Here is a 115,343-nt window from a genome sequence, read left to right on the forward strand (position 1 = left end):
AAACACTTAGGATTTTATTTTATAAATCTTCGAATGACAATTTGGCTTATGTACTACATTATAACATTTTCTCTACTCAAAAATTTTTTGTTTTATTTAAGAGAAAAAATGGTTACCTTTGTCGAGTCGAACCAATAATTTAAGATTGATGAAAATAAAATCTACACTAACCTATTTAGTAATGGCTCTGCTTATTATCTCTTGTGAGAGTAAAAAAGAAATCTCAAAAGCTGATTTTCAAATCATTCCAATGCCAAAACAAATCAGTAATGATAAAGAAGGGCATTTTATACTGAACAACTCCACCAAAATTATCTATCCGGAGAGCAATGAAATTCTGAAAAAAAATGCAACATTTCTATCAGAATACATTGAAAAACAAACAGGAATCGCTCTTACCATTACCTCTAAAATTGAAAACACAGAAAATACTATTCAACTAAGAGCAGATGAATCTTCTGAAAATAAAGAATCTTATAAACTCACTGTAAACGAGAAAGGCATCATTATTGAAGGAGCAAGTGAAGCTGGTGTTTTTTATGGAATTCAAACGTTACGAAAGGCAATACCTGTAAAAAAAGTTAAAGAGATTGAAATTGACTTTATATCTATTTCAGATGCTCCCCGTTTTGGGTATCGTGGGGCTCATTTGGATGTAGCTCGTCATTTTTTCCCGTTGGATTCTATCAAAATTTTCGTGGATATGATGGCTTTGCACAATATGAATACTTTTCATTGGCATCTAACAGATGACCAAGGTTGGCGAGTAGAAAGCAAAAAATATCCAGAACTCACTCAAATTGGTTCAAAACGTAAAGAAACTGTAATTGGCAGAAATTCTGGTAAGTACGATGGAAAACCTTACGAAGGATTTTACACTCAAGAAGAACTTAAAGAAATTGTAGCCTACGCAAAAGAACGACACATTACTGTAATTCCTGAAATCGACCTACCTGGGCATATGCAAGCTGTTTTGGCAACTTATCCCGAATTAGGCTGTACAGGAGGTCCGTATGAAGTTTGGACGCAATGGGGAGTTTCTGATGACGTACTTTGTGCTGGAAATCAAAAAGTTTACGAGTTCATTGAGGATATTTTAAACGAAGTTGCTGATATCTTCCCTTCAGAATACATTCATATTGGTGGCGATGAAAGCCCCAAAGTTCGTTGGGAAAAATGCCCTAAATGTCAGTTAAAAATCAAGGAATTAGGCATCAAAAAGGACGACAAACACACCGCTGAAGAGTATCTACAAAGTCACGTCATTTCATTTGCTGAGCGAGTTTTAGCTAAAAGAGGAAGAAAAATCATCGGTTGGGACGAAATTCTGGAAGGAGGCATTGCTCCGAATGCTACTGTGATGTCGTGGAGAGGCATTGAGGGAGGAACTTTCGCCGCACAAACAGGACACGATGCCATTATGACACCAATGTCTTTTCTTTATTTTGATTACTATCAATCAAAAGACACTGAAAATGAACCTCTTGCTATTGGAGGATATGTTCCTGTGGAAAGAGCATACAGCTTCGAGCCTATCCCTGATGCACTCACTCCTGAGCAAAGAAAACACATCTTAGGTGTACAAGCCAACATCTGGACAGAATACATAAAAACTTTCAAACAAGTACAATATATGGCACTGCCTCGATATGCAGCCTTAGCCGAAGTGCAATGGACACAACCCGAGAAGAAAAACTATCCTGATTTCTTACAGCGTGTGGTTTCTCTCATTAAAATCTACGAATTGTACGGATACAATTACGCTACGCATATCTTTGATTTAAAGGCGGATATTACTGCTTTAGAAAAGGAAGGAGCCATTGAAGTTGCCTTTGCTACCGTTGATAACGCCGCCGTTTATTACACTTTGGACGGAAGTGAGCCTTCCGAAAAATCGGAAAAATATACTGAGCCTATCAAAATTAAAAAAGATGCACAACTACGTGCCATCGGAATTCGAGAAAACGGAAAAACCCGTGTTTTCTCTGAAGATTTCAAATTTAATAAAGCCACAGCAAGAGCTATTGATATGAAAACTGAAATTTATCCTTCCTACAAGTTCGGTGGAGCTTCTACTTTGGTGGACGGCTGTGTGGGAGACCAAAATTTCAGAACTGGACGTTGGATTGCCTTCTCAGGAAACGATTTGGAAGCCGTAATTGATTTGGTAGATGCCACTGAAATTTCAAAAGTAGCTTTCAATGCGAATGTTATTACAGGCGATTGGATTTACGACGCTCGTAGTTTTTCCGTAGCTATATCTGATGATGGGAAAAATTTTCAGGAAGTAGCCTCTGAAACCTATCCACAGGAAGCAGAAGGACACAAAAGCGAAATTCGTACACATTCTTTGTCGTTCGCCCCAACAAAGACACGTTATGTAAAAATAAAAATCGCTTCGGAACAAAGCATTCCCAATTGGCACACACAAGCCAGAGGAAAATTAGGGTTTTTATTTATTGATGAAATAATCATTGAGTAATTCAAACTCAACTTTTTAACTTATTAAATTCAAGTCACACAGGTTTCAGAAAAATCTGTGTGATATTTTCAATTTAGAGATTTAGAATTCTATGAAAGCACTCATTATCATTGATGTACAAAACGACTTTATGCCAACAGGAGCGTTACCCGTAGCTGAAGGCGATAAAATTATACCTTTTATAAATAAAGAAATGCAATCTGGTTATGATTTTGTTATAGCAACTCAGGATTGGCATCCACAAAATCACCAAAGTTTTGCTTCTAACCATAAGGGTAAAAATCTATTTGATACTATTGATTTAAAAGGAGTTAATCAAATTCTTTGGCCTGAACATTGCGTTCAAGGTACATTCGGAGCCGATCTGCACGAGGATTTAGATAAATGCCCTATAACCGCTATTTTCCGAAAAGGAATGAATCCTGAAATAGATAGCTATAGTGCTTTTTTTGATAACAATAAACTCAATAATACTGGACTTCACGGATTCCTGAAAGACAAAAATGTTACAGAACTCACTTTCTGTGGATTAGCAGGAGATTTTTGTGTAGCATATAGTGTAAATGACGCTCTTTCTTTGGGGTATAAAGTTCGCTTATTAAAGGATGGCATTCGTTCCATAAGTCCAAAAGAATACGAAAGATACGTTTCTGAATGGGGAATTGAACAATTATAGATTTTTTTCAAAACACGCTATATGAGATTTTTTTTGTCGTTTCTATTCTTTGTATTTTTTCTCATTTCTTGTGAAACTATCTTCTTCTCTCCAAAGGAAGGCTTTGTTACACGTTTTGAAACTTCAAACGGAACAGAAAGTGCTACCTATGAAGAAGTCATAGATTTTTACAAAAATTTATCAAAAGAATATAGTTCTGTTAACCTAAAAACAATGGGGCAGACGGATAGCGGTTTACCTTTGCATATTGTAACGTATAGTGCTGATGCTGAGTTCAACTTTGCAAAACTTCAGAAAGAAAAAACTATCGTTTTAATCAATAATGGTATTCATCCTGGGGAGACTGATGGGATTGACGCTACAATGCTTTTATTCAGAAACTTAGCTGAAAAACAAATAAAAACACCTGAAAATGTGGTTATTGTAGCTATTCCTGTGTACAATATTGGTGGAGCCTTAAATCGAAACTCAGCTTCACGTGTGAATCAAAATGGTCCAAAAGAATATGGCTTTAGAGGAAATGCAAAAAATTTGGACTTAAATCGTGATTTTATTAAAAATGACTCCGAAAATGCACTTTCTTTTGCAAAAATATTTCACTTGGTTCAGCCTGACATATTTATTGATAATCACGTAACAAACGGTGCTGATTATCAACATATTCTGACGTATGGAATTTCTCAACCTAATAAGTCAGGCTCATTCGTAGGAACTTATATGCGTGATACATTAATTCCTCGTTTATCCGATTCACTCGTAAAACAGCAAAATGAATTCAAAAATGACTCCTTGCCAAAACCTTTTTGGCATTTAATTCCATACGTGAATGTTTGGAATAAACCTCCTGACAGTGAAGGATATAGCAGTGGCGTTGATTCTCCTCGTTATTCAACAGGATATGTAAATTTGTGGAATTGTATGGGGATTTTGATTGAAACCCATATGCTAAAACCTTACAAACAAAGAGTTGAAGCCAATTATGAAATGATGAAAAGTCTTCTTGATATCTTAAATTCTGATTCTAAGAATATTAAACAATTAAGAATTCAACAATTTGAAGAAGATTTAGCTAAAACCGATTTTCCTATTCGATGGAAATTAGATAGCACAAAAGTTTCAAAAATCTTATTTCACGGTTACAAAGCTGATACTCTGATTAGTGACGTAACAGGCTTACCTAGGCTAAAATACAATAGAGAAAAACCCTTCATTAAAGAAATTCCGTATTATGAACATTTCGTAGCTGAAAAAAGTGTAAAAACTCCCAAAGCCTATATAATTCCAAAAGTTTGGAACAATATAATTGAGCGACTGAAAATCAATAAAGTAAATTTAAAAGAAGTTCAGAAAGACTCTTTAATGTATGTTAATTACTACCGAATTGAAAGTTACAATACAACAGAAAAACCTTTTGAAGGACATTATTTGCATTTCAACACAGAAGTTTCAAAACACAAAGATAGTATCGAAATTAAAAAGGGTGATTGGATTGTGGAAGTAAATCAATCTGCAAAAAGATATTTGATAGAAGTCCTTGAACCTGAATCTGTTGATTCTTTTTTCAATTGGAATTTCTTTGATGCTATTTTACAACAGAAAGAACACTTTTCTCCATACGTTTTTGAAGAAATAGCTTTGGAATTTTTAAATAATAATCCCCATTTAAAAGATTCTTTGGAGATTATGAAAAAGAAAGATAAAGCTTTTGCTAATGATAGTTACGAACAACTCAATTGGATTTACAAGCAAACTCCTCATTATGAAAAGCAACATTTAAGATATCCAATTTATATTCTGGAATAAATGTTTTTTTGAGAATTTGAAGTCGTTCTAACTTTCTAAATTTTTTTATTACTTGATTTTAAGTCATTCTCATATATAAAAAATCGGATTCATTGTAATGAATCCGATTTTTTTATAATCTCATTTCTTTTCGGTAATTTTATAACGCTACACGCTTAAACCCTGTGATTTCGACACCCTTTGATTTTACGTACTCAGAAACTTTTTTAGACTCGTCAGAGATGTAAACTTGATCTAATAATGCTTTCTCTTGGTCTAAAGTTGTATTATCACTAATGAATCTTTGCAACTTACCAGGAAGAATTTTATCCCAAATTTGCTCTGGTTTCCCTTCCGCTTTTAGTTCTGCTTTTGCATCTTCCTCAGCTTGTTTTAACACTTCTTCTGTCAATTGAGCATAAGAAACATATTTAGGAACATTTTTGAGTGGTTTGCCCAAACGTGCCAATTCTTCGTTCTCTTTTTCAATGATTGCGATACGAGCTTCAGTTTCTTTAGCAAGGTAATCAGCAGAAAAATCTTTATTTGAGAGAACTTCAGCCCCCATTGCAGCAATTTGCATCGCTAGGTTTTTCGAAACATCACCAGCATCTGAAATACTTGCAGACAAGCCTACCAAAGAAGCAATTTTGTTCCCGTGGTGAATGTAAGACCCTACGAAAGGTGCATCTAATTTCTCAAATGAACCCACCTCTATTTTCTCTCCGATTACTCCTGTTTGTTCAGTTAGTTTCTCCGCAACTGTAATTCCTTTATAATCAGAAGCCAATAATTCCTCTTTTGAATTTACAGACAAAGCTAGTTCTGCTAAATCTTTTGCTAAAGCCACAAAAGCCTCATTTTTAGCAACAAAATCCGTTTCACAATTCAAAGAAACAATAGCTCCTTTTGTATTGTCAGCATTTACTTTTGCGATAACAGCTCCCTCACTTGAATCGCGGTCAGCTCTTTTTGCAGCTACTTTTTGTCCTTTTTTACGTAGAATTTCAATAGCTTTATCAAAATCTCCTTCTGCTTCAATCAAAGCAGCTTTGCAGTCCATCATACCAGCACCTGTTGCCTGTCTTAATTTGTTTACTTCTGCAGCTGTAATATTTGCCATAGTATTTAATCGTTTTTAAATGAATGAATTAACTTATTTTTAAAAAAACAAAGTAACTATGTTCCAAAGGCATTTCACTTTGCAAACATAATTACTTCATTATTCTGTTTGATGTTTTGTTGAAAGTTTAGTTTTTATTTAAAGCTAAACAATCTCAAACAATTCAAATAATTATTCAGCAGTTTCTGCCTCTTTATTTTCTTTATCAGACGTTTTTCCTGAAAGTCCTTCGTTGATAGCTTCTGTTACATACGTAAGAACTTTTTCTATTGATTTTGAAGCGTCATCATTTGCTGGGATAACGTAGTCCACCTCACGAGGGTCTGAATTTGTATCCACCATTGCAAAAATAGGAATGTTTAATTTTTGAGCTTCTTTTACAGCAATGTGCTCACGCATTGTGTCAACCACAAACAAAGCCCCTGGAAGGCGTGACATATCAGCAATAGAACCTAAGTTTTTCTCAAGTTTCTCTCTTAAACGCTCAATTTGTAGTTTTTCTCTTTTTGAAAGGGTTTCAAATGTTCCATCTTTCTTCATTTTGTCGATAGAAGACATTTTTTTCACCGCTTTACGGATAGTAACAAAGTTTGTTAACATACCTCCTGGCCATCTTTCAGTAATGTAAGGCATCTTAACAGAAGTTGCTTTTTCAGCAACTACGTCCTTTGCTTGTTTTTTAGTAGCAACAAAAAGAATTTTTTTTCCTGAAGCTGCGATTTTTCTCAAAGCCTCGCTTGCTTCTTCAATTTTTGCTGCTGTTTTATATAGGTTTATGACGTGAATTCCGTTACGTTCCATGTAAATATATGGAGCCATATTTGGATTCCACTTTCTAGTCAAGTGTCCAAAATGAACACCAGCATCTAGCAATTCTTTAATTTCTATGTTATTTGCCATTTTTTCTAGTAGTTTACGTTCCGTTGATTTAGCAATGTTGAAGAGGAAACAATCGTTTGCCAACAGCATTTGGATGCTAAACTAAATTCCTTCTGAAAAGGAACAACGACAACAATGTTTTTATTTCCTTTAATCGTACTGATAACGTATTAACGTTTAGAGAACTGGAATCTCTTACGAGCTTTTTTCTGACCGAATTTTTTACGTTCAACCATACGTGGGTCTCTCGTTAGTAATCCTTCAGGTTTTAATGTAGCTCTGTTTTCAGCGTCAATCTCACAAAGAGCTCTTGAAATCGCCAAACGGATTGCTTCAGCTTGTCCTGTGATTCCTCCACCATACACGTTTACTTTTACATCGTAAGCATCTTCTGTTCCCAACAACAAAAATGGTTGTTTCACTTTGTACTGAAGAGCTGAAGTGGTAAAGTAATCATTTAATTCTCTTTTGTTTACACTGATAGTTCCGTTACCTGGTTTTAAGTAAATACGTGCAACGGCAGTTTTTCTTCTACCAATTTTGTGAATTACTTCCATTATTTCAAATCGTTTAAGTTAATGGCAGTAGGTTGTTGAGCTTCGTGTTTGTGCTCTTTACCTACATACACTTTCAAATTACGCAAAATCGCCGCACCCAATTTGTTTTTAGGTAACATACCTTTAACCGCTTTTTCGATTAAACGCTCAGGGTGTTTTGCTAAGACGTCCTTAGCTATTTGTACTCTCTGCCCTCCTGGATAACCTGTGTAACGAAGGTATTCTTTGTCGTTCCACTTATTACCTGTCAAGTTGATTTTCTCTGCGTTGATAACAATAACGTTATCCCCGCAATCAACGTGTGGCGTAAATTCAGGTTTGTACTTGCCACGTAGCAACTTAGCCACTTTTGAAGCAAGACGACCTAATGTCTGTCCTTCAGCATCTACCAAAACCCACTTTTTATTAGCGGTGTTTTTGTTCACTGAAATTGTTTTGTAGCTTAATGTATCCACATTACTCGTTTTAAAAAATTAAACATTCCTTTTCTATATCTTTCAAGCACACAAGTACTTGAAATTGGGGTGCAAAATTACAACTATTTGTGTAATATGCAAATTTTTATCAACTATATTTCATCCAAACATTTGATACTTCGTTTTGGAAATCACAATGTACGACGTTTTCCCAACAGAAATTCTGCAATGAATTTTTCTTTTTATAAGCAATTATTCGGCTAAAATTTTTTATATACTTCTACTTGCTAAATATTTTATTTTCATCTAAAGCCTTTTGCAACAATACATCAAAAGCCTCTCCCATACTATCAGAAGCTCTTTTCACGGTGTTTTCAATTACTTTTCGGATTTGCTGTTCACTTACTTTTGCCTGTAACCAACTTTTTGCTGAAGTATGAGTGTTCAGTACAAATGGCATTATTCTATCCACTGCACAAGCAAAAATAGCATCTGGCGTTTGCTCTGCCTCAAATTCTTCCCACAAATTCAAAAACTCACTACGAAGAGGTTCGTCTAAAATCCCAAAAATACGTGTTGCAGAAGCCAGTTCCCTTTCATATTTACCTACCATTGCTTGTTCATCAAAAATAAACGTATCTCCTGCGTCAATTTCTACCACATCGTGAATAGACAACATTCTGATAACTCTAAGTAAATCAATCTGTTCTCTATTTTTAGCATAGGGATATAAAATCTGAGCAAAAACCATTATTTGCCAACTGTGTTCAGCTGAATTTTCTCTACGAGAATCATCTAGAATATAATTTCTTCGTTGTATGTTTTTTAAAGCATCAAGTGCTAAAATGAATTGTATTTCTTTTTCTAACTTCATTATTATATTTATTAATTATGAAAGTACAAAATGTATTTTTGGGTGGCAAATTTATGGATATTTTCTACTCATAAGCAAATTGATTATCTTCAAAATGAAGAATCTAATTAAAATACAGATTTTGCCAGTGAGGATTTTTTTACTACTTTTGCCAATGTTTTAGTTAAATGTTATTTAGTCAATTCGCTTTGTTTGAATTAATAAGCTAAAAAACTCACTAAATAACATAATTTTTTTAGTATGAAACACATTGCTGCCGTTGGAGGATATTTCATTATGCTCTACAACATATTTCGGAAAAGAACTCGTTGGTCAATTATGAAGGATTTAATTCTTCGAGAAATTGATGATTTGATTTTCAGCTCTATTGGTATTGTTGCCTTTATTTCTTTCTTTGTTGGGGGAGTTGTTTCTGTTCAAACAGCTTTAAATATTGATAATCCTTTTATCCCAAAATATTTAATTGGGTTTGCTACACGTCAATCCATTATTTTGGAATTTGCCCCTACGTTTGTCGCGATTATTCTGGCAGGGAAAGTGGGGTCTTTCATAACTTCAAGTATAGGGACAATGCGTGTTACTGAACAAATTGACGCACTTGATATGATGGGTATCAACTCCTTGAATTACTTGGTTTTTCCTAAAATAATTGCCCTTTTATTACTTCCTTTTCTGATAGCAATGGGAATGTATTTAGGAATATTGGGTGGTTGGACATCAGCAGTAGTCAGCGGATACACCACTTCAAGTGAATTTATACAAGGTGTTCAACTTGATTTTAAAGTATATAGCTTAGTTTATGCTTTTACCAAAACGATTGTTTTTGCATTCTTCTTGGCAACAATACCTGCATATCACGGATATTTTATGAGAGGAGGGGCTTTGGACGTTGGTAAAGCAAGTACCACGTCTTTCGTTTGGACAAGTATTGTGATAATTCTTTCTAATTCAGTAATAACACAACTATTTTACGCTTAATTTTCTTTTAAAAAAGAAGAAAACAACACGTAACATTAATAAAAATGATTCAAGTAGAAAATTTACATAAATCCTTTAATGAAAATCCTGTTTTGAAAGGAATTTCGACTACTTTTGAAAAAGGAAAAACGAATTTGATTATTGGGCAAAGTGGTTCTGGTAAAACGGTTTTTCTCAAATCCTTGTTAGGTCTTTTCATTCCTGACAAAGGTGATATTATTTACGATGGTGTTCGTTATGCTGAAATGAAACGTGACGAACGAACAAAATTACGACAAAAAATGGGAATGGTTTTTCAAGGAAGTGCCCTTTTTGATTCAATGACTGTACTTGAAAATGTGATGTTTCCACTAAAAATGTTCTCCACAAAAACGAAAGAAGAAATCCGCGAAAGGGCTGATATGGTTCTCAATAGGGTAAATTTGGTAAATGCCGAAAATAAGCTTCCTTCCGAAATTTCAGGAGGAATGCAGAAAAGGGTTGCAATTGCTCGTGCCATTGTGAATCGTCCTAATTATTTATTTTGTGACGAACCCAACTCTGGTCTCGACCCAAAAACAGCCATCGTAATAGATAACCTGATAAAAGAAATTACAGAAGAATTCAATATCACAACTGTCATTAACACCCACGATATGAATTCCGTAATGGAAATAGGAGAAAAAATCATCTTTCTCAAAAACGGATATAAAGAATGGGAGGGCTCCAAAGAAACTATTTTCAGAACCGATAATGAGGCCGTTACAGATTTTGTATATTCTTCTGAATTATTCAAAAAAGTTCGGAAAGCTTACCTTGATGAAGCCGATTCTGAAATGTAAATTTTTAATAATCAACATATACCAACGTTTTATGATGAAAAAAATTCTGATTTTATTTAGTTTCTTTCTCTCGCTTATGGCTTGGGGACAACAAAAACAACCTAACATCGTCATTATCATTTCTGACGACCATTCCTTTCAATCAATCGGAGCATACAATAAAGGTGAAACCTCATACACTCCAAACATTGATAAATTGTCAGACCAAGGATTGACGTTTAATAAGGCGTATGTAGCCAATTCAATCTGTGGTCCCAGCAGAGCGTGTATTCTGACAGGAAAATTTAGCCATAAGAACGGATACACCGATAATGAAACTTCACATTACAATTCAAATCAACAGCAATTTGTAAATCTTCTGCAACAGAATGGTTATCAAACTGCTTGGATTGGGAAATATCACTTAGGAAAAGACCCAAAAGGATTTGATTTTTTCAAAATTTTGATTGGGCAAGGTCACTATTTCAATCCTGATTTTTACATCGAAGGAGGAAAAACAGTTCGTGAAGAAGGTTATGTTACTGAAGTTGTTGAAAACGAAGCAGAAAAGTGGCTTGACAACAGAAATACAAACAAACCTTTTTGCTTAATAGTAGGACATAAGGCAACACATCGTACTTGGATGCCTGATATTCAAGATTTGGGTTCTTTCGAAAATATAAATTTCCCTCTTCCTGACAATTTTTATGACGATTACAAAACTCGTATTCCAGCTTCACAACAAGAAATGAGCATCGCCAATCATATGATTATGGGATATGACTTGAAAATGTTTGGTCCTGGAGAAGAAGATAAAGATGGTAACTTTACTCGAATGACTCCCGAGCAAAGAAAAGCTTACAACGACTTTTATCACGCCATTCAGGTGGATTTTGAAAGGAAAAAACTCTCAGGAAAGGCACTTACCGAATGGAAATTCCAGCGTTATATGCGTGATTACTATGCAACTGCACTATCTCTTGATAGAAATATTGGTCGTATGATGGATTATTTGGACAAAAATAACCTATCTGACAACACCATAGTTATTTATCTTTCTGACCAAGGATTTTATATGGGAGAACACGGCTGGTATGATAAACGTTGGATGTATGAGGAATCATTCCGTACTCCAATGGTTATCAAGTATCCAAAGTACATCAAAAAACCACAGAGCACAGAAAGCTATGTTATGAACGTAGATATCGCACCCACCTTATTGGAAATGGCGGGTGTACCAATTCCTTCAGATATACAAGGTAAATCTTTCTTACCTGTACTTAAAAAACCTTGCAAAAAAACACGTGAAACAGTTTATTATCATTATTATGAAAATGGTGAACACGCTGTCTCTCCGCATTTTGGCATAAAAGATAAACGCTATAAATTGATTCGTTTCTACAAAAGACACAATGGTTGGGAATTATACGATTTGAAAAAAGACCCTAAAGAAATGAACAACATTTATGGGCAAAAATCAAGTGAAAAAATCACCAAGCGAATGAAGAAAATTTTGCTAAATGAAATCAAAAAATTAGATGATAAAACAGCTTTAGAAACTTTCTACAAGAACTAAAGATTTTTTTAAAAGACCTCACAAAAAATAATTCCTTTTAAGTGAGGTCTTTTTTTATTTTTAGCTTTTCATTTCCCACTTTTTTACTTATATTTGCAGTCAAAATTCAGGAGTGAAAAAATGAAATATCAAGAAAAGAAAAAAGCAGTCATCTTACTTGCTGACGGAATGGCTTTCTATGGGAAAAGTGTTGGTAATGAAGGAACTGTTTTTGGTGAGGTTTGTTTCAATACGGGAATGACAGGGTATCAGGAAATTTTTACTGACCCTTCGTATTATGGGCAAATTATGGTAACTGCCAATGCTCATATAGGCAACTACGGAGTTAATGATGATGAAAATGAATCTGATAACATTAAAATAGCTGGATTGGTTTGTCGAAATTTCAGTTACGATTACTCTCGCCCAAGTGCATCAGGCTCACTGAAAGATTTTTTTGATAAAACAAATCTGGTAGCCATTTGTGATGTAGATACTAGGGCTTTGGTGGCTCACATTCGTGATAATGGTTCAATGAATGCTGTCATTTCAACGGAAACCACCGACTTAACGATTCTTAAAGAAAAACTTAAAGAAATTCCCGATATGAAAGGTTTAGAATTGGCTTCGAAAGTGTCAGTTACTGAACCTTATTTTTTTGGTAATGAGAACGCCACGTACAGGGTTGCCGCTCTTGACTTTGGAATCAAGAAAAACATTTTGAGAAATATGGCAAAACGCGATATGTATGTAAAGGTTTTTCCGTATGACACTCCTCTGGAAGAGTTAAAGAAATGGAATCCTGATGGATATTTTCTCTCAAACGGACCAGGAGACCCTGAACCACTAACAGAAGTTATTGCAAAAGTGAAACAAATGATAGCAGAGGATTTGCCTTTGTTCGGAATTTGTTTAGGACATCAAATCATTGCTTTGGCAAATGATGTTCCCACATTCAAAATGCACAACGGACACAGAGGAATTAATCACCCTGTAAAAAACTTACTTACAGGAAAAGGAGAAATCACCTCTCAAAATCACGGTTTTGCGGTAGATAGAAAACAAGCAGAAGCTAATAAAAATATTGAAATTACGCACGTTCACCTCAATGATGATACCATTATGGGAATTCGTGTTAAAGGCAAAAAATGTTTCAGTGTTCAGTATCACCCCGAAGCTGGACCAGGACCAAACGATGCTACTTATCTGTTTGATCAATTTGCGGAAATGATGAAAAATAATTAACGGATAAGTATTTTGCAATGAACGATTTTAGTTAAATCGTTCTTGATTTAAAATTGTCAATTGATAAAAAGAAATTTTAATTAAAATAATAGAAAATATGAGTATTATTGTAGGCGTACACGCACGACAAATTTTGGATTCAAGAGGAAATCCAACAGTAGAAGTTGATGTTATAACAGAAAACGGACATCTTGGAAGAGCAGCTGTTCCTTCAGGAGCTTCAACTGGTGAATATGAAGCAGTTGAGCTTCGTGACGGAGGGAAAGATTATATGGGTAAAGGTGTATTGAAAGCCGTTGCTAACGTTAACGAAATCATTGCTGAGGAAATTATTGGAATGAGTGTTTTCGAGCAAAATCTTATCGACAGAACAATGATTGAGCTTGATGGAACACCAAACAAATCAAAATTGGGAGCTAATGCAATCTTAGGTGTTTCTTTAGCTGTTGCAAAAGCTGCTGCTGCTGAATTGGATTTGCCTTTGTATCGTTATGTAGGTGGAGTTAGTGCACACACATTGCCTGTTCCAATGATGAACATCATCAATGGAGGTTCTCACTCTGATGCTCCGATTGCTTTCCAAGAGTTTATGATTATGCCTGTAAAAGCTAAAAACTTCTCTCAAGCTATCCAAATGGGTGCAGAAGTTTTCCATAACTTGAAAAAAGTATTGCACGACAGAGGATTAAGCACTGCTGTAGGTGACGAAGGAGGTTTTGCTCCAACTTTTGAAGGAACAGAAGACGCGTTAGATTCTATCAAAAAAGCAGTAGAAAATGCAGGTTACAAATGGGGCGAAGAAATTAAAATCGCTTTGGATTGTGCTTCATCAGAGTTCTACGCTGACGGAAAATACGATTACTCTAAATTTGAAGGAGCTTCAGGAAAAGTTCGTACAAGACAAGAGCAAGTTAATTACTTAGCTGAATTGGTTGAAAAATATCCAATTATCTCAATCGAGGATGGTATGGACCAAAACGACTGGGAAGGTTGGAAAATGCTTACCGAAAAAATCGGACACAAAGTACAATTAGTTGGAGATGATTTGTTTGTAACAAACGTTTCTATCCTTGAGAGAGGTATTGAAAAAGGTGTTGCTAACTCTATCCTTATCAAAGTAAACCAAATCGGTACACTTTCTGAAACGATTGCAGCAGTGGAAATGGCTCACAGAGCAGGTTACACTTCGGTAATGTCACACCGTTCAGGAGAAACTGAAGACAACACTATCGCTGATTTGGCTGTTGCATTGAATACAGGACAAATCAAAACAGGTTCAGCTTCACGTTCTGACCGTATGGCAAAATACAACCAATTGATTCGCATTGAAGAAGAATTAGGATTGGTAGCGTATTTCCCACAAGAAAAAGCTTTCAATGTAAAGTAATTTCTAAATAATTATAACAAAAAAGGCTATTTTAAAAAATAGCCTTTTTTTATTACTTAACTTGAGTAAGTTCAACCAAATTGTCATCAACAAAAAGAGTGCATTTCAATCCAAAAAAGAAAGAAAAAATATTTTTTACAGATTTTTATATTTATTTCAACTGGTTTACTTCTACACTAAAGGCTTCATCACTTTGTCACTTTTATTTCAAGATTTAACAAATAGTAGTATATTTGCGGAATATAACTCGTAAAAAATGCATAAAATAATCATTGCCATTGATGGATTTTCTTCAACTGGAAAAAGCTCCACAGCAAAAACCATTGCAAAAAAATTGGGATATGTGTACATTGATACAGGAGCAATGTATCGGGCAACCACGTATTTAGCTGTAAAAGAAGGCTATATAGCAGTCACTGGCTTAGAAAACGAAAAAACAAAGCAGTTTGAAAATATAGTTCATATAGACAAAGAAAAACTAATCAAAAAACTGAAAAACAGCGATTTATCATTCAAATACAATTCAGAATTAGGTTTTTCGGAAATGTACCTTAATGGTAAAAATATTGAGCAGGAAATCCGAAGTATTGAAATTGCAAATCTGGTAAGTGAAATCGCTAAAATTCCCGAGATAAGAAGCTATTTAGTTGATTTACAAAGAAAAATGGGTGAGGAAAAAGGAATAGTTATGGACGGACGCGATATAGGAACAATCGTTTTTCCGAATGCTGAACTCAAAATTTTTATGACAGCTTCAGAGCAGATTCGTGCCGAGCGTCGGTTTAGAGAACTTCAGGAAAAGGGAGAAAACGTATCTTTTGAAGAAGTACTCAAAAACGTACAACAACGTGATTTTCTTGATACTACAAGAAAAGAATCTCCTCTGATAAAGGCTGATGATGCTATCGAAATTGATAATTCACACTTAACTTTTGAGGAGCAAGTAAATAAAATTCTTCTTTTAGCAGAAGAAAAAATTAATAGCTTGTAATATTTACTTTTATTATGATTAAAGCTAAGAATATACATAAAACTTACGGAGATTTAGAAGTCCTAAAAGGAGTTGATATTCAAGTAAATAAAGGAGAAATTGTTTCAATAGTAGGAGCTTCAGGAGCAGGAAAAACTACTTTGCTTCATATTTTGGGTACATTAGATTCTGCTAATAACAATCAAGATACTTCTTTGTATATCAACAATATAGACATAAAAAACTTATCTTCAAAAGCCTTGTCAAAATTCCGAAACGAGCACATCGGATTTATTTTCCAATTCCATCAGTTATTACCTGAATTTACAGCATTAGAAAATGTTTGTATTCCAGCCTTTATAAAAGGAACTGCAAAAAAGGAAGCCGAAAAAAGAGCTAAAGAATTGCTATCATTTCTAAATTTATCTGATAGATTTAATCATAAGCCTAATGCCTTGTCGGGTGGGGAGCAACAACGAATTTCTGTGGCAAGAGCGTTAATGAACCATCCTTCAGTAGTTTTCGCCGATGAACCCAGCGGAAATTTAGATTCAGAAAGTGCTGATAATCTGCATCAATTGTTTTTTGATTTACGAAAAACCTTTAACCAAACCTTCGTGATTGTAACTCACAATGAAGAACTTGCCAATATGGCAGACCGAAAATTAGTAATGCTTGACGGGAAGTTTATATGAATTTCAGCGAATTAAAATCTTTTCTTGACGAAAAAGTAGTACAATACAACCGCCCAGAATTTATTGAAACTGACCCTATTCAAATACCTAAAAATTTTTCTATAAAAGAAGATATTGAAATTGCAGGTTTCTTAGTTTCTGTTATTGCTTGGGGGCAACGTAAAACAATCATTTCCAGCGGAATGAAGCTAATGGAATTGTTTGGTAATTCACCTTATGATTTTGTGATGTCGCATACAAGAAATGATTTGGAACGACTGCAAAAATTTGTTCATCGTACTTTTAATAGTCAAGATTTGGAGCAGTTCGTAATAAGCCTCAAAAATATATATACCCATCATAATGGACTGGAAAAAGCTTTCTTAAATAGCATTGAAAATAATGACTTACAACTAGGAATTTCAAATTTTAAAGAATTATTTTTCAGAGAGTTAAAACACACAAGAACTCTAAAACACTTACCCGATCCTCGTAAAGGCTCGGTCGCAAAACGTATTAATATGTTCCTGCGTTGGATGGTTCGGAAAGATAATTCAGGTGTTGATTTTGGAATTTGGCAAGAAATTTCCCCCTCAATGTTATCCTGCCCGTTAGATGTACATTCAGGAAATGTAGCTCGAAGTTTAGGACTTATAACTCACCCCAAAAATGATGTAAAAGCCCTAACAGAACTCGACAATCATTTACGACAATTTGATCCAAAAGACCCCGCAAAATATGACTTTGCCCTTTTCGGAATTGGAGTATTCAATGATTTAGATTTTAAATAAATAGCTAATCCTCAATCAATTTAACGCCATAAATGGAATCAAAAATTGATTTGGTTTGCTCTACCTCGCTATTGCGTACCTCAACAGAAATTGTGCAATTCATTTCCATTTTCTGACTGATAATATGCAAATTACGCTCTTTAATTACACGCATCACTTTGTTCATATCCTTGTAATCAAAAACAAGTGTGAGTGTCTGTGTGATTATTTTTTCAACAATTTCAGCTTCTTGTAATGTTAGTTGTGCTGATGTTTTATAGGCTTGAACCAGTCCGCCAACCCCTAATTTAATTCCGCCAAAATAACGAACCACTATTACCAGAACGTCAGTAAGTTCAAAAGATTGTATTTGTCCATAAATAGGAATACCTGCCGAATTATTAGGCTCTCCATCATCATTAGCTCGGTAATGTTGCTTACTTCCGTATCCCAATTGCCAAGCATAACACCAATGTCGTGCCGAATAATGTTCCTTTTTTACCGCTTCAAGATGTTGCTTTATCTCCTCTTCGGTTTTTACAGGAAATACATATCCCAAAAACTTACTACTTTTTTCCTTAAATATAATTTCTTTAACAGGATTTGCTATTGTTTTAAAAGTATCTTCCATAAAAATCATTATTGTTTAATTTATAAGTTGCTATAAATAAACAATATATCTTCATCAAATTCTCTAACTTCTTTCAATGTTTTTTTCTGAAAATCAGGAGATTTTAACCCTTTTTCAAAGCAAATATTTCCCACAAATACAAATGCTTCATCCCACAAATTAGCCTCTATGAATTGTTGTAAAACACTTCTTCCTCCTTCAACTATTAAGCTCTGTACGTTCTTCTCAAACAGTACATTACAAATCTGTTGAGGCAAATTTGCTGAAAAATCAATTTTATAGAAAGAGGTTTTCTTAAATGATTCATTATTAGTTTTTTCAGAAATAAACAATGTTGATTGTTCATCATTCCAAATCGAAAAATTTCGTGGTATTTTCAAATCTTTATCAATGACCACACGTAGTAAATTCCCTCCAAACCAATCACGTACATTTAGTTTGGGATTATCGTGCAAAATTGTATTTGTACCAGCCAAGATTGCTTGTTCTTCACTTCTCATTTTATGAACATACTGCCTTGAAAGCAAATTAGTTATCCATTTTGGAGCTAATTCATCTTTAGTTTCAGGAGCCATAAAACCATCAAGAGTTTCTGCCCACTTTAGGAAGATATAAGGTCGTTTTTTCTGATGAAAAGTAAAGAAACGCTTATTAAGTTTCTGACATTCCTTTTCCAAGACTCCTACAATTACCTCACAACCAGCTTCTTTCAGTTTTGCAATTCCTGTACCGGAAACTTTTGCAAATGGGTCGGTAGTTCCTATAACTATTTTGGGAATTTTATATTTGATTATCAAGTCACTACACGGAGGTGTTTTACCAAAATGACTACAAGGCTCCAAGCTGACATAAAGTGTACTTTTGGGCAACAGACTTTTATCTTTTACCGAACGAATGGCATTCACCTCAGCGTGTGGTTCTCCTGCTTTTCTGTGCCACCCCTCACCTATTATTTTATCTTGATGAACGATTACACAGCCTACCATCGGATTGGGATATGTGTTACCTAAACCATTGTAAGCTAACTGAATACACCTATTCATCATTTTAGTATCAAAATCAATCATTTCCAAAATCAAAATCCATTTTCTATCTATGCAAAATTAAACGATTTTGTACTATTCCACAAATTAATGGACTTTGTACAAAATAAAAAATTTCTATTTTCAGGATTTTAAAGAAGATTGACAGAATTCAATACGTTTATCACAAAAAAATCAGCTTTGTAATGAAAGCTGACTCTTGAGATTTTAAACCTTTATTTTTTTGGAATTTTTATATAATACGTTTTTCCACTTTTGTTATCCAATTTGCGGTCACGAAGCCACGTATTGTGTATTTTTAATTCCTTGTAGGTAATATTATGTTTTTTAGCGAAATCAACTAAGCTGGTTATACTCGTATCGACCTTTACATTGAAAGTTGGCACCTCATTGTAAAGATGTCGTTCCTCAAAATTAAATCCGTAACGCTTTGGATTTTTCATAATTTCCTTAACTGCTAAAATCCGAAAAACGTAACGTGAAGTTTCCGAGTTAAGCCATAAATCATAATAGTTTGAAGTCTGCTGAGCCGTAACTTGATTATTCATCCCTGTAATACCTGCGTTGTATGCCGCTGCTGCCATTGTCCAACTTCCTGTACTTTGTTTTGCTTTTTTCAAATAATCACACGCTGCTTGAGTTGCTTTTTCCAGATGGTAACGCTCGTCAACTGTGCTACTTACTTCCAACCCGTGTTCGATAGCTGCTGCCTTCATAAATTGCCAAAAACCACTGGCTCCTGAAGGAGACACCACATCTAAAAGTCCGCTTTCAATTAAAGCCAAATATTTAAAATCATCAGGAATTCCATTTCGTTTTAAAATTGGTTCGATAATTGGAAAATACTTATTAGAACGTTTGATTAATAGTAACCCATTGGACTGCCAGTACGTATTGACCAAAAATTCTCTGTCCAAACGCTCATAAACATCTGGAATTTCCAATGGAACTCTCTCCCCCGCAAAATCTATTTCTGAGGGCAAGTCAATTGCATAAACATTATATGCATTGGTTGTACCATTAAGAGTATCTGTTTGATTTTTAAAAATGTTATTCTTCTCAGTTGTTACGGCGACAGCATTAATAAGAAATCCTGCTACTAAAACAATCCCCGAAATGTAAAATATGTTTCGTAAAATCCTCTTCATCTTTCTCTAAAAAATATAATTTAGTGCTTTTTTATCTAAAACATCAACACAAGCATAAAAAATTATGATTATCTGTGCGGATGTGCAAATATCCCAATATTTTTTTGATTAACGAAAGGATTTCATATTTCTTTTTTGGATATTAGAATTTTTACTCTTACTTTTGATAAAAATTACGATTAAATTATGATATACCGCTCAAAAATCAAAGGATTAGGATTTTATGTCCCTGACAATATAGTTACCAACGATGATTTATCAAAGTTAATGGATACGAGTGATGCTTGGATTCAGGAACGTACAGGAATTCAACAACGAAGACACGTCATCAAAGGAGAGGATACTACAACCAGTATGGGAGTTAAAGCAAGTTTGAAAGCTATCGAAAATGCAGAAATTGACAAAAACGATATTGATTTCATCATTTTCGCAACCTTAAGCCCTGATTATTACTTTCCTGGTTGTGGAGTTTTGGTTCAGAGAGAATTAGGATTAAAAACCGTAGGAGCTTTAGACATCAGAAATCAATGCTCAGGATTTGTTTATGCTCTTTCCATTGCTGACCAGTACATAAAAACAGGAATGTACAAAAACATTTTGATTATTGGTTCTGAAACACATTCTCCTGGTTTGGACTTTTCCACACGAGGACGAAATGTTTCTGTTATTTTTGGAGATGGAGCTGGTGCAGCCATTGTATCACGGGAAGAAAATCCAAAAAAAGGCATTTTATCTACTCATTTACATAGCGAAGGTACTCACGCAGAAGAATTAGCTCTTATTGCCCCTGGAATTGGAAAACGATGGGTTACAGATATCGTAGCGGAAAACAATCCTGACGATGTGAGTTATTTTCCGTATATGAACGGACAACACGTTTTCAAAAATGCGGTAGTTCGTTTTTCTGAAGTCATCCAAGAAGGACTCAAAACCAATGGATTAACTCAAAAAGACATAAATACGTTAATTCCACATCAAGCTAATTTACGTATTTCGCAATTCATTCAGCAAAAATTTGAATTAACAGATGACCAAATTTACAACAACATTACAAAGTACGGAAACACCACAGCGGCTTCCATTCCTATAGCTCTAACGGAAGCTTATCAATTAGGAAAAATTAAAGATGGTGACCTGGTAGTATTAGCTGCCTTTGGTAGTGGATTCACTTGGGCGAGTGCCATAATACGATGGTGACGAATTTTGAAAAATTATATATTAAAAACCTAAAAAAGATAATGTTATGAAGCTTTTTAACAATTTACTATTCAGAGTTTTCATAGCCATATTAATCGGGATTGTTGTTGGGCTATATGCTCCTCTTTGGCTAAATCGTGCTTTTGTAACTTTCAACAAATTATTTGGAAGTTTTCTTGGTTTTTCAATTCCATTAATCATTATGGGACTTGTAATGCCTGCCATTGCCGAACTTGGTAAAAATGCAGGAAAACTACTGCTTGTAACTGTTATTATTGCATATTCATTCACTATTTTTTCAGGATTTTCTACTTATTTTGTAGGAAGTGCTTTGTTTCCTGCTGTGATTGGTGAACAAACTCTAAACTCACCAACGCAAGAAACAATTGAACGTTCTCTAAATCCATTTTTCACCATTAACATTCCTCCAATACTCGACGTTATGAGTGTCTTAGTACTTGCATTTATGATTGGTATTGGCTTGTCATTGAAAAGTAATTCAACCTTAGGAAATGTTCTGAAAGATTTTAAAGACATCATTACTCTTGTCATTGGAAAAGTTATTATTCCACTTTTACCTCTTTACATTATGAGTATTTTCTCTGAAATTGCTTATGGTGGAAAAGTTGTTTCAGTAATAAATGTATTCTTTAAAGTAATCGGAATTATCTTTCTGATGCACATTGCATTACTGATATTACAATTCGTTCTAGCAGGATTAATCTCAGGAAAAAATCCAATAAAATCACTCCTCACGATGATGCCTGCATATGCAATAGCCCTTGGAACACAATCCTCTGCGGCAACAATTCCAGTCACCTTGAGGCAAGTCATCAAAATGGGCGTTCCTGAACGTATCGCGAGTTTTGTAGTTCCTCTTTGTGCCACTATCCATCTTTCAGGAAGTACAATGAAAATAACCGCCTGTGCGATGGCTTTGTTACTTATGGAAGGACAAACTATTGAATTTGAATCTTTTTCAGGACTTATTATGATGCTCGGAATAATGATGATTGCTGCTCCAGGTGTTCCTGGTGGAGCAATAATGGCTGCACTCGGGCTTTTACAATCAATGTTAGGGTTTGATACTCAGCAACAAGCTCTTATGATTGCTCTTTATATAGCAATGGACAGCTTCGGAACAGCTTGTAATGTAACTGGAGATGGAGCTGTATCTCTTATCGTGAATAAAATCAACAAATTATATAAAAAAGAATAAAAAAGACACAAATAAAATAAGGCTTTTTTCAAATTAAAGAAGTATCTTTGCAAACTTTTAAAAGTGAATTATTAAGAACTAATATTAAGGAAATGGCAAATAAACATATTTCGGAAGAAGATGCATTGGGAGACAACCACGTATGTACTTCTGCAAAAACTCCCCTACGTACTGATGCATTCGAAAAAACTGATGCTGAGAAAATTAGCATAATTGAAGAAAACATAAGGCAAATAATGCATACTTTAGGCTTAGACCTAACTGATGATAGTCTAAGAGGAACTCCAAAACGAGTTGCCAAAATGTTCGTCAAAGAAATTTTTGGAGGATTACACCCCGATCGTCGCCCTTCAGCTTCTACTTTTGATAATAGTTATCAATATGGAGAAATGTTGGTTGAAAAAAATATTGTAGTGTATTCCACTTGCGAACATCACCTTCTACCTATTGTAGGAAGGGCTCACGTGGGATATATTTCTAACGGAAAAGTCATCGGTCTTTCGAAAATGAACCGCATTGTTGAGTATTACGCAAAACGTCCGCAAGTGCAAGAGCGTTTGACTTTGCAAATTGTTCAGGAAATGCAACAAGCTTTAGGGACAGAAGACGTCGCTTGTGTAATTGATGCCAAACATTTGTGTGTTAATTCGCGAGGAATCAAGGATATTGAAAGTAGTACAGTAACTGCTGAATTCGGAGGAAAGTTCAAAGACCCTGAAGTTCGCAAAGAATTTTTAGAATATATCAAACTCAACACAAAGTATTAATATCTAATTGTTTAAAAGTTAAAAAGCAACGATTTTATTTAAAAATCGTTACTTTTTTTATTTCTTATCGCACCCATTTTTCCATTTGTTGTTGTAATTTTTGAGCTTCTTCACGGGCTTTTTCGGCAAAATCAGTGCCGTTGGAGGCATAAATGATTCCTCTTGAAGAGTTTATCAGCAAACCATTATCTGCATTGAGTCCATACTCACAAACCTCATCCAAACTACCGCCTTGAGCTCCTACACCGGGAACCAACAGAAAGTGATTCGGTACAATCTTACGGATTTCTTTCAGATATTCGGCTTTGGTAGCTCCTACTACGTACATCAAATTCTGACTATTTTTCCACGTTAAAGAAGTCTGCAATACTTTTTTATAAAGCTCCTCATTATTTACCATTTGCGTTTGAAAATCAAAAGCTCCCGCATTGGAAGTCAATGCCAAAAGTATGGTAATTTTATCTTCAAAAGCTAAAAAGGGTTCTACCGAATCCTTTCCCATATACGGAGCTACTGTAATGCTATCGAACCGCAAATCATTGAAAAAAGCCTTAGCATACATTGCCGAAGTATTGCCAATATCGCCACGTTTCGCATCAGCGATAGTAAATATATCAGGGTAATTTTCATTGATATATGCAATAGTTTTTGCTAACGATTGCCAACCTTTCACCCCATAAGCCTCATAAAACGCCGTATTGGGTTTGTAAGCTACCGCGAAAGAGTGTGTCGCATCGATAATGGCTTTGTTGAACTCAAAAATAGGGTCTTCGGTTTGTAACAAATGTGACAGAATTTTTGTCAAATCCACATCAAGTCCTACACATAAGAATGATTTCTTTTTCCGTATTTGATTTATTAGTTTTTGTAGTGTCATATACTGATACTTTTTATTTTTATTGCGTTATAATGCTGTAATTAAGATGATTTCTCCTTTAAAACAGAAAAAATATTGCCTTTTGATCCTCCAAAGATACGTGTTTTTAGGTAGTCTTTTATGTTATATACTTTCAATTAAGTAATTTATATTCTTTTTATTTTTCAGATTTTGGATTTTATTTTTAAGACAATTATTTTTTCTCTATTTTCTCTTCTCAAAACAGATATCTATTTTTTATCAATTACAAAAACTCTCACACCAACCATTCTACATTAATTACATCATCTTCAATCTCATAACTTTTCTCTTGCAAAAATTGTAATACTTTTTGGGAGAACTCATAAAATGAATTTGCAATCACTACCTCATCACTTTCCATATCAATACCCGACCAAAGTTGTACAATTTGCCCAGAAATTCCTTTACTGGTAGGATTTAAATCAATGAAAATCCGTTGTGTACCATTGAAATTGGCAAAAGGTATCCACCCCTTGTTCCAAATGCTGGGTTGAATTTTATTTGGCGTTATCCAATCGATAACTTCCTCATCTTCAGACGCCATTTCATAATCTGAAATGATTTCATCAACAGAAAGTAATACGTTATATCCCACAAAAAGAATTTCATACCACTGATGATTTTGTCCGTTAAACGTACGAAGATAATTTTTGAAATCCTCAGGTAATTTTTGACCTGTAATTGCTTCTAAACGATGTATTTTCTCTTCTTCAGCTGGTGGATTGAAACTTTTTCCTATTTGTGGATTAATTTTTTCAAATTCCTCGCGTATTTTCTGCCAGATTATTTGTATTTCCATAAAGTGAATTTGTTATTTTTCGATTAAATACTGCTTATGTGTTTACTTTTCCATACAACATAATTCTTCCCTATGTTTTTCTGCATACTTACGATACAAATCTCCCATAAAACCATCGGGATAGTATGAAAATTCGCTGTCAAGTTCAGTCATCAACTTTTCCGAATACTCATCAGAAGTATCAAAAAACCAAGAACCATCGGCAGGAAGTAATTTAACTGCCTTAGTTATAATCTCCGCTGATTTTACAGCTCCTATCTCTCGCAATGCTTCAATGACTTCATCATTATATTCAGAATATTCCTCTTGTAAAAAGCCCAAAATACTATCTGCCTGTCCAAAATTTTCCAACAATATGCACAAAAATATTTTTTTCTGTACGGAATTTAATAAATTAGGATTATGATTGCATTTTTCTGCAAGAATTTCGTATAAGGCAATGGTAAAATCGTCATTGTCTTCAATTAAAAATAAATCCTTCATAGTTTTTTTATTTTTGTTTTACCAAAATTTTTGAGGTAAAACCAAATGATTGATTATATGTTTATTTTGTAATTCCTTCAATACTGAAATATCCTCCAAATTATTCAGATGACAAGAATCTAAAATGACCTTTTCAGTAGTTGCTTCAAACTGATCAAAAAAACCTGCAAAATTCGCAATGATATTTTTTTACCATTTTGATACCTTTGGACAAATATTCTGGCAATACTTCCACACAACTGATGCTGTCGTTATAATGATGTGTTAGTTTTTCTATTCTTTTTATTCTTAAAGCGTTCTCTGCTACCAATACAAACATTCAAACTTTTATTTTTTTTCTCCCTTACCTTTTGTACTCCACTTTTTCTAAAATAATAGGATTTGGATTTTGCGTTACCCATAACACAGCCAATTTTGCTAATTCAAATGAGTTTTCTCCGTCATCATCACCTTCATAAAGAAGTGTTTTTAGCTCTTTAGCTTTTTCCATTGCTGTTTCTTGTAGTGGATTTCCCTTTTGGAAATAATCAATCATTGCTGAAAGCATTTTTTTGAAATGTTTATCCCAATTACCAGCTCCATTTCGTAATATTTCATCACGAATTTTTCCAGAAATTCGGATAACTTCTCCTTGAATTGTTTTTGCACTGTTTGAACTTGGCACTAAAAAGCTCCAAAGATATTCAAATTGTTTCTCCAGTGGCTCATCTGGAACAATTATTGGTGAAATTCCGTCGTGTTGAATGCGTTTTGCCACAGGTTTAACCTTAAATAACGTATAAAGTTCCTGTAAGCCGTTTTCTGTATCTTCCAAAAACTCTGGATTGAAACGTTCGCGATGAAACTCAAAATTTTCACCAATGGAAATCACACGTTCTTGTGCAGATTTGGTAACTTTTTCTCCCAATTCAAGCAATAATGCCGCACTTTTTGCGACTTTTGGAATATCTGCATTCTGACATCTGTTTAACATTTCTTGTAAAGGTGTGAAACCTCTATCATTTTTAGCAAAAATATTTGCTCCTTGCTCAGCTAATAGCTTTGTTACTTCAAATCTGCCTGATGCAGCGTGTAAAACTCCATTTTTATACTTGTCAGAAGTGTGAATATTCGCTCCTAATGCCAATAAAGTACGTACTCTTTCAACATCATTCACAGAAGAATGATACCACAGAGCCGTTCTTCCATAAGAATCTGTCGCCTCAATATTAGCCCCATTTTCTATCAGCCATTGTATCCATTCTGCTGGAATACCATAAAAGCAAAGTGCTGGTTTTTTGATATAATCTCGCTCATATGCATTGATATCGCATTTTTCAAATACTTTTTTGAATGCTTCAAAATCTTTATCTTCCAGTATTTTATAAATATCACTTGGAAGAGTTGCTCTTTTTTTCGCCATACGTTAAATGGTATTTAGTATTATAATTTTTAGAGGTATTATAAAAAGTATGATATATGTTTTTCTGTGTCAGACATAGCCAAGCCAAAGTCTATTTGTATTTAAATTTCGACTTGGCTTAGTTTGACAGAAACTATTATCGTATTGCTCGTCCAAACATTTGTAAAAACTGAGGCTCATCAGCAAGGGCGTATTTTGCGTAGCTATAAAGCTCACGCGTCCATTTGTCAAGGGCTTCAAAGGCTTTGTTTTTGTCTGTTTTATATTCAAAAAGAATCTTTATTCTTTGCTACTTTAATCTCCTTCCTCAGTCAAAATTAGATTTTTAAAATGAATTTTCCTAATTCTTGGGGAGTTTTTTGTTTCCTTTGAAGAATTAGCAACGTCTTTTCACAGAAATTTACTTATTTCCATCAAAGGCAAAACCCTTTGGAAAAATTTCTAAAGGGTTTTGTGATTTCTTTTATTATTTTTTTACCTTCTTACTCTGTTACTGTTACAGTCACTTCACAATCAACAGTTTCGTTCGGATTTAAACTATTCTGATAGCTAACTCTTAGGGTAAAAGTTCCTGTTCTTTGGGAAGCTTTTAATAATCCCTCTTTGCTTATTTCTGCTATACGAGAAGGATTTTCTGCTGTTTTAAAAAAATGAATTGTAACATATTGGCTTTTAGATTTTCCTCCGCTTATTGTCTCTACTAATGTATCATCTTCAAAAGTAGTAACCACCAATGGAAGACTTGTACCTTTTTTCAAAGAAATTGCCCCTTTATTACCCTGATCGTTAATTTTTATTTTATTTACAGGAATGATTGATTTTATTATGATTTTAGCCTCTGCACCAAAACCATCGTTAGCAATGGCTTTAATTTCGGCACGTCCTTCTTTGTGGCAAGTAATTCTTCCATTAGCATTAACAGATACTATATCAGAAGCATCTGATTCCCAAGAAACTGATTCATCTGTAGGAGACTCTTTACGATCAATACCATAAGCTTCATAATTCAAATTAAAAGAACTCCCAACAGCAAAAGTGTGTTCCTTTCCTTCCAAAATATGTAGCTCACTGACAATATTAAAGGCTGTAATTGTTATTTCTGCAGAAACATTACTTCCGTCCGTAGCTGACGCTTTTATGGTTGCTTGTTGCCCAGATTTGTTAAGAACAAATATCTTTCCATCTTCAAAAACCTTTACTACATTAGGATTACTTGACTCCCATTTTAATTTTTTATTAGTAGCATTTTCTGGAAATATCGCAAAATGTAACGTTGCATTTCTTCCAACAGGAAATTTACTTTGGTCTTCAAATTCAATACGTTGTACGAGAATATTTTTCGAAGATACTTCCACTGTAAGACTTTGCGAAACATTTTTTGAAGTAACTGTGATAGTAGAAGTCCCCACCGATTTTGCCTCAATGACAACCATTTTCTCTTTGGCACTAACCGTTGCTACCTTTGCATTTGAGGAAGCTACAGAAAACTCATTCAAATTTTCACCACTAATTTTTATTTCTTTTATATCACCTTCCATTAATTTGACAGGAGATTTTTCAGAAAGTATAATCGTTGGTGTCGGTTCAACTGGTTTAGGTTCTTCCTTGTCTTTCGAACAAGATACTATTCCTAAAACAAGGCTCAGCAATAAAAATAGGCTTTTTTTCATTCTGTTAATTTTTTAAGTTGTTTCTACTTTATTAAGATTTTAATTAAAACAACAATAAATATAAATTTTATTTATTCTTGATAATTTAAAATCTGGGGCAAAGGTATGAAAAATAATTAATGTAGATTTTTTTTGTGAAAACTTTATGATAAAAGCTATCTTAAATGAGAGAATATCCTAATTTGATAATCGCTATTTAGTCGAATTGATTGATATTTCTACTTTTTCTCCTCAAAGAATTCAAACCAATTGCCGTCGGGGTCTTCAAAGGTAAGTAGTTTTCCGTAAGTTTCATATCGGATAGTGCCAATAAGACGAATATTTTGGCTTTTTAGAGTTTCGTAAAGGTTTTCCATATCGTCCACTTCAAACATAATCCTTGTTTTTTGCGGTTTGGCTTTTCCTTTCTCTGCAGGACGTTTAAGAATAGCAAAAGAAGTCGCCCCCAAATCAAATTCTATCCAATCTTCCTGCTGAAATTTGAGTACAAAGCCCAATTGCTGAAAGAAGGCTTTAGAAACGTCCAAATCGCTCACATATACCCAACAGGCGTAGATTTTTTTGATGGTCATCATGATAAAATACACTAAAAATATTCATTTAAACAGATAAAAGAGGCATGAAAAAAAATCATTCTAAATATTCTATGATTTCATGGGTTACAAAATCATCGAAATCTAAAATGATTTCTTCATTTTTATACATTTCTTCTACTTTTTGAACTGCTTCTTGTTCGTTTTCTGCCTCAACCGGAACTATTCTTGATAGAATTTCCTTTACTTCTATTTTATAAATATTCATTTTTTTATTCTAAATCTCCTATTTTGTACAATTCAAAACTCTTCGTATGCAAATCCGAAACAAAATCATAATCAATAAACTGTACTCTATTTTTTATTTGCTTAAATGCAGAATATGCTATTTTTTGTTCAAATTCTTTTTTTCTCTCACTTGCACTTAAAATATAAAATTTAGAATAAAAATCCTGTAAGTCATTAAATTTCAATAACGAATTTTGTATATCGGTAGAATGTTCAACTTCAAAAAAAGAATGTGGTAAATTTCTGTTATTGAACCATATCACATCTATTGTTTTAGCCCTATTAACGATATTTTGATAACTAAAATCAAATATTTTGTCTAAAGTAGAAATGCTCCTCAATGGTCTGTCTAAAAATAATTTATTTTTATCTTGTGCGGGAATAAAAGTATTGTATCCTTTTAAATTTCCTATTTCGAGCAATAATCCCTGAAAATAAGTATGTGAAAACTCTTGTTCTTTCTTTGTGGATAATTGTATTTCGAACTTATTTAAAATTTCGCTCTGAAACTCTTTTAAAGCCCAAAGTCCTGGTTTTATTCTAAAGAAAAATCGTTCATCTTGTACAATCCTTCGTATGGAAGCAAAAGGAGTTTTTGTAGCCCAATCAGATACATTAACTTTATGATTGAGAAAACCAAGCGTTGCAAACCCTCCGTTTTCTCTCATAACTTGTATAACCTGTTCATATTGTTTCATAATTTTATGTAATTAATTACCCTAGGGATGCAGCGGAATTCTTTTGCGGAGCAACGAAGGAAAAGATATAACGAATAGCCCAGCCTGACGCTTTTCAGCGTTGGATTTGGTTTTATCAACTAATACCCATTCTGTTGAATTTGTCCCTATATCCAATGCTATATTTTTCATTGTTAGATATAATGTGAATTAAATATTTTTGTGTTGCTTCATAGTTGTACATAAAAGAAAGACGATGAATTTCATCGTCTTTCCCAATATTATTAAAACATATCGTTTTCTTTGAGTTTTTCGGTGTTTTCGGCAAGTTGTAGCTCGTCGATAAGGCGTTGTACATCGCCGTTGATTACATTTTGCAAATCGTAGAGTGTCAGCCCGATGCGGTGGTCAGTTACACGTCCTTGCGGATAGTTATACGTGCGGATTTTAGCACTTCTGTCCCCACTGGAAACCATACTTTTGCGTCGTGCCGAATCTTCCTCCATTTTTTTAGCCAATTCCATCTCGTACAAACGCGAACGCAACACTTTCAAAGCCTTATCCAAGTTTTTATGCTGTGATTTTTCGTCTTGGCAACGTACTTCAATCCCTGTGGGAATGTGTTGCAACTGAATGGCTGAATAGGTAGTGTTCACCGACTGCCCTCCAGGTCCTGTTGAGGTCGTTCTGATGATCTTAACGTCTGCCATATCCAATTCCACGTCAAATTCTTCTGCTTCGGGCAATACCATCACAGTCGCCGCCGAAGTATGCACTCGTCCTTGTGTTTCCGTTTGCGGAACGCGTTGCACACGATGTACCCCAGCCTCAAATTTGAGCGTTCCGTACACATTATCGCCCGTAACTTCAAAGATGATTTCTTTATATCCACCTGAAGTTCCTTCGTTGTAATCCATTACAGATGTATTCCATCCTTTTGACTGACAATATTTTGTGTACATACGATACAAATCCCCTGCGAAGATAGAAGCCTCATCACCTCCCGTTCCCGCACGGATTTCCATTACGGCGTTTTTGGCATCTTCGGGGTCTTTCGGGATAAGCATAAAGCGGATTTCCTCCTCCAACTGCGGAAGTTTTTCCTTGGCTTCGTCCAATTGCATTTTTGCCATTTCCACCATTTCAGCATCGGTTTCATTGGCGATAATTTCTTCAGCCTCACTAATATTGGAAGTTACAATGATGTATTCCTCTCGCTTATCGATAAGCTCTTTGAGGTCTTTATATTCTTTATTTAACTGAATGTATCGCTTTTGGTCAGAAATAACATCAGGCTGAATAATCAAGTCTGAAATTTCGTCGAATCGTTGTTTTACAATGTTTAATCTGTCAAGCATTTTTTGAAATTGAATAGTTTCTTTTGAAAATTGGTTGCAAAAGTAGTCAAAATGAGGTTCAAAATCAATTTTTTGAAAAAAATATTTCAAGCTAAGATTCGTTTTTAGTTTGCTAATTGTCTTTCAGATATGTAAAATTTGTATTTTTGCCTAAAGAGTTATCTAACTTTAAGTTAAGAAAACTAAAAAATATTTACTATAATTTTAGTACCAAACAATGACTATAAAAAATCGTATTTTAGAAAAAATCAAAGAAGTAGAACATCAATATTCGGTAGAAGTATTGTACGTGGTAGAGTCGGGTAGCCGAGCTTGGGGATTTGCTTCCCCCAACAGCGATTTTGATATTCGATTCATATACAAGAGCAAAGTAGAACATTATCTATCATTGTGGGAACAGCATGATACTATTGAATTTATGACCGATGAAAACCTTGACGGCAGTGGGTGGGATTTAAAGAAAACACTACTACTTTTAGCTAAATCAAATACTCCTCTGCTTGAATGGTTGTACAGCCCTGTGATATATTTTGAAAAACCACAACTAATTAAATCATTGCGTTCACTTGCCCAAAAGTGCTTCTCCCCTATAGCTTGTATGTATCATTATCTCGGTATGAGTAAAAATTTTTCACAAGTTTGCCAACAGGACAACGTAAAACTCAAAAGCTACCTCTATGCATTACGTACTGCCCTTGCAGGAAAGTGGATTGCAGAGAAAAACTCCTTCTCTCCTGTAGCTTTTAGCCAACTACTAACTATTGCACCAGCCAATATACAGACTAAAATTCAGGAGATTATGAACATAAAAGCATCTCAAAATGAAAGTTACTTACATCCCAAGGAAGAACTCATTAGTAATTTTTTGACACAAATCTTAGCCGAAAACTCGCAAAAGGCAAACAACCTATCTGCTGGTGAAAAGATACATAACGAACTGAATACGTTCTTTCTCGAAACTTTAAAGCAATAACAATACATTATGGACATAAATTATCTGAAAGACAATAATCTCATACTCTTTGAAGCTATTGCAGGAAGCAAAGCCTTTGGGTTAGATACGCCAACTTCTGACACCGATATCAAAGGAGTTTTCTATCTTCCTAAAAAGGATTTTTACGGGCTGAATTATATTCCGCAAATTAGTAATTCAACCAATGACACTGTTTATTATGAACTTGGTAGATTTGTGGAACTATTACTGAAAAACAATCCTAATATCTTGGAACTTTTAGCCTCTCCCAATGATTGTATTCTTTACAAACACCCTATTATGAACGCCTTTATGATGCAAGATTTCTTATCTAAGCTTTGCAAAGATACCATTGTAGGATATGCACAAAACCAAATTAAGAAAGCTAGAGGACTAAACAAAAAAATAGTGAACCCTATGGACGCACAACGCAAAAGTCTACCTGATTTTTGCTACGTACTTAACGGATATTCCAGCGTTTCGCTTAACCAATGGCTCCAAGAACAAAACAAAATCCAAGAGCTATGTGGACTGGTAGCTATTTCACATTTAAAAAATATTTATGCTCTTTTTTACGATGATTCCTCTAAATTACATTATAAGGGCATCTTGAAGAAGGAAAACTCGAATGAATTATCACTTTCTTCCGTACCTAAAGAAAAAGCCCCTATCGCTTATATATATTGTAACTCAGAAGGTTATTCCTCCTACTGCAAAAAATATAAAGAATACTGGGAATGGGCGGAACAACGCAACCAAGAACGTTACCTAACTAACCAACAACACGGCAAAAACTATGACAGCAAAAATATGATGCATACCATTCGGTTATTACAATCAGCAAAGTATATTTTTGAAACAGGAACGCTTAATGTGCGTGTAACCAATCGTTCTGAATTACTTTCGATAAAAGCAGGAGAAAAGAGTTATGATGAAATTCTTTTGATGACAGAAACACTTTTGGAAGAAATCGAACAATTATATGTCTCCTCTACTCTGCCTGAAACTCCTAACCACCAAAAAGCTATTGATACACTCGTAAGAATCAGAGAGAAACTTTATTCTTTCTGATTATTTCCAGAAATTGTGTTCGAGGTATTTCTTCAGCACCGAGTTTTTCTAAATATTCACTATAAACCTGACAATCAACTAACTTAATTTCAGGGTGCTGTTGCAAAAAAGTGATAAATCCTACTTGTGAAGCATTACTTTTTCTACTAAACATACTTTCTCCACAGAAAATATTTCCCATTTTGATGCCATAAAGCCCTCCAACCAACTGATTTTCACACCAAACTTCGACTGAATGAGCATAACCTAATTGATGTAGTTGAGTGTAAGTGACTATCATTTCAGGGTGAATCCACGTACCATCTTGGTCTTTTCGAGGGATAGAAGCACAATTTCTGATAACTTCTTCAAAACTTTGATTGTAAGTTACTTGATAAATATTCTTTCGAAGTAATTTTTTGATATTTTTGGAGATATGTAACTTTTCAGGAAAAAGAACAAATCTTGGATTTGGTGACCACCATAAAACAGGTTCTTCTTCATTGTACCAAGGAAAAATTCCATTCTGATAGGCTTCAAGCAAACGTTCTGGAGTTAAATCATAGCCATAAGCAACAATTCCTTCTTCCGAAGCAATTTCGGGAGAAGGAAAAGGCATATTTTCTTCTAAAAAAATCAACTTTTAGAAAGGTAAATCGTCGAAGTCCTCGGAATTTGTAGTTTGTGTAGTTTCAAAACCACCCTGCGGAGACATTGGAGGAGGTGTTTGATTAGCAAATTGCTGTCCTCCATAATTAGATTGCTGATAAGGTTGTCCCTGATAGGGTTGTTGATACTGCGGATTAGGATACGATTGCTGCTGATAAGACTGTTGATATACTTGTTGTTGAGCCATTTCCATATTCTCAATACGCCAACCTTGCAATGAATTGAAGTACTTAGCTTCTCCTTGCGGATTTATCCATTCACGTCCACGAACGTTAAAACTGATTTTCACCAATTGTCCCACACGAAAGGAATCTAATAATGCACATTTTTCTTGTGTAAATTCGAAAATAACGTGCTGAGGATATTGTTCTTCTGTGGTAATAACTACTTCTCTCTTCTGAAAACCATTCGTTCCAAAACTCTGAATATCTGATATTAACTTTATACGTCCTTGTAAATCCATCTCAATGTATCTTTATATATTTTGCAAAAGTAAATATTTATCTTGAAATATTATGTTTTGATTACGTTAAAAGTTTTACACAGGTTCGGCATACAAATCATAATCTGCTGCATCGATAACTTTAACGTTAACAAATTCACCTGCTTTCACATAAAACCTCTTAGCATCAATAAGTACCTCATTATCAACATCAGGAGAATCATATTCAGTGCGTCCTATGAAATAATTTCCTTCTTTGCGGTCGATAAGACAACGGAATATTTTACCAATTTTCTCTTGATTGAGTTCCCACGAAATCTGAGACTGAATTTCCATTATTTCATTAGCTCTAGCTATTTTCACTTCCTCGGGAACATCATCGACCAAGTTATAAGCGTGTGTATTCTCCTCGTGACTGTACGTAAAACAACCCAATCGGTCGAATCGCATTTCTTTTACAAATTCTTTGAGAATATTGAAATCATCTTCAGTTTCACCAGGATAGCCGACAATCAAAGTAGTTCGAATCGCCATTTCTGGTAATTTTTCTCGAAATTTTTTGAGTAATTTTATCGTTTTCTCCCGAGTTGTTCCACGTCTCATACTTTTCAGAATAGAATCTGAAATGTGTTGCAAAGGAATGTCCAAGTAATTACAAACTTTTGATTCCTCTTTCATCACTTCGATAACGTCCATCGGGAAACCTGTCGGGAAAGCATAATGTAATCGAATCCACTCAATTCCCTCTACCTTGACAAGCTCACGTAACAAATCGGCTAATTTTCTTTCTTTATAAAGGTCTAACCCATAATATGTTAAATCTTGAGCTATCAAAATCAATTCTTTGACTCCTTTTGTAGCCAATTTTTCAGCTTCGATAACCAAATCTTCAATAGGGGTACTTCGGTGGCTTCCACGCATCAGCGGAATAGCACAAAAACTACAAGGACGATCGCAACCTTCAGCTATTTTTAGGTAAGCATAATTTTTAGGAGTTGTTGTAAGTCGCTCACCGATAAGTTCGTGCTTGTAATCAGCTCCTAAAACTTTCAGCAAAGCAGGAAGTTCAGTAGTTCCGAAATATTGGTCGACGTCAGGGATTTCTTTTTCCAAATCAGGCTTGTAACGCTCACTCAAACAACCCATTACATAAACCTTATCAACCAAACCTTCTTCTTTTTTGTTTACATAATCTAAAATGGTATTAATGCTTTCCTCTTTGGCATTATTGATAAAACCACAGGTATTGATAACCACGATATTACCTTCCTTTTCGTGAACAACATCTTTACCTCCTGCTTTTAGTTGCCCCATTAAAACCTCACTATCATACACATTTTTGGAACACCCCAGAGTAACTACATTGATGACATTTTTCTTTATTGACTTGGTTCTCATCTTCTCAAAATCGAATTTTCAGGCGACAAAGATATTATTTTTTAGTGAGTTAGAATCTCTCTGAAATTTAGAACAATTATAAATTATTTTTTATCCATTCCAAAACGAACTACTGTGTTGAGTTTTCCTACCAAATTTTTAGCAATCACATTGGTATATTCCTTTTTGCGATATTTTGTAATTGGCTGAATACCAACGATACTATTTGTTATGAATAATTCGTCTGCTTTTTGAAGTTCAAAGGGAGATATTGAAGTTTCAACCAATTCAAAATCAGAAGTTTTTTTGAGCATATTTAGTAGAACTTTACGCGTAATTCCATTCAAACAGCCATCGGTAAGCAAAGGTGTTTTTAAAGTTTTTCCTTCCACTAAAAACAAATTTCCATTTAAAGCTCCTACAACATTCTTATTAGAATTCAGCAAGATGCAATTTTGGTAATCATTTTCTTTGGCAAAAACACTTCCTATAATATTCACCAAACGATTCGTGTGCTTCACATTTGCCAACAAATCAGGTTGAACATAAAAATCTTTAAAAAGTTCCACCTCATACGGATTTTCATTAATCTCAAAAAAGTAAGAATCAATCCTTTGAACTTCAATAAGATAATCTATTTCATTAGTTTTAGGTGTATACAAACCTCCATCTTTGCGAAAAACTGTGATACGAACACGAACAGGCGAACTTACTAAATCATTAACATTGATAGTTTTAAGGATTTCTTCTTCTAAAAACTCTAATGTAAAAGACATTGGGATTTCCATACGAAGAATACGCATTCCCGCCATTAAACGTAAATAATGTTCTTCCCAAAAAAGTATTTGTTGATTTGTATATTTTAAAGTATCAAAAACAGCATCGCCATATTTGAAAGATCTGTTTTCAGTGGACAAAAAGGCATCATCGGTAGCCAGAAGCTTTCCGTTATAATTTATTTTCATTAACTTCTATCTTAATTTTAAACCGAACCTAATACGTGTTTTAGTTCCGCTACTTGGTTTTTCCACAGCATTTTGGATTCTTCCAAATCTTCAGGACTTGCAAAATCCACAATCACTAACGACACATCTTCAGTAATTTCATCAACAACGATTTTCATTTCAAAGTAAGTATCATTTCCACTGCCAAGCCATCTGAATTTTATTGATTCATCTAATTTTTTTCGGAGCAACTTTGCCTTTTCCTCAGTATCACTCCAAATAAAAGTATATATCTCCTCTTTCAAATTCACATTATCCGCATACCACTCCGATAATCCAGAGGGAGACGAAATGTATTGATACAACATTTGAGGAGATGCGTGAATCGCAAATTCTAACTCGTACTTTACTTTGTTTTGCATAATTGCGTAGATAAAATTTCAAAGGTGGCAAGGTATAATTTAAAAATCAAATAAACAAATTTTTTTACATTTTTGGTTCACCAAAAAGCTAAATACAACACTTAGGTAATTTTTTACTTTTGAAAGAAAAAGAAAGAAAAAGCAAGAAAATGAAATTTAATAATACACTTTAAAAAGAATTCAAGATTATGATTATCAGAAAATTAATTCACGACCATCTTTTAGCTTTCACAAAATGATGTAAATATATTTCCAAAAAAAATTCAAAAGAATAGAAAATCCAAAACTAAATTATATCTTTGTCGTTACTTATTTGAACAACATTTTTTCATTATGGATAAATATTCTTTTTTGAATGCCGCAAGTACAGCTTATTTTGGAGATTTGTACGAAAAATATTTAGAAAATCCTGACTCAGTTGAAGCAAGTTGGAGAGCTTTCTTCCAAGGATTTGATTTTGCACAAGAAAACTATGGCGAATCGTACGACGAAACGGTTCAGGTAATGGCTCAAAAGGTGGATTCGGGCAACAATGTAGCTTCGGAAAAACTTCAAAAGGAGTTCAAAGTACTAAACCTGATTAATGGTTACAGAACGTATGGTCACTTGTTTACCAAAATTAATCCTATCCGCAAACGTGAAGCATACATTCCGAACTTAAATATCGAAAACTACGGACTTTCAAATTCAGATTTGGAAACTATTTTCGATTCTGCGAAAGAAATCGGATTACAGCCAACATCTTTGCGAAACATTATCAATACATTGAAAGATATTTACTGCAATTCGGTAGGTGTTGAGTATTCGTACGTACGTGAACCCGAAATTCGGCAATGGATTGAGAATAAAATATTTAAAAATGCCAATAAACCGCAATTCTCAAAAGAAGAAAAAATCCAAATTCTGAAAAAACTTAACGAAGCCACTTCATTCGAGAACTTTTTGCATACGAAATACGTAGGTCAGAAGCGTTTTTCGTTGGAAGGAAACGATGCTTTCGTAGCTGGTTTGGACTTTATCGTGGAACGTGCCGCTGAAAAAGGAGTAGAACACTTAGTTTTGGGAATGGCTCACCGAGGAAGATTAAATGTTTTGGCAAATGTTTTCAACAAAAACCCACAAGATATTTTTTCTGAGTTTGATGGAAAAGATTACGAAATGGAAGATAATTTCGATGGCGATGTAAAGTATCACTTAGGGATTACTTCCGAAAGAATTACCCAATCAGGGAAAAAAATCAACCTGAATTTGGCTCCTAACCCTTCACATCTGGAGACTGTTGGGGCTGTTATCGAAGGAATTACCCGAGCCAAGCAAGATAATTTCTTTCCAAGCGACATCAAAAAAGCACTTCCTATCGCCATTCACGGTGATGCCGCAGTGTCAGGACAAGGTGTCGTATATGAAATCACACAAATGTCTCAGCTTAAAGGATTTAAGGCAGGAGGTACTATTCATATCGTGATAAATAACCAAGTTGGTTTCACTACAAACTATACCGATTCACGCTCATCAACATATTGTACGGATATTGCGAAAGTTAATTCTTCTCCTGTCCTACACGTAAACTCTGATGACGCCGAAGCGGTAGTTCACGCTTTTCTTTTGGCATTAGATTTCCGTCAAGAGTTTGGAAGAGACATATTTATCGACCTACTGGGCTATCGTAAGTACGGACATAACGAAGGTGACGAACCTCGTTTTACTCAACCCGTACTTTACAAAACCATAGGAAAACACGAAAACCCAAGAAACATCTATGCGAAACGATTAATCGAAGAAAATATTGTTACTTCGGATTATGTTGCGCAAATAGAGAATGAATATAAATCAGTGCTGGACAACCATTTGGAAGCCTCGCGAAAAGAAGAATTAACCATCATCAAACCTTTTATGCAAGATGTATGGAAAGGCTTTGAAATCGCATCACGTAAGAAAATGTTGGAAAAAGTAGACACTTCTTTCGACAAAGATACCTTAGTTGAGATAGCAAAAATCATCACTGAGTTACCTTCCGACAAGAAATTCATCAGCAAAATCAAAAAAATTATTGCTGACCGCAAAGAAGGTTTCTTTGAAAAGGATACTATCGATTGGGGTACCGCTGAGCATTTAGCTTTTGCTACACTTCTTTCTGAAGGTTTCAATGTTCGGCTAACAGGTCAGGACGTTCAGCGAGGAACATTCTCACATCGCCACGCAGTGGTAAAAACCGAAGATACAGAAGAAGAAATAACGCCACTCAAAGCCCTAAAGCAGCACGAGAAACACGCAAAAGGAAACTTTTATGTCTATAATTCCTTACTTTCAGAGTATGGTGTGTTAGGTTATGAGTATGGTTACGCAATGGCAAGCCCAAATACGCTAACAATTTGGGAAGCTCAGTTTGGAGATTTCTCTAATGGGGCACAAATTATGCTCGACCAGTACATTTCTTGCGGAGAAGATAAATGGAAAACCCAAGATGGTGTCGTAATTTTACTACCTCACGGATATGAGGGACAAGGTTCGGAACACTCTTCGGCACGTATCGAACGTTATTTGCAATTATGCTCAGACAAAAATATGTATGTAGCAAATTGTACCACACCTGCGAATTTCTTTCACTTGTTAAGAAGACAAATGAAAACTAATTTCCGCAAACCACTCGTAGTTTTCACACCAAAGAGCTTACTTCGCCACCCACAAGTCGTTTCTACGATTGATGATTTGGCAAATGGGCAATTCCAAGAAGTTATTGACGACCCAATCGCCGATGCTTCCAAAGTGAAATCGGTGGTTTTCTGTTCAGGACGCTTTTATTACGACCTTTATGCCGAACGTGAAAAATTAGGTCGCGATGATGTAGCTTTTGTTCGCATTGAGCAGTTATTCCCGCTTCCTACCGAGCAAATCAAAGCCGTTTTAGGAAAATATAAAAACGCAGATGATTTTGTTTGGGCACAAGAAGAGCCTAAAAATATGGGAGCTTACGGATATATGTTGATGTTTTTCGACTTTGTTAACTGGCGTTTGGCATCAAACACGGTATATTCGGCACCAGCTTCCGGAAGTTACACGCGCGATAGAAAACGTCACGCAGAGGCTATCGCAATGGTTTTCGACCGCAACGCCAATGCCAAAAAGAATATATAATAATAGGTATACTTTGCCGAAGTTTTCGTAGCTTTGGCAAAGTATACGTTATATAAACACCTTATAATGAAATAATATACGTAATTTTGTTTCGATATTGCTTTAAGAAAGATATTTTCCAGCTGAAGTGAAGCATCTGTCACCCTAATTAGAGTTATTATCACCCTGAGCGAAGTCGAAGGGAAAAAATAAAAAAAGACTTCAGCTACGCTTAACTTGATAAGTAACCGATTAAAAGGATAAACATTCAATAAAAAATATTCTTTACAGAAAAGAAAAACTATTTATAACACAAAAAAAGCAACAAAAATGTATGCAATCCTTTTTGATATCGATATTTCCGTATTAGAGCAGAATTATGGAAAGCCATACACCCAAGCTTTCTGTGAAATAGAAAAATTATTGAAAGATTATAATTTTTATAAGGAACAAGAGGGCGTATATTTTTCAAAAATAGCATCAAAAAAGGAAGCTATTAACGCAATAGAAGCACTTTCTAAAAAAGATTGGTTTTTATTATCCGTCAAAAAGGTGCAAACATTCAAAATTGAAGATTGGAATGATTTTACTCCGCTAATAAAAGAAAAAATACGAGAATTGGTCTTCCAAACATCAAGATAACAAAAAATACGTTCTTTTTATTATTTTTTATCTCGGGAATTGATTGCTTCATATCAGGAATTAATTGCTTCACTTCTGGAATAGTCTGCTTCACATCAGAAACTAATTGCTTCTGACAGAAAACAGACTACTTTTACTCAGAAATTAGTTGCTTCAAGTAAGAATCTACCTGCTTCATATCCGAAAACAGATAACAAAGATAGTTTTTATGAAGCCAAACAACAGAAATTTCTTTCCAAAAGCAAGAAAAAAGAATTCTAACATCAGAAAAATCATTCCGAAGATAGAAAACCTATAAACCAAGTTATGAACTTTATATAGAAATATAATAACTAAAAAACAATTAATATGGCTAAATCAAGCAGACCCAAAGTAAGCTATGCCGAGCTTATCGCAAAAGCTCAGCTAATGGTAGCAGGATTAAAAAACAATGCCCAAGAGGTACAAAAAAGAGGAATTGGTTCCGACTTCACTTCGCTACTTGAAAAACAATGTGAAGAAGCAATTGCCCTTAATAACGAGCAAGAACGCCTAAAAGCAGAACTCAAAGCCAAAACAGAAGAATTTGTCAGCAAACTTAACGCAATTCAAGAGCAAATGAGGGAAGCAAATGCGGTTGCTAAGTTAGCAATGCCCCAAGCAAGATGGAGAGAATTCGGAATTGAAACATCAAGATAGTAATTTGTAGAACACAATAAATAAAAACTCATACTTAAAACTAATAATACTATGTTAGAAATGAAAGTTCCCTCACCGGGAGAATCTATCACGGAAGTAGAAATCGCACGTTGGCTTGTAAAGACGGGTGATTATGTAGAAAAAGACCAAGCTATCGCCGAAGTTGATTCAGATAAAGCAACCCTCGAACTTCCTGCCGAAGCCAGTGGCGTAATTACGCTACAAGCTGAGGAAGGTGATGCAGTAAAAGTAGGTCAAGTAGTATGCTTAATCGATACTTCAGCTACAAAACCTTCAGGAAACGCCACATCTGAACCTACTAAGAAAGAGGAACCTAAAAAAGAAGAAAAGAAAGTAGCAGAAGTACCAACCGAAAAGGCAACTTATGCAACAAATGCCCCAAGTCCGGCAGCTCGTAAAATATTAGAAGAAAAAGAAATCCCTGTATCGGCTGTAAAAGGCACAGGAAGAGATGGGCGTATCACTAAAGACGATGCTTTAAAGGCTTCAAAGCCATCTATGGGCACACCTACGGGAGGAAGTCGCAGTGAAACGCGAACTAAAATGTCAATGCTCCGCCGTAAAGTCTCAGAAAGATTAGTATCTGCCAAAAATGAAACAGCAATGCTAACAACCTTCAACGAGGTAGATATGAGTGCGATTTACCAGCTTCGAAATCAGTACAAAGACGCCTTCAAAGAGAAACATAATGTGAATTTAGGATTTATGTCTTTCTTTACGTTGGCGGTCGTTAGGGCTTTAAAGATGTATCCTGACGTAAATTCGATGATTGATGGGCAAGAAAAGGTAACGTATAACTTCTATGATATTTCAATTGCCGTTTCTGGTCCTAAAGGATTGATGGTTCCGGTAATTCGCAACGCTGAAAATTTATCATTCCGCGGTGTTGAAGCAGAAGTTAAGCGTTTAGCGGTACGAGCTCGTGATGGTCAGATTACTGTCGACGAAATGACGGGAGGAACATTCACTATTACCAATGGAGGTGTCTTCGGTTCGATGCTCTCTACTCCTATTATCAATCCACCACAATCAGGAATTTTAGGAATGCACAATGTTGTAGAACGAGCTGTGGTTAAAAACGGACAAATTACGATAGCTCCGGTAATGTATGTCGCTCTTTCGTATGACCATCGCATCATTGACGGACGTGAATCGGTTGGTTTCTTAGTAGCTGTGAAAGAAGCGTTGGAAAACCCCGTAGAAATCCTAATGAATGGCAATGCTAAAGCAGCTTTAGAATTATAAAAGCACTTCAATAAGAAAATAAAGGCTCAGAAGAACGTATCTTTTGGGCTTTTGTTCTCTATTTTCTATTAGCTTTCGCAAGTTATTTAATTTTATAAACTTTTAATCGTTTTCTTAAACTTTTTTAGGGCAATTAATTCCCTTACTTACTTGAAAATGAAACTAAAAACTATATTAAATCTCGCATTAATTTTATTTATTCTCGCTTTTTTCGTAACTCCTTTGGGATATGAAAGTAAGATAATCTTACAACGGATATTTTCCAGCTCTGTTGAAGTTCTTCCTTCCAATGAACAATATAAAATTGACTTTGATTGGAAATTAAAAGACCGAGATAATAAAGAGTTCAACTTTTCTCAGTCAGAAGGAAAGAAACCTTCCTTTGTTTATTTCTGGTCATCGTGGAGAGTTACGAGTGTTGCCGATTTATCTGGCATACAAAAGCTCTATAATGACTACAAAGAGAAAGTTGATTTCTATATAATTACCAATGAATTGCCTTCTCCAGTAGAAGAATTAATGTCCAAGAGAGGCTATAACTTTAAAGTAACTTATTTAATCATAGGTGAGAAAATGCCTTTTGATGCAGAAAAAATACCTTCGGGATATATCATTGACAAACACGGAGTTGTCCGAGCAAAAAACGAACGAATTGCAAATTGGAATAGTGATAAAGTTCGCAGTTTGTTAGATGCCATTTCAAAATAGCTTTCAATGAAATTCTAACTATTTTTCAACCACTTAGGGACTAACAATAAGAAAATCTTATACCAGCATACATATAATTTAATTATATATACGTTGGTATTTGAATTATATGTGCTATTTTTGCCAACAAAACCTGATATATATCATATATTTAGCTTTTTTTTAGAAAGTAATCAAAACGTAAAACACAATGATTCAAGTATCTGAACAAGCAAAAAAGAAACTAATTTCCTTAATGGAAGATGATAATTTCGACCCTACAACCGATTTTGTACGTGTGGGCGTAAAAAGCGGTGGTTGTAGCGGACTTTCCTACGAACTCAAATTCGATAAAACCACTGACGTCGACGATAAAATATTTGAAAACAATGGAATACGCATTGCTGTAAACAAAAAAAGTTTTCTCTATTTGGTAGGTACAATCCTTGAATATTCAGGTGGACTTAACGGAAAAGGCTTTGTATTCAACAATCCCAACGCTAACAGAACTTGTGGCTGCGGAGAGAGTTTTTCGTTGTAAATATTTCAAGGTTCAAAGTTTAATGCTCAAGGTTTTGTCGGAAACTTTATGCATTTAATCCTAAAAACACAATATGGCTACGATAAAAAGATTTGAAGACTTAGAAATTTGGCAATTGGCAAGAACACTTAGCAATGATATTTATCAAATCATCGAAAATTCAGCACTTAAAAGCAATTTTCGTTTAAGTAATCAAATTGATGGTGCATCGGGCTCAATAATGGATAATATCGCAGAAGGCTTTGAACGTAACGGGAATAAGGAATTTATACAATTTTTATCAATAGCGAAGGCTTCTTGTGGAGAGACAAGGTCGCAATTGTACCGAATTTTGGATAGAGGATTCATTTCTGAAGAACAATTTATCAAACTAAAAAATCAAACTGAAATTTTAAGCAAGAAAATAAATACATTTATCAATTATTTAATTAACAGCAATTTAAAAGGCATAAAATATAAGTGATTTTAAGGTTGCATATTCAGAGTTCACTCTTTAAACCTTGAACTTTGAACCTCAGACCTTAAACTTAAAAACTAAAACTATGGCAAAATACACAGAAGACGATTTACGTGACGAACTACAAACCAAGGAGTATGCCTATGGTTTTTATACCGATATCGAAGCCGAAACATTCCCAAAGGGGCTCAATGAGGAAATTGTAATTGCGATTTCCAAAAAGAAAAACGAGCCTGAGTGGATGACCAATTGGCGTCTTGAGGCTTTCCGCATTTGGAAAGAAATGGAAGAACCCGAATGGGCAAATGTAAAATACGAAAAACCGAATTTCCAAGCCATTTCGTATTATTCCGCACCCAAGCAGAAACCTCAATACGAAAGTTTAGATGAAGTAGACCCAAAACTTCTTGAAACTTTTAACAAATTGGGTATTTCCATCGAAGAGCAGAAACGTTTAACAGGCGTTGCCCCTGTTGCGATGGACATCGTGATGGATTCCGTTTCGGTGGCGACAACTTTCAAAAAGACGTTGGCAGAAAAAGGAATCATCTTCTGTTCTATCTCCGAAGCCATTCAAGAACACCCCGAATTGGTGAAAAAATACATCGGCTCTGTCGTACCTAAAACCGACAATTTCTATGCTGCCCTGAACTCGGCAGTATTTTCCGATGGGTCTTTCTGTTATGTACCCAAAGGCGTTCGTTGTCCGATGGAACTTTCTACCTATTTCCGAATCAATCAGGCAGGTACCGGACAGTTCGAGCGTACTTTAGTGATTGCCGATGAAGGTAGCTACGTTTCTTATCTTGAAGGATGTACCGCTCCGCAACGTGATGAAAACCAATTACACGCTGCCGTAGTAGAGCTGATAGCTTTGGACAATGCCGAGATAAAATACTCAACCGTTCAGAATTGGTTCCCAGGGGATAAAGATGGTAAAGGAGGGGTTTTCAATTTTGTAACCAAACGAGGACTATGTGAAAAGAACGCTAAAATATCTTGGACACAGGTTGAGACAGGTTCCGCAGTGACGTGGAAATATCCATCGTGTGTGCTCAAAGGTGATAATTCGATTGGGGAATTTTACTCCATCGCCGTAACCAATCACTTCCAACAGGCGGATACAGGAACCAAAATGATTCACTTAGGGAAAAACACCCGTTCAACAATCATTTCAAAAGGGATTTCTGCCGGACAATCGCAGAATTCTTACCGAGGATTGGTGAAAGTTAGTCCGAACGCCGAGAATGCACGAAACTTCTCGCAATGTGATTCTCTCTTGATGGGCAATGAGTGCGGAGCTCATACCTTTCCGTACATCGAAGCGAAAAACAAAACTGCTCAAATAGAACACGAAGCCACAACTTCAAAAATCGGGGAAGACCAAATTTTCTACTGCAACCAACGCGGTATCGACACGGAAAAAGCCATCGCCCTAATTGTAAACGGCTTCAGCAAGGAGGTTTTAAACAAACTCCCAATGGAATTTGCTGTAGAAGCTCAGAAATTATTAGAAATCTCTTTGGAAGGAAGCGTGGGATAGTCCGTAGCACGGACAGGCAGGTAATTTTTCCCTAAAAGAAAGATGAAAAAGCCAAGTTTCAAGCTATTTTTCATAGAAAACAACTATAACAAGGCGTTAATACAGTAGGGGTGTATTGCAATACACCCTTACATCGTTTAAAATAATGTAATATAAAGCATTTCCCTATAGAGATAAAGTGTATTTCATCAAAATATTTTGTTTTTCTAAAAGGGATGAGACAAATCCCTAAAGGGATGGAACATTTTTTATCAGGGATAATGTATTTCCCTAAAGGGATGAACAATATCCCTATTTAAAATAATGTAATATAAAGCATTTCCCTATAGAGATAAAGTGTATTTCATCAAAATATTTTGTTTTTCTAAAAGGGATGAGACAAATCCCTAAAGGGATGGAACATTTTTTATCAGGGATAATGTATTTCCCTAAAGGGATGAACAATATCCCTAATGGTACAAGGCATTTCCCTAAAGGGATAACGTATTTCCCTAAAGAGATGGACAATATCCCTAATGGTACAAGGCATTTCCTTGTAGAGGCGAAAGATATTTCGCCCGTACATTGTATAGAGCAATGTGATGTAAGGTGTTTTTTAAGCAATATAGATATAAATTAACATCAGCAGAAATACAATCCACGTTACAAAAACAAAGAGTGTTGATAAATACGTTCATAAAAAGCTAATAATAAGTAATATTTGGCTCGATATTTGCTTGTTTTTTAATAAAATAGCCCAAAAACTAATGGATAACAAAGGTGGGAGGCTTAAACGGAATATTAACCATTAAAATCGAATTATTATGGCAAGGAAATCGTATGCAGAAAACATCAAATCTGTAAAGTTAATGATTGACGGACTTAGAAATCACAAAGATAATCTACCCGCAGGGATTGATGAGGCTTTTATCGATGAGTTGGAAGCCTTAAAAAACAAAGTCGAAACCCTAAACAGCGAACAAGAGAAGCTCAAAGCCGATTTAAAATCGAAAACTGAGGAGTTCGATAAGCAACTCAAGCTGCTTACCGACAAACAATCAGTTGCTCGGAAAAGAGCCAAGATGGATTATCAGCAAAGTCAGTGGCGAGAATTCGGTATTGAGGATAAAAGGTAAGTCCGCAAGGTGGTACAAAACAAAAAAATGTAGGGGCGGAAAACGTTTCGCCCGTACATTGTGTTTTTATTGTAGGGACGCGATGCTGACTTAAAATAATTTGTCGTTGTAATTCCCCCTTTCAAGGGGGATAGGGGGATGTAATTTTCAGTACAACATCCTCCGTCCTTCGGACACCTCCTTCAAAGGAGGATTTTAAAATATAACCATTTATGAAACAAGCATTTTTATTCATCACACTTTGGGCTTTGGTAAGTACATCTTGCAGCAAAGCAGAACATACTGAACCCCAAAAAGAACAAGAAATCCCTAAGCCGGAGCAAGAAGCTCCAAAAGGGAATATATCCAAAGAAAAGGTCAAACAATTTTTCGTAGAACACCTATTAGGTAAAACAACGTCTTTTCAAGAAGGGAAAACCTTGTCGCTTACTGAAATAGCCCATACACAACAAGAAATTTGGCAAAGTTGGAAAGAAGCAAGCCAAAGTTTTTCTGAAGAGAAGTTAGGAGATTTAGCTCCTCTTACCAATGCTACTCAAGGCAATCGTTGGCAACTTCCTGCTAACTTGGAGGCAAATGCTACAATGCCTTTCTATTGGGCTTCCAAAGGCAATCAACCTGAAAAAGGGTATCCGCTTTTTGTGTATATGCACGGTTCGGGTGATAAACATCAGGAGTGGGCTAACGGAAAGATTCTTGCACAACACTTTGAAGATGCTCCATCTGCCTATTTCATTCCGCAAATTCCCAATACAGGGGAACTATATCGTTGGTGGCAAAAGTCAAAACAATTTGCTTGGGAGAAACTACTCCGATTGGCTTTTCTTTCAGGGAAAGTAGATGCTAATAGAGTGTATTTCTTCGGAATATCTGAAGGAGGTTACGGAAGTCAGCGATTAGCTTCTTTTTATGCTGATTATTTGGCGGGAGCAGGTCCGATGGCAGGAGGCGAACCACTCATCAACGCTCCGGTAGAAAACTGCCGAAATATTGCTTTTTCACTACGAACAGGAGCAAAAGATAATATGTTTCATCGAGATTTATTTACTCAATATGCTAAAGAAGAATTTGAAAAGTTTAAAGCCGAAGACCCTCAGGGATTTGTACATCATATTGAGTTAATTCCTAACGCAGGACACAAAATTGACTATCGCCCTACGACACCTTGGCTGAAGCAATATACACGTAATCCGCATCCGAAAAAAGTAGTTTGGGAGGATTTCCCGATGGACGGCATCTACCGAAAAGGATTTTACAACATTGCCATCAAAGAACGTGGAGCAGAACGTGTGCGTTACACGATGAATATCGTTGATAACAAAGTAAATATCAATGTTGATGAAGTTACTTATAAGGGAATTGAAAGAAGTCCTTATTGGGACTTATTCACGAAATATCAAAAAACGCATATTCCTTTGCAGAAAGGAAAATTTGTTGTTTATTTGAACCAAAATTTGGTGGATTTCAGCAAAGAAGTCACTGTTGTAGTGAATAATAAACAAGTTTTCAAAGGAATACTACAATCTGATGTTCAACACCTTGTCAATAGCTGTGCTACTTTCTTTGACCCTGAAAGGGTATTCCCTGCTGCAGTGGAAGTACATCTAAATTAAAATAGAAAATAAATTAAAAAATCAATATATAAAATGTTAGAGATAAAGAACTTACACGCCTCTGTAGAGGATAAAGAAATTTTAAAAGGCATCAACCTGAATGTAAAAGCAGGTGAGGTTCACGCCATTATGGGACCTAACGGAGCAGGAAAATCCACGCTTTCGGCAGTGATTTCGGGCAATGAAAACTTTGAAGTTACTGAGGGAGACATCATTTTGGAAGGAGAAAGCATTTTGGAAGACGCTCCCGAAGAAAGAGCCCATAAGGGAATATTTATGTCCTTTCAATATCCTGTGGAAATCCCCGGAATTTCTGTTACAAACTTCATAAAAACTGCGGTAAACGAAGCGAGAAAAGCTCGTGGTGAAGAGGAAATCCCTGCGGCTGAACTTCTAAAGAAAATCCGCGAGAAAGCTGAACTTTTGGAAATCAACAAAGATTTCTTATCTCGTTCGCTTAACGAAGGCTTTTCAGGGGGAGAAAAGAAACGTAACGAAATCTTCCAAATGGCAATGCTTGAGCCAAAAGTCGCGATATTAGACGAAACAGACTCCGGATTGGATATCGACGCTCTTCGTATCGTGGCAAACGGAGTAAACAAACTAAAAAGCCAAAACAATGCGGTAATTGTTATCACACACTATCAACGTTTGTTGGAGTACATCGTTCCGGATTATGTTCACGTACTTGCCGATGGAAAAATCGTGAAGTCTGGCGGAAAAGAACTCGCTCTCGAACTTGAAGAAAAAGGCTATGATTGGCTGAAATAAAAACAAATCAAATAACAAAAGGTTTAAAGCAAACGCTTTAAACCTTTTGCTTCATTTGAGCCTTTCCTCAGTAGAAAATCATTAAAAACAACGTATCAATATGAATATAAAACATTCACAAATCTTAGACAAATTAGCAGCAAAATATCTGGTGGAAACGATAGATGATGATTTAGCTCGGCTTGTTTGGTTGGCAATGACTGGTTCTGCCAACGAAACGCCACAGAAGCAATTAGCAACTATCCTTCCGAAATTGTTATTACGTTGGGATTGTGCTTTGAAACCTTCCGCAGAAAAGAACAAAAAACATTACAGAAACAAAGCCCTTGTTGCTATGGCTACACTGCTTCACAAATATGGTTTTAGTCAGCCAAGCATTACCTCTCAAGCCATTGACGCAATTGATGTACTTAACAAAGACGTTGTTTTGAGTGATGACTTTGAGAGGAAATCAGTATACATTAAGGAGCTTTTACAAAGTCCGCCCGTACCTTTGAAACGACGCCCCGCATTGCCTGAATCAATTACTTTTTATCGTCCGAAGGATATCATCGCAATAGAATTGGAAAACATCTTCTACATTGCTTACATTCATACGGATACAGGCATCAATCAAAGCCCAGTTGTGGAGTTTTATGAGCAGACCTTTGATAAAGTTCCGACGCTCGACCAACTAAAAAACACCCGAGCTATTGGCGAAAAATATAGTGATGGAACAACAAAAATCAGTAAGTTTAGCATCAGCGGACTAAAATATTTACCAGACCCCGCAGGGCAAGTCACACTAATTGCAAGTGCCATTGACACACCTCCCAATAATAACCATCTGAAAAGTCCCATAGGACTTTATTCGATGAGCGATATTTTCGAGATACAAACTATAATCAAAAGAATGTTTTCACAAGGAGATGATAAATAAAATATATCATCAATTTCTTTTGTTTATACTTATAAATTCCACAAAAAACTACTTGCTTTTTTATAAAAACAATAAACCAAAAAATCCTCTTCACAATAGCTTATAAATAAATGGTTTATATCTATCACAAAAAAGCTCTTGATGTTTTACTAAAAAGCTCAGTATCTTTTTAAGAAAAGTTCTTGATGTTTTACTGAAAAGCTCCTGATGTTTTTAAATTATCTCCTTTTTTAATTTTAAGAAGCCTATTTTTCTTTCTCAAATTTTATGAAGGAGGGATATTTTATTTCAACGTAATATTCATCAGAATGAAAGGGAATAAAAACATTAAATATTTGTTAAAGTATTAGCTAATTTAGGTTTGTTTTTCTAAATTTGTCTTGTATATCACTTAGATTATAAGTGAGTTATACAACAAAATATTTATTTGTTTAATTTTAAAAGAAAGATTCTTATGGCAATCAAGATTAAAGCAGTACAGAAAAGAAACCCACAGAAACCTACCGAACCTGCTAAGTGGTACCCTCAAGCTGTGGGAGATGGTGAAACAAACCTCAATGATTTAGCGATGTATGCTTCGTCGGTTTCAACTGTATCAAAAGCAGATATTTTAGCAGTACTCGAAACAGTTTTGACCAAAGTAACGCACGATTTATCTGAAGGAAAAATAGTACGTGTGGGAGAGCATTTTACGCTTCAGATGGGAATTACGGGGACTCCATCAGAAAAAGAAGAAGATGTTACAGGAACCAAAGTGAAGTCTGCTCATATTCTTTTCCGCCCAGGAAAGATGTTATCCGATATGATTAAGGTAGCCACCTTTAAGAAAAAGTAATTTTCTAACAATAATTTATTCAAACGCTATCAGGCTTTCTATAAAAATATATTTAGAAAGCCTTTTAATGTTACTTATTGTTAATAGAAAACTATACAACAAAAATTCTATTTTCTACTTACAATTAAATACAATTGATTATGAAATAAAAACAAAACATTATGAGCATCAGCATTCAAGATTTAAAGAAAGTAGTAGAAACCACAGAATATCAGGAGTTAATAAAACAGCTAAGTCAAGAATATCATATTGATATTTACAATAAAATGGAATTACAATTGTACAATATCATTAATGAGCGATGTAAGTTATCCAACCTTTCAATTGATGAAATTTACCGATTCTTTTTAGAAAATCAGACGTTAGTTTGCCTTTATATCAACGAGAAATTTGGTAAACCCGAAGAAGAAAAAGATGTAACATATTTAGGTTTTCCGCAAACAATCTTCCTAACTTCGGCAATGGAAATACTACTTATTGAGCAAAATAATCTGCTTGATTATTTGAAAAAGCAACGTGTAGAAGCTCCTACCAAATGTGTGAAAGAAGATATAGCTTCGTATCAAAGAGCTTTAGCCACAAGTAAAAATCAACCAATTCCTGAAGTATTCCAGAAAAAACCTACTAAGAAAAAAGTCATTTCTTCCGTAGGAAATAAAATAACTTTAAGTAAGTTTATACCTACTGATTGTGATGATGAATACCAAACTACAGCAACTATCTGGGAAAAGGAAACAGAAATTGACATTATTGGTGATTATGATTCCAAAAAAGCTATTAGCAATCGTTTGCAATGGATAGAAGATAATCGCAAAATGATACTTACTTTCGCTTTAGAAGCTGAGGAATTTTTAAGTCATTTCAACCATTGGGTAACTACTGAAATACAGAAGAAAGGGAAAGCTGTCCTGTATGATAATACTATTTTAACTGCTCCTATTACGGAAGAAGAACTAATCAAAAGCATTTATATTGAAGGGATTTCTGTACTTTTAGAGGAAGGAATTATTGAAAGTATCGATATAAATCTTGTAACTTCACCTGATTATTTTGGAGGACACACCTTAGTTATTGAAATCAATAACAAGAAAAAATTATCCTTTGGAGGTATGCAAGGATAATAAATTGCCTTAGCAATTTTGAAAATCAACATATTAAAAAGAATACAATAAACATACAAATAATGAAAAAGTTAGAAGCCTTAGAACAAGAATTTGGGTTTGAATATCCTGAATTATACAAAGAATTATATCAAAATAATATGCTTAATTTAGGAGAATATTCTTCCGATTGGTTACAACTAACCTATCCAAAGCTGAAAGCTAACCCGCCTTTATTACTATATGGTCAGGATTTTGAAGTAACACCCATAGAAGAAATTCAATCCATCATCGAAGAGATACGCGACCCTGATGACTATCGTGAGATAAATCCTGACTATCTGTTTGTTCCATTTGGGCAGACTGGTGGAGGTGATTATTATTGCTTTTGGTATCATTTCCCAGAAGAAATTGAAGCAGCTGAACCGCTGATTGTGTTACTTCCTCACGATGATGTAGAGCTTGAAATATTAGCAAAGAACTTAGAAGATTTTATCTTTGCTGAGCTTTGTAAGTCGGTTTGTGATGTTTATGAAGAAGGATTGATAATGGACGGTAGTTTCAAAGAAAATATTGATAATATGCTTCGTACACATTTGCCTTATCTGTCAGAAGAAAAGCAACGTATTGTTTCTGAGCTTTATCAGCGAGAATGGTTTACTCACACGTATAAAGTTAATTATGGCAAAGGTGAAGATAGCTATCAGGGACTTATCACTCGCGAAGATTTAGAAGAGCTTTTGGAGAAAGAAATCGGATTTCTTTATCGAAATGAAAGGTTTAATTATGAAAGAGATACGGACTCTCCTCCTCTTCAGTTACAAAAAATAGAAGGAATGCTTTGGTTATATTTCTCTCCCATACCTGAGGATTCTTCTCCTGTATATGAACTTTTGAAGCAACTCAACTGGCGAAAAGATAAAAACATAATGGATAAATTGGCTTATCAACGCAAACTGAGTCAGTACACACCACATTCTGATTGGGCAACTCGTCAGAAAGAAATCTTAGAAGCCTTCCTACCTCGACTTCAAAAGCTCAAGGAGTTTCAAGGATTTCAATTGGTATTTAAAGATGATTCCACAGGAGAAATTGTGGATTTGACATCTTTATATAAATAAAATAACAGTATTTTTTTGATAAACGTAAGGGAAAATAATAAATAAAGATGACGCCTATTTTTAAATCTTTTATTGACGTTTCAAACGAATTTCGCAAATCAAATGCCTCTAAGCAAAGTGTAGAAAAACTCTATGATTTATGCTATGAACTTGAAAAAACAGAACGAAATAGAGAAGAAGACTTTATTCTTTGCAATATATATACGTTACTTGGTTTTCATCGTTCAGCTTATGAAATCTTTAAAACCATTGCAGATAAAAGCAATCCAAAGGATGTCTCCAAACTTTATGTATGGGAACAGAAAGCAAACTCACACGAGAATAATTTCATTATTAAGGATTTGCGTAAATTTCAAACAAGGAAAAAACAAAATAACCTCAGGTTGAAAGATTTCATTCCTTCTGGAGAAGAAAACACTTTTCTTTTGAAAAAAGATGAAATCATCATTTTTAATAAAGTAGTTGATACTAGTGATTTTTCTGTTTTCATACATAAAAATCATAATTTTCAAGAAAACTTTGACCGAATTTCTGAGTATCTATTGTGGCTTTCCGACTGCAAAACAGAATTGATTACATTTTTCAATCAAAAGATGAAACCCGATATTTTAGTAGGTAACTCTTGGTATGATTCGTTAGATGTTTATTGTGCTTTGGTGGGTATTGATGACAAAAGAAATCTATTCACCGAAATTTCAATGGGAGACACCCTTTCCCCTGACCATATTTTAGAAGTTGAAATTGAAAACTATTCATTTATATCAATAGAACTAAATGGATAAAATTTTGATTAATTGATTTATCAATACTTTTATTTTCTTGTTTTTTATTATAAATTTGAACCTAAATTTTTTCAAAATGAAACAGATATTTTTTAGCATTATAGGGCTTCTTTTAGTAAGTTGTAACCAGTCAAGAAAACTAACAGAAAGTGAGATTAACCATTATTTAACGTTGGGGGATAGCATTGCCTCCCAAGCACAGAAAGTTTTGCTTATGAACGTTTCAGCAAAAATGAAGGAAGGTGGAGCCGTTCGTGCTGTGGATTTTTGTAGCGAGAAAGCTGTTTTCCTGACAGACTCTCTTTCAAATAAACATCACATTCAGCGAGTTTCTGACAAAAATCGCAACCCAAATAATTTTATCTCTTCGGAGTTAGACCAAAAAGCTTGGAATGATATGGCAACTTTAATGCAAACTTCTGGAGAAAAGCACCTGATTTTACAGGACAAAAATGATGTATATTATTATAAAGCAATTCCACTGGCGATGCCTACTTGCCTTGCCTGTCACGGAAATTCGCAAACCGATATTGCTCCAGAAACCTTTCAAATACTGGCAGAAAAATATCCGAACGACAAAGCAACTAATTACAAAATGGGCGAATTGCGAGGGCTTTGGAAAATCAAAATCGGTGACTAATTTCTTCATAACCACAAAGAATTCTTACTCTGAAGTAAATATTTTGCTTGTTGGATTATTTTTTTTCATACCTTTGCACACTTTCTTTCAGAGAAAAAAATTTATTTTAAAAAATTACTAAACTAAAAAATGAACTTAAAAGAAAATTGGCTTTCTTCCTTTGAAACATTTGAAAATAAGGAAGATATATTAAAAGATACTCGCAGGGAAGCTATTTCAGTTTTTGAAAAGAAAGGATTTCCCACAAAAAAAGATGAGGCTTGGAAGTACACCTCGCTCTCAGATTTGTTAAAAAATAACTTTGCTTTATTACCAAAGGTAAAAAATCAGGTTACGGAGGAACAAGTGCGTCCGTTTTTAGTAGCTTGTGATAGTTATAAAATTATCTTCGTTGATGGATATTACTCTCCAGAATTATCTGATAATCAAACTAATGATTTTCTAATTTCTCCTTTGAGTGATATTTTAAAATCTTCTGACAATCAAGAGTTTGTTACAAAGCATTTCAATCAAGAAACTCGGAAAGATGATGTTTTTACAGCGTTAAATACCGCCTTTACCAGTGAAGGAATTTGCATCTATATTCCTAAAAATAAAGCAATTGAAAAGCCAATACAACTATTGTACATCACAACGAATTCAGATGAGGCAATCTGTCATCAGCCTCGAAATGTTATTGAAGTTGGCGAAAATGCACAAGTAAAAGTCATTGAAATCCACCAGAGTTTATCAAAAAATGCTGTGCTTACCAATACTGTAACTGAGGTTTTTGTTCGGAAAAATGCAATTTTGGATTACTACAAAGTTCAAAACGATAACTCAAAAGCCTCGTTGATTGACAATACTTATATTTCACAAAAAGAAAACAGCAACGCTTCAGTACATACTTTCTCTTTCGGAGGAGATTTAACGCGTAATAACTTGAATTTCTACCATCACGGGGAACATTTGGAATCAACTTTGAAAGGTGTTACAATCCTATCAGGAAATCAGCACGTTGATCATTACACATTGGTTAATCACGCCGAGCCAAATTGCGAGAGCCATCAGGATTATAAAACCATTTTATCTGACAAAAGTACAGGAGTTTTCAATGGGAAAATTATGGTGGAAAAAATTGCCCAAAAAACGAATGCTTACCAGCAAAATGATACCATTTTACTTTCGGACAAAGCCAATATTAATACAAAACCACAATTAGAAATCTTTGCAGATGATGTAAAATGTTCACACGGATGTACAGTGGGGGAACTTAACAAAGAAGCTCTTTTCTACTTACAAACACGCGGAATTCCTAAAAAGGAAGGCGAAGCTTTGTTAACTTATGCTTTTGCTAACACAGTGCTGGAAAGTGTAAAAATCCCTGAATTAGAATCGCACATTAGTACAATGATTTCTAACAAACTAGGAGTATAAGTCTCCTATCATCTGAAATTCAAAAGTAAAAAAGGTTATAAATAGTTCATATTTATAACCTTTTTTATCTATAAAACTAGCTTACTCATTTGTAGCAAACTGAACTTCGTACAGATTACGATAATAACCATTTTCAATTTGAAGAAGTTGCTCGTGAGTTCCGATTTCAACAATATTTCCCTTATCTAATACAATAATTTTATCAGCTTTTTTCACAGTTGCCAAACGATGAGCAATAATAATTGAAGTACGTCCTTTAGTTATTTTGTCGGTAGCTTCTTGAATCATTTTTTCGGAATGCGAATCTATTGATGAAGTAGCTTCATCAAGGATAAGTATCTCAGGTTTACTCATATACGCTCGTAAAAATGCTATCAACTGACGTTGTCCTGCCGAGAGCATCGTTCCTCTCTCTTTAACATTATAATGGTAACCATTAGGAAGTTTCATCAAAAAGTCGTGTACTCCAATGCTTTTTGCCGCTTCAATAACATCTTCTTCCTTAATATTTGGATTTTTTAACGTGATGTTATTCAAAACACTATCAGCAAACAAGAAAACATCTTGCAATACTACCGCGATGTGCTCACGCAATGAGGATAAAGTGAGCGTCTTTATATCTATATCATCAATATAAATCGTTCCTGATTTGATATCATAAAATCGATTTAATAAATTGATAATCGTTGTTTTACCAGCTCCTGTTGCACCAACAATAGCAATAGTTTCACCTTGTTTTGCCTCAAAACTAACTCCTCGTAATACTTCCTCTCCCTCAACATATTCAAAACGAACATTTTCAAATCGGATATTGCCTTTTACGTTTGTGAGTTCTTTATTTCCTTCTTTTTCAAGGTCAGTTGTTGTATTCAATATGGCAAATACACGTTGAGAAGCTATCACACCCATTTGTAACGTATTGAATTTGTCTGCAATATGTCTGAGAGGGCGAAATAACATTTGCGTAAGTTGAATGAACAAAAATATAACTCCTAAATCAAATGTATTTTTGGAAATAGCATTAAAACCTCCATACCAAACGATTACAGCTATTGTGATGGAAACACACAAATCTCCTACGGGGAAAAAAATAGAGTTATACCAAATGGTTCTGAGCCAACCTTTTTTATGTTTTTCATTGATTTTTTTAAACTTTTCATATCCTCCTTCTTCTTGAGTGAAAAGCTGTACGATTTTTATTCCTGAGATTCGTTCTTGTACAAAGGCATTCAAATTTGCAACTTCTTTACGAACTTCAACAAAAGCTGACTTCATTGATTTTTGAAACCATCGTGTCATATACAGAATAAAAGGCATCGTCATAAAACTTATTAAAGCCAATCGCCAATCAATAACGAACATAACAACTGCTATCACAATCATTTTCAGCAAATCGCTTATAATTTCAAAAAGCCCAGAGCTAAAAACCTCTCCGATACGCTCCATATCATTTACCGCACGTGTAACTAACAATCCGACAGACGATTTATCGTAATATGACATTTTAAAACGCAGTAAATGAGCAAAAAGCTTCTTGCGGATATCTCTGATTACAGTTTGTCCTAACCAACTTGCAAAATAAACAAATAAAAACTGTACAAGCACTTCCGACACAAGCAATCCTACCAAAAAGTATGTGATAAGAAAAAGGCCATTATAATCTTTAGGAATGATGTAATCGTCTATCGCGGTCTTGATGAGATAAGGCTGAGCAGTCGCGAGTAATGAAGCCAAAACAGACAAAAAAGCAACTACAAAAAAAGCAAAGCGATAAGGCTTTACAAAATGATATAATTGTTTGAAAGTATGTTTGTTACTTTTTGAATTTTCTGACATTTTTTATTGTTTTTGAACGAAAATCATTACAAAAATATATTTTTATAACTGATGTGAATGCTATGAAAATTAATTTCTTAAAATATTTATGATTAATTCCTTCAAGAAATCAGATTGTGAGGTATTGGCTGCGCCTACCCCCTTGCTTTTCATATCTATTTCCCGAAGTCCAGCAATGATAGCACTAACTCTCTTCATTGGATAATTATGAGCTGCAATATGATATTCTTTGACGAAATACGGATTGATTTTCAGCACACTTGCTACATTTTTGTCGGTTTGGTCAGTGAGCCCGTGGTACATCAAAAGTTGCTGAAAAAAACTATAAAGTGTTCCAAGAGTCACAACAATAGGATTATCTTTCGGATTATCAGCAAAATATCGGATAATTCTGACCGCCTTAAATTCGTCCTTTTCTCCAATGGCTTTCCGTAATTCAAAATTATTGAACTCTTTACTGATTCCTATATTTCTTTCAATAATATCGGGAGTGATTTCAGTATTTTTTGAAACTACTAAAGTAAGTTTATCTATTTCATTTTGAATTCTACTCAAATCCGTTCCTAAAAACTCCACGAGCATTTGTGTAGCTTGTGGGTGTATTGTGTAATCTTTTTCTTTCAAAATAGCTGGAATCCAGTTCATCACATCTCTGTCATAAAGTTTCTTACTTTCGAAAAGAACACAATTTTTGCCAAGGGCTTTTACCAGTTTCTTACGTTTGTCGAGTGTTTTATATTTATAACAAATCACTAAAATTGTTGTTTGTGTATAGTTCTCAACATACGAAACTAAATCCTCTACAGAATTTCCTAAATTCTGAGCTTCTTTTACGATAATTACTTGATAAGGAGCCATCATCGGAAAGCGTTTTGCATTATTGATGATATCTGCAACTGACACATCTTGCCCATAAAGCACCATCTGATTGAATCCTTTTTCATCTTCCGAGAGGATATTTTCCTGAATATAATCTGAAATCAGGTCAATAAAATAAGGCTCCTCCCCCATCAAAAAATAGATAGGAGAAATATTACCTTTTTTTATGTTATCAATAATTTTTTGGGCTTCGTTCATAACTATCGTAAAAGTGCAAATATACGAAAAAGAATTACCGAATATAATCACAAGTGACATAAAAAAAGTCACCCTGCTTTTTCAACAAGGTGACTTTTCATAGCTTCTAAGTCATTAAACTATCTTTTTGCATCAGCTGTCCAAGTTTGCTCATCTTTCATATAAAGAATACTTAAACTTGATGCTGTGATTCGGATGTATTTAACTCCTTCTTCAAAATCAACATTTACCAGAGTGTTATCTCCATCTTTTTTAAACTCAACTCCTTTCAAATCTTTAATTCCATCAGAAAAACGGAAATAGTAATTGTTTCCAGCCTTAACCACAGTTACTGCTCCATCTTTTACAGATTTGTCCTCAGTTGCTGATTTGTAGCCTATTGAACCTTTGTAAGTCCCTACAAACAAGTTGTTGTCTGATGGGTCATCATTCTTACTACAAGCAAAAACAACCAATGCTAAACAAAAAACTCCTAAAATTTTCAATGCTTTTTTCATTTTTAAAAATATTTTACGTTAATACACCAATAAAAATACAATAATCGTTCCAAAATGAAAAATAAAATCACAAAGTTTAGTTAAAACTCAACATTTGTTGTATTTCAAGATAAAAATAAAACAATTTTCAGTAAAAACCATTAATACTTACGAAAATTTCATTGATTTTGTTGGAGATATTTTAGTTATAACATATGTTGGTAGAAGTAAAATCATCAGACAGAGAGCTAATACACCAATGTTTAGAAGCAAAACAATTGTTGGCTGAACATAAATTGGAACTTCTGTAACGTAATAAGTACTTGGGTCTAATTTGATAAAACTATACTTTTTCTGCAAATAAAGTAAAAACAATCCTAACAAGTTTCCCCAAAGAAGTCCTAAAAAAATAATATAAGCTGCATTGAACAGAAATATATTTCGGATACTTTTATCAGTTGCTCCCAAGCTCTTCAAAATACCTATCATTGGAGTTTTCTCAAGAATTAATACCAAAATAGCCGTTATCATATTAAATCCTCCAACGATTATCATTATACCAATGATGAGATAGATATTAAAGTCAAACATTCCTAACCATTCAAAAATAAACGGATATTTCTGAATAATAGTCCGTGAATCAAGACTTGAAAGCGTCTCGTTATAAACTTTATTTCCTATTGCTTCTATAGCGTCAAAGTCATTGATAAAAACTTCAAAGTTTCCTATCTCATCGTGCTTCCATTGATTAATTCGCTGTATTTGCCTAATATCTGTGAAAATATACGAGGCATCAAATTCCTGAAAACCACTGTTGTAAATCCCTACAATCTCAAAATTCCGCTGATTTGGGACTTGAGATTTTTCATCTTTCAGAAAAATAGCGTGGCATTTATCTCCCAGCTTCAAATGTAATCGATTCGCAAAATATTCCGAAATAAGAATTTCATTACTGATTTCTTCTCCGCTAAAATTAGGAACACGCCCTTCCTTTATGAACTCTTTCATCAATTGCCAATTGTAGTCCTTCCCTACCCCTTTGGCTAAGATTGCCTCGTAACTATTTTCTGTTCGGATTATTCCTCCCTTAGTTGCTACTGCTTGTACGTGAGTAACTTCAGGAATGTTAGGGAAATTGGGATAGAAATTTTGATGAATTGAAATTGGCTTTATCGAAACTTCCGAAGCATTATTATCATAGTTATAAACTTGAATATGCCCCTGAAATGCCACTATCTTTTCTCGGATTTTTCGTTGCAATCCCATTCCGGTAGCAATAGCGATAAGCATCATAACTACTCCCACCGCAATAGCTGCAATCGCCATTTTGATAATTGGAGAGGATACCGTACTTTTGTCCGATTTCGAAAAAATAATTCGTCGTGCTATGAAAAGTGGAAAATTCAATCGTAATTTTTTTATTAGGAGCGTCAAAAATACAATTTTTTTGCTACTTCTGATGGCTTCGTGCAAAAATAATGGGCAAAAGATTAAAAATAAACCCTTTATAACCCAACAGAATTCCTCCCAGGAAATTATTTTAGGAGCCAACCGAATGGATTTGTATTTACCTCTCTTACAAAATAAAAAAGTAGGAATCGTTACCAACCAAACGGGGATTGTTAAAACACAAACTGGCAAATACGTTCATTTGGTAGATACTCTTTTAAAAAGAGACATCAAGGTTACGAAAGTTTTTGCACCCGAACACGGATTTCGTGGCGAAGCCGACGCTGGAGAAGTAGTAAAAGACGGAAAAGACACCAAAACTGGGCTTCCTATTGTATCACTTTACGGAAAAAACAAAAAACCTACGAAAGAACAACTCACAAATCTTGATGTAATCCTTTTTGATTTGCAAGATGTTGGGGTGCGTTTCTATACGTACATATCAACGCTTCATTATGTTATGGAGGCTTGTGCTGAAATGCAATTACCCGTTGTAGTTCTCGACCGACCTAACCCTAACGCCCATTACATTGATGGTCCCGTGCTACAACCTGAGTTTAAAAGCTTTATAGGAATGCACCCTGTTCCAGTAGTTTACGGAATGACCATTGGAGAATACGGACAAATGATTAATGGCGAAAAATGGTTGGAAAATAACTTAACCGCCAACCTAACGATTATCCCTCTGGCTAACTATACACATCAAACGCCCTATAGTTTGCCTGTAAAACCCTCACCCAATTTACCTAACGACACATCGATAAACCTTTATCCCAGCTTGTGTTTCTTTGAAGGCACTAATGTAAGTATGGGGCGTGGTACTTCGTGGCAATTTCAGATATATGGTTCGCCTTATTTTGAAAAAACTACGTTCAATTTCACTCCCAAACCTAATGAAGGCGATAAAAACCCAAAATTTAACGGAAAGATTTGCTATGGGGAGGACTTGCGTCAGTATCCTACCCTTTCTAAGCTCAATTTTACTTGGCTGAAGAAAGCTCACGAGCAATCAAAAGGAGTAAAAACACCATTTTTCACCTCTTCTTTCAACAGAATTGCAGGAAATGCCATACTAAAACAACAAATCATTGCAGGAAAAAGCGATGAAGAGATACGCAAAACGTGGCAAACCGACTTGGAGAAGTTCAAAAAGACACGGGAAAAATATTTAATTTATTAAAAACTCAATAAATTCTTCTGTAAACGAATAAATCCCTTCAAAAAGACCATAATCAACCCCAATTATACACAATCGAAAGACAAGATTTTCTCTTGTCTTTCTCTTTTTTTATATATTACTATCCAGAAAAGAAGATTGACTGATTATTTTTTAATTCTTCTCGCAATTTTATTAATTTTGACCTTTTATAGATTGATATTGACTAAAAAGAAATCAATTTTGACCAATAACAAATCAATTCTGACTAACAAGAAATAAATTCTGACTAACAAGAAATAAATTCTGACTAACAAGAAATAAATTCTGACTAACAAGAAATAAATTCTGACCAACAGGAAATCAATCTTGACCAATAGGAAATTAATCTTGACCAATAGGAAATCTATTCTGACTAGCAAGAAGTCAATCCCAACCGACAAGAAACAAATTCTGACCAGCAGGAAATGAATTCTGACCGGTAAATATTGATTTCTGACGGGTAAAAATCAATGAAAAGTATACTTTTTGTTTTAAAAGTAGTGTAAAAAGTAACATATTAGCCTAAAATATCTTCAATATGTTCAATAACTTCGGAAACAAAGGCAGTTTCTTCCACAATGTTCTGGGAAAGTTCCTTTTTGGTCTGTTGTAATCTGATTATTTTCTCTTCAATAGTGTTTTTAGATACAAATCGAACGACATTCACCTTGTTTTTTTGCCCTAATCTGTGAGCTCGAGCGATAGCCTGTTTTTCCGAAAAGGGATTCCACCAAGGGTCAAGCAAAAGTACGTGAGAGGCCTGCGTAAGATTTAGTCCCACCTCTCCAGCCTTGAGGGAAATAAAGAAAAATTTTACACTTTTATCGTTTTGAAAAGCCTCTACCTCAGCTTTTCGTTGAGCGGTAGGGACATTTCCTGTGAGTGTAACGTATCGTATGCCTTCTTGTTGGCACCATTGCTGGAAAATCTCCAAATGTGTAACAAAACTACTAAAAACAAGTGCTTTTTGATTGGAATGCATCACAAGTTCCATATAATTGATAACTTCTTCATACTTTCCTGAGGGGATTTCACTCTGTTTGTCTATCAATTTAGGGTGATTGCTTATTTGTCGGAGCTTCATTAGTACATTCAAAGCACTAAATTGCGAAATTTGCCCATCAACTTGCAGTAATTCATTCCTCGCTTTTGATTTTTCACGCTCATACCACTTTTCCTGAGCTTCAGAAAGTTGGCAATAAATGATTTGTTCCATCATTTCAGGCAAATCATCAAGTACTTGTTCCTTTGTTCGTCGCAAAAGAAACGGACTGATGATGGTTTTAAGCTCTTCCAATACCACAGTATCGCCTTTCTTCTCAATATTATGCTTAAAATACTTGCTGAAATGCGAAAAACTGCCTAAAATATTCGGGTTGATGAATTGCATTTGCGACCATAAATCGCTCAAAGAGTTTTCTATCGGCGTTCCGCTCAAAGAAATTTTGTGTTGAGCCTTAATTTCGTGAATTGCCTTAAACGTTTGCGAATTTTTATTCTTTATACGCTGACTTTCATCTAAAATAATATATCTGAACTCTTGTTTTTGAAAGATTTTCGCATCTCGGGTCACAATCGGATAACTCGTGAAAATCATATCGTAATTCTGCAACCGATTTGCCTTTGCTTTGCGGTCACTACCCACATATTGCGTACATTTGAAGTGAGGAGCGAAGCGTTTTGTCTCATCATACCAGTTAAAAACCAAAGATGACGGGAGAATTACCAAAACTCGCAGGGGTTCTTTCTGTTTTTGTCCAGAACTGAACAAATCAGGAGCTGAAATAGCTTCAACTTCTGGTAATTTATCGTGAATATCTACTAATAATGCAATGGTTTGCAGGGTTTTACCAAGTCCCATATCGTCGGCAAGACAAGCCCCCAATCCATTATAATGATGTTCCAAAAGCCACTTTACACCTTCTTGTTGGTATGGGCGAAGTGTCGCTTTTAAGTTTGGAGAAGGGAAGTATTCTACGTTACTTACAAGCGTTTGGGCTTTTAACTCGGGTAATTCTTCAAGAAGTGCATAATTATTTTTAGGAAGTTGAAGTTTTCCTTCGGAAATTTTGGTAAACTTCACTAAAGTTCCGTACCTACTGAACCATTCTTGCGGAATAATGAATAAACTTCCGTCCAAAAGCGTATAAATGGGATTATTTTCCTTTATATTTTTAATCAAATCTTTAAAATGGAAGGTAAAATCTCCTTGTTTTACCTGCATATTGAGGTCGAACCAGTCATTTTCGGCTTTTGTTTCCGACAGAATTAATTGTGGAAGTATTTTGGGAGCTTTTTTTCCGTCGATTTCAATATTTTCAAGAGAAAAACCTGCTTCAAGGAGTTCTTTTTCCTTTTCTAACAGATGAAAATACGATGCAAACGGATTATCTTCTTTTAAGAAGAAAGTTCCTTCATTTTCTGAAAAACCCAACCCAGTTACTATTTGTTTTTTCTCTGCTTCTGCTTGAAAATTTCTTTTATAATTGGTGATTTGTAGCCCTTCATCGGCTTTCATTTCCAATACGGAATGTGATTTTTTGGACTGATTGCTACTGAATGTGTAACCATCGTAGTCAAACTCCAAAAATATCTTGTAATGATTAGCAAAAAAGTCGTGCATTAGGTGTAGTTTTGTTGCAATCATCTGATTTTTATGGATAATTTCAAAACCTTTTGCTTTTATCTCAACTTTTTTGAGAATTTCTTTAAGAAACTTATCAAAGTACTCACTAATGAGTTTCTCCGGAATGAAAACTTCTGCCTTGCTTAAAAAAGGCTTTACATTCAATGCTTTAATATAAGCGACTTTTACCAATTTCTTATCGATAACAAGCCACGACTTTTCGTTATTTAATAGCTTGATTTGGTGTTGATTCGGGATAAGTAGTTTGTTGTTCTCCAACAAAGAGAGCCTATATGTAATACCGATGGTTGTTTTTTCAAATTCCAAGAGAGGTTGAAGAATCTTTTGGGTAATTTGTATTTTCTGTTTGGTGATTTCATCTTTTGTATTGAGATTGATTGTCAGGAAAAAATCGTTTTCTGAAATCATTTGTAGCATTTGGGCTGTCTTTTCCTCAATGTAGGTCAGTATCGCTTGTTTTTGCTGTGCATTTTTATAAAGGACCTCTATTGAGGAGGACTTTTTAGCAAACTTTTTAATCAAAATAGGCTTCTGAAGTGTATTTACCTGTTCCAAAAGCTCTTTTTGCTCTGCGTTTAATTCAATTTGAGGCAAACTTTGGAGAATTTCTTTGTTTGCTTTCTTAAAGAAATACCAAACATTACCTTTTTGCTCTGCGATATAAGCACTGGGCAAAAAGACAGCAAAATCGGCATCAAAAGTGAAATCAAAAAAAAGCAAATAATTAGTATGCATTTGTGTTGAAGCAAAAATTTTGATTAAGGGTGGCAAAAATAGTTCTAAAATTCCAGATGGCATCGCCTTTTAAAGGCAAAGAGAAAAAATATTCAGCACAAAAAATTTTTTTCGTACCTTTGTCCCCAATTTATCCATACTATTATGTTTTCCAATTCAAGTAAATACGCAATAAATGCTGTTATATATCTTGCTGTGCATTCTTCTGAATCTAACAAAATCAGTGTAAAGGAAATCGCAGAAAAATTGAACATTCCCACCCCATTCTTGGCAAAAATACTTCAGACTTTAGCCAAAAAAAGAGCCATTAATTCAACAAAAGGACCAGGAGGAGGGTTTTGGATATCAGAAGAAAAAAAAGAAGCTCCGCTTATAAGCATTATTGAGCATATTGATGAATTACATAGATTTATGACTTGTTCTATGAGTTTGAAAGGATGCTCTGAGGAAGAGCCTTGCCCAATACATTACGCCATTAAGCCCTTTAAAGATGAGCTAAAAAAGCAATTAAGTGAAAACAGCATTTGCTTTTTTGCAAATAAAATAACTAATGGCGAAGCCTTCCTATTTATCTAATGTTTAGTTTGCTACTATGAACTTCAGATTCAAACAATTTTCAGTTTCTCAGGCACAAAATGCAATGAAAATAGGTACTGACAATGTACTTTTGGGAGCTTGGACGCCAGTTGATAATTTCCCTCAAAGTGTGTTGGATATTGGAGCGGGAACAGGCATTCTTGCTTTGATGTTAGCTCAGCGCACCAATGCACAAACTATTGATGCTGTGGAAATTGATGAAGAAGCATACATTGAATGTGCAGAAAACTTTGAAAATAGCCCTTGGGCGGACAGACTTTTCTGCTATTTTGCTTCTTTTCAAGAATTTGTAACGGAAATGGAAGGAGAAAAATACGACATTATCATTTCAAATCCTCCTTTTTATACCTCTGAGTATCAAACTGAATGTAATTCGCGTAACAAAGCTCGTTTTGAAAACTCTTTGCCTTTCAGCACTCTGATAGATGGTGTAGCCTCATTGCTTTCTGATGAGGGTATCTTTTCTGTTATTATTCCATTTTCGGAAGAGGAGCATTTCGTGCAGTTAGCCTCACAAAAAGGCTTGTTTGCAAGGAAAATCACTCGCGTGAAAGGCAACGCCAATGCAGATTTAAAACGTAGTTTGATTGCTTTTGACAAAAAAAGTGAAGTTTGTATTTCCGACCTGTTGATTATAGAAAAAGAACGTAACGTATACACAGAGGCTTACACAGAACTTACCAAAGATTTTTATCTAAAAATGTAATTCCTAATCCAAAGTTTAATATTCTCCTTAAAAGTGAAGAGCCAATTTTAGATTGTTTCTAAGAAATAGTCATCATTTTTTCATTATTTTTGTACACATCTTACAACCAAAATAATGACCAAAAAATATCTACTGATTTTCATTATTATAGCCTTAATCCTAACCATTTTGGCTTTCGTATTTCTACCTAAACAAGACACTTATTCCAAAGTTGAAAAAGTTGACATTGTAACCAATCAAGGCTATGCAGGTTCACATTCTTGTAAGCAATGCCACGAACAGGAGTATGCTGAATGGGAATTATCTGACCATTTCAAAGCAATGCAACACGCTGATGACAAAACTGTTTTGGGTGATTTTAACGACGTTACATACACTGCTGATGGAATTACTTCCCGATTCTTTAAGAAAGATGGTAAATTCTACATAAATACAGAAGACGAAAACGGGAAATATCGTGATTTTGAAATTGTTTTCACTTTCGGACATTATCCACTACAACAATATCTAACCAAGTTTGATGGAGGAAAAATGCAAGTATTCCGACAAAGTTGGGACAGCCGAGAAAACAAATGGTTTCATCAGTATGCAGGAGAAAAAATTCCACCTGGTGATTATTTACATTGGACAAATGCTGGTCAGAACTGGAACTTAATGTGCTCTACCTGCCATAGTACCAATCTACAGAAAAATTATAATCCGTTGGAAGACACCTACAAAACTACTTATGACGAACTAACTGTGGGGTGCGAAAGTTGTCACGGACCTGGAAAAAAACATAATGATTTTATGCTAAGTTCTGATTATCAGAAAGGTATTTCTAAAAATTTCTTCATAAATTTGGGAGTAAATACACCACAGAAAACAGAACTGAATACTTGTATGCCTTGCCACGCCCGAAGAGGTGAAGTTACACAATACCACACTGCTTCTGACGAAATTATGGATAATTATATTCCTGAAATACCTATTACAAATATCTATTTTGCAGACGGACAAGCTCTTGATGAAGTTTACAAATATGGCTCTTTCCTTCAGAGTAAGATGTACCACGTATCAATCAAGTGTACAAATTGTCATTTGCCCCATTCAGGAAAACTGAGAATGCAAGGAAATCAATTGTGTTTGCAATGTCATACGCCAAATTATGCAACATCAGCACATACATTTCATAAAGAAAATACGGAGGCTTCCGATTGTAAATCGTGCCATATGCCAACACGCACATATATGGGTAATGATATTCGTCACGACCATAATTTTGCCGTTCCTCGTCCTGACCTGTCAGAAAAGTATGGAGTTCCGAACGCTTGTAATGCTTGTCATAACGATAAATCTGCTAAATGGGCTAGTCAAGCAGTCGAAAAATGGTATGGAAAAGGACGAAGGCCACATTTTGCAGAAAGTTTAATCATTGGAAGCTTACAGAATGAAAAAAGTCTGGAACGACTAAATGAGTTGCTCACAAATTCAGCTACTCCTGATATTATTCGGGCAACTGCTGTACATTATTTAGGAGGAATATACACAGAACGAAGCCTTCAATTAGTGAAAAAGGAATTGAATAGTTCAGACGCTCAAACTCGTTACCGAGCAGTTATCGCTTTGGGAAATTTTCCAATACATTTATATGAAAATGAATTAATTCCATTGCTGAGCGATAAAGTAAAAGCCGTACGAATAGCCACAGCATATGTGTTCCTTTCACAGAAAGGCTGGGAACAATCGAAATTATTAGCTTCGTTTGAATCAGCAAGAAAAGAATACGAAACTTTTGTACTCTCACAAGCTGATTTTCCAGTGGGAAGTGCCACCGCTGCTGACTATTTTACGCATTTAGGAGACACAGACAAAGCAATTTTATTCTACGAAAGAGCCATTAAAAAAGACAAAACTCTGAATCACGTTCGTCTGAATTTAGCAACACTTTATAACGGAAAAGGGCAAAACGATAAAGCGTGGCAAATACTTCGTCAAGCTCAAAATTACGCTCCCGAAAATGCACAAGTTTATTACTTTATGGCCTTATTAAGTAGCGAAGAAAAAGATTATAATCAAGCTAAAAAATATTTTGAAAAAGCAATGCAATTAGGAATGAATAATGAAAATATACAAAGAAATTATCAATCAGTAATTCAGATAATTAACAAAAAGAACTAATGTAAAAAAGGAACTATTTTTAGTAAGATAGTTCCTTTTTTTATTTGTTTTCTTCCTTTTTAACTTGGAATGTTCTTCAAAATTTCAAGCAAATATTTCCAGAATTTTTGAACAGATTTAATATTCACTTTTTCATCAGGAGAATGTGCTCCTTTGATGGTAGGACCAAAGCTAATCATCTCCATATTCGGGTAATTTTGCCCTAAAATTCCACATTCTAATCCTGCGTGACAAGCAACCACGTTGGGCTTCTCTCCGAATAATTTTTCGTATTGTTCTTTTAAAACCTTTAATATAGAGGAATTTACATCAGGTTCCCAACCTGGATAACTTCCTGTAAATTCCACCTCGAATCCAGAAAGTTCAAAAGCAGAACGCAACGCATTTGCTAAATCAAATTTTGCCGATTCCACCGAAGAACGTGTCAAACAATGAATTTTTATTTCTCCGTCTTTAACAACCACTCTGGCAATATTATTACTGGTTTCTACCAAATCCGAAATACTTTTACTCATTGCGTAAACGCCATTGTGTGCCGTGTAAATGGAACGCAAAACCCCTTCTTGAACGCCCAATTCCATTACGTTTTCGGGCAAATTAGTACTTTCCAAAGTGATGAACAGATTAGGCTCGGTTATTTGCAATTCGTGTTTTATTACTTCAGTAAGTTGCTTGAATTCAAACTCAAACGCTTCATTTTGGACTTTATCAACTACGACAATGGCAGTACTTTCACGAGGGATTGCATTACGCAATCCACCGCCGTTTATTTCCGAAATTCGTAGTCCGAAATTTTCAAAACCATCGAAAAGCAAACGATTCATTATTTTATTGGCATTACCAAAACCTTTGTGAATGTCCATTCCGCTGTGTCCGCCTTGTAATCCTTTCACAACGATTTTGTAAGCAACCACATCTTGCGGAATTTCTTCTTGGTCGTATTCACGGAAAGCGGTAACATCAACACCTCCAGCACATCCTATATCAATTTCATCATCTTCTTCAGTGTCCAAATTCAGAAGAATGTCGCCATTGAGTAATCCGCCTTTAAGTCCCATCGCTCCAGTCATTCCAGTTTCTTCATCAATAGTAAAAAGAGCTTCAATATCAGGATGTTCAATATCAGCGCTTTGTAAAATAGCCATTATTGCCGCCACTCCAATTCCGTTATCAGCACCAAGGGTGGTTCCTTCAGCTTTTACCCAATCGCCTTCAATTTTCATTTTGATACCTTCTGTACTAAAATCGAAAATGGTATCGTTATTTTTTTGATGAACCATATCCAGATGCGACTGAAGGACGACTTTTTTGCGATTTTCCATTCCTTTTGTTGCTGGTTTTCGGATAATTACATTTCCCACCTCATCTTTTAGGGTTTCCAAACCTAATTTCTTTCCGAAATTCATCATAAAAGCAATTACTTTTTCTTCCTTTTTTGACGGACGAGGCACCGCATTCAAATCCGCAAAATTTCCCCAAAGGGATTGGGGTTCTAAATTTCTTATATCTTGATTCATATTGAATAAAATTAAAACGACCTAAGCAAACTCATTTGTGTTGAAAGCCCAAAGTTAATGATAAAATTTATTACTTTTGCTCCCTACACAAAATTATTTTTGATAAAATGAAACCCAAATATATTTTCTATACTTTTTTCATTGGAATTTGGATCTTATTACGAAACTTCCCACAAATAACTGAATCTGTCTATAGCAGAGGTATATATCCTTACATTGCAAAGGCATTTCACTTCATTTTTGGTTGGATTCCTTTTTCATTTGGAGACGTTTTTTATACGCTCTTGAGTGTATTTTTAATCTATTTTGTAATAAAAAACAGAAAAAAAATATGGAAAAAACCTATTTGGTTTGCTGACAAAGCCTTTTCTTTCATTTTTATTCTATTTTTTTGTTTTTTTTCTTTCTGGGGATTTAATTATTTCCGAATTCCACTATCAGAATCACTAAAAATAGAAACAAAATATACTAAAAAAGAGCTTCTACAAGCTACTGAAATGTATATTGAACAGGCAAATCACTACCATAAGCAATTAGCAGAAAACGACAGCGTTAAAGTTGATTTTAAAATGTCGCATCGTGAAATTTACGAAATTGCTTGGAAAAGTTTTCCGCTGGAAATTGAAAATCTGACCGATTTTTCTTCATTCAAAAGCGTCAAACCTTCGATGTATAGCTTATTTCTAACGTATATGGGGTACAGTGGCTACATCAATCCGTTTACTAACGAAGCCCAAGTAAATGGAAAAATAATTGGTTACTCCACTCCTATCACAGCCTGTCACGAAATTGCTCATCAAATGGGTTATGCAGCTGAAGAAGAAGCTAATTACATTGGATATTTAGCCGCAGAAAAGAGTGATAATCTGTATTTTAAATATAGTGCGTCTATCTTTGCATTGCGTTATTTACTTGGTGAAGTATACAAATTTGCTCCAGAAGAGTACAAAGAAATTAAAGAAAAAGTACACTTTGGAATTTTTCAGAATTATGCCGAAACTCGTCGCTTTTGGAAACAATATGAGAACAAAGCTGAACCTATTTTCAAAGCAAGTTATGACGTTTTTCTAAAAGCTAACAAACAACAGCAGGGTATTGAGAGCTACAATTTAGTTGTAGGATTACTTATTAACTCAAAAATAAAAAACTGAAAATCTGCAAATTAACTAAATCATCTTTCCATTCTTTGAGAAAAAATAACATCCTTTGAGAAAAAATATATGATTTTCTTATGTTTTTTCAATATAAGTAGTATATTTGCTTACGGATTTTTCAGCCAAAATTAATGACAACAGAAGTAAAAAAAGAGGGTAAATTTTCATATATAGAAAAAGGAGAAGGAACTCCAGTTATCATTCTGCACGGACTTATGGGAGGACTGAGTAATTTTGAAGGAGTCCTTTCATTTTTTTCAAAAGCAAATTACAAAGTGGTTATCCCAGAATTACCTTTGTTTTCGATGCCTTTGCTGACGACGTCTGTTAAAACTTTGTCAAAATTTCTGCATAAATTCATCAAACACAAGCAGTTTGAACAAGTAATCTTATTAGGAAATTCCTTAGGAGGACACGTTGGTTTACTTTATACCAAGAAACATCCACAGAACGTAAAAGCCCTCATTTTAACTGGAAGTTCAGGGCTTTATGAAAGTGCTATGGGCGATGGTTATCCACGTCGTGGCGACTATGAATTCATTAAGAAGAAATGCGAAGAAGTCTTTTATGACCCTGCAGTTGCTACAAAAGAAATCGTTGATGAAGTATTTCAAAATGTAAACGACAGAGGCAAACTAATAAAAACCTTAGCCATAGCAAAAAGTGCGATACGACACAATATGGCGAAAGACCTACCTAAGATGTTTACGCCTACTTGCTTAATCTGGGGAAAGAACGACACTGTTACACCACCAAGAGTTGCAGAAGAATTTCATCAATTATTGCCTGATTCTGATTTATTTTGGATAGACAAATGCGGACACGCACCAATGATGGAACACCCCAATACATTTAACGAGCTTTTAAACAATTGGTTCATCAAACGAAACATATGATAGAAAAAAAATCACTACACGTTTAGTGATTTTTCGTTTTTAAAAAGCATTAAAAACTAAGAAAAAAATGATTATCACCAAAGCCGAATTTATTGTAAGTAACTCTGATGTAAATAAATGCCCCTCTGAACGAATTCCTGAATATGCATTTATTGGTCGTTCGAATGTTGGTAAATCATCACTTATCAATATGTTGGTTAATAATAAGAATTTAGCTAAAACTTCAGGAAGACCAGGAAAAACGCAACTCATCAATCACTTCAAAATAAATAACAATTGGTTTTTGGTAGATTTGCCAGGATACGGATATGCTCGTGTATCGAAAACAACCAAAAAAACGTTCCAGAAGTTTATAACTCAATATTTTGAAAAACGCCAACAATTGGTATGTGCCTTTGTTTTGGTGGATATCCGCCACGAACCTCAAAAAATTGATTTGGAATTTATGCAATGGCTTGGAGAAAATGCTATTCCTTTTGCAATTATCTTCACCAAGGCTGATAAACTTAAACCGAACGCTATTGAACGAAATATTGAAAATTACAAAAATCTTCTGCTTGAAACTTGGGAAGAATTTCCGTTGTATTTCGTTACTTCATCTGAAAATAAAACAGGAAAAGAGGAACTCTTACAATACATTGATGGTATAAATAAAAGTTTGAGATAATCTTCTTTATGAGAAAAAGAAAACGAATCTCCCAATGCCCGAATTGCCAAACAATGCTTTCCGCAAGGGATAACTTTTGCCCCAATTGCGGACAAGAAAATCATTACAACAACCACTCTGTCAAAGAATTATTGAACGATTTTTTCGCATCGTTCATAAACTTTGACAACAAAATATGGAATAGCTTAAAAACAATTCTGCTACGCCCTGGGCAAATCACCAAACAATACGTTGAAGGCAAACGCATTCGGTTTGTACCTCCTTTCAAGTTGTATCTGTTTTTTTCGTTTATTTTCTTTGTAATGATGAGTTTTTCTTTTCAGAAAGCCTCACATTCTGATTTTTCTCGAAAAATATTAAGCCGAATTAACCAAGTCATCGCTTCGGAAACGTTAAAGATCTCCGAAAAAGAATACAACAGACTCAAAAACACCAATTCTGATGAAATAAAATCATTTATTGACAGCGTTTTTGCATACAAAACAAAATGGAATCGAACTAAAAAGGAGGATTTCTACAATTTGGTAAATAAAAATGTATTTTCAGATTTCCGAGTGGGCATTTCAGAGGATAATTTTTCTATCGGGACACAAAAAAGTTTCCTTTCCTACAATATTTTTCTGGAAAAGAAGCCTCAATTTGATACTATTCTTATATTAAATCATCAAATTACGCGTAAAGAACTGAAATTGGTGTATGACGACAAAACAAAATTAGATTCGTTAGTTACAACCAAATGGAAAAACTTAGGATATTTCAAACAAATTGAACTTAAAAATCTCATTCATAAAACAGGGGTGTTTTCTTTCGGAAATGTAACCCAAATAACTGAATTTGTTGATAAAGAAATAAATAAATATTTGTCAATCGCTTCTTATACCATTATTTTAATGATGCCTTTTGTATCATTACTTCTACTTATTTTCTTTCGTAAAAAGCACAAAAAGCTATACGTACACCTGATTCATTCATTGCATTTACATTCAACGATATACCTGTTTACCAGTATTTTGATGGGAATATTCTTAATCACAGGGCTAAACGTTTTGTCTTGGATGTTGTACATACTTTTTATTATTGGATTGGTTGTGTATTTTATTATTTCTAACCGAGTTTTGTATCAAGAAAGAAAGTCTATAACCGTTTTAAAATCAATATTTTTAATTGCGTTGTACTTTATAATTTCCTTATTGATAGCTTTTTACATCGGGCTTATTTCAGTTGCGTACATATAAGGTTTTATTCCTTTTCTTTCTCAATATCAATTATTTAAATCTGATTTTTAAATTCTATTTTTTTCAGAAACGAAAGCAAAAAGAACATAAAAAGTTTCATAATCCGCACATAATTATTTGACTTATTGTTAAACAAATTAAAATTTTTCAACTCGAAATAAATTGTTATCTTTGAGGTCGGAAAATAGATTGATAAAGTGATAAACCGATAATTTTAAGCCAATGAAAAACATATTTTTATCAACCATTTTAGTGGGAATGAGTTCCCTGAGTATCGCACAGACCTCGCAAACCCTCGAAAAGAATTGGAAATTCACTCGTGAGGACAACAAAAACTTCTCGCAAATTTCCGTAAATGACAAAAAATGGCAAAATGTAGTTGTGCCTCACGATTGGGCTATTTATGGCCCCTTCGATATCGAAAATGACGTACAACGAACCGCCATCAAGCAAGACGGACAGATAGCTCCCATCGAGCATTCGGGGCGTACGGGCGGACTTCCGTTCGTAGGTGTGGGTTGGTACCGAACTTCGTTTGATGTGGCGGATTTCAACGCCGACAAAAAAGTTTTCATCAAGTTTGACGGAGCAATGTCCAACGCCGAAGTATTCGTAAACGGGCAAAAAGCAGGGCAGTGGCATCACGGATACAACACTTTTTTCCTCGATGTTACTCCTTTTGTGAAAGCCAAAAACAATACGTTGGCGGTTCGTTTGGAGAATTTGACCCAGCAATCGCGTTGGTACCCAGGTGCAGGGCTCTACCGAAATGTACACGTTATTACCAAAAACAAAACTCACATTCCTATTTGGGGAATTCAGCTAACAACTCCTGAAATTGAGAAGAATTTCGCTAAAATTCAACTAAAAACCGAGATAGAAAGTCAAAATCCGTCTAACATTGAAGTAGAAACCGAAATTTTTAATCCGAAAGGAGAAAAAATTGCTTCTGACATAAAAAAACACGATGAATTTATTATCAATAATAAAATTCAGCAAGATATTTATGTAAAAAATCCTGTTTTGTGGGACATTCAGCAACCTAATTTGTACAAAGCAGTTACAAAAGTATATGAAAACGGAACGCTGAAAGACACTGAAACAACCACTTTTGGTATCCGAAAAATCGAAATCAAACCCAATGACGGATTGTACCTCAACGGAAGAAAAATCAAGTTTCAAGGCGTGTGTATGCACCACGATTTGGGAGCGATTGGGGCTGCGGTCAATGAGGCGGCTATCCGTCGTCAAATACGAATTATGCAAGATATGGGCGTGAATGCCATTCGTACCGCTCATAATATGCCAGCTCCTGAATATGTGCGTATTGCCGATGAAATGGGAATGATGTTGGCTTTGGAGAGTTTCGACGAATGGGCAATTCCGAAGGTAGAAAATGGCTACAATCGTTATTTTAAAGATTGGGCAGAAAAGGATTTGACCAATTTGGTACGTCATTTTCGTAACAACCCAAGTGTGGTGATGTGGTTCATCGGTAACGAAGTAGAAGAACAAAGCGTTCAGGAAGGAGCCAAAGTAGCACGTTGGTTGCAAGATATTATCCACAAACACGATGGTACACGACCTGTTTCTAACGGAATGGACAGACCTGACCACGTTTTCAAAAACAATATGGCGGCAACTATGCAGGTGGCAGGTTTCAACTATCGTCCGTTCCGTTATCAAGAAGCCTACAAATTGTTGCCTCAACAGATTATTTTGGGAAGTGAAACCGCTTCAACTATCAGTTCACGAGGTGTTTACAAATTCCCTGTGGAAAGAAAATCAATGCCAAAATATCAAGACCAGCAAACCTCTTCCTATGATGTAGAACATTGCGGTTGGTCAAATTTGCCAGAAGATGATTGGATTCAACACGAAGATTTACCTTACACCATAGGTGAATTTATTTGGACAGGTTTTGATTATTTGGGCGAACCGACTCCGTATTATGTAGAATGGCCAGCTCATAGCTCATATTTTGGTGCTGTGGATTTGGCAGGACTTCCAAAAGATAGATTTTACCTTTACAGAAGCCATTGGAACAAAGAAGCCGAAACGCTACACGTTCTACCACATTGGAATTGGGAAGGACGTGAAGGACGGGTAACTCCGATTTTTGTTTATACAAATTATCCTTCGGCAGAGGTTTTCATCAATGGAAAAAGTCAAGGAAAACGTAGCAAAGATTTGAATATTCCGCTTGACGGAAGTTACACCAAAGAAGCGCAGCAATCGTTTGAGCGTCAGAAACGTTATCGCCTAATGTGGCTCGACACCAAATACGAGGCAGGTGAAGTTAAAGTGATTGCTTATGACAAAAACGGAAAAGCCGTAGCTGAAAAAATTGTAAAAACCGCAGGAAAACCACATTCACTTCGCCTTACTGCTGACAGAAATGTAATTACTGCCGACGGAAAAGACCTTTCGTTCATTACCATAGAAGTGGTGGACAAAGACGGAAATCTATGTCCTAATGTAAATGATTTGGTTACTTTTAAATTGAGTGGAGCGGGAACATATCGTGCAGCAGCTAATGGCGATGCCACCTCAACCGACCAATTCCATTTGCCAAAAATGCATCTTTTCAACGGAAAATTAGTAGCCATCGTACAATCAAGTGAAAAGGCAGGCGAAATTACCTTCGAAGCTAAAAGTAAAGGACTGAAAAGTGCTGTGATTAAAGTGAAAACACAGAAATAATTTTTTATTAAAAAAAGGATAGTTGTTCAAAAGATAGCTATCCTTTTTTATTGAAAACCTATTTTAAAATTATTGATTTTTTGAAACTTTCAAAAATAAATTCTACCTTTGTGGAAAATAATTAAACTATGTTTAGCGAAAAAGCCTTTAAAATATTTGAAGAAAGTATTGCAAAATATCATATTTTAGACGATGTAAATCAACCTTTTACCAATCCTTACCCTTCGCCAAGTATTGAGCATTTACTCTATCGAAAAAATTGGATTGACACTGTGCAATGGCATTATGAAGACATCATTCGCGACCCAAATATTGACCCTGTGGCAGCTTTGGACTTGAAACGCAAGATTGATGCCTCGAACCAAGATCGTACCGATACAGTTGAGTACATTGATAGTTATTTTCTAAACCTTTACAAAAGCGTAAAACCTCTTCCAGAAGCCACCATTAACACCGAAAGCCCTGCTTGGGCAGTGGATAGGCTGTCCATTCTTGCACTTAAAATATATCATATGCAAGAAGAAGTGAATCGCCCTGATGCTTCAGCTGAACATAAAGCCACTTGCCAAGAAAAACTAAACGTTTTGTTGGAACAGAAGAAAGATTTATCACAAGCACTTAATCAACTTTTGGAAGACATTGAAAAGGGTAACAAGTATATGAAAGTGTACAAGCAAATGAAAATGTACAACGATGAGGAACTCAATCCCATCTTAAGGAAAAAGTAATCTCATATAAACAATCTATATACGTGAACTTTGGTGGAATATAAATTTCACCAAAGTTTTTTGTTTGGAATTAAAATTTAAAAATCGAAATAAAATACTCCTTTCTATATTGTTTTCGATTTGTGAAATTGGTTGATTTTCCGTAAGTTTGCGTTTCTAATTTTTCAACTGTGAAAAGAAACAAACTAAAAATCGTTAACGACCCCGTTCACGGATTCATACACATTCCTAACAGCCTTATTTTTGACCTAATTGAACACCCTTATTTTCAACGCTTAAGACGTATCACACAAATGGGACTTTCCTATTTGGTGTATCCTGGAGCAAGACATACACGATTTCAACACGCTTTAGGTTGTATGCATTTGATGCAAAAAGCCGTTGAAACTCTTCGTTACAAAGGAATTGAAATTTCGGATAAAGAAGCCGAAGGACTTTACATTGCCATTTTACTACACGACATCGGTCACGGACCTTTTTCACACGCAATGGAACACAGCATCGTCAGCAATATTGCACACGAGGAAATTTCATTGCTATTTATGCAGGAACTTAATCGTGAATTTAGAGGTAGGTTAGATGTTGCAATTGAAATCTTCAAAGGAAGTTATCCACGTAGGTTTTTACACCAACTTATTTCAAGTCAATTGGATATGGATAGGTCGGATTATCTAAAACGTGATAGTTTTTATACTGGTGTAGCGGAAGGAAATATCAACCCTGAACGCATCATATCAATGCTTAACGTGCGAAACGATGAATTAGTTGTAGAAGAAAAGGGAATTTACTCAGTAGAAAAATTTTTAGTTGCACGAAGATTAATGTATTGGCAAGTGTACCTACATAAAACAAGTGTAGCTGGTGAACAACTACTCATTAGAGTTTTAAAACGAGCTAAACAACTGATTCACAAAGGAGAAAATTTACCTATGTCAAGTCCTTTGCTATTTTTTATCAAAAATAAGGTTGAGAAAGAGCAATTCAGCAAAGATGTTTTAGATAAATTTGCTCTATTAGATGATGTGGATATTCTTTCCGCAATGAAAGAATGGCAATTCCATAATGACTTGATACTTTCTAAATTAAGCAAAATGCTTTTGTACAGAGATTTACCAAAAGTAAAATTACAAAATTCAGAATTTGATTCTGATAAACTAAATGTTTTATACGAAAAAGTCTCTTCTGTTTACAACATATCAAAGGAAGACGCTACATATTTCGTTTTCTCAGATAAAATCTCCAACACGGCTTATAACTCAGAGCAACAAAGGATAAATATCTTAACTAAAAAAGGAAAAATCACAGATGTTATCAAAGCCTCTGACCAACTCAACTTAGAAGCTTTATCTAAGCCAGTGATAAAATATTATCTTTGCCACCCAAAAGATTTATAATTAATTCATTAACAACACTGAAAAGAGAAAAAAGATTACAAAATACGCACCATTTTATATTTTTAACAACTAAATACTCAATTCTTTTTCTTAACCAATTGCGTATTTTAAATTTTTTTAACACAAAAGAAAAAAAATATTTATAACTTGCGTGCAGAAATCAACATCAACTGAATTATTATTGATTAAAACAAATTCACATAATACTATTTTTTATGGAACACAGAACATCTATTGATATTGGGCAAATCAACGAGCGAATTGAAAGAGAAAGTGTTTTTATTGATGCTCTTACCAATGAAATGAACAAAGTTATTGTGGGGCAAAAGCATATGGTAAACGCGTTGCTTATAGGTCTGCTTGGAAAAGGTCACATTCTGCTTGAAGGTGTGCCAGGACTTGCAAAAACACTATCCATCAACACTTTGGCTAAGGCTGTTCACGGAAGTTTCAGTCGTATTCAATTTACGCCCGACCTACTTCCTGCTGATGTTATCGGGACAATGACTTACAACATCAAACAAAATGAATTTTCTATCAAGAAAGGACCCATTTTTGCCAATTTCGTACTGGCAGATGAGATAAACCGAGCTCCAGCCAAAGTGCAATCAGCATTGTTAGAGGCTATGCAAGAGCGACAAGTAACCATTGGCGATTCAACTTTCAAGCTTGATACTCCATTTATGGTAATGGCAACGCAAAACCCTGTTGAACAAGAAGGTACATATCCCCTTCCGGAAGCTCAAGTAGACCGTTTTATGCTAAAAACTGTCATTGATTATCCGAAATTGGACGAAGAGCAACGCATTATGCGCGATAACCTCCTAAATACGCAAACAATCGTAAACCAAACAGTGTCGCTCGAGCAAATTCTGAAAGCACAACAAGCCGTTCGTGAAGTGTATATGGATGAAAAAATCGAAAAATACATTTTGGACATCATATTTGCTACGCGTTATCCTGAAAAATACAGCTTATCGGAGTTAAAACCACTCATTAACTTTGGTGCTTCTCCTCGTGGTAGTATCAATCTGGCAATGGCATCGAAATGTTACGCCTTTATTAAGCGTCGTGGTTATGTAATTCCAGAAGATGTACGTGCTGTTGTGTTCGATGTATTGCGTCATCGTATTGGAATAACTTACGAAGCTGAAGCCGAAAACATTACTTCTGTTGAAATTATTCACAAAATTGTCAATACAATTGAAGTTCCTTAGATAACATATTGTTTTACAGACAATTTATATTAAACAAAGTCAATATTTAAGGTATAAAAAATATTTGGCTTTGTTATAACATTTTACGAATATTATACCTAACTTTAGGGTTTAAAGATTTATTTTGGCAATGGACACCAAAGAGATATTAAAAAAAGTACGAAAAATAGAAATAAAAACGCGTCGGCTTAGCGATAATATATTTGGGGGAGAGTATCATTCTACTTTTAAGGGACGTGGAATGACTTTTTCCGAAGTACGACCCTATCAGTATGGTGATGATATTCGCAATATCGATTGGAATGTAACAGCTCGTTATAACGAACCTTTCGTGAAAGTGTTTGAAGAAGAACGTGAACTTACCCTAATGTTAATGGTTGATGTTAGTGGAAGTGAGCTTTTTGGAACTTCTCAGCAATTTAAAAGCGAAATGATTACCGAAATTGCTGCAACGTTGGCTTTCTCTGCACTTCAAAACAATGATAAAACAGGATTGATTTTGTTTTCAGACCAAATAGAGCTATACATTCCGCCTAAGAAAGGAAAATCGCACGTTCTTCGTATCATTCGTGAGCTTATCGAGTTCAAACCGAGAAGTTATAAAACAAATATTGCCGAAGCATTTCAGTTTCTAAGTAGTGTAATGAAGAAGAAGGCTATTGTGTTCGTTTTATCGGACTTTATGGACAGAGATTATGAAAAACCAATTCAGATTGCCTCTCGCAAACACGACGTTACAGGCATTCGGGTATATGACCAGAAAGAAACCACTTTACCTAATCTGGGTTATATCTCGGTACAAGATGCTGAGACAGGCGAACTAATGATTGTCAATACCGATTCAAGAGCAACACGTCTTGAATATGAGAAACATTACAAAGAAACGGTATCGTACTTCGAGAGTTTATTGCAAAAATCAGGAGCAGGTACTGTAAGTTGCCGATGCGATGAGAGTTATACACAGAAGTTATTAGGTTATTTTAAACGAAGAGGATAGTTTTTCAATGAATAGGGATAAACAATGATGAAAAATATATTTTTATATGCTCTATTGTTTTTAGTTGTAGGCTTAAACGCACAAGAAATTCAATTTGAAGCCGATACTAAAGAAATAAAGATAGGAGAACAAATAAAGTACAAGATATCTGTAGAAACATCGGAAGGAGAACCTGTTTTATTTCCTGATGGGCAAACCTTTATGCCTCTGGAAATGGTGAGAACCTCCCCCACTGATACCATTATCAAAGGAGAAAAACTTCGTTTGGAGAAGGAATATTTCTTAACGCAGTTCGACGCTGGGAAATATACCATACCTCGACAACGAATTAACATCAATTCCAAAGATTTCTTTACAGATTCATTGCTCATTGAGGTGCGTTCGGTAGCGGTAGACACCTTGAAACAGCCTTTATATGACATCAAGCCTATTGCCGAAGTATCCTCAACTAAAAGCACAAATATATGGATATGGGTTGGTTTGTTTTTCGCTGTGATTGCCTTAGGTTTGCTTTCTGTTTACTTAATTTTATTCCGTAAGAAACGAATTTCAGAAGAAGAAAGACTAAAAAATCTGCCACCATTTGAACAAGCCATTGAAAAACTCAAGATATTACAAAATTCTAAATATCTTATAGAGTCAAAGCATAAAGAATATTACTCAGAACTAACCGATATTATCCGAAACTACTTAGAAGATGAAGTGCATATTTCGGCTAAGGAAAGTACCAGCGATGAATTATTAGAGAAAATACATATTCTTCAAGAAAGTGGGAAACTTAACCTAACACTTGAAACTATTTCCAATCTGAAAAGAGTATTGCAAACTGCTGATTTAGTTAAATTTGCAAAGAATAAGCCTTCGGACAATATCGCGGAATACGACCGAGACACTATTGAAGATGTGGTTGTAAAAACGAAAAGGGCAATTCCTGAAGTTTCTGAAGAAATTGAAATCTCTAACAACCAACAAATCGAAATTTTACAGAAGAAAAAACACAGAAATAAAACAATTACTACCATAGTTGTAAGTGTAGTAGCTGCAATCCTTGTAGGAACTTTGGCATACTATGTTGTTAATAGCTTCTTTGGTGGCAATTCTATCCAGAAAATGAGTAAAAGCGAATGGGTAACAAGTGATTATGGGTATCCTATTACGGAGCTTACAACACCAAAGATACTAACTCGTAGGCAGATAATTGATATTAAAGGCTTTGAAGGACGCATCGATAAGCAATATTTATTCGATTTTGGAAGTATTAATTCTGAATTGTATGTGATGACCAGCGTTATCACTTTCAAACAAACAGGTTCAGACCAACAATTTGAATTAGACCCCGAAATGGTCAATGAAATTGTGCTTTCGCAGTTAGATGCAGCTGGAGCCAAGAATATTACAACCCTAAGAGAGGAATATACAGCACCAAACGGAGTGCAAGGGATTAAAGTTTCAGGTAAAATGACGTTAATTGATGAGAAAAATAAAAATCCTTTTGAAGCAAATTATGAATTGTATAGCTTTACAGAGAATGGTGCTTTGCAACAACTGCTCATCACGTATGTTGATACTCCACAAGCAGGAGAAATAGCTCAACGGATATTGCTTTCTATTAACTTTAAACAAGATTGATAAAGAAGATTACTTATGTTTGACAATATAACTTTTGCAAATCCAGCTTTTTTATGGTTGCTATTACTTGTTCCGGTGATGGTTTTGTTGTATTTCTTCTTAAACAAGAAATCGAGAGCATCGCTAACAATACCAACAATCAGTGCTTTAAAAAAAACAAACTCTTTTGCTAATAAACTATATCATTTCTTGTTTGTATTGCGAATATTGGCTGTAATTTTAATCATTGTAGCTTTAGCACGTCCGCAAACACGTTCAGAATCAGCTAAAACTAAAATTACAGATGGTATAGACATTGTAATGGCAATTGATGTTTCGGCAAGTATGCTTTCGCAGGATTTGAAACCGAATCGGTTTGAGGCTTTAAAGAAAGTAGCATCAGAATTTGTAAAGGAACGCCCCTCTGACCGCATAGGATTGGTAGTCTATTCAGGTGAAAGCTACACCAAAACGCCCGTAACGAGCGATAAATCTATCATATTAAATTCAATAAAGGAGCTTACTTATGGTCAGATTGAAGATGGAACTGCTATTGGAATGGGACTTGCTACCGCCGTGAACCGACTTAAGGAGAGTAAAGCCAAAAGCCGTGTAATAATTCTGCTTACTGACGGAGTGAATAACACTGGTTTTATCGACCCACAAACCGCAGCAGAACTGGCAGCAGAATATGGCATCAAAGTTTATACTATTGGTATCGGTACAAATGGTATGGCTCTTTCTCCGTATGCCCTTAACGCCGACGGAAGTATTATGTATCGTATGCAACAAGTGGAAATTGATGAAACTCTGATGAAAAAAATTGCAAAAACTACTGAAGGACGTTATTTTCGTGCCACAGACAACAAAAAATTAGAGGAAATATATGCCGAAATTAACAAAATGGAAACCACGAAGATTGAAGAATTCAAATACACACAAGTTGATGAAAAGTTCCGTTTGTTAGTTATCGTAGCGGGATTGTTATTATTGCTTGAATTTATACTCAAACATACCATTTTGAGAAATGATATTTAATTGACTTATCGGGTTGTAAGTCTGATACCGAAAACTATCATCATACTTTCTATAATACAATCAAAAAATTGTAGTATCTTATTTCAAAATAATAATTATGATACATATCGACGAGAAGATATACTTATGGTTCATTCCAATTATAGCATTTATGTTTCTTGTTTTTGTATTTTCACAGATTAGAAAAAAAAGAAAACAGAAACATTTTGCTGATGAAAAGCTATTAAAACGATTAGCACCGAATCGCTCCAGTTTCAAACCTTGGTTAAAGTTTAGTTTTTTGGCTGTCATCATTGTACTCTTATGTATTGCTTTGGCGAACCCGAAAATTGGCACAAAAATTGAGACCGTAAAGCGTGAAGGTGTTGATGTTGTATTTGCCATTGACGTATCAAAAAGTATGTTGGCGGAAGATGTAGCTCCCAACCGCCTTGAAAAAGCCAAACGTTTGGTATTTGAAACAATGAGCCAACTAAAAGGCGACCGAATTGGGATAGTTGCATACGCAGCGAGTGCTTACCCACAATTACCTTTAACCACTGACCACTCAGCGGCAAAGATGTTTCTGCAAAGTATGAACACAGATATGCTTTCGTCGCAAGGTACAGCCATTCAGGAAGCCATACGAATGGGAAGTAATTATTTCGATGAGAATCTGCCTACATCACGCATTCTGGTTATCATTTCAGACGGAGAAGACCACGAAATGGGAGCAACTGAAATCGCAACAGAAGCTCTCAATCAAGGAATTACTATTTACACTGTCGGTGTAGGGTCGCAAAAGGGAGCTCCCATACCCATCAAGGAAGGAAATACACAAACCTACAAACGAGACCGAAACGGAGAAGTGGTTATCACTCAACTAAATAGAGAATTACTGGAGCAAATTGCCCAAAACGCAGGTGGTAAATACATCAATGGGGATAATACCAAAGAAGCTGTTGAGGAAATTGTAAAAATTCTGGACGGAACAGAAAAAAGTGAATTTGAAACTCAAAAATTCGTAGATTACAAAGACCAATTTCAATGGTTTTTAGCAGGAGCATTATTTTTACTTATACTCGATTTTTTTATTTTTGAGAGAAAAACACTATGGGTTAAAAAGTTAAACTTATTTAACGAGTCGTAATATCATATTTTATAGTTATCTTTTTAATAAATTGCTATATTTCTAAATTAAAAATGAAACGAAATTTATTTTACATAGTATTTTTGATGGGATTTCTTTCTTTTGCACAAAATAAAGAGGTTCAAAACGTTATAAAATCAAAAGAAGTATCAAAAAAATATACACACAAAGGCAATAACGCTCTGAAAAACGACCAACCCATTCAAGCCGAAGTTGATTATCGTAACGCCATTGCAAAAAATAAAGATAATGGAGTAGCTCAATATAATTTAGGTACAATGTACTACAAACAGAAAAGCTATGGAGAGGCTTTCTCTCGTCTGAAAAACGCATCAACTTCAACCGAAATAAGCAATGAAGAAAGACACCAAATATTTCACAATCTGGGAAATACCTTTATGCAAGAAAAAGCATACGACAAAGCTGTAGAAGCCTATAAAGAAGCTCTTCGCAACAATCCTTCAGATGAAGAAACTCGATATAATTTGGCAGTTGCTCAAGATTTACTGAAGAAAAATCCTCCAAAACCTCAAAACAACGAAGATAATAAGGATAAACAGCAAAATCAAGATAACAAAGATAAGCAAAACGACCAAAATAATCAGGATAATCAAAACAAAAACGACCAAAACAAGGACAAACAGAACGAAAAAGACAAGCAAGACGATAAAAATAAAGAAAACGACAACGAAAATAAACAAGACAAAAACGATAATAAAGAAAATCAGGACAAAAATCAGGGAAAAGATCCAAAAGATAATAAACAAGAAGAAAAAGATGGAAATCAGGATAATGGTGAGAAAAAACAAAATCGTCCATCTTCGCTATCTCCTCAACAAATGGAACGTATTTTAGAGGCAATGAATAATGAAGACCAAAAAACACAAGAGAAAATAAATGCTCAAAAAGTAAAAGGAAATCGGTCTAAATCAGAAAAAGACTGGTAAAAAGAAATAATATACTAATGAACAAGTAGATAAAGTTAAAAACACAATGGAGATGAGATATCGCATATTATTTTTTATTAGCTTCATAATCAATCTATTATACTCACAAAATATAGAATTCACCGCCAAAGTAAGTAAAGAAAACTTAGGCTTAAACGAACGTTTACGAATTGAGTTTTCAATGAATAAAAACGGAGATAATTTTACTCCTCCGAATTTTAAAGATTTTACGGTGGTAATGGGACCTTCCCAATCCGTTTCCGAGTCGTGGATAAACGGAAAACGGAGCTTTTCAAAAACTTATGGATATATCTTGCAACCCACTGCTAAAGGTAAATTCACTATCGGACAAGCCTCTATTGAAATTGATGGAAAAACTTATAGAACATCTCCGATTCAAATAACAGTTACAGAAGCCGTTAGTAATCCCTCGATGGACAAAACTAGCAACGATGTAGCCAAGGATAATTTGTTCTTAATAGCAGAAGTTTCAAAACCAAATCCATATTTGAATGAAGCTGTGAGTGTTGTGTATCGATTGTATGTTGGCGGACAAGTGGCACTTAATGATTTACGTTCAGTAGACACCCCAAAATATCCTAACTTCTGGAGTCAAGAAATTCGATTACAGGATTATGATGTTGAAAATTGTACTTATAACGGAAAGCCCTTCCGATGCATCGTTGTGAAAAAAGTGGTTCTCTATCCTCAAAAAGACGGAAATATTACCCTTGAGCCACTTACATTGGAAGCCATTTTGAGCGTACCTACCACTGAACGTGATTTCTTTGGAAGACCTATTATGGACCAAGTCGCTAAAAGAGTTACTTCTGGCAATCGAACTATAAATGTGAAGGCTTTGCCTGAAGCGGGAAAACCTGCAAACTTTTCAGGAGCTGTAGGAGAATTCTCTTTCAATGTAACTACCTCCAAAAAAGAGCTAAAGTCCAATGAAAGTCTACAAGCTAAAGTTGAAATTTCGGGCAATGGAAACCTAAAATTATTCGATATACCAAAATTAACTTTCCCAACAGCATTAGAAGTGTATAATCCTGAAAAAAAGGACAATATAACTACATCCATTTCAGGAATGAGAGGACAAGTTGAAGAATTTTACACCGTAGTTCCTCAATTTAAAGGGAAATATCCTATAGCAAGTGTTTCTTTTTCATATTTTAATCCAAAAACAGAGAAATATGAAACTATCAATTCAGATGAAATTTGGATTGATGTTACCGAAGGACCAACAGGAAATGGGCAAAACTCCTCAAATAGTATTGTTAAACAAGATGTTAAAACACAAGGCAATCAATTCCGCTTCTTACAACTGAATGGTGATTTGCAACCTATCGGAAAATCGTTATTTTTTGGCTCAACACGTTACTATTTATGGCTATTTTTACCTTTACTTTTAATCCCTATTACGTTGATTCTGTGGAAAGTTCAACAGAAAAAAAACAGTGACATTGAAGGAAATAAAGTGAGAGCTGCCAACAAACTGGCGAAGAAATACTTAAGTGAAGCTAAACGAAAACTAAACGACAAAAATACGTTCTATGAGGCATTGGAACGAGCTTTGCATAATTATCTGAAAGCCAAACTAAAGATTGAAACTTCGGAAATGAGTAAGGAAAAAATATCAGAATTGCTTTCACTTCAAAACGTAAATCCACAAACTATTTCAGAATTTTTAGGATTACTCAAAAATTGCGAAATGGCACGTTATTCTCCAATTGACAGAGTTTCAATGGAAAATGATTATCACAAATCTGTTCAAACATTATCTGAATTGGATAAGCAAATTCGGAAATAATTTTACATATCAAAAAGAAAAAAAAAATGAAAAATATTTTATACATATCCATTCTATTTATATCATTTTCAGTTTTTTCACAAAATAATGATGTTCTTTTTTCAAAGGCTACTGAGAATTACAACTCTGGAAAGTTTCAGGAAGCAGTAGAAAATTATATGTCCATTTTAAAATCAGGATTTGAATCATCAGCGTTATACTATAATCTGGCCAATGCTCATTACAAACTAAATCACGTTCCTGAAAGCATTTACTATTACGAAAAAGCTTTGAAACTCAATCCCGAGAATGAAGATGCTAAAAATAATTTAGTTTTTGCAAATCAAATGACTATTGATGCCATTACTCCTCTTCCGAAAACGTGGTTTAAGAACTTTTCTGATTCTATAACATCACTTTTTTCGTTAGATATGTGGGCTATTATTTCTATTTTGGGAATTTTGGCTTTTGTAATCAGTTTCTTATTATACTACTTTTTGGACAAAACCATCTATAAAAGAATCTTTTTTACAACAATGCTTGTGGCAATAATTGGAAGTATTGGTACCTACTTCATTGCAGATTTCCATAAAAATAATATTGAAGGAGAGAAATTTGCAATTCTTTTTGATAAAACAGTGCGTGTTTTTTCAGAACCTAATGCTTATAGTACTGAGGTTTTCTCACTTCACGAAGGTACAAAAGTAGAAATTATCGAAAGCCTTAATGATTGGGTAAAAATAAAATTAGCTGACGGAAAAATAGGTTGGGCGAAAGAAAGTACTTTACGATTTTTATAGTACTTTCTTTCGCTTTCCCTTTGTTTTATTTCTCTATTGGAGTGATTCTGTAGGAATATTGGTATGGTTTGTGCAGATACAATAAATACTGCTCCATAGGTAAGTTACCCCAACTGTTATCGCCTCCTAATCCTAATTGCTGATAATCAACATCTAAGTGAATGAAATTGTCTTTCTCAAGTTCGGCAGAGTGAGTTTGTTTTTTCTCCTCTCCTGGATAAAGCGATTGTGGACTATAAGGCAATACATTCACATTAAGCAAATTACTTTCTGATTGTACTAAAATTCCGCTTCCATCTTTACGGAGTATTTTAGCGTAACGCACTTGTGTTTTATTACCTGATTCTTGCGGACGAACGTATGGGTGATATTGTTCATCAATAGCTCCTTTGTAATGCCCAACGAAAGCAGAAGTTTTTCTGTCTTCATAGCTTTCCCAAGGACCACGTCCATACCATTCTACGTTTACAAAATCTTTTGTTAAAACCAAGTGATTTCCTATTTTAAAAGTCAGTTGATTACTTTCTTTTAACGGAATGAGTTCATTTTCAACTAAAATGCTTCCTTTACCATCAAAAGTTAATTTTTGTGCAAACGTAATACTTTCAAGAACTTTTTTGGTAATACGCACTTGCTTTTGTCCATTTTCCAAATCATAAATTTCCACACTTTCAATCTTTGCATTTGCATCGACTTGTTGCAAATCTTTGAGCTTCTTAGGCAAACCTGCACCAAAGTCGTTATCTGTTGCTGGTCTCCATAAATTCAGGAATAACCCATCTCCTTGTAAGATGTTCTTTCCTGCTTCATATGACACAAGTTTTCCTTTTTCTGTTGAAACAATTGCTTTAAAGTTTCTATTTTGAAGAATGATTTCTTTATCTGATTGTGTAACAGCAATAGGAGTTGTATTAGGCTTATAATTAGGGGCCTTATACGTACTTAACTGAAATTCTGCAAAGGCAAGAGGTGTATTCCCTTCCAAAATACCTTCTTTTGTTTTCAATTTAGCTTCTATTTGTAAATAATACTCATTTTCTTTATCAGAAGCTATAGTTTGAGCTAAAGAAGTTGCATTTTTAGATAAATTCTCATCAAAATTTATAGAAAATTCTCCTTTAGAGCGTGGTAAAACATCTACTCCACTTATTTTTCCTTCTTTTACAAAAACTCCATTTCTGAGAACTTTCCAAACAAACTCAAAATTAGATAAATCTTTGAAAAAATGTTTGTTTTGTATCGTCAATTTTTGGTCTTTATAAGTAAATCCTATCTCTTGGTATACTTTTCTTACCTCAAAAGAATGCGGATGAAAGGTTCTGTCAGAGGCAATTACTCCATTAATCAAGAAGTTATTATCACTTGGGGTGCTTTCATCTCCATAATCTCCTCCATAGGCTAAAATTGTTTGATTTTTAGCATTCTTCTTGTAAAATCCTTGGTCAACCCAATCCCAAATGTAACCACCTTGCAAACCTGGATAGCTTTCAAAAACGTCCCAATATTCTTGAAAATTCCCGATACTATTTCCCATTGCGTGTGCGTATTCACATAATAAGAAAGGTTTTTTAGGGGGTGATAATCCGTAATCTATCAAAAATGGAATTCTGCGATACATTCGGGATTCTATATCTGTATTCCAATCATAATGAGCTAATTCGTGATGGATTGGACGAGTTGCATCTAATCCTTTTGCCATTTTGTATGCCTGATAAAAATTCCAGCCATTACCAGCTTCATTCCCCAAACTCCAAATGATTATACTTGGATAATTTTTATCGCGTTCTATCATTCTTCTTATTCGAAGTGTGTGAGCCTCTTCCCAAAGTGGATTTGTTGCCAATGTTCTCTCAGGATTGTATCCCATTCCGTGTGTTTCTACATTGGCTTCGTCCATAACATAAAGCCCATATTTATCGCAAAGTTCATAAAAATACGGGTCGTTAGGATAATGTGATGTACGTACGCTATTGACGTTGAGTTGCTTCATTAACAAAACGTCCTTTTCCATACTTTCACGACTGATAACTTGTCCCATTGTTGGGTCGGTTTCGTGGCGATTAACTCCTTTTATGAAAATTCGTTTCCCATTAACAAGCAAATCACTTCCTTTAACTTCAACGCTTCGGAATCCTACAAAAAGGCTAACAGCTTCACTTACCTGTTGTTTATCATCTTTCAGCAGAAGTTCCAATCTGTACAAATTAGGAATTTCGGCACTCCATTGCTTCACAAGAGGAATATTTGCTAAAAAATTAAGTTCAGTTTTGCTATTACTACGTTTTATTTGCGAAATATTCTTTGTTTCTACCCAAATCTTTTTGTTTTTATCATCAAAAATTGAAGCCTCAAGACGATAATCAGGTTTTCCTTGCTCAGATTGGTTCCAAACTTGCACCAAAAGATTTAAAAGTCCATCTGAATAACCATTTGAAAGCCCAGCTTTTGCATTTATATCATACAAATGTACTTTAGGACGAGTATAAACATAACAATCACGTGTAATTCCAGAAAGCCTCCACATATCTTGTGCTTCCAAAAAGCTGCCATCTGACCATCGGCGTACTTCCAAAGCAATGTTATTTTTTCCAGCAGAAACATACGGCGTTACATCAAACTCTGAAGGCAGTTTACTATCTTTCCCTACTCCCACAAATTTTCCGTTTACGTATAGTTTAAAAGCAGATTTAACGGCTCCTAAATGTAAATAAATTTGTTGATTCTTCCAATCAGAAGGCACTTCGAATTCTTTGCGATAAAGCCCTGCCGATTGTTTTAAATCATCTGGAACATCGGGCGGATTTGGATTTTTTATAGCAAATTCAAACTTTTCATTTACGTAAATAGGTATTCCGTATCCGTTAAGTTCCCAAACCGAAGGCACTTTAATTTTATCCCAACGTGAATCGTCATAATTCGATTTGAAAAAATCCTTTGGAAGCTCTTTAAAATCTTCTTTCCACAAGAATTTCCATTGCCCATTAAGATTAATGTAACGATTTGAAAGTTGGTAATCATTTTTTTGTGCTTTTTCCGAAGTCTCGAAAGGAAAATAATGGCTTCGCATTGGCATTCGGTTAATTTCTTGAATAGAAGGATTTTCAAAAATACTATCCAAATGAGGTTTTTGTGCCAAATTTTGCTGAAAAGACAACATCAAAAAACACAAACTAAAAAAACTGGTTAATGTTTTCATATAATTCTGATTAATATTAGTTTGACTGACTCAAAATTTAATTTATTTTGATGTAAATTGAATGTCCACAAAAGTAAGAAAATTATCCCAACTTATAAAATCATTACAAAACTAAAAATATTATATCTTATTTTGCTAATTGTTAAACATTTACATTTTAAAATAACCATATTTCCTTTTATTTTAAAGATATTTTTAACCTTTGCTTTTTAAACAACAACTACAGAAAGTTAAGAAAACTGATTTTAAATATCTTTTTAACAATTTTATTTTGAAAAATAAAAAACAAAAACCCATATTTTTTAACACATAAATGTTAAATTTTGCTTTTTACACAATTAATATTTTTTATTTCTGAAAATTAGCTACTACATTTGGAACATTAATTCTTAATTTATAGTACAATGAAAAACAAATTAATCATAATACCATTTTTCCTGAGCTTTTTTGTCTCTTTGGCTCAAGACCCAGATGATTGCAAGTTATTAAATAGTATGGTTGCCCAATACAAAGTTGCTTATAAAAAATCGTTTTTCGAGACGAATGAAGATAAAAACGTAAACCTTGATTCGTTGTTTATTGAAGATTTCTTCTTATCAAAATATAATGATAATAATGATATTGACCAATATTTTGAAGAACTTAAAGAACGTGAACAAGCAGGGCGTTTTATACACTTGGATAGTTTACGAAAGAAAATCAACGACCCTAACCATCTGTTTTCAGAGAAAAACAAAGAATTTTTTCTAACACAAGTAACACAAAAAAACAGCCTGTGGTCACAAACACCTTGCAAACCTAACATTCTTACAAAAGAACTTAATCGTTGGAAACTTGGTCAATACAGTTTGTTTGTTTCAAAGCCTGTTTATACTTCCGACAAACGCTATGCAATCATATTTGTAACCATACGAGGTTTATCTGTAATTCATATTTTATATAACAACCCTGAAACAGATTGGATAGAAGCTGACTCCGATATAATAGGTTTTCAATAAGCCTCAAAAATAACCTAACTAAGCCTTGTGTAATTCCTTTAACACAAGGCTTATATTTTTTATTTTCTATTGATAATCTTTTTCTAAAGAAGTAAACTTTTTATAAATTATAAAAAACCTTTCTCTATCAGCGTAAATCTTCTACCACTTAGAAAAAATCTTTTGCTATTAGCGTAAACCTTCTACCACTTGGAAAAAATCTTTCGCTATTAGCGTAAACCTTCTACCACTTGGAAAAAACCTTTTTCTATCAGCGTAAACCTTCTACCACTTGGAAAAAACCTTTTTCTATCAGCGTAAATCTTCTACCACTTAGAAAAAACCTTTCTCTATCAGCGTAAACCCTATTCCACTTGGAAAAAACCTTTTTCTATCAGTGTAAACCTTCTACCACTTGGAAAAAACCTTTCTCTATTAGCGTAAATCTTATTCCACTTGGAGTAAGAATAAATCTTAGTTATTTGTAACTTCTTCTAAAGATTATAACTTTCAAAAATCAAAAAAATATTTCTTTCTCATTTTCAGAAACTTTTATTTGCAAAAGTCAATTTAATTACTGAAATTTGTAAACAAAATTTAATCAATATGAAAATATATCTCCGAAAATTATCGACAAAAGACTTGGCAATATTAGCTCAGCGAATTATTGAATCTTCCAAGCAATCCGAATTTGAAGAAGTCAAAAATCATTTGTTTTTAAGCAAATTGGATACTTCCTATCAGGAATACTACAAAGTTATTTCTAAAATAAGTTTTAGTGGCAAAGGAGTTGATGTGCTTCAAGTTGATAGACAACGTGACGCTATCTTTCGCATTATTAAGAATTTTCTGGTAGCATATTCAAAAATGACATTAATGCCTCATCAAACCGATGCTGTAGCTCTACTCAAAGAATTTAAAATATATGGTCTGGCACTGGATAAATTGAATTATGGCGAACAAACCATTCAGCTCGATAAACTTATTGAAGCTCTTTCTTCTACTGAAAATCAAACACGTATCGAAAATCTTTCACTAAAAAGTACTTTTGAGGAACTCAAAAAAGTAGAACAAACTTTTAAAGAAATTTATGAAGAACAAGCACAATCAAACTCCGAACTTCGAAAAACAAAAAGTGCCAGTGAGTTGCGTAAAGACGTTGAAAAAGATTTGAAACGTTTTCTGAATTTAGTAACTTCAATGTATGAAACACAGCAATGGACTACGCTTTATAATAAGCTCAACGAGTTTGTAAAAGCTGCCAAAAAATAGTTCTTATATTAAATATTTTCTGCATACTAAATTATTCTTTGCTACCAAAAGCCTATTTTTTCAATCGTATTGAATTGAATAAAAACCAATAAAGTGTTTTCGTTAGCAAAGAATAATTTTTTTAAAAGATACCATACATAAATACAAAATTAAAATCACACATACAAATGGAACATATTGTTGTAGGTTTGGGAGAAATTCTCTGGGATATTTTCCCCGAACAAAAAGTAATGGGAGGAGCTCCCGCTAATTTTGCTTATCACGCTTCACAATTTGGATTAAACGGACATATTGTAAGCGCTATTGGCAATGATGATTTAGGAAAAACCCTTGTGAAAAACCTAAATGAAAAAAAATTAAATCATCTTCTGGAAGAAGTCCCTTTCCCGACAGGTTCAGTACAGATTTCAGTAGATGAAGAAGGCATTCCGAAGTATGAAATTCGTGAAAATGTAGCTTGGGATAACATTCCTTTTAATGAGAAGATTAAAGAACTTGCCCAAAAAACAAAAACACTTTGTTTTGGTTCATTAGCTCAACGCAGTGAAGTCTCTCGCAACACGATTCGGCAATTTTTACAAGTAATGCCTTCTGATAGCTTAAAGGTTTTTGATATGAATCTTCGGCAGCATTATTACACAAAAGAGATTATTCATCAGTCGTTGGAATTAGCCAATGCATTAAAATTAAATGATGACGAACTTGGCATAATAACACTCCTTTTTAAATTAGAAGGTTTAGAACAAGATATTTGTGAAGAATTAGTAGAACGATACAACTTAAAAATACTAATTCTGACAAAAGGCTCATTAGGAAGCTATATTTTTACCCCGTTACAACTTTCTTTTTTGCCTTCACCATCCATAAACGTTATAGATACCGTTGGTGCAGGTGATTCATTTACAGCTTCCTTTATTGCGGCTTATCTGAAAGGAAAATCAATCAAAGAAGCACATCGGTTAGCAGTAGAAGTAGCCGCCTACGTATGTCAGCAACACGGAGCAATGCCCAAACTACCTGATTTTCTTTTAAAATCTTTCAAATAGTACTAATAATTTTAGCAGTTTAAGCTGATATCAATTGTAAAAAAATACATCTTAGCGAAAGTAATAATCTTTTGCTAAGATGTTCATATAATTGGTGGTATAGTTAATTCACTACAAAAAGAATACTCCCTCTCTTTTTAAGGTTTATTTTTTAGTTAATTGTAGTTTAACAAAAATCTTTTTTACAAATTGCTACGCTATTCAACTTAACCAACCTACAAACAAGTTTTTATAAAATCAATAATAAAGCAATAATAACTTGTTATAAAGAGAGGTGTTATTGCTTGTCTCCTATTCTTCTTATTTTTATATTAAGTGCCACAAAAAGAAGAGTCATAAACGGACTTATGATATTGAAAAACGCATACGGAAGATACGTCAAAGTCGGAATTTCCAAAACACCGCTGTTGTACGCGGCACAGGTATTCCAAGGAACTAAAACAGAAGTTACCGTACCTGAATCTTCCAACGTTCTGCTTAAGTTTTCAGGAGCTAATCCTTTCCTTGCATACGCTTTGGAGAACATTTTCCCTGGCACTACCAACGCTAAATATTGGTCGGAAGTGGTAACATTCAAAGCCAAACAACTCATCACCGTACTGGCAAATAGCCCAAAAGTAGAAGTAAACAAATGTAACAAAAAAGCAGTTATACGTTCTAAAGCTCCAATAGCTTCCATAACGCCTCCGAAAGCCATCGCACAGATAATGAGCCATATCGTATTGAGCATTCCACTCATTCCTGAAGAAGAGAACAATTCATTCAGATTTTCATTATCGGTCGGTATTTGTGTAGAAGTTGTTATCGTATCCATTATTACTTTGTAAAGAGCTGAAAACTCCAACGACGATTTTTGGGTTAGCTCCAGCAGTAAGTTTTGCTGAAATAGCAGTGCGAATAATGCTCCCAAAAGTACACCACAGAACAACGCCACTAAAGGTTCTGTCTTTTTGTAAATCATAACCAAAATTATGGCAGGAACAACAAAAACCCAAGGCGTAACATTAAATCGTTCCAAAATAGCACTTTGTATAGCACTTGTATCCGATACGCCTACCGTTTCAAGGTTTAGCCCAATGATAGTGAAAATTATCAGTGAAATACTAATGGTAGGAATAGTGGTAAATAGCATATACCGTATATGGGTGAATATATCCGTTCCAGCCAAAGCAGGTGCCAAGTTAGTTGTGTCACTCATCGGCGACATTTTATCTCCAAAGTATCCGCCTGAAATAATAGCTCCACCGATAAGCCCTTCGTGAATTCCTAAAGAACTTCCTATCCCTACCAGAGCAATTCCTATCGTTGCGGAAGTCGTCCAACTACTGCCTACAGCTACTGAAACAAGTGAACAAATAATAACACAAGCGGGTAAGAATATTGATGGCGTTAGAATGTTCAATCCATAATAAATCATTGAAGGTATAATTCCGCTAAGTAGCCACGTACCCGACAAAGCCCCCACCAGAAGCAAAATAAGAATCGCCCCACTGGTGGACTTTATATTATTGTATATTTCTTGGGTCATCGTATGAATTGGAATTTTATTAAGAATTCCTATTACAACAGCGACAGCAGCACCAAGGAGCAAAATAAATTGATTTGATCCTCCGAGAGCGTTATCCCCATACACAAAAAATACATTATACCCAAGTAGGATAATAAGCACAACAATCGGGAAGAAAGCTCCAAACAATGAGATTCTGTACAAACGTTCTTTTTCCATTCTTTACTATTGATTTACAAAGCAAAAATAGAAACAATATTATTAACTTTCACAAAAAGTTAAATTTAAAACAAAAAATATAATTAACAATTGAAAATAAACATTTATAATTCAATAAAAAAAAGACAAGCATTTTGTTTGCTTGTCTTTTTGAAAATCAAATAAAATTCTTAATTTATTCAGCTGATTCTGTATTTTCAACTTCTTTTTGTGTAGCTGACTCAGCAGATTTTTTTCTACCACGACGAGTAGTTTTTTTCTTGCTAGAAGCCTTTTCTACATTATATGTTGTATTGTAATCAACTAGCTCTATCAATGCCATTTCTGCATTATCTCCCAAACGATTTCCCAACTTGATAATACGTGTATATCCTCCTGGTCTATCGCCTACTTTTACAGAAACCTCTTTAAATAATTCGGTTACAGCATATTTATTTCTTAATTTACTAAAAGCGATACGACGATTGTGAGTTGTATCCTCTTTTGACTTTGTTACCAATGGCTCTATGAACAATTTAAGAGCTTTTGCCTTTGCCAAAGTCGTATTTATTCTCTTATGCTCAATCAATGAACAAGCCATATTAGCTAACATTGCTTTTCTGTGAGCAGTTTTTCTTCCTAAATGATTAATTTTATTTCCGTGTCTCATTTTTCCTTAATTAAATAACGCAAAAGCGGGTTAATCTCTATCTAACTTATACTTTGACAAATCCATTCCAAATGTCAAACCTTTATTGGCAACCAATTCATCAAGTTCTGTAAGTGATTTTTTACCAAAATTTCTGAATTTCATCAAATCAGCTTTATTGAAAGAAACCAAATCTCCCAAAGTATCCACTTCGGCAGCTTTCAAGCAATTTAATGCTCGAACTGACAAGTCCATATCTACCAATCTAGTTTTCAATAACTGACGCATATGCAACGATTCCTCATCGTATGCATCAGTCTGTGCAATCTCATCTGATTCCAACGTAATTCTCTCATCAGAGAATAACATAAAATGATGTATCAGCGTTTTTGCAGCCTCTGTCAAGGCTTGTCTTGGATGTATAGACCCATCTGTTTTGATTTCAAAAACTAACTTTTCATAATCAGTTTTTTGTTCAACGCGGTAATTTTCAATAGAATACTTGACATTTTTGATAGGTGTAAAAATTGCATCTGTTGCGATAACTCCTATCGCTGCATTCGGATTTGCGTTTTCCTCTGCAGGAACATAGCCACGTCCTTTTTCAATGGTTATCTCCATATCAAAAGTTACTGACGATTCCATATTACAAATTACCAAATCTGTATTCAAGACTTGAAATCCTGATAGATATTTTTGAAAATCACCGGCAGTCAACTGTTTTTTTCCTGAAACAGAAATTGTTGCTGTTTCATTCTCTACATCTTCAATCTGTCGTTTAAAACGCACTTGTTTCAAATTCAAGATAATTTCAGTAACATCTTCCACAACACCTGATATAGTAGAAAACTCGTGTCCTACTTTGTCAAACTTTACAGAAGTGATTGCGAAACCCTCCAAAGAAGAGAGCATAACTCTACGTAATGCGTTACCTATAGTTAAACCATATCCTGGTTCCAAAGGACGAAACTCAAATCGCCCCTCAAAATCAGATGATTCAATCATTATAACCTTATCGGGTTTTTGAAAGTTGAATAATGCCATAATTTGACTGCTGTCTTATTTATTATTTAGAGTATAACTCTACGATTAACTGTTCTTTAATATTTTCAGGAATTTGGATACGTTGAGGCACGGCAACAAATGTACCTTCTAATTTTTCAGTATTCCAAGTAATCCATTCATAAACAGTGCTATTAGAAGCTAATGAATTTTCTATCACACTCAATGATTTTGACTTCTCACGAACACCCACTACATCTCCTGGTCTCAAAGCATAAGAAGGAATATTAACGATATTTCCGTTTACTGTGATATGACGATGTGAAACCAACTGACGAGCTGCACTACGTGTTGGAGCTATTCCCATACGATAAACAACGTTGTCCAAACGTGATTCACACAATTGTAACAACACTTCACCTGTAACGTGTTTGCTTCTTTTTGCTTTTTCATACAAGTTTCGGAATTGTTTCTCCAAAATACCGTATGTATATTTTGCTTTTTGTTTTTCTTGTAGCTGAATAGCATACTCTGAGCGTTTTGCTCTACGACGGGCAATACCGTGTTGCCCAGGTGGATAATTTTTCTTTTCAAAAGATTTATCATCTCCGAAGATAGCTTCTCCAAACTTACGAGCTATTTTCGTTTTTGGTCCTGTATATCTTGCCATTTTTTTGTGTTTAAATGAAAGGGATTATGAATTAAGGCATTCCTTCGATAATCAAAATCCTCTCGTATTTATTATTACTAATTAAACTCTACGTCTTTTTGGTGGACGACAACCATTGTGAGGTAATGGAGTAACGTCAATAATTTCTGTTACCTCAATCCCTGCATTGTGTATTGTTCTGATTGCAGACTCTCTTCCATTTCCTGGACCCTTAACATACACTTTCACTTTTTTCAATCCTGCATCAAAAGCCACTTTTGCAGCATCTTCAGCAGCCACTTGAGCAGCATATGGTGTATTCTTTTTAGACCCACGGAATCCCATTTTACCTGCTGATGACCAAGAAATTACATCTCCTTTTTTATTGGTAAGAGAAATTATTACGTTGTTGAACGTAGCAGAAACGTGTGCCTCACCAACTGACTCTACAACTACCTTTCTCTTTTTAGAAACCTTTGCGTTCTTTGCATTTGATTTTGCCATACTAACCTTACTTATTATTTAGTCGCTTTTTTCTTATTAGCAACAGTTTTTCTTCTACCTTTTCTTGTACGAGAATTGTTCTTGGTTTTTTGTCCACGTAATGGCAATCCAATTCTGTGGCGAATTCCACGATAGCAACCGATGTCCATCAAACGCTTGATGTTTAGTTGAATTTCAGAACGCAATTCCCCTTCAATTTTATAAGACGCAACCGCCTCACGAATGTTAGTGATTTCTTCATCATTCCATTCGTTTACTTTCTTGTCCTCATTAACTTGAGCCTTTTCTAAGATTTCTTTAGCTCTACTTTTTCCGATACCAAAAATGTAAGTTAATCCAATAACTCCACGTTTGTTTTTTGGTAAATCAATACCTGCAATTCTTGCCATAATTATCCTTGTCTTTGTTTAAATTTAGGATTTTTCTTATTAATTACGTACAATACCCCTTTTCTACGCACAATAATGCACTCGGGGCTTCTCTTTTTAATTGATGCTCTAACTTTCATTTCTTTATTGTTTAGTCAATAGAGTTTGCAAAACTACAAAATATTTTGATTTATAATGTAATTTTAAAATAAAATACTACTTTTTAAATTTTCACAAAACATTCTCTTCTTTAAAAAAATAGCTTAAAACATTAATTTTCAACTACATATTCATTTACATAGAACTTTGCCAAAGTTAAAAAACTTTGACAAAATTTTTATCTCTATTGAATGTTTTTAAAAATTTCCGAATTAAATTGTCTAATAACGATACGTTATACGAGCCTTACTTAAATCATAAGGACTCATTTCAAGTTTCACTTTATCCCCAGGAAGTAGTTTGATGTAATGCATACGCATTTTACCAGAGATGTGAGCAATCACCACGTGTCCGTTATCTAGCTCCACTCGAAACATTGCATTTGACAACGCTTCTACAATTGTTCCGTCTTGTTCTATTGCTGCTTGCTTTGCCATAAATTACTAAGCCTTTCTATTTTTGCCTGTTTTCATCAAACCGTCATAATGACGATTTAGCAAATATGAATTAACTTGTTGCATTGTATCTATAGCAACCCCTACCAAAATCAATAGAGAAGTTCCTCCATAAAATAATGCCCATCCATCTTGCATTCCAATAACTTTTAAAAAAGCAGGAAATACAGCAATTAAAGCTAAAAATATAGAGCCAGGTAATGTTATAAGCGACATAATTTTATCTAGATAGTCACCCGTTTCCTTACCAGGACGTATACCAGGAATAAACCCGCCACTTCTCTTTAAGTCATCAGCCATTTTATTAGTTGGTACGGTAATCGCTGTATAAAAGTATGTGAACAATATAATCATTGTTGCAAACAGCAAATTATACCAAAATCCAAACATATTACTGAAAGCTTGTTGAATGCTTAAAGCTGTTTCTGACTTAGACAGACCTGCTACAGTAGCTGGAATGAACATCAAAGCTTGTGCAAAGATAATCGGCATAACCCCTGATGCATTCAATTTTAATGGAATATATTGACGTGCTCCAAAAATGTTCTTTTCAACCGCCACACCTCCATCTGCTGTCCTACGTGCATATTGAACAGGAATCTGACGAGTCGCCTTGATTAAGTAGATACAGAGTAGTATAATCACAAACCAAATGATAATTTCAATAAGAATCATCATCAATCCACCATTAGATTGTGCTACACGAGCATCAAACTCAGCCGCAAAAGCTAGAGGAAGACGAGCAATGATTCCTACCATAATCAGTAAAGAAATACCATTACCAATACCCTTGTCTGTGATTTTTTCTCCTAACCACATCGCAAAAATAGTTCCTGTTACAAGAATCAAAACAGCGGGAACAATGAACTCAACACCTTTACCTAAAACGAAAGCACTATCAGGAACTCCTAATTGGTTAATTCCGTACAAGTAAGCTGGTGCTTGAACAACACATATCGCGATAGTAAGAAATCGAGTGATTTGGTTTATCTTTCTTCTCCCGCTTTCACCTTCTTTTTGTAATTTTTGCAAGTACGGAATCATTATTCCCATAAGCTGGACTACAATAGAAGCCGAAATATAAGGCATAATACCCAATGCAAAAACTGAGGCGTTAGCAAAAGCTCCCCCAGTAAAAGCATTTAAGATATCAAGCAACCCACCTCCTGAGGTTTTTGATGCCAACTCGTGTAACTGAGTTGAATCAATTCCTGGAAGAACAATATGTGCTCCAAAACGATAAACTAACAAAATCCCCAGAGTTAAAATTATACGATTTCTTAACTCTTCTATTTTCCAAATGTTGGTTAGGTTCTCGATAAACTTCATAATAATTTAATACATTACAAGGTTACAGCCTCACCTCCCACTGCCTCAACAGCAGACTTAGCATTTGCCGTAAACTTATGAACAGATATTTTTAATTTTGCTTTTAATTCTCCTCCACCTAAAATTTTAACTAGATCTGTTTTTTTAACGATGTGAAGTTGAACTAAGGTTTCTAAATCAACTGTATCAGTAATCTTACCAGAATCAACCAAACCTTGTAATTGCCCTAAATTGATCCCTACATATTCCTTACGGTTAAAGTTTTTGAAACCAAATTTTGGTACACGTCTTTGCAAAGGCATCTGACCTCCTTCAAAGCCAATCTTTTTAGAATAACCTGAACGAGATTTAGCTCCTTTATGCCCACGTGTAGCAGTGCCTCCTTTTCCAGAACCTTGCCCACGACCAACGCGCTTCCCTTCTCTGTGAATTGAACCTTCTGCAGGTTGTAAATTACTCAAGTTCATAACTTTGTATAAAATATTATTTAATTTCCTCAACAGAAACTAAGTGTTTCACTTTACTAATCATACCTAGGATACTTGGTGTTGCATTATGCTCAACAACTTGTCCTATTTTCTTCAAACCAAGAGCCTGTAAAGTCAATTTTTGACTTTTCAGACGCTTGATACTACTTTTCACTTGTGTTACTTTAACTTTTGTCATTGTTCTAAATTTATTAACCTTTAAACAATTTTTCTAAGGAAATTCCACGTTGAGCTGCGATAGTTTTTGCAGAACGTAATTGCAACAATGCATCAAAAGTAGCTTTTACCACATTATGAGGATTTGAAGAACCTTGTGATTTTGAAAGTACGTTGTGAACTCCAACAGACTCTAAAACGGCACGAACTGCACCACCTGCAATTACTCCAGTACCCTCTGTAGCTGGTTGCAAATACACTCTAGCTCCACCAAACTTACCTTTCTGTTCGTGTGGCAAAGTAGTTCCGTTAAGTGGAATACGAACTAGATTCTTTTTTGCGTCCTCAACAGCTTTCGCAATTGCATCGGCTACCTCTTTGGACTTTCCTAAACCATGTCCCACTACTCCATTCTCATCACCTACTACAACAATAGCTGAGAAACCAAACGCACGTCCTCCTTTAGTTACTTTGGTAACACGTTGAACTCCTACCAAACGATCTTTCAATTCAAGACCACTTGGCTTTACATATTCTACATTTTTATATTTCTGATACATAGTCTTTTAGAATTTAAGTCCGCCTTCTCTAGCTCCTTCAGCTAATGATTTTACTCTTCCGTGATATAAGTATCCTCCTCTATCAAAAGAAATTTTCTCAATACCTTGTTTTAGAGCTTTCTCTGCAACAGCTTTTCCTACCAAAGCCGCTTTTTCAGTTTTAGTTCCTTTGGTAGTACTAATTTCTTTATCTCTCGAAGAAGCAGCCACTAAAGTAGTTCCTTTGGTGTCATCAATGATTTGAGCATAAATCTCATTATTACTTCTGAAAACAGCCAAACGAGGTTGCGTTGCAGTACCATTAACTACTTTTCTGATTCTGCTTTTAATACGTTCTCTTCTTTTTATTTTTGATAATGCCATTGTTCTAACTATTAAGCTGATTTACCTGCTTTTCTTCTCAACACTTCACCAACAAACTTAACTCCTTTTCCTTTGTAAGGCTCAGGCTTACGGAAACTACGGATTTTAGCTGCTATTTGTCCAACTAATTGTTTGTCGTATGATGTCAATTTAATAATTGGATTTTTACCTTTTTCAGTTACTGTTTCGAGTTTCACTTCTTGGGGTAATTCCAAAACAATATTATGAGAAAATCCTAAAGCCAAATCCAACTTTTGACCTTGGTTTGAGGCACGATATCCAACTCCTACTAACTCTAATTCTTTAGTGAATCCTTCTGATACCCCTACAACCATATTATTAAGCAACGCTCTGTACAAACCGTGCTTTGCATTTTGGTCTTTAGTTTGAGCAGTAGGCTCCAACACTAATTGTCCATCCTCTTGCTTTACAGCAATGTCTTTAACCTCTTGGGTTAATTCGCCTAATTTTCCTTTCACTGTCACAACACCATCTTTGATAGTAACTGTAACTCCTGCAGGAATTTTGATGGGTAATTTACCTATTCTTGACATTTCTTTGTCTTTTATTTATTAGTAAACATAACAAACTACTTCCCCTCCGATATTAAGCTCCTTAGCTTTTTTACCAGTCATAACTCCTTTTGAAGTTGATATGATGGCAATGCCTAAGCCATTCAATACGCGAGGAAGACTATCAGCCCCAGCATATTTTCTAAGTCCAGGTCTGCTTGCTCTTTCAATATGCTTAATGACAGGCTCCTTAGTTACTTTATCATATTTTAAAGCTATCTTGATAGTGCCTTGAACAGCATTATCCTCGAACTTGTAGCTTAAAATATATCCCTGATCAAATAAGATTTTTGTAATCTCTTTTTTCAAATTAGATGCAGGAATTTCAACTACTCTATGCCTTGCATTATTCGCATTTCTAATTCTTGTTAAATAATCTGCTATAGGATCTGTATACATATTTTTATCCTTTTAATATTACCAACTTGCTTTTTTAACGCCCGGAATTAATCCTTTATTTGCCATTTCACGGAACAAAACGCGTGAAATTCCAAATGTACGCATATATCCTTTCGGACGTCCTGTCAATTTACAACGATTGTGCAAACGAACTGGTGATGCGTTTTTAGGTAACTTTTGAAGAGCCTCGTAATCACCTGCTTCTTTCAAGGCTTTACGTTTTGCTGCATATTTTGCTACCAATTTTTGTCTTTTAACCTCACGGGCTTTCATTGATTCTTTAGCCATATACTTAGTTCTTTTTAAAAGGTAATCCTAATTCGCTTAATAATGATTTGGCTTCTTTATCAGTTGCAGCAGATGTAACGAAAGTTATATCCATTCCTGCAATTTTATTGATTTTATCAATGTCAATCTCTGGAAAAATAATCTGCTCTGTTACACCCAAATTATAATTTCCTCTACCATCGAAACCTTCGGCTTTAATTCCTTGAAAATCTCTTACTCGTGGAAGAGCCGTTGTAATCAATCTATCCAAGAATTCATACATTCTTTCTCCTCTTAAAGTAACCTTGGCTCCAATAGCCATTCCTTTACGGAGTTTGAAAGAAGCTACGTCTTTTTTGGAAAGTGTAGCAACTGCTTTTTGTCCTGTAATTTTTGTTAATTCCTCAACTGCATAATCTATTTGTTTCTTATCTGCAACTGCTGAACCAACTCCTCGGCTCACAACTATTTTCTCTAGTTTAGGAACCTGCATTACATTCTTATAGCCAAATTCTTCTTTTAGAGCTGCTATTACACGCTCTTTGTATTCTTGTTTTAGTCTAGGTACGTAAGCCATAACTATATTACTTCATTAGATTTTTTAGAAAATCTCACTTTCTTACCATTTCTTACTTCAAATCCTACACGAGTTGTTTTTCCCGATTTTGGATCAATTAAAGAAAGATTTGAAATGTGAATAAAAGCTTCTTTTTTAACGATTCCTCCCTGAGGGTTTTGAGCACTTGGTTTTGTGTGTTTTGATACCAAATTCACTCCCTCTACAATCGCTTTATTCTTCTCGCGATCAACACGTAGCACTTTACCTTCTGAACCTTTATGTTCTCCAGCGATTACTCGTACTGTGTCTCCTGTTTTAATTTTTAGTTTCATTACTTAATATATTAAAAATTAAAGCACTTCAGGTGCTAATGACACAATTTTCATAAATTGTTTATCACGAAGTTCTCTCGCAACAGGACCAAAAACACGGGTCCCTCTCATCTCACCAGCTGCATTCAAAAGAACACAAGCATTTTCATCGAAACGTATGTAAGAGCCATCAGCACGACGTACCTCTTTTTTAGTTCTTACTACCACAGCAGTTGAAACTTGTCCTTTTTTCACGTTTCCGTTCGGAGTTGCCTCTTTAACGGTAACCACAATTTTATCACCTACAGAAGCATAACGACGCTTTGTACCTCCTAAAACACGAATTGTTAGTACTTCCTTTGCCCCTGTATTATCGGCTACTTTTAATCTTGACTCTTGTTGTACCATAATTACTTCGCTCTTTCAATGATTTCAACTAATCTCCAACATTTAGTTTTACTTTGCGGACGAGTTTCCATAATCCTAACTGTATCACCGATGTTGCATTCGTTCTTTTCGTCGTGTGCTACATATTTCTTAGTACGCAACACAAACTTACCATACATAGGGTGCTTCACTCGCTTAACTTCTGAAACCACGATGGTTTTTTCCATTTTGTTACTACTAACAACCCCTATTCTTTCTTTTCTTAAATTTCTTTTTTCCATGTTTAAAGTAGCATAGAATTATTGTAACTCTCGTTTAGTTAACTCGCATGCCAATCTTGCTACAGTTCTTCTTACTTGACGTAATTGAATCGGTTTTTCAAGTGGTTGAATGGCGTGAGCCATTTTCAAATCTGCATACGATTTTTTATATTCACCAAGCTTTTCTTGTAGCTCAGCTATTGTCAAATTTTTAATTTCAGACTGTTTCATCACAATTTAATTAATCTTGATAATCTCTTGCTACAACAAATTTTGTTCTCACAGGTAACTTTTGTGCTGCCAAACGTAGTGCTTCTTTTGCTATTTCGATTGACACACCCCCTACTTCAAACATAATTCTTCCTGGTTTAACAACAGCTGCCCAGTATTCTACGGCACCTTTACCTTTACCCATACGCACCTCTAAAGGCTTTTTGGTAATTGGTTTATCTGGGAAAATCTTAATCCACAATTGCCCTTCACGCTTCATATAACGAGTTGCTGCAATACGAGCTGACTCAATTTGACGAGAGGTAATAAATGCGGAATCTAAAGATTTTATTCCAAACATACCGTTAGAAAGTAGGGTTCCACGATGGGAAACTCCTTTCATTCTACCTTTTTGTACTCTACGATATTTCGTTCTTTTTGGCTGTAACATTCCTTTTTACTTTAAAAATTACTTTTTACGACGTGCTTTTCTATGTCCTCCTGGGCCTTTATCCGAAGCAGATTTACCTGTTGTTGAACCTGCTGACTTTTTAGTCATTCCCACAAGTGGAGAAAGCTCTCTCTTGCCGTAGATTTCGCCTTTCATAATCCACACCTTGATTCCCATACGACCATACGTAGTGTGTGCTTCATCAAGTGCATAGTCAATATCCGCTCTAAAAGTAGACAATGGAATTCTTCCTTCTTTATAACTTTCGGAACGAGCCATTTCTGCACCATTCAAACGACCAGAAATCATTACCTTGATTCCTTCTGCATTCATACGCATTGCAGCCGCGATAGCCATTTTGATGGCTCTACGATATGAAACACGCCCTTCTATCTGACGAGCGATACTTGCAGCAACCAAGTTAGCATCTAATTCAGGTCTTTTGATTTCAAAGATGTTGATTTGAATATCTTTACCTGTGATTTTTTTCAATTCTTCTTTAAGCTTGTCTACCTCTTGCCCTCCTCTACCAATAATGATACCTGGACGAGCAGTAGTGATAGTAACGGTTACAAGTTTTAAAGTTCTTTCAATAATCACACGAGAAACACTAGCTTTAGACAAACGGGTCTGTACATACTTTCTGATTTTGTCATCTTCAGCAAGTTTATCTCCGTAGTCATTACCTCCGTACCAGTTAGACTCCCATCCTCTGATAATTCCAAGGCGATTTCCGATTGGATTTGTCTTTTGTCCCATATTTATCTTAGCTTTCTGTGTTATAATTTTTAGCTCCTAAAACCAACGTCACGTGGTTAGAACGTTTTCTAATTCTGTGTGCTCTTCCTTGTGGAGCTGGACGTAACCTTTTCAAAATCATCCCTCCATCCACACGGATTTCCTTAATAAATAATCCAGCATCTTCCAAATTTGCATTCTCATTTTTCGCTTGCCAGTTAGCTATTGCTGATAACAACAGCTTTTCCAAGCGAGTTGACGCTTCTTTTTGGTTGAATTTCAAAATAGCAAGGGCTTTATCTACTTGTTGACCACGAACCAAATCCGCTACCAAACGCATTTTTCGAGGTGAAGTAGGGCAGTTATTCAACTTTGCAAAAGCCAAGCTCTTTTTAGCTTCTTTTATTTCTGTTGCTTTTTCTCTTTTACGAACTCCCATAGCCTTCTATTATTTTTTACCTTTATTTTTTGCACCAGCGTGTCCTCTAAATGAACGTGTCGGTGAAAATTCTCCTAATTTGTGTCCTACCATATTCTCAGTAATATACACTGGAACAAACTGACGACCATTGTGAACTGCTATTGTCTGACCAACAAAATCAGGTGTTATCATCGAAGCTCTTGACCAAGTTTTGATAACTGTCTTTTTACCTGTTTCAATGTTTTGTTGAATTTTTTTCTCCAAACTATAGTGAACGTAAGGTCCTTTCTTTAATGAACGTGCCATCTTTTCTTAGTCTTTTATTTTTTTCTACGTTCTACAATATACTTATTACTCGCTTTGGTTTTAGAACGTGTTCTGTAACCTTTAGCTGGAATACCTTTTCGTGATCTTGGGTGACCTCCGGTTGCTCTACCTTCACCACCTCCCATTGGGTGATCAACTGGGTTCATTACTACTGGTCTAGTTCTTGGTCTTCTACCCAACCAACGTGAACGACCAGCTTTACCTGATACAATTAATTGATGATCAGAGTTAGACACAGCACCAATAGTAGCCAAGCAAGTAAGTAAAATCATACGAGTTTCACCTGAAGGCAACTTAACCGTTGCGTATCTTCCATCTTTTGCCATTAACTGAGCGAAAGTTCCCGCAGAACGTGCAATATTAGCACCTTGTCCTGGACGTAATTCTATACAAGAAATTACTGTTCCTAATGGAATCTGTGACAAAGGCATTGCATTTCCAATTTCAGGAGCAACATTTTCTTGCCCTGAAACAATCGTTTGATCCACTTTTAAACCAGCAGGAGCGATAATGTAACGTTTCTCACCATCCGTGTACTGAATCAAAGCAATAAATGCTGTTCTGTTTGGATCGTATTCGATTGAAACTACTTTAGCATCAACACCAAACTTGTTTCGTTTGAAATCAACAATACGATACTTTTTCTTGTGACCACCACCAATGTAACGCATGGTCATTTTTCCTTGATTGTTTCTACCACCAGTCTTTTTCAACGGAACCAAAAGGCTTTTCTCCGGCTTATCAGTAGTAATGGTGTCAAAATCGTTTACTACTCTAAAACGCTGACCAGGGGTAATCGGTTTTAATTTTCTAACTGACATTTTGTCTATTTATTAAACACTTATATATTACTATAAAAATCTATAGTTTCTCCGTCTGCCACTTGAACAACCGCTTTCTTAACAGCATTGGTTTTACCAACTTGTAAGCCTGTCTTTGTATAACGAGTTGTACGTTTAGGCCCATAATTCAATGTACGAACCTCTTTAACTTTAACTCCATAAGTGGCTTCAATAGCTTCTTTAATCTGAATTTTATTCGCTTGTTTAGAAACTTCGAATGTATAACAATTCTTTAATTCACTATTTGCGTTTGCTTTTTCTGTAATTACAGGTCTAATTAATACGCTCATTTCTTACTTATTTTGTTAAAATTGACTCTAAAACCTCAACAGAACTCTCTAATAAAACTACACTTGAAGCATTTACAACTTCATAAGTATTTAATTCAGAAGCAGTTACAACATTAGAAGTTTTCAAATTTCGTGACGACAAATATACATTATTATTTGTATCTGGCAACACAAAAAGTGATTTTTTATTTTCTAACCCCAAAGATTTCAAAATATTAGTGAATTCTTTTGTTTTTGGAGTTTCAAAATTCAAATCTTCAACAACTAAAATTGATTGGCTTTTTGCTTTTGCACTTAACGCTGAACGACGTGCCAATCTTTTCACATTTTTAGTCAACTTTTGTGTATAATCCTTTGGACGAGGACCAAAAATACGCCCTCCACCAACAAATACAGGAGATTTAACACTACCTGCACGAGCTGTACCAGTTCCTTTTTGTTTTTTTATCTTACGAGTACTTCCCGCTACTTCATTTCTTTCCTTAGCCTTATGTGTACCTTGACGTTGGTTTGCTAAATAGCGTTTAACATCCAAGTAAATTACGTGATTATTAGGCTCCAATCCGAAAACAGAATCAGAAAGCGTTATTTTTCTGCCTGTTTCTTTTCCTTGACTATTTAATACTGCTACTTCCATTATTTGTGAATAGTTACGTAAGCATTTTTGTGTCCCGGAACACATCCTTTAACCACTAAAAGATTTTTCTCGGCTACCACTTTCAATACTTTCAAGTTTTGTACTGTTACTTTTTCTGCTCCCATTCTACCAGCCATACGCATTCCTTTGAATACTCTTGAAGGATACGACGACGCTCCAATAGAACCTGGTGCTCTCAAACGATTATGCTGACCGTGTGTAGTTTGTCCTACCCCACCAAAACCGTGTCTTTTAACAACTCCCTGAAATCCTTTACCTTTAGAAGTACCTGTTATATCAACAAATTCTCCTTCGGTAAACAAATCAACAGTGATTGTATCACCTAATTTGTAAGTTGCTTCAAATCCTTGAAATTCGATAACTTTTTTCTTAACAGAAGCTCCAGCTTTTTTGAAATGCCCTAACTCTGCTTTGTTAGCACGATGTTCTGCTTTGTCATCGAAACCAAGTTGAAGAGCCTCATACCCGTCAACCTCTACGGTTCTGACTTGGGTAACTACGCAAGGACCTGCCTCAATGATAGTACAAGGAATATTTTTCCCATTCTCATCAAAAAGACTTGTCATGCCTACTTTTTTTCCAATTAACCCAGACATAAATTAAATTTAATAATTATTTTACTTTTTCTATAAGGTTCAGGGTCAAAAAATGCCTCAGCCTTTTGACCCTGAATCATTTTTATCCGTTTTTCCTTAGCTCACTGGCTTAAGGACATTTTACTTTGTTAAAAATCTAAATAGTGAATTATCACACTTTAATTTCAACTTCTACTCCACTTGGCAACTCCAGTTTCATCAAAGCATCAATAGTTTTTGATGAAGAACTGTAGATGTCGAGAAGACGTTTGTGAGAGCTTAATTGAAACTGCTCACGAGCCTTCTTATTTACGTGAGGAGAACGCAATACAGTAAATATCTTTTTGTGAGTTGGTAATGGAATTGGTCCCGTTACAACTGCTCCTGTTGCTTTCACCGTTTTTACAATCTTCTCAGCTGACTTATCTACTAAGTTATGATCGTAAGATTTTAACTTTATTCTGATTTTTTGACTGCTCATTTTTATAAAAAATTAGTTGCCTTTTGCTTTTTTAATTACCTCTTCCGCTATGTTTGAAGGTGTTTCAGCATAGTGAGAGAATTCCATTGTTGAAGTAGCACGCCCAGATGAAAGTGTTCTGAGAGTTGTTACATATCCGAACATTTCTGATAGAGGAACATTTGCTTTAATTACCTTAGCTCCATTTCTATCTCCCATATCATTTACTTGACCACGACGACGGTTCAAGTCTCCAACGATATCACCCATATTTTCTTCTGGAGTGATTACTTCCAACTTCATTATAGGCTCCATCAATACAGCTTTCGCTGCACGAGCTGCCTCTTTGTATCCCAATTTGGCTGCCAATTCGAATGATAAAGAATCTGAATCGACTGCGTGGTAAGAACCATCAACCAAAGTAATCTTCATTGAATCCATTTCAAATCCTGCCAAAGGACCATTTTTCATAGCTTCTTTGAATCCTTTCTCTACAGAAGGAATGTACTCTTTTGGAATGTTTCCTCCCTTGATCTCATTAATGAATTCAAGTCCTACTTTTCCTTCCTCAGCAGGTTCCATACGGAACACAATATCAGCAAACTTACCACGCCCACCTGATTGTTTTTTATAAACCTCTCTGTGTTCTGCAACTGCCGTAAGAGCTTCTTTATATTCCACTTGAGGCTCTCCTTGATTTACTTCAACCTTGAATTCACGTTTTAAACGATCAACGATAATATCCAAGTGAAGCTCTCCCATACCAGATATGATTGTTTGTCCTGAAGCCTGATCTGTTTTTACTTGGAAAGTCGGATCTTCCTCAGCTAATTTAGCCAAAGCCATACCCATCTTATCAACATCAGCTTTAGTTTTTGGTTCAATTGCGATACCAATCACAGGATCAGGGAATACCATTGACTCCAACACAATTGGGTGTTTCTCATCACAAAGAGTGTCTCCTGTTTTGATATCCTTAAACCCTACTGCAGCTCCGATATCACCCGCTTCAATATATTCAATTGGGTTTTGTTTATTAGCGTGCATCTGGTAGATACGAGAGATACGCTCTTTGTTTCCTGAACGTGTGTTCAATACATAAGAACCTGCATCTAAGTGACCAGAATAAGCACGGAAGAACGCTAAACGACCTACATAAGGATCTGTTGCAATTTTGAAAGCCAAAGCAGCAAAAGGTTCTGAAACAGATGGTTTTCTCGCAATATCTGCTCCTGTATCAGGATTTGTACCTTCAATCGCCTCTTTATCCAAAGGAGAAGGCAAGTAACGACAAACCGCATCTAACATAAATTGAACTCCTTTGTTTTTGAAAGAAGAACCACACACCATAGGAATGATAGCCATATCCATAACTGCTGCTCTTAGTGCTTTATGGATTTCATCTTCTGTAATAGAATTTTCATCTTCCATAAATTTCTCCAAAAGCCCTTCATCATATCCTGCTACTTCTTCAATCAGGTGAGCACGATACTCGTGAACTTCGTCTTTCATTTCCTCAGGAATCTCAACAACATCAAAAGTTGCTCCTTGAGTTTCTTCGTGCCACACGATAGCACGATTTTTAATCAAATCTACAACACCTTTAAAGTCAGCTTCATCTCCAATAGGAAGAACGATAGGCACTGCATTTGATTTCAACATTTCTTTCACTTGGTTACAAACGTTCAAAAAGTTTGCACCTTGTCTATCCATTTTATTAACAAACCCTATACGTGGCACTCTGTAGTTATCCGCCAAACGCCAGTTTGTTTCTGATTGAGGCTCTACTCCATCTACTGCACTGAACAAGAATACTAATCCGTCCAATACACGCAACGAGCGGTTTACCTCTACAGTAAAGTCAACGTGACCAGGAGTATCAATAATATTAAAATGATATTCCTTAGCATCAGCTGTAGGCTTTCCTTGTTCTGTAGGAAAGTTCCACACACAAGTTGTAGCAGCAGACTGAATTGTGATTCCACGCTCAGCTTCTTGCTCCATCCAGTCCATCGTAGAAGCCCCATCGTGAACTTCCCCTAATTTGTGTGTTTTACCTGTATAGAATAGAATACGCTCTGTAGTTGTAGTTTTCCCTGCATCAATGTGTGCAGCAATACCAATATTTCTTGTATATTTTAAATCTCTACTCATTATATATCTGTGTATTAAAATCTAAAATGTGAGAAAGCCTTGTTAGCTTCTGCCATTTTATGCGTATCCATTCTTTTCTTAACTGCAGCACCTTCTTCTTTTGCCGCAGACAATATCTCTCCAGCTAATTTTTGAGCCATTGATTTCTCATTACGTTTACGAGCGTAACCAATCAGCCACTTCATTGCCATTGACACTTTTCTGTCTGGTCTGATTTGCATAGGTATTTGAAAAGTTGCTCCTCCTACACGACGTGAACGAACTTCCACGTGAGGCATTACATTTGTCAAAGCATCTTTCCACACTTCTAATGCAGATTTTTCCTCATTATTTTTCTTTTGCTCTACGATATCAAGTGCATCATAGAAAACTTTAAAAGCCACTGACTTTTTACCATCCCACATCAAGTTATTTACAAAACGTGTTACCAATTGATCATTAAACTTTGGATCTGGTAAAAGAGGTCTCTTTTTAGCCTGTCTTTTTCTCATTTCTTCTCGTTAAAAGATTTTTTATTACTTTTTACCTTTTGCTGGTGCTGCTGCCTGTCCTGGTTTTGGACGCTTAGCTCCATATTTAGAACGTCTTTGCGTTCTTCCCGCTACTCCCGCTGTGTCTAACGCACCACGAACGATGTGATAACGAACACCCGGTAAATCTTTTACCCTTCCGCCTCGTACCAATACTATCGAGTGCTCTTGGAGGTTATGTCCTTCACCTGGAATGTAAGCATTCACTTCATTGCCATTTGTCAAACGAACACGAGCAACTTTACGCATTGCCGAATTTGGTTTTTTCGGCGTTGTTGTATAAACACGCGTACACACTCCTCTTCGTTGAGGACACGAATCCAAAGCAACCGATTTACTCTTCTTGGTAATTCTGGTTCTTCCTTTTCGTACTAATTGTGAAATTGTTGGCATAATTTAATTTACAATATTATTTACTTAAAATTAATTTACTTAGCGTTTAAAGATTCCGAAAAACCTCTTCTGCAAATCCTGAACTTCTTTATCTACTCCATAATTTGCGGGTGCAAAAGTATAGTTTTATTTCCAAAACAACAAGAAATCAACACATTAAATACGATCACAAACTTTAATCTTAACAAGGCAAATTGAGCAACAAAATTCCAACAAACTAAATATCAATAAATTAAACCAAAAACAATTTTATCAAAAAAATATTTTTGTTACAAATATCACAAAATTTTTATTGATTCTGCTATTTTTTTTATCACCAATCAGTAGACTAATCTGTTCGATTTAATTAATTCCTAATTGTTTTTTAATTTCATTTACGTTTTTTTCAGTAAGAAGTCTATCCAAGTTTCTCCAAATACTATGATAACCAAAAGGTCCTTGTTGCATTTCTTTTTTAGCTTGTTCAATGCTCCAATTATGGTAAATAATCCGATACATCGCTACCATAATTCCTGTTCTGTCTGCTCCGTGATAACAATGTACCAACACAGCTCCTTCTT

General features: G+C 35.0%; 122 protein-coding genes (1 of these 122 cut by a window edge). 57 read left to right on the forward strand and 65 right to left on the reverse strand.

Annotated features, from left to right (window positions below; genetic code table 11):
- The first annotated feature begins 148 nt into the window (after positions 1 to 148).
- The 3 genes from CGC48_RS03120 to CGC48_RS03130 all read left to right on the forward strand — a co-directional run bounded on the left by CGC48_RS03120 (position 149) and on the right by CGC48_RS03130 (position 4,961).
- A complete protein-coding gene (locus CGC48_RS03120) occupies positions 149 to 2,482 on the forward strand; it encodes a glycoside hydrolase family 20 protein (RefSeq protein WP_098028437.1) in 2,334 nt (777 codons plus the stop codon).
- Positions 2,483 to 2,573: 91 nt separating this feature from the next.
- A complete protein-coding gene (gene pncA, locus CGC48_RS03125) occupies positions 2,574 to 3,158 on the forward strand; it encodes a bifunctional nicotinamidase/pyrazinamidase (RefSeq protein WP_018279705.1) in 585 nt (194 codons plus the stop codon).
- A gap of 21 nt (positions 3,159 to 3,179) precedes the next feature.
- Positions 3,180 to 4,961, forward strand: coding sequence for a M14 family metallopeptidase (locus tag CGC48_RS03130; RefSeq protein WP_098028438.1), 1,782 nt, complete (start codon positions 3,180 to 3,182; stop codon positions 4,959 to 4,961).
- Between the two features lie 139 nt (positions 4,962 to 5,100).
- On the opposite strand, the gene tsf is transcribed toward CGC48_RS03130, so the two are convergent.
- The 5 genes from tsf to CGC48_RS03155 all read right to left on the reverse strand — a co-directional run bounded on the left by tsf (position 5,101) and on the right by CGC48_RS03155 (position 8,789).
- Positions 5,101 to 6,063, reverse strand: a complete 963-nt coding sequence (gene tsf, locus CGC48_RS03135) for a translation elongation factor Ts (RefSeq protein WP_041994235.1) — start codon at positions 6,061 to 6,063, stop codon at positions 5,101 to 5,103.
- 171 nt (positions 6,064 to 6,234) lie between these two features.
- Positions 6,235 to 6,963 (reverse strand): 30S ribosomal protein S2, encoded by a 729-nt coding sequence (rpsB, locus tag CGC48_RS03140; protein ID WP_026193917.1) that lies wholly within the window; start codon positions 6,961 to 6,963, stop codon positions 6,235 to 6,237.
- A 149-nt stretch (positions 6,964 to 7,112) separates the two neighbouring features.
- Positions 7,113 to 7,499: a 30S ribosomal protein S9 gene (gene rpsI, locus CGC48_RS03145; protein ID WP_018279701.1), complete on the reverse strand. Its 387-nt coding sequence runs from the start codon at positions 7,497 to 7,499 to the stop codon at positions 7,113 to 7,115.
- On the reverse strand, positions 7,499 to 7,954 hold the full coding sequence (gene rplM / locus CGC48_RS03150) for a 50S ribosomal protein L13 (protein WP_098028439.1): 456 nt from the start codon (positions 7,952 to 7,954) through the stop codon (positions 7,499 to 7,501). The genes rpsI and rplM overlap by 1 nt, the downstream gene beginning before the upstream one ends.
- 241 nt (positions 7,955 to 8,195) lie before the next feature.
- Complete coding sequence (locus CGC48_RS03155; RefSeq protein WP_018279699.1) at positions 8,196 to 8,789, reverse strand: HD domain-containing protein; 594 nt, start codon at positions 8,787 to 8,789, stop codon at positions 8,196 to 8,198.
- 240 nt (positions 8,790 to 9,029) lie between these two features.
- Here CGC48_RS03155 and CGC48_RS03160 point away from each other — a divergent pair, with 240 nt between their 5' ends.
- From CGC48_RS03160 to CGC48_RS03195, 8 genes are all read left to right on the forward strand, one after another.
- Positions 9,030 to 9,767 carry an MlaE family ABC transporter permease gene (locus CGC48_RS03160; protein ID WP_041994241.1) on the forward strand — a complete coding sequence of 246 codons (738 nt, stop codon included), beginning with the start codon at positions 9,030 to 9,032 and terminating at the stop codon, positions 9,765 to 9,767.
- A 44-nt stretch (positions 9,768 to 9,811) separates the two neighbouring features.
- Positions 9,812 to 10,588: an ABC transporter ATP-binding protein gene (locus tag CGC48_RS03165; RefSeq protein ID WP_098028440.1), complete on the forward strand. Its 777-nt coding sequence runs from the start codon at positions 9,812 to 9,814 to the stop codon at positions 10,586 to 10,588.
- Positions 10,589 to 10,622: 34 nt separating this feature from the next.
- Positions 10,623 to 12,143 (forward strand): sulfatase family protein, encoded by a 1,521-nt coding sequence (locus CGC48_RS03170; RefSeq protein WP_098029740.1) that lies wholly within the window; start codon positions 10,623 to 10,625, stop codon positions 12,141 to 12,143.
- 120 nt (positions 12,144 to 12,263) lie between these two features.
- The gene (gene carA, locus CGC48_RS03175; RefSeq protein ID WP_098028441.1) at positions 12,264 to 13,367 is read left to right on the forward strand and encodes a glutamine-hydrolyzing carbamoyl-phosphate synthase small subunit; all 1,104 of its coding nucleotides are present in this window, start codon (positions 12,264 to 12,266) and stop codon (positions 13,365 to 13,367) included.
- Between the two features lie 97 nt (positions 13,368 to 13,464).
- Positions 13,465 to 14,754: a phosphopyruvate hydratase gene (gene eno / locus CGC48_RS03180; protein ID WP_041995695.1), complete on the forward strand. Its 1,290-nt coding sequence runs from the start codon at positions 13,465 to 13,467 to the stop codon at positions 14,752 to 14,754.
- 256 nt (positions 14,755 to 15,010) lie between these two features.
- Complete coding sequence (gene cmk, locus CGC48_RS03185; RefSeq protein WP_098028442.1) at positions 15,011 to 15,745, forward strand: (d)CMP kinase; 735 nt, start codon at positions 15,011 to 15,013, stop codon at positions 15,743 to 15,745.
- A 14-nt stretch (positions 15,746 to 15,759) separates the two neighbouring features.
- Entirely contained in the window at positions 15,760 to 16,419 is a 660-nt protein-coding gene (locus CGC48_RS03190; protein ID WP_098028443.1) for an ABC transporter ATP-binding protein, read from the forward strand.
- The gene (locus CGC48_RS03195) at positions 16,416 to 17,189 is read left to right on the forward strand and encodes a TIGR02757 family protein (protein WP_098028444.1); all 774 of its coding nucleotides are present in this window, start codon (positions 16,416 to 16,418) and stop codon (positions 17,187 to 17,189) included. The genes CGC48_RS03190 and CGC48_RS03195 overlap by 4 nt, the downstream gene beginning before the upstream one ends.
- 4 nt (positions 17,190 to 17,193) lie before the next feature.
- Here CGC48_RS03195 and CGC48_RS03200 read toward each other — a convergent pair whose 3' ends face one another.
- The 3 genes from CGC48_RS03200 to CGC48_RS03210 form a co-directional block, all read right to left on the reverse strand.
- A complete protein-coding gene (locus tag CGC48_RS03200; RefSeq protein WP_098029741.1) occupies positions 17,194 to 17,799 on the reverse strand; it encodes an IMPACT family protein in 606 nt (201 codons plus the stop codon).
- A 20-nt stretch (positions 17,800 to 17,819) separates the two neighbouring features.
- On the reverse strand, positions 17,820 to 18,845 hold the full coding sequence (gene ribD / locus CGC48_RS03205) for a bifunctional diaminohydroxyphosphoribosylaminopyrimidine deaminase/5-amino-6-(5-phosphoribosylamino)uracil reductase RibD (RefSeq protein ID WP_098029742.1): 1,026 nt from the start codon (positions 18,843 to 18,845) through the stop codon (positions 17,820 to 17,822).
- A gap of 212 nt (positions 18,846 to 19,057) precedes the next feature.
- A complete protein-coding gene (locus CGC48_RS03210) occupies positions 19,058 to 19,990 on the reverse strand; it encodes a transglycosylase SLT domain-containing protein (RefSeq protein ID WP_098028445.1) in 933 nt (310 codons plus the stop codon).
- A gap of 186 nt (positions 19,991 to 20,176) precedes the next feature.
- Between CGC48_RS03210 and CGC48_RS03215 the strand changes: the two genes are divergently transcribed.
- The 3 genes from CGC48_RS03215 to folE all read left to right on the forward strand — a co-directional run bounded on the left by CGC48_RS03215 (position 20,177) and on the right by folE (position 23,173).
- Positions 20,177 to 21,187 carry a 3-oxoacyl-ACP synthase III family protein gene (locus tag CGC48_RS03215; RefSeq protein ID WP_098028446.1) on the forward strand — a complete coding sequence of 337 codons (1,011 nt, stop codon included), beginning with the start codon at positions 20,177 to 20,179 and terminating at the stop codon, positions 21,185 to 21,187.
- 46 nt (positions 21,188 to 21,233) lie between these two features.
- Entirely contained in the window at positions 21,234 to 22,406 is a 1,173-nt protein-coding gene (locus CGC48_RS03220) for a dicarboxylate/amino acid:cation symporter (protein WP_098028447.1), read from the forward strand.
- Positions 22,407 to 22,498: 92 nt separating this feature from the next.
- Positions 22,499 to 23,173, forward strand: coding sequence for a GTP cyclohydrolase I FolE (gene folE, locus CGC48_RS03225; protein WP_098029743.1), 675 nt, complete (start codon positions 22,499 to 22,501; stop codon positions 23,171 to 23,173).
- Positions 23,174 to 23,237: 64 nt separating this feature from the next.
- Here the strand turns inward: folE and pyrF are convergent, their stop codons facing one another.
- The 11 genes from pyrF to prfA form a co-directional block, all read right to left on the reverse strand.
- A complete protein-coding gene (pyrF, locus tag CGC48_RS03230) occupies positions 23,238 to 24,050 on the reverse strand; it encodes an orotidine-5'-phosphate decarboxylase (RefSeq protein WP_098028448.1) in 813 nt (270 codons plus the stop codon).
- A 256-nt stretch (positions 24,051 to 24,306) separates the two neighbouring features.
- Positions 24,307 to 24,870: an SMI1/KNR4 family protein gene (locus CGC48_RS03235; RefSeq protein WP_098028449.1), complete on the reverse strand. Its 564-nt coding sequence runs from the start codon at positions 24,868 to 24,870 to the stop codon at positions 24,307 to 24,309.
- Positions 24,871 to 24,912: 42 nt separating this feature from the next.
- A complete protein-coding gene (locus CGC48_RS03240) occupies positions 24,913 to 25,353 on the reverse strand; it encodes a DMP19 family protein (RefSeq protein ID WP_098028450.1) in 441 nt (146 codons plus the stop codon).
- A gap of 343 nt (positions 25,354 to 25,696) precedes the next feature.
- Positions 25,697 to 26,755: an ankyrin repeat domain-containing protein gene (locus CGC48_RS03245; protein ID WP_098028451.1), complete on the reverse strand. Its 1,059-nt coding sequence runs from the start codon at positions 26,753 to 26,755 to the stop codon at positions 25,697 to 25,699.
- A 69-nt stretch (positions 26,756 to 26,824) separates the two neighbouring features.
- On the reverse strand, positions 26,825 to 26,995 hold the full coding sequence (locus CGC48_RS11710; RefSeq protein ID WP_157909860.1) for a hypothetical protein: 171 nt from the start codon (positions 26,993 to 26,995) through the stop codon (positions 26,825 to 26,827).
- A gap of 242 nt (positions 26,996 to 27,237) precedes the next feature.
- The gene (locus CGC48_RS03250; RefSeq protein WP_098028452.1) at positions 27,238 to 28,425 is read right to left on the reverse strand and encodes an Ig-like domain-containing protein; all 1,188 of its coding nucleotides are present in this window, start codon (positions 28,423 to 28,425) and stop codon (positions 27,238 to 27,240) included.
- Between the two features lie 218 nt (positions 28,426 to 28,643).
- Positions 28,644 to 28,997, reverse strand: coding sequence for a VOC family protein (locus CGC48_RS03255; RefSeq protein ID WP_098028453.1), 354 nt, complete (start codon positions 28,995 to 28,997; stop codon positions 28,644 to 28,646).
- A gap of 58 nt (positions 28,998 to 29,055) precedes the next feature.
- Positions 29,056 to 29,226, reverse strand: coding sequence for a DpnD/PcfM family protein (locus CGC48_RS03260; protein WP_082021468.1), 171 nt, complete (start codon positions 29,224 to 29,226; stop codon positions 29,056 to 29,058).
- A gap of 4 nt (positions 29,227 to 29,230) precedes the next feature.
- Complete coding sequence (locus CGC48_RS03265) at positions 29,231 to 29,944, reverse strand: hypothetical protein (protein ID WP_098028454.1); 714 nt, start codon at positions 29,942 to 29,944, stop codon at positions 29,231 to 29,233.
- Positions 29,945 to 29,965: 21 nt separating this feature from the next.
- On the reverse strand, positions 29,966 to 30,115 hold the full coding sequence (locus CGC48_RS11715; RefSeq protein WP_157909861.1) for a hypothetical protein: 150 nt from the start codon (positions 30,113 to 30,115) through the stop codon (positions 29,966 to 29,968).
- 92 nt (positions 30,116 to 30,207) lie between these two features.
- Positions 30,208 to 31,281 carry a peptide chain release factor 1 gene (gene prfA, locus CGC48_RS03270; protein ID WP_013997009.1) on the reverse strand — a complete coding sequence of 358 codons (1,074 nt, stop codon included), beginning with the start codon at positions 31,279 to 31,281 and terminating at the stop codon, positions 30,208 to 30,210.
- Between the two features lie 217 nt (positions 31,282 to 31,498).
- Between prfA and CGC48_RS03275 the strand changes: the two genes are divergently transcribed.
- Both CGC48_RS03275 and CGC48_RS03280 read left to right on the forward strand, forming a co-directional pair.
- Entirely contained in the window at positions 31,499 to 32,254 is a 756-nt protein-coding gene (locus CGC48_RS03275; RefSeq protein ID WP_098028455.1) for a nucleotidyltransferase domain-containing protein, read from the forward strand.
- Positions 32,255 to 32,263: 9 nt separating this feature from the next.
- Positions 32,264 to 33,325 carry a DNA polymerase beta superfamily protein gene (locus CGC48_RS03280; RefSeq protein WP_098028456.1) on the forward strand — a complete coding sequence of 354 codons (1,062 nt, stop codon included), beginning with the start codon at positions 32,264 to 32,266 and terminating at the stop codon, positions 33,323 to 33,325.
- Here the strand turns inward: CGC48_RS03280 and aat are convergent.
- From aat to CGC48_RS03305, 5 genes are all read right to left on the reverse strand, one after another.
- Entirely contained in the window at positions 33,300 to 33,923 is a 624-nt protein-coding gene (aat, locus tag CGC48_RS03285) for a leucyl/phenylalanyl-tRNA--protein transferase (protein WP_394336565.1), read from the reverse strand. The genes CGC48_RS03280 and aat overlap by 26 nt on opposite strands.
- 24 nt (positions 33,924 to 33,947) lie before the next feature.
- Positions 33,948 to 34,436 carry a DUF3127 domain-containing protein gene (locus tag CGC48_RS03290; RefSeq protein WP_098028458.1) on the reverse strand — a complete coding sequence of 163 codons (489 nt, stop codon included), beginning with the start codon at positions 34,434 to 34,436 and terminating at the stop codon, positions 33,948 to 33,950.
- Positions 34,437 to 34,511: 75 nt separating this feature from the next.
- Positions 34,512 to 35,813 (reverse strand): 30S ribosomal protein S12 methylthiotransferase RimO, encoded by a 1,302-nt coding sequence (gene rimO, locus CGC48_RS03295; protein WP_098028459.1) that lies wholly within the window; start codon positions 35,811 to 35,813, stop codon positions 34,512 to 34,514.
- Positions 35,814 to 35,896: 83 nt separating this feature from the next.
- A complete protein-coding gene (locus CGC48_RS03300) occupies positions 35,897 to 36,757 on the reverse strand; it encodes an aminotransferase class IV (RefSeq protein WP_098028460.1) in 861 nt (286 codons plus the stop codon).
- Positions 36,758 to 36,774: 17 nt separating this feature from the next.
- Positions 36,775 to 37,158: an START-like domain-containing protein gene (locus tag CGC48_RS03305; RefSeq protein ID WP_098028461.1), complete on the reverse strand. Its 384-nt coding sequence runs from the start codon at positions 37,156 to 37,158 to the stop codon at positions 36,775 to 36,777.
- Between the two features lie 333 nt (positions 37,159 to 37,491).
- Here CGC48_RS03305 and CGC48_RS03310 point away from each other — a divergent pair, with 333 nt between their 5' ends.
- From CGC48_RS03310 to sufD, 19 genes are all read left to right on the forward strand, one after another.
- Positions 37,492 to 40,293 (forward strand): 2-oxoglutarate dehydrogenase E1 component, encoded by a 2,802-nt coding sequence (locus tag CGC48_RS03310; RefSeq protein WP_098028462.1) that lies wholly within the window; start codon positions 37,492 to 37,494, stop codon positions 40,291 to 40,293.
- 309 nt (positions 40,294 to 40,602) lie between these two features.
- Positions 40,603 to 40,914 (forward strand): virulence protein, encoded by a 312-nt coding sequence (locus CGC48_RS03315; RefSeq protein WP_098028463.1) that lies wholly within the window; start codon positions 40,603 to 40,605, stop codon positions 40,912 to 40,914.
- Positions 40,915 to 41,262: 348 nt separating this feature from the next.
- Entirely contained in the window at positions 41,263 to 41,592 is a 330-nt protein-coding gene (locus tag CGC48_RS03320) for a hypothetical protein (RefSeq protein ID WP_098028464.1), read from the forward strand.
- A 51-nt stretch (positions 41,593 to 41,643) separates the two neighbouring features.
- Positions 41,644 to 42,858, forward strand: coding sequence for a 2-oxoglutarate dehydrogenase complex dihydrolipoyllysine-residue succinyltransferase (odhB, locus tag CGC48_RS03325; protein WP_098028465.1), 1,215 nt, complete (start codon positions 41,644 to 41,646; stop codon positions 42,856 to 42,858).
- A gap of 156 nt (positions 42,859 to 43,014) precedes the next feature.
- The gene (locus CGC48_RS03330; protein ID WP_098028466.1) at positions 43,015 to 43,566 is read left to right on the forward strand and encodes a TlpA family protein disulfide reductase; all 552 of its coding nucleotides are present in this window, start codon (positions 43,015 to 43,017) and stop codon (positions 43,564 to 43,566) included.
- A 190-nt stretch (positions 43,567 to 43,756) separates the two neighbouring features.
- Positions 43,757 to 44,086 carry a HesB/IscA family protein gene (locus CGC48_RS03335; protein ID WP_098028467.1) on the forward strand — a complete coding sequence of 110 codons (330 nt, stop codon included), beginning with the start codon at positions 43,757 to 43,759 and terminating at the stop codon, positions 44,084 to 44,086.
- A 73-nt stretch (positions 44,087 to 44,159) separates the two neighbouring features.
- On the forward strand, positions 44,160 to 44,549 hold the full coding sequence (locus CGC48_RS03340) for a four helix bundle protein (RefSeq protein ID WP_098028468.1): 390 nt from the start codon (positions 44,160 to 44,162) through the stop codon (positions 44,547 to 44,549).
- A 79-nt stretch (positions 44,550 to 44,628) separates the two neighbouring features.
- Positions 44,629 to 46,086 carry a Fe-S cluster assembly protein SufB gene (gene sufB, locus CGC48_RS03345; RefSeq protein WP_098028469.1) on the forward strand — a complete coding sequence of 486 codons (1,458 nt, stop codon included), beginning with the start codon at positions 44,629 to 44,631 and terminating at the stop codon, positions 46,084 to 46,086.
- 394 nt (positions 46,087 to 46,480) lie between these two features.
- Positions 46,481 to 46,705 (forward strand): hypothetical protein, encoded by a 225-nt coding sequence (locus CGC48_RS03350; RefSeq protein ID WP_098029744.1) that lies wholly within the window; start codon positions 46,481 to 46,483, stop codon positions 46,703 to 46,705.
- Positions 46,706 to 46,889: 184 nt separating this feature from the next.
- A complete protein-coding gene (locus tag CGC48_RS03355) occupies positions 46,890 to 47,201 on the forward strand; it encodes a hypothetical protein (RefSeq protein WP_013998037.1) in 312 nt (103 codons plus the stop codon).
- 212 nt (positions 47,202 to 47,413) lie between these two features.
- A complete protein-coding gene (locus CGC48_RS03360; protein WP_098028470.1) occupies positions 47,414 to 48,814 on the forward strand; it encodes a carboxylesterase family protein in 1,401 nt (466 codons plus the stop codon).
- A gap of 33 nt (positions 48,815 to 48,847) precedes the next feature.
- Complete coding sequence (gene sufC, locus CGC48_RS03365; RefSeq protein WP_042347417.1) at positions 48,848 to 49,585, forward strand: Fe-S cluster assembly ATPase SufC; 738 nt, start codon at positions 48,848 to 48,850, stop codon at positions 49,583 to 49,585.
- Positions 49,586 to 49,685: 100 nt separating this feature from the next.
- Positions 49,686 to 50,504: a hypothetical protein gene (locus tag CGC48_RS03370; protein WP_098028471.1), complete on the forward strand. Its 819-nt coding sequence runs from the start codon at positions 49,686 to 49,688 to the stop codon at positions 50,502 to 50,504.
- 454 nt (positions 50,505 to 50,958) lie between these two features.
- Entirely contained in the window at positions 50,959 to 51,339 is a 381-nt protein-coding gene (locus CGC48_RS03375; RefSeq protein ID WP_018279653.1) for an HU family DNA-binding protein, read from the forward strand.
- Between the two features lie 161 nt (positions 51,340 to 51,500).
- Positions 51,501 to 52,460, forward strand: a complete 960-nt coding sequence (locus tag CGC48_RS03380) for a DUF2262 domain-containing protein (protein ID WP_098028472.1) — start codon at positions 51,501 to 51,503, stop codon at positions 52,458 to 52,460.
- 62 nt (positions 52,461 to 52,522) lie between these two features.
- Positions 52,523 to 53,560, forward strand: coding sequence for an SMI1/KNR4 family protein (locus CGC48_RS03385; protein WP_098028473.1), 1,038 nt, complete (start codon positions 52,523 to 52,525; stop codon positions 53,558 to 53,560).
- Positions 53,561 to 53,607: 47 nt separating this feature from the next.
- On the forward strand, positions 53,608 to 54,342 hold the full coding sequence (locus CGC48_RS03390) for a hypothetical protein (RefSeq protein WP_098028474.1): 735 nt from the start codon (positions 53,608 to 53,610) through the stop codon (positions 54,340 to 54,342).
- A 76-nt stretch (positions 54,343 to 54,418) separates the two neighbouring features.
- Entirely contained in the window at positions 54,419 to 54,982 is a 564-nt protein-coding gene (locus CGC48_RS03395; protein ID WP_098028475.1) for a Tll0287-like domain-containing protein, read from the forward strand.
- 129 nt (positions 54,983 to 55,111) lie between these two features.
- Positions 55,112 to 56,398 (forward strand): Fe-S cluster assembly protein SufD, encoded by a 1,287-nt coding sequence (gene sufD, locus CGC48_RS03400; RefSeq protein ID WP_098028476.1) that lies wholly within the window; start codon positions 55,112 to 55,114, stop codon positions 56,396 to 56,398.
- An 81-nt stretch (positions 56,399 to 56,479) separates the two neighbouring features.
- Here the strand turns inward: sufD and CGC48_RS03405 are convergent, their stop codons facing one another.
- The 4 genes from CGC48_RS03405 to CGC48_RS03420 form a co-directional block, all read right to left on the reverse strand.
- Positions 56,480 to 58,234 (reverse strand): ABC transporter ATP-binding protein, encoded by a 1,755-nt coding sequence (locus CGC48_RS03405; RefSeq protein WP_098028477.1) that lies wholly within the window; start codon positions 58,232 to 58,234, stop codon positions 56,480 to 56,482.
- Between the two features lie 69 nt (positions 58,235 to 58,303).
- Positions 58,304 to 59,311 (reverse strand): DNA polymerase III subunit delta, encoded by a 1,008-nt coding sequence (gene holA, locus CGC48_RS03410; RefSeq protein ID WP_098028478.1) that lies wholly within the window; start codon positions 59,309 to 59,311, stop codon positions 58,304 to 58,306.
- A 119-nt stretch (positions 59,312 to 59,430) separates the two neighbouring features.
- Entirely contained in the window at positions 59,431 to 59,808 is a 378-nt protein-coding gene (locus CGC48_RS03415) for a hypothetical protein (protein WP_098028479.1), read from the reverse strand.
- A gap of 147 nt (positions 59,809 to 59,955) precedes the next feature.
- On the reverse strand, positions 59,956 to 61,113 hold the full coding sequence (locus CGC48_RS03420) for an ABC transporter permease (RefSeq protein WP_098028480.1): 1,158 nt from the start codon (positions 61,111 to 61,113) through the stop codon (positions 59,956 to 59,958).
- A gap of 61 nt (positions 61,114 to 61,174) precedes the next feature.
- On the opposite strand from CGC48_RS03420, the gene CGC48_RS03425 reads away from it, so the two are divergent.
- Positions 61,175 to 62,416, forward strand: coding sequence for an exo-beta-N-acetylmuramidase NamZ family protein (locus tag CGC48_RS03425; RefSeq protein ID WP_394336561.1), 1,242 nt, complete (start codon positions 61,175 to 61,177; stop codon positions 62,414 to 62,416).
- A gap of 535 nt (positions 62,417 to 62,951) precedes the next feature.
- On the opposite strand, the gene CGC48_RS03430 is transcribed toward CGC48_RS03425, so the two are convergent.
- On the reverse strand, positions 62,952 to 65,816 hold the full coding sequence (locus tag CGC48_RS03430) for a DEAD/DEAH box helicase (protein WP_098029745.1): 2,865 nt from the start codon (positions 65,814 to 65,816) through the stop codon (positions 62,952 to 62,954).
- A 144-nt stretch (positions 65,817 to 65,960) separates the two neighbouring features.
- On the opposite strand from CGC48_RS03430, the gene CGC48_RS03435 reads away from it, so the two are divergent.
- The 3 genes from CGC48_RS03435 (at position 65,961) to CGC48_RS11965 (ending at position 69,279) form a co-directional block, all read left to right on the forward strand.
- Positions 65,961 to 66,392, forward strand: a complete 432-nt coding sequence (locus tag CGC48_RS03435) for an RrF2 family transcriptional regulator (RefSeq protein WP_098028482.1) — start codon at positions 65,961 to 65,963, stop codon at positions 66,390 to 66,392.
- A 16-nt stretch (positions 66,393 to 66,408) separates the two neighbouring features.
- Positions 66,409 to 67,119 (forward strand): tRNA1(Val) (adenine(37)-N6)-methyltransferase, encoded by a 711-nt coding sequence (locus CGC48_RS03440; protein ID WP_098028483.1) that lies wholly within the window; start codon positions 66,409 to 66,411, stop codon positions 67,117 to 67,119.
- A gap of 114 nt (positions 67,120 to 67,233) precedes the next feature.
- Complete coding sequence (locus CGC48_RS11965) at positions 67,234 to 69,279, forward strand: multiheme c-type cytochrome (protein WP_098028484.1); 2,046 nt, start codon at positions 67,234 to 67,236, stop codon at positions 69,277 to 69,279.
- Positions 69,280 to 69,338: 59 nt separating this feature from the next.
- Here CGC48_RS11965 and CGC48_RS03450 read toward each other — a convergent pair whose 3' ends face one another.
- Positions 69,339 to 70,796, reverse strand: coding sequence for an aminoacyl-histidine dipeptidase (locus CGC48_RS03450; RefSeq protein ID WP_098028485.1), 1,458 nt, complete (start codon positions 70,794 to 70,796; stop codon positions 69,339 to 69,341).
- A 107-nt stretch (positions 70,797 to 70,903) separates the two neighbouring features.
- Between CGC48_RS03450 and CGC48_RS03455 the strand changes: the two genes are divergently transcribed.
- The 15 genes from CGC48_RS03455 (at position 70,904) to CGC48_RS03525 (ending at position 89,101) form a co-directional block, all read left to right on the forward strand.
- Positions 70,904 to 71,947 carry a DUF3810 domain-containing protein gene (locus tag CGC48_RS03455; RefSeq protein WP_098028486.1) on the forward strand — a complete coding sequence of 348 codons (1,044 nt, stop codon included), beginning with the start codon at positions 70,904 to 70,906 and terminating at the stop codon, positions 71,945 to 71,947.
- Between the two features lie 134 nt (positions 71,948 to 72,081).
- Entirely contained in the window at positions 72,082 to 72,846 is a 765-nt protein-coding gene (locus CGC48_RS03460; RefSeq protein ID WP_098028487.1) for an alpha/beta fold hydrolase, read from the forward strand.
- A gap of 70 nt (positions 72,847 to 72,916) precedes the next feature.
- Positions 72,917 to 73,513, forward strand: a complete 597-nt coding sequence (yihA, locus tag CGC48_RS03465) for a ribosome biogenesis GTP-binding protein YihA/YsxC (RefSeq protein WP_232780577.1) — start codon at positions 72,917 to 72,919, stop codon at positions 73,511 to 73,513.
- Positions 73,514 to 73,521: 8 nt separating this feature from the next.
- A complete protein-coding gene (locus CGC48_RS03470; RefSeq protein ID WP_098028489.1) occupies positions 73,522 to 74,748 on the forward strand; it encodes a DUF3667 domain-containing protein in 1,227 nt (408 codons plus the stop codon).
- A gap of 222 nt (positions 74,749 to 74,970) precedes the next feature.
- The gene (locus tag CGC48_RS03475; RefSeq protein WP_098028490.1) at positions 74,971 to 77,451 is read left to right on the forward strand and encodes a DUF4982 domain-containing protein; all 2,481 of its coding nucleotides are present in this window, start codon (positions 74,971 to 74,973) and stop codon (positions 77,449 to 77,451) included.
- 128 nt (positions 77,452 to 77,579) lie between these two features.
- Positions 77,580 to 78,179 carry a DUF4254 domain-containing protein gene (locus CGC48_RS03480; protein ID WP_098028491.1) on the forward strand — a complete coding sequence of 200 codons (600 nt, stop codon included), beginning with the start codon at positions 77,580 to 77,582 and terminating at the stop codon, positions 78,177 to 78,179.
- 170 nt (positions 78,180 to 78,349) lie between these two features.
- Positions 78,350 to 79,573 (forward strand): HD domain-containing protein, encoded by a 1,224-nt coding sequence (locus tag CGC48_RS03485; RefSeq protein ID WP_098028492.1) that lies wholly within the window; start codon positions 78,350 to 78,352, stop codon positions 79,571 to 79,573.
- 215 nt (positions 79,574 to 79,788) lie between these two features.
- On the forward strand, positions 79,789 to 80,790 hold the full coding sequence (locus CGC48_RS03490; RefSeq protein WP_018279629.1) for an AAA family ATPase: 1,002 nt from the start codon (positions 79,789 to 79,791) through the stop codon (positions 80,788 to 80,790).
- Positions 80,791 to 80,920: 130 nt separating this feature from the next.
- On the forward strand, positions 80,921 to 81,787 hold the full coding sequence (locus tag CGC48_RS03495; RefSeq protein WP_098028493.1) for a DUF58 domain-containing protein: 867 nt from the start codon (positions 80,921 to 80,923) through the stop codon (positions 81,785 to 81,787).
- 27 nt (positions 81,788 to 81,814) lie between these two features.
- Positions 81,815 to 83,416 carry a hypothetical protein gene (locus tag CGC48_RS03500; RefSeq protein ID WP_394336568.1) on the forward strand — a complete coding sequence of 534 codons (1,602 nt, stop codon included), beginning with the start codon at positions 81,815 to 81,817 and terminating at the stop codon, positions 83,414 to 83,416.
- A gap of 15 nt (positions 83,417 to 83,431) precedes the next feature.
- Complete coding sequence (locus tag CGC48_RS03505; protein WP_098028495.1) at positions 83,432 to 84,433, forward strand: vWA domain-containing protein; 1,002 nt, start codon at positions 83,432 to 83,434, stop codon at positions 84,431 to 84,433.
- Between the two features lie 97 nt (positions 84,434 to 84,530).
- On the forward strand, positions 84,531 to 85,562 hold the full coding sequence (locus CGC48_RS03510) for a vWA domain-containing protein (protein WP_098028496.1): 1,032 nt from the start codon (positions 84,531 to 84,533) through the stop codon (positions 85,560 to 85,562).
- 53 nt (positions 85,563 to 85,615) lie between these two features.
- On the forward strand, positions 85,616 to 86,509 hold the full coding sequence (locus CGC48_RS03515; RefSeq protein ID WP_098028497.1) for a tetratricopeptide repeat protein: 894 nt from the start codon (positions 85,616 to 85,618) through the stop codon (positions 86,507 to 86,509).
- A gap of 52 nt (positions 86,510 to 86,561) precedes the next feature.
- Entirely contained in the window at positions 86,562 to 88,322 is a 1,761-nt protein-coding gene (locus CGC48_RS03520; protein WP_098029746.1) for a BatD family protein, read from the forward strand.
- A 26-nt stretch (positions 88,323 to 88,348) separates the two neighbouring features.
- The gene (locus tag CGC48_RS03525) at positions 88,349 to 89,101 is read left to right on the forward strand and encodes a tetratricopeptide repeat protein (RefSeq protein WP_098028498.1); all 753 of its coding nucleotides are present in this window, start codon (positions 88,349 to 88,351) and stop codon (positions 89,099 to 89,101) included.
- Positions 89,102 to 89,126: 25 nt separating this feature from the next.
- Here the strand turns inward: CGC48_RS03525 and CGC48_RS03530 are convergent, their stop codons facing one another.
- On the reverse strand, positions 89,127 to 92,297 hold the full coding sequence (locus CGC48_RS03530; protein WP_394336562.1) for a glycoside hydrolase family 2 TIM barrel-domain containing protein: 3,171 nt from the start codon (positions 92,295 to 92,297) through the stop codon (positions 89,127 to 89,129).
- Positions 92,298 to 92,701: 404 nt separating this feature from the next.
- Here CGC48_RS03530 and CGC48_RS03535 point away from each other — a divergent pair, with 404 nt between their 5' ends.
- The 3 genes from CGC48_RS03535 (at position 92,702) to CGC48_RS03545 (ending at position 95,592) form a co-directional block, all read left to right on the forward strand.
- Entirely contained in the window at positions 92,702 to 93,295 is a 594-nt protein-coding gene (locus CGC48_RS03535) for a hypothetical protein (protein ID WP_098028499.1), read from the forward strand.
- 585 nt (positions 93,296 to 93,880) lie between these two features.
- Positions 93,881 to 94,546: a DUF6261 family protein gene (locus CGC48_RS03540; RefSeq protein WP_098028500.1), complete on the forward strand. Its 666-nt coding sequence runs from the start codon at positions 93,881 to 93,883 to the stop codon at positions 94,544 to 94,546.
- A gap of 167 nt (positions 94,547 to 94,713) precedes the next feature.
- Positions 94,714 to 95,592: a carbohydrate kinase family protein gene (locus CGC48_RS03545; protein WP_098028501.1), complete on the forward strand. Its 879-nt coding sequence runs from the start codon at positions 94,714 to 94,716 to the stop codon at positions 95,590 to 95,592.
- 277 nt (positions 95,593 to 95,869) lie between these two features.
- Here the strand turns inward: CGC48_RS03545 and CGC48_RS03550 are convergent, their stop codons facing one another.
- The 34 genes from CGC48_RS03550 to CGC48_RS03715 all read right to left on the reverse strand — a co-directional run.
- Complete coding sequence (locus CGC48_RS03550; protein WP_098028502.1) at positions 95,870 to 97,318, reverse strand: Na+/H+ antiporter NhaC family protein; 1,449 nt, start codon at positions 97,316 to 97,318, stop codon at positions 95,870 to 95,872.
- Between the two features lie 175 nt (positions 97,319 to 97,493).
- Positions 97,494 to 97,967 (reverse strand): 50S ribosomal protein L17, encoded by a 474-nt coding sequence (gene rplQ, locus CGC48_RS03555; protein ID WP_018279611.1) that lies wholly within the window; start codon positions 97,965 to 97,967, stop codon positions 97,494 to 97,496.
- Between the two features lie 30 nt (positions 97,968 to 97,997).
- Positions 97,998 to 98,990 (reverse strand): DNA-directed RNA polymerase subunit alpha, encoded by a 993-nt coding sequence (locus CGC48_RS03560; RefSeq protein WP_026193904.1) that lies wholly within the window; start codon positions 98,988 to 98,990, stop codon positions 97,998 to 98,000.
- Positions 98,991 to 99,012: 22 nt separating this feature from the next.
- Positions 99,013 to 99,618: a 30S ribosomal protein S4 gene (rpsD, locus tag CGC48_RS03565; RefSeq protein WP_041992468.1), complete on the reverse strand. Its 606-nt coding sequence runs from the start codon at positions 99,616 to 99,618 to the stop codon at positions 99,013 to 99,015.
- Between the two features lie 81 nt (positions 99,619 to 99,699).
- On the reverse strand, positions 99,700 to 100,101 hold the full coding sequence (rpsK, locus tag CGC48_RS03570; RefSeq protein WP_018279608.1) for a 30S ribosomal protein S11: 402 nt from the start codon (positions 100,099 to 100,101) through the stop codon (positions 99,700 to 99,702).
- A 14-nt stretch (positions 100,102 to 100,115) separates the two neighbouring features.
- On the reverse strand, positions 100,116 to 100,490 hold the full coding sequence (gene rpsM, locus CGC48_RS03575; RefSeq protein WP_018279607.1) for a 30S ribosomal protein S13: 375 nt from the start codon (positions 100,488 to 100,490) through the stop codon (positions 100,116 to 100,118).
- Between the two features lie 2 nt (positions 100,491 to 100,492).
- The gene (ykgO, locus tag CGC48_RS03580; RefSeq protein ID WP_040353965.1) at positions 100,493 to 100,609 is read right to left on the reverse strand and encodes a type B 50S ribosomal protein L36; all 117 of its coding nucleotides are present in this window, start codon (positions 100,607 to 100,609) and stop codon (positions 100,493 to 100,495) included.
- Positions 100,610 to 100,849: 240 nt separating this feature from the next.
- On the reverse strand, positions 100,850 to 101,065 hold the full coding sequence (gene infA / locus CGC48_RS03585; RefSeq protein ID WP_002675066.1) for a translation initiation factor IF-1: 216 nt from the start codon (positions 101,063 to 101,065) through the stop codon (positions 100,850 to 100,852).
- A gap of 6 nt (positions 101,066 to 101,071) precedes the next feature.
- The gene (gene secY / locus CGC48_RS03590) at positions 101,072 to 102,415 is read right to left on the reverse strand and encodes a preprotein translocase subunit SecY (protein ID WP_026193903.1); all 1,344 of its coding nucleotides are present in this window, start codon (positions 102,413 to 102,415) and stop codon (positions 101,072 to 101,074) included.
- A gap of 11 nt (positions 102,416 to 102,426) precedes the next feature.
- Positions 102,427 to 102,879, reverse strand: a complete 453-nt coding sequence (rplO, locus tag CGC48_RS03595) for a 50S ribosomal protein L15 (RefSeq protein WP_041992492.1) — start codon at positions 102,877 to 102,879, stop codon at positions 102,427 to 102,429.
- Between the two features lie 16 nt (positions 102,880 to 102,895).
- Positions 102,896 to 103,078, reverse strand: coding sequence for a 50S ribosomal protein L30 (rpmD, locus tag CGC48_RS03600; protein ID WP_018279604.1), 183 nt, complete (start codon positions 103,076 to 103,078; stop codon positions 102,896 to 102,898).
- Between the two features lie 13 nt (positions 103,079 to 103,091).
- Complete coding sequence (gene rpsE / locus CGC48_RS03605; RefSeq protein WP_018279603.1) at positions 103,092 to 103,616, reverse strand: 30S ribosomal protein S5; 525 nt, start codon at positions 103,614 to 103,616, stop codon at positions 103,092 to 103,094.
- Between the two features lie 6 nt (positions 103,617 to 103,622).
- The gene (gene rplR / locus CGC48_RS03610; protein WP_018279602.1) at positions 103,623 to 103,979 is read right to left on the reverse strand and encodes a 50S ribosomal protein L18; all 357 of its coding nucleotides are present in this window, start codon (positions 103,977 to 103,979) and stop codon (positions 103,623 to 103,625) included.
- 11 nt (positions 103,980 to 103,990) lie between these two features.
- On the reverse strand, positions 103,991 to 104,533 hold the full coding sequence (gene rplF / locus CGC48_RS03615) for a 50S ribosomal protein L6 (RefSeq protein ID WP_018279601.1): 543 nt from the start codon (positions 104,531 to 104,533) through the stop codon (positions 103,991 to 103,993).
- Between the two features lie 18 nt (positions 104,534 to 104,551).
- A complete protein-coding gene (gene rpsH / locus CGC48_RS03620) occupies positions 104,552 to 104,950 on the reverse strand; it encodes a 30S ribosomal protein S8 (RefSeq protein ID WP_098028503.1) in 399 nt (132 codons plus the stop codon).
- An 18-nt stretch (positions 104,951 to 104,968) separates the two neighbouring features.
- Positions 104,969 to 105,238, reverse strand: a complete 270-nt coding sequence (rpsN, locus tag CGC48_RS03625) for a 30S ribosomal protein S14 (protein WP_013996569.1) — start codon at positions 105,236 to 105,238, stop codon at positions 104,969 to 104,971.
- Between the two features lie 4 nt (positions 105,239 to 105,242).
- Positions 105,243 to 105,794, reverse strand: a complete 552-nt coding sequence (gene rplE / locus CGC48_RS03630) for a 50S ribosomal protein L5 (RefSeq protein ID WP_041992460.1) — start codon at positions 105,792 to 105,794, stop codon at positions 105,243 to 105,245.
- A gap of 2 nt (positions 105,795 to 105,796) precedes the next feature.
- A complete protein-coding gene (gene rplX, locus CGC48_RS03635) occupies positions 105,797 to 106,108 on the reverse strand; it encodes a 50S ribosomal protein L24 (RefSeq protein ID WP_018279598.1) in 312 nt (103 codons plus the stop codon).
- 18 nt (positions 106,109 to 106,126) lie between these two features.
- Positions 106,127 to 106,495: a 50S ribosomal protein L14 gene (rplN, locus tag CGC48_RS03640; protein WP_002675043.1), complete on the reverse strand. Its 369-nt coding sequence runs from the start codon at positions 106,493 to 106,495 to the stop codon at positions 106,127 to 106,129.
- 2 nt (positions 106,496 to 106,497) lie between these two features.
- Entirely contained in the window at positions 106,498 to 106,755 is a 258-nt protein-coding gene (gene rpsQ / locus CGC48_RS03645) for a 30S ribosomal protein S17 (RefSeq protein ID WP_018279597.1), read from the reverse strand.
- Between the two features lie 18 nt (positions 106,756 to 106,773).
- Positions 106,774 to 106,965: a 50S ribosomal protein L29 gene (gene rpmC, locus CGC48_RS03650; protein WP_018279596.1), complete on the reverse strand. Its 192-nt coding sequence runs from the start codon at positions 106,963 to 106,965 to the stop codon at positions 106,774 to 106,776.
- Between the two features lie 10 nt (positions 106,966 to 106,975).
- Positions 106,976 to 107,395 (reverse strand): 50S ribosomal protein L16, encoded by a 420-nt coding sequence (gene rplP, locus CGC48_RS03655; protein WP_018279595.1) that lies wholly within the window; start codon positions 107,393 to 107,395, stop codon positions 106,976 to 106,978.
- A gap of 18 nt (positions 107,396 to 107,413) precedes the next feature.
- Positions 107,414 to 108,154: a 30S ribosomal protein S3 gene (gene rpsC, locus CGC48_RS03660; RefSeq protein WP_018279594.1), complete on the reverse strand. Its 741-nt coding sequence runs from the start codon at positions 108,152 to 108,154 to the stop codon at positions 107,414 to 107,416.
- Positions 108,155 to 108,161: 7 nt separating this feature from the next.
- On the reverse strand, positions 108,162 to 108,572 hold the full coding sequence (gene rplV, locus CGC48_RS03665) for a 50S ribosomal protein L22 (protein WP_041992447.1): 411 nt from the start codon (positions 108,570 to 108,572) through the stop codon (positions 108,162 to 108,164).
- A 9-nt stretch (positions 108,573 to 108,581) separates the two neighbouring features.
- Positions 108,582 to 108,860: a 30S ribosomal protein S19 gene (gene rpsS / locus CGC48_RS03670; RefSeq protein WP_018279592.1), complete on the reverse strand. Its 279-nt coding sequence runs from the start codon at positions 108,858 to 108,860 to the stop codon at positions 108,582 to 108,584.
- A gap of 14 nt (positions 108,861 to 108,874) precedes the next feature.
- The gene (gene rplB / locus CGC48_RS03675) at positions 108,875 to 109,702 is read right to left on the reverse strand and encodes a 50S ribosomal protein L2 (RefSeq protein WP_018279591.1); all 828 of its coding nucleotides are present in this window, start codon (positions 109,700 to 109,702) and stop codon (positions 108,875 to 108,877) included.
- A 20-nt stretch (positions 109,703 to 109,722) separates the two neighbouring features.
- Complete coding sequence (gene rplW / locus CGC48_RS03680) at positions 109,723 to 110,013, reverse strand: 50S ribosomal protein L23 (protein ID WP_018279590.1); 291 nt, start codon at positions 110,011 to 110,013, stop codon at positions 109,723 to 109,725.
- A gap of 7 nt (positions 110,014 to 110,020) precedes the next feature.
- Positions 110,021 to 110,650: a 50S ribosomal protein L4 gene (gene rplD / locus CGC48_RS03685; RefSeq protein WP_018279589.1), complete on the reverse strand. Its 630-nt coding sequence runs from the start codon at positions 110,648 to 110,650 to the stop codon at positions 110,021 to 110,023.
- Positions 110,650 to 111,267: a 50S ribosomal protein L3 gene (rplC, locus tag CGC48_RS03690; protein WP_041992435.1), complete on the reverse strand. Its 618-nt coding sequence runs from the start codon at positions 111,265 to 111,267 to the stop codon at positions 110,650 to 110,652. Before rplC ends, rplD begins: the two co-directional genes overlap by 1 nt.
- Positions 111,268 to 111,418: 151 nt before the next feature.
- A complete protein-coding gene (gene rpsJ, locus CGC48_RS03695; RefSeq protein ID WP_018279587.1) occupies positions 111,419 to 111,727 on the reverse strand; it encodes a 30S ribosomal protein S10 in 309 nt (102 codons plus the stop codon).
- Between the two features lie 12 nt (positions 111,728 to 111,739).
- Positions 111,740 to 113,860, reverse strand: a complete 2,121-nt coding sequence (gene fusA, locus CGC48_RS03700) for an elongation factor G (protein ID WP_098028504.1) — start codon at positions 113,858 to 113,860, stop codon at positions 111,740 to 111,742.
- Between the two features lie 14 nt (positions 113,861 to 113,874).
- The gene (gene rpsG / locus CGC48_RS03705) at positions 113,875 to 114,351 is read right to left on the reverse strand and encodes a 30S ribosomal protein S7 (protein WP_018279585.1); all 477 of its coding nucleotides are present in this window, start codon (positions 114,349 to 114,351) and stop codon (positions 113,875 to 113,877) included.
- A 24-nt stretch (positions 114,352 to 114,375) separates the two neighbouring features.
- Entirely contained in the window at positions 114,376 to 114,783 is a 408-nt protein-coding gene (gene rpsL / locus CGC48_RS03710) for a 30S ribosomal protein S12 (RefSeq protein ID WP_018279584.1), read from the reverse strand.
- Between the two features lie 342 nt (positions 114,784 to 115,125).
- A protein-coding gene (locus CGC48_RS03715) for a fused DSP-PTPase phosphatase/NAD kinase-like protein (protein WP_041992429.1) crosses the window boundary here: on the reverse strand, positions 115,126 to 115,343 show its 3' end. Its footprint extends 334 nt past the window's final position; only the last 218 of its 552 coding nucleotides appear in the window; its start codon lies beyond the right edge, outside the window — the gene reads right to left on this strand; it ends in the stop codon at positions 115,126 to 115,128.

The organism is Capnocytophaga cynodegmi, assembly GCF_002302475.1.
GTDB classification, from domain to species: Bacteria; Bacteroidota; Bacteroidia; order Flavobacteriales; family Flavobacteriaceae; genus Capnocytophaga; species Capnocytophaga cynodegmi.

Bases quoted from the DNA above. Each gene is read 5' to 3' on its own strand.
- CGC48_RS03120 (WP_098028437.1), top strand. From the start codon at position 149: ATGAAAATAAAATCTACACTAACCTATTTAGTAATGGCTCTGCTTATT.
- pncA (WP_018279705.1), top strand. From the start codon at position 2,574: ATGAAAGCACTCATTATCATTGATGTACAAAACGACTTTATGCCAACA.
- CGC48_RS03130 (WP_098028438.1), top strand. From the start codon at position 3,180: ATGAGATTTTTTTTGTCGTTTCTATTCTTTGTATTTTTTCTCATTTCT.
- tsf (WP_041994235.1), bottom strand. From the start codon at position 6,063: ATGGCAAATATTACAGCTGCAGAAGTAAACAAATTAAGACAGGCAACA.
- rpsB (WP_026193917.1), bottom strand. From the start codon at position 6,963: ATGGCAAATAACATAGAAATTAAAGAATTGCTAGATGCTGGTGTTCAT.
- rpsI (WP_018279701.1), bottom strand. From the start codon at position 7,499: ATGGAAGTAATTCACAAAATTGGTAGAAGAAAAACTGCCGTTGCACGT.
- CGC48_RS03155 (WP_018279699.1), bottom strand. From the start codon at position 8,789: ATGAAGTTAGAAAAAGAAATACAATTCATTTTAGCACTTGATGCTTTA.
- CGC48_RS03160 (WP_041994241.1), top strand. From the start codon at position 9,030: ATGAAACACATTGCTGCCGTTGGAGGATATTTCATTATGCTCTACAAC.
- CGC48_RS03165 (WP_098028440.1), top strand. From the start codon at position 9,812: ATGATTCAAGTAGAAAATTTACATAAATCCTTTAATGAAAATCCTGTT.
- CGC48_RS03170 (WP_098029740.1), top strand. From the start codon at position 10,623: ATGAAAAAAATTCTGATTTTATTTAGTTTCTTTCTCTCGCTTATGGCT.
- carA (WP_098028441.1), top strand. From the start codon at position 12,264: ATGAAATATCAAGAAAAGAAAAAAGCAGTCATCTTACTTGCTGACGGA.
- eno (WP_041995695.1), top strand. From the start codon at position 13,465: ATGAGTATTATTGTAGGCGTACACGCACGACAAATTTTGGATTCAAGA.
- cmk (WP_098028442.1), top strand. From the start codon at position 15,011: ATGCATAAAATAATCATTGCCATTGATGGATTTTCTTCAACTGGAAAA.
- CGC48_RS03190 (WP_098028443.1), top strand. From the start codon at position 15,760: ATGATTAAAGCTAAGAATATACATAAAACTTACGGAGATTTAGAAGTC.
- CGC48_RS03195 (WP_098028444.1), top strand. From the start codon at position 16,416: ATGAATTTCAGCGAATTAAAATCTTTTCTTGACGAAAAAGTAGTACAA.
- CGC48_RS03200 (WP_098029741.1), bottom strand. From the start codon at position 17,799: ATGGAAGATACTTTTAAAACAATAGCAAATCCTGTTAAAGAAATTATA.
- ribD (WP_098029742.1), bottom strand. From the start codon at position 18,845: ATGATGAATAGGTGTATTCAGTTAGCTTACAATGGTTTAGGTAACACA.
- CGC48_RS03210 (WP_098028445.1), bottom strand. From the start codon at position 19,990: ATGAAGAGGATTTTACGAAACATATTTTACATTTCGGGGATTGTTTTA.
- CGC48_RS03215 (WP_098028446.1), top strand. From the start codon at position 20,177: ATGATATACCGCTCAAAAATCAAAGGATTAGGATTTTATGTCCCTGAC.
- CGC48_RS03220 (WP_098028447.1), top strand. From the start codon at position 21,234: ATGAAGCTTTTTAACAATTTACTATTCAGAGTTTTCATAGCCATATTA.
- folE (WP_098029743.1), top strand. From the start codon at position 22,499: ATGGCAAATAAACATATTTCGGAAGAAGATGCATTGGGAGACAACCAC.
- pyrF (WP_098028448.1), bottom strand. From the start codon at position 24,050: ATGACACTACAAAAACTAATAAATCAAATACGGAAAAAGAAATCATTC.
- CGC48_RS03235 (WP_098028449.1), bottom strand. From the start codon at position 24,870: ATGGAAATACAAATAATCTGGCAGAAAATACGCGAGGAATTTGAAAAA.
- CGC48_RS03240 (WP_098028450.1), bottom strand. From the start codon at position 25,353: ATGAAGGATTTATTTTTAATTGAAGACAATGACGATTTTACCATTGCC.
- CGC48_RS03245 (WP_098028451.1), bottom strand. From the start codon at position 26,755: ATGGCGAAAAAAAGAGCAACTCTTCCAAGTGATATTTATAAAATACTG.
- CGC48_RS03250 (WP_098028452.1), bottom strand. From the start codon at position 28,425: ATGAAAAAAAGCCTATTTTTATTGCTGAGCCTTGTTTTAGGAATAGTA.
- CGC48_RS03255 (WP_098028453.1), bottom strand. From the start codon at position 28,997: ATGACCATCAAAAAAATCTACGCCTGTTGGGTATATGTGAGCGATTTG.
- CGC48_RS03260 (WP_082021468.1), bottom strand. From the start codon at position 29,226: ATGAATATTTATAAAATAGAAGTAAAGGAAATTCTATCAAGAATAGTT.
- CGC48_RS03265 (WP_098028454.1), bottom strand. From the start codon at position 29,944: ATGAAACAATATGAACAGGTTATACAAGTTATGAGAGAAAACGGAGGG.
- CGC48_RS11715 (WP_157909861.1), bottom strand. From the start codon at position 30,115: ATGAAAAATATAGCATTGGATATAGGGACAAATTCAACAGAATGGGTA.
- prfA (WP_013997009.1), bottom strand. From the start codon at position 31,281: ATGCTTGACAGATTAAACATTGTAAAACAACGATTCGACGAAATTTCA.
- CGC48_RS03275 (WP_098028455.1), top strand. From the start codon at position 31,499: ATGACTATAAAAAATCGTATTTTAGAAAAAATCAAAGAAGTAGAACAT.
- CGC48_RS03280 (WP_098028456.1), top strand. From the start codon at position 32,264: ATGGACATAAATTATCTGAAAGACAATAATCTCATACTCTTTGAAGCT.
- aat (WP_394336565.1), bottom strand. From the start codon at position 33,923: ATGCCTTTTCCTTCTCCCGAAATTGCTTCGGAAGAAGGAATTGTTGCT.
- CGC48_RS03290 (WP_098028458.1), bottom strand. From the start codon at position 34,436: ATGGATTTACAAGGACGTATAAAGTTAATATCAGATATTCAGAGTTTT.
- rimO (WP_098028459.1), bottom strand. From the start codon at position 35,813: ATGAGAACCAAGTCAATAAAGAAAAATGTCATCAATGTAGTTACTCTG.
- CGC48_RS03300 (WP_098028460.1), bottom strand. From the start codon at position 36,757: ATGAAAATAAATTATAACGGAAAGCTTCTGGCTACCGATGATGCCTTT.
- CGC48_RS03305 (WP_098028461.1), bottom strand. From the start codon at position 37,158: ATGCAAAACAAAGTAAAGTACGAGTTAGAATTTGCGATTCACGCATCT.
- CGC48_RS03310 (WP_098028462.1), top strand. From the start codon at position 37,492: ATGGATAAATATTCTTTTTTGAATGCCGCAAGTACAGCTTATTTTGGA.
- CGC48_RS03315 (WP_098028463.1), top strand. From the start codon at position 40,603: ATGTATGCAATCCTTTTTGATATCGATATTTCCGTATTAGAGCAGAAT.
- CGC48_RS03320 (WP_098028464.1), top strand. From the start codon at position 41,263: ATGGCTAAATCAAGCAGACCCAAAGTAAGCTATGCCGAGCTTATCGCA.
- odhB (WP_098028465.1), top strand. From the start codon at position 41,644: ATGTTAGAAATGAAAGTTCCCTCACCGGGAGAATCTATCACGGAAGTA.
- CGC48_RS03330 (WP_098028466.1), top strand. From the start codon at position 43,015: ATGAAACTAAAAACTATATTAAATCTCGCATTAATTTTATTTATTCTC.
- CGC48_RS03335 (WP_098028467.1), top strand. From the start codon at position 43,757: ATGATTCAAGTATCTGAACAAGCAAAAAAGAAACTAATTTCCTTAATG.
- CGC48_RS03340 (WP_098028468.1), top strand. From the start codon at position 44,160: ATGGCTACGATAAAAAGATTTGAAGACTTAGAAATTTGGCAATTGGCA.
- sufB (WP_098028469.1), top strand. From the start codon at position 44,629: ATGGCAAAATACACAGAAGACGATTTACGTGACGAACTACAAACCAAG.
- CGC48_RS03350 (WP_098029744.1), top strand. From the start codon at position 46,481: ATGGAACATTTTTTATCAGGGATAATGTATTTCCCTAAAGGGATGAAC.
- CGC48_RS03355 (WP_013998037.1), top strand. From the start codon at position 46,890: ATGGCAAGGAAATCGTATGCAGAAAACATCAAATCTGTAAAGTTAATG.
- CGC48_RS03360 (WP_098028470.1), top strand. From the start codon at position 47,414: ATGAAACAAGCATTTTTATTCATCACACTTTGGGCTTTGGTAAGTACA.
- sufC (WP_042347417.1), top strand. From the start codon at position 48,848: ATGTTAGAGATAAAGAACTTACACGCCTCTGTAGAGGATAAAGAAATT.
- CGC48_RS03370 (WP_098028471.1), top strand. From the start codon at position 49,686: ATGAATATAAAACATTCACAAATCTTAGACAAATTAGCAGCAAAATAT.
- CGC48_RS03375 (WP_018279653.1), top strand. From the start codon at position 50,959: ATGGCAATCAAGATTAAAGCAGTACAGAAAAGAAACCCACAGAAACCT.
- CGC48_RS03380 (WP_098028472.1), top strand. From the start codon at position 51,501: ATGAGCATCAGCATTCAAGATTTAAAGAAAGTAGTAGAAACCACAGAA.
- CGC48_RS03385 (WP_098028473.1), top strand. From the start codon at position 52,523: ATGAAAAAGTTAGAAGCCTTAGAACAAGAATTTGGGTTTGAATATCCT.
- CGC48_RS03390 (WP_098028474.1), top strand. From the start codon at position 53,608: ATGACGCCTATTTTTAAATCTTTTATTGACGTTTCAAACGAATTTCGC.
- CGC48_RS03395 (WP_098028475.1), top strand. From the start codon at position 54,419: ATGAAACAGATATTTTTTAGCATTATAGGGCTTCTTTTAGTAAGTTGT.
- sufD (WP_098028476.1), top strand. From the start codon at position 55,112: ATGAACTTAAAAGAAAATTGGCTTTCTTCCTTTGAAACATTTGAAAAT.
- CGC48_RS03405 (WP_098028477.1), bottom strand. From the start codon at position 58,234: ATGTCAGAAAATTCAAAAAGTAACAAACATACTTTCAAACAATTATAT.
- holA (WP_098028478.1), bottom strand. From the start codon at position 59,311: ATGAACGAAGCCCAAAAAATTATTGATAACATAAAAAAAGGTAATATT.
- CGC48_RS03415 (WP_098028479.1), bottom strand. From the start codon at position 59,808: ATGAAAAAAGCATTGAAAATTTTAGGAGTTTTTTGTTTAGCATTGGTT.
- CGC48_RS03420 (WP_098028480.1), bottom strand. From the start codon at position 61,113: ATGGCGATTGCAGCTATTGCGGTGGGAGTAGTTATGATGCTTATCGCT.
- CGC48_RS03425 (WP_394336561.1), top strand. From the start codon at position 61,175: ATGAAAAGTGGAAAATTCAATCGTAATTTTTTTATTAGGAGCGTCAAA.
- CGC48_RS03430 (WP_098029745.1), bottom strand. From the start codon at position 65,816: ATGCATACTAATTATTTGCTTTTTTTTGATTTCACTTTTGATGCCGAT.
- CGC48_RS03435 (WP_098028482.1), top strand. From the start codon at position 65,961: ATGTTTTCCAATTCAAGTAAATACGCAATAAATGCTGTTATATATCTT.
- CGC48_RS03440 (WP_098028483.1), top strand. From the start codon at position 66,409: ATGAACTTCAGATTCAAACAATTTTCAGTTTCTCAGGCACAAAATGCA.
- CGC48_RS11965 (WP_098028484.1), top strand. From the start codon at position 67,234: ATGACCAAAAAATATCTACTGATTTTCATTATTATAGCCTTAATCCTA.
- CGC48_RS03450 (WP_098028485.1), bottom strand. From the start codon at position 70,796: ATGAATCAAGATATAAGAAATTTAGAACCCCAATCCCTTTGGGGAAAT.
- CGC48_RS03455 (WP_098028486.1), top strand. From the start codon at position 70,904: ATGAAACCCAAATATATTTTCTATACTTTTTTCATTGGAATTTGGATC.
- CGC48_RS03460 (WP_098028487.1), top strand. From the start codon at position 72,082: ATGACAACAGAAGTAAAAAAAGAGGGTAAATTTTCATATATAGAAAAA.
- CGC48_RS03470 (WP_098028489.1), top strand. From the start codon at position 73,522: ATGAGAAAAAGAAAACGAATCTCCCAATGCCCGAATTGCCAAACAATG.
- CGC48_RS03475 (WP_098028490.1), top strand. From the start codon at position 74,971: ATGAAAAACATATTTTTATCAACCATTTTAGTGGGAATGAGTTCCCTG.
- CGC48_RS03480 (WP_098028491.1), top strand. From the start codon at position 77,580: ATGTTTAGCGAAAAAGCCTTTAAAATATTTGAAGAAAGTATTGCAAAA.
- CGC48_RS03490 (WP_018279629.1), top strand. From the start codon at position 79,789: ATGGAACACAGAACATCTATTGATATTGGGCAAATCAACGAGCGAATT.
- CGC48_RS03495 (WP_098028493.1), top strand. From the start codon at position 80,921: ATGGACACCAAAGAGATATTAAAAAAAGTACGAAAAATAGAAATAAAA.
- CGC48_RS03500 (WP_394336568.1), top strand. From the start codon at position 81,815: ATGAAAAATATATTTTTATATGCTCTATTGTTTTTAGTTGTAGGCTTA.
- CGC48_RS03505 (WP_098028495.1), top strand. From the start codon at position 83,432: ATGTTTGACAATATAACTTTTGCAAATCCAGCTTTTTTATGGTTGCTA.
- CGC48_RS03510 (WP_098028496.1), top strand. From the start codon at position 84,531: ATGATACATATCGACGAGAAGATATACTTATGGTTCATTCCAATTATA.
- CGC48_RS03515 (WP_098028497.1), top strand. From the start codon at position 85,616: ATGAAACGAAATTTATTTTACATAGTATTTTTGATGGGATTTCTTTCT.
- CGC48_RS03520 (WP_098029746.1), top strand. From the start codon at position 86,562: ATGAGATATCGCATATTATTTTTTATTAGCTTCATAATCAATCTATTA.
- CGC48_RS03525 (WP_098028498.1), top strand. From the start codon at position 88,349: ATGAAAAATATTTTATACATATCCATTCTATTTATATCATTTTCAGTT.
- CGC48_RS03530 (WP_394336562.1), bottom strand. From the start codon at position 92,297: ATGAAAACATTAACCAGTTTTTTTAGTTTGTGTTTTTTGATGTTGTCT.
- CGC48_RS03535 (WP_098028499.1), top strand. From the start codon at position 92,702: ATGAAAAACAAATTAATCATAATACCATTTTTCCTGAGCTTTTTTGTC.
- CGC48_RS03540 (WP_098028500.1), top strand. From the start codon at position 93,881: ATGAAAATATATCTCCGAAAATTATCGACAAAAGACTTGGCAATATTA.
- CGC48_RS03545 (WP_098028501.1), top strand. From the start codon at position 94,714: ATGGAACATATTGTTGTAGGTTTGGGAGAAATTCTCTGGGATATTTTC.
- CGC48_RS03550 (WP_098028502.1), bottom strand. From the start codon at position 97,318: ATGGAAAAAGAACGTTTGTACAGAATCTCATTGTTTGGAGCTTTCTTC.
- rplQ (WP_018279611.1), bottom strand. From the start codon at position 97,967: ATGAGACACGGAAATAAAATTAATCATTTAGGAAGAAAAACTGCTCAC.
- CGC48_RS03560 (WP_026193904.1), bottom strand. From the start codon at position 98,990: ATGGCATTATTCAACTTTCAAAAACCCGATAAGGTTATAATGATTGAA.
- rpsD (WP_041992468.1), bottom strand. From the start codon at position 99,618: ATGGCAAGATATACAGGACCAAAAACGAAAATAGCTCGTAAGTTTGGA.
- rpsK (WP_018279608.1), bottom strand. From the start codon at position 100,101: ATGGCAAAATCAAATGCAAAGAACGCAAAGGTTTCTAAAAAGAGAAAG.
- rpsM (WP_018279607.1), bottom strand. From the start codon at position 100,490: ATGGCAAGAATTGCAGGTATTGATTTACCAAAAAACAAACGTGGAGTT.
- ykgO (WP_040353965.1), bottom strand. From the start codon at position 100,609: ATGAAAGTTAGAGCATCAATTAAAAAGAGAAGCCCCGAGTGCATTATT.
- infA (WP_002675066.1), bottom strand. From the start codon at position 101,065: ATGGCAAAGCAAGCAGCAATAGAACAAGACGGAACAATTGTAGAAGCG.
- rplO (WP_041992492.1), bottom strand. From the start codon at position 102,879: ATGAACTTGAGTAATTTACAACCTGCAGAAGGTTCAATTCACAGAGAA.
- rpmD (WP_018279604.1), bottom strand. From the start codon at position 103,078: ATGACAAAAGTTAAAGTAACACAAGTGAAAAGTAGTATCAAGCGTCTG.
- rpsE (WP_018279603.1), bottom strand. From the start codon at position 103,616: ATGTATCAGAAATATAAAAATGTAGAATATGTAAAGCCAAGTGGTCTT.
- rplR (WP_018279602.1), bottom strand. From the start codon at position 103,979: ATGGCATTATCAAAAATAAAAAGAAGAGAACGTATTAAAAGCAGAATC.
- rplF (WP_018279601.1), bottom strand. From the start codon at position 104,533: ATGTCAAGAATAGGTAAATTACCCATCAAAATTCCTGCAGGAGTTACA.
- rpsH (WP_098028503.1), bottom strand. From the start codon at position 104,950: ATGTATACAGATCCTATAGCAGATTATTTAACAAGAATTAGAAATGCG.
- rpsN (WP_013996569.1), bottom strand. From the start codon at position 105,238: ATGGCTAAAGAATCAATGAAAGCCCGTGAGGTTAAAAGACAAAAATTG.
- rplE (WP_041992460.1), bottom strand. From the start codon at position 105,794: ATGGCTTACGTACCTAGACTAAAACAAGAATACAAAGAGCGTGTAATA.
- rplX (WP_018279598.1), bottom strand. From the start codon at position 106,108: ATGAAACTAAAAATTAAAACAGGAGACACAGTACGAGTAATCGCTGGA.
- rplN (WP_002675043.1), bottom strand. From the start codon at position 106,495: ATGGTACAACAAGAGTCAAGATTAAAAGTAGCCGATAATACAGGGGCA.
- rpsQ (WP_018279597.1), bottom strand. From the start codon at position 106,755: ATGGAAAAAAGAAATTTAAGAAAAGAAAGAATAGGGGTTGTTAGTAGT.
- rpmC (WP_018279596.1), bottom strand. From the start codon at position 106,965: ATGAAACAGTCTGAAATTAAAAATTTGACAATAGCTGAGCTACAAGAA.
- rplP (WP_018279595.1), bottom strand. From the start codon at position 107,395: ATGTTACAGCCAAAAAGAACGAAATATCGTAGAGTACAAAAAGGTAGA.
- rpsC (WP_018279594.1), bottom strand. From the start codon at position 108,154: ATGGGACAAAAGACAAATCCAATCGGAAATCGCCTTGGAATTATCAGA.
- rplV (WP_041992447.1), bottom strand. From the start codon at position 108,572: ATGGGAGTTCGTAAAAGAGAAAAAGCAACAGAAATAAAAGAAGCTAAA.
- rpsS (WP_018279592.1), bottom strand. From the start codon at position 108,860: ATGGCACGTTCATTAAAGAAAGGACCTTACGTTCACTATAGTTTGGAG.
- rplB (WP_018279591.1), bottom strand. From the start codon at position 109,702: ATGTCAGTTAGAAAATTAAAACCGATTACCCCTGGTCAGCGTTTTAGA.
- rplW (WP_018279590.1), bottom strand. From the start codon at position 110,013: ATGAGCGTATTAATTAGACCTGTAATTACAGAAAAAGCAAACGCAAAT.
- rplD (WP_018279589.1), bottom strand. From the start codon at position 110,650: ATGGAAGTAGCAGTATTAAATAGTCAAGGAAAAGAAACAGGCAGAAAA.
- rplC (WP_041992435.1), bottom strand. From the start codon at position 111,267: ATGTCTGGGTTAATTGGAAAAAAAGTAGGCATGACAAGTCTTTTTGAT.
- rpsJ (WP_018279587.1), bottom strand. From the start codon at position 111,727: ATGAGCAGTCAAAAAATCAGAATAAAGTTAAAATCTTACGATCATAAC.
- fusA (WP_098028504.1), bottom strand. From the start codon at position 113,860: ATGAGTAGAGATTTAAAATATACAAGAAATATTGGTATTGCTGCACAC.
- rpsG (WP_018279585.1), bottom strand. From the start codon at position 114,351: ATGAGAAAAAGACAGGCTAAAAAGAGACCTCTTTTACCAGATCCAAAG.
- rpsL (WP_018279584.1), bottom strand. From the start codon at position 114,783: ATGCCAACAATTTCACAATTAGTACGAAAAGGAAGAACCAGAATTACC.